This window comes from Streptomyces amritsarensis (genome assembly GCF_001953875.1).
Taxonomy (GTDB): Bacteria; Actinomycetota; Actinomycetes; order Streptomycetales; family Streptomycetaceae; genus Streptomyces; species Streptomyces amritsarensis.
Genome location: NZ_MQUR01000016.1, coordinates 1 through 97,480, shown reverse-complemented (window position 1 = coordinate 97,480; position 97,480 = coordinate 1). Strand labels below are relative to the sequence as shown.

The window sequence follows — 97,480 nt, the reverse complement described above, 5'->3', positions numbered from 1 at the left end:
GGGCCGCGTCCGGGGGGTCTACCTGCGGGTGTCGACCACCGCGAGGAGCTTGCCGCTGGTCGGGCTGCGGTCCAGCGACGCGCCGTCGACGGCCTCGACGACCAGGTCCAGCAGCCGCTCCGCGACCGCCGACCGCAGCTCCGGGTAGCCCGCCAGGAAGACCTCCCGCAGCCGCTCCGGATCCGTGGCCCCGGTGCGTTCCACCCGTACGGTCAGCCGCTCGCGGGCGTCCGTGGCATCGAGCCGGACCTGCAGTTCGCCGTGGTGGCCGCCGTTTTCCCCGGCCAGGTCGAGGAAACGGCGGTGGCCCAGGAAGTACGTCGCCACCCGCATCACATCGCCCGTGCGGCCCCGCAGTTCGAAGCGGGGAGCGTGCCGCCCGCACGGACAGCGGCCCGGGACCTCCCGCCCGAGGTCGCCGATCACGTACCGGCCCAGGTGCTGGCCGCGCCGGGCATGCGTGGTGAAGACCAGCCGGCCCGTCTCCCCGGGCGCCACCGGCCGGTCCTCGGCCAGGTCCAGGATCTCCATGGTGTGCAGGTCGGCGTGCAGGTGGTGGACGCCGCCGGTGCTCTCGGTGCACTGGTAGCCCAGCGGGCCGAGGTCGGTGCTGCCGTAGGTGATCGAGCGGATCACCTCGATGCCGAAGGTGTCCCGGAGGGTGCGTTGCTGCTCCGCGGTGAAGTGCTCGCCGCCGTAGAAGACCTTGCGCAGACCGCCGTACGCGCGCAGCGCGTCCGCCTCCGCGTGCAGCAGCTGCCACAGGTAGGAGGGCATCCCGAACAGCGTGTCCGCCCCGTGGTCGATGAGCGCCTGCGCCGTCGCCCGGTGGTCGGGCCCCGCCGACAGGGGCAGCTGCACCCCGCCGAGCCGTTCCAGCACGGAGAAGAAGCTGATGAAGCTGCCGTACATGGCGCCGCAGTAGAAGAGGTTGGCGGTGCGGTCCCCGACCGGGTCGTAGCCGGCCGCGAGCAGGCCGCGGGCCGCCGCGTGCATCTGGGTGTCGTAGTCGTCGTAGCTGAAGACGGACAGCGCGGGCGCCCCGGTGCTGCCGCCGCTGCGGAAATACAGCTCCGCGTCGGCGCGCGCCAGCCGCCGGGCCGGCTCCTGCACGTCCTCCTTGCCCAGCAACGGGCCCCCGGGCGGCGGCAGGACGACGGGCCGGGCCAGGTCGTCCAGGCAGGCGGTGGTGGCGAACAGCGAAGGGTCGGCCTGGACCGCGACGCGGCGGCTGTAGCGCTGGAGGGCGTACACACCGTCGTGCGGCTCGCCCGCGTAGCTTTCCAGCATGGCGCCGACCGGCGTCACACGGGTGGCGCCCGCGGCCAGGGCGGTGCGGGACAGCTCGGCGATGTCGGTCGGGCTGCCCGCGATGCCCGCCGTCTGCAGGTAGCGGCGCATCGGGCGCAACGTGGCGATCATCCGCTTCCGCGGCAGCGGCTTGACCCAGACGCTCCGGTGCAGCGGCGAAGCGGTCAGCGGGGAACGGGTGTCGGCCATGACCCGCCACGAGCCGTCCGGCGCGGCGAACACCCGGGTCAGGCCGAGGTGTTCCTCCAGCCGGGCCACCAGCTCCGTCGTGGTCAGCTCGGCCGCCTCCGCCGGGTCCGGCTCGGCCGCCGACGCGGCACCCACCGCCGGCGGCCGGGCCCCCAGCACGGCCGCGAACCGCTCGGCGAAGGCGAACACCTCGCCCTCGTCCTCGGTGTCGAGGTAGACCACCTGGGGGCTGGAGCAGGCCTGCTGCTCGTGCAGGCACACGTCGTCCGCGAGGGCGCCGAGCACCACCGCGTCCGACCAGGCGTCAGCCGTCAGGTAGGCGAAGGAGATCCGGTGCCCCCACTCGACCAGCCTGCAGCCGGCCGGCACGTGGGCCGCCACACCCTCCACCGCACCCTCCCCGCCCCACACGGCCACGGCGTCCGCGGGCGCGCACATCAGGCGCAGCCACTCCTGCCGGGACGACGGGAAGCGCAGCACGACGATCCGCGCCGCCAGCGCGCCACTGGGGTCCAGTGCCGCCAGCTCGGCCATCAGGTGCTGTGTCAGCAGGGTGTCGGCGCTGCTCGTCTTGAGGATGTTGACATTGCCGGCGAGCAGGCCCTCGACGATGCTCAGCGGTGCCACGGTGGCCGCGTTGCCCGGGGCGATGTGGGCGACCAGGCCGACGGGCGCCCACGCCTCGTAGACCGTCTCCCGCGGATCGGCCCGGTTCAGCCGGCCCGGAGCCGTGCCGCCCAGTTCCCGGCGCAGCTTGCGGGTCAGCTCGCGCCGGCCGAGGAGGGTGCCGAGCTCGGCCAGGACCGCCGGGTCCTCGCCCTCCGGCAGGTGCGCGGCGAGTCGGCCGTGCACGGGATGGTCCGCGTCGCACAGCGCGGTGGAGAGGGCGTCGCAGGCGGCCAGGACCGTCTCGGTCTCCAGTTCCGCCGCCAGCGCGGCCTCGACGGCGGCCGGCAGCTCGGCGAGGCGGCGCCCCGCCTCCTCGTCACCGACGAAGGAGCCCTGCCAGTAGTGGTGGTGCACGCTCATGGTCACGCCATTCCCTTCATCAGTTCCGCCGCGGCCACGGCGCAGCTCCGGTTGCGGCTCACCCCGGCACGGCCGTGCACGGTGAACCACGGGGTTTCCAGCTCGCACCCGCAGGCCTCGCCCGGCTGCAGGGAGGCGAGGTCGCCCATGACCACGCTCTGCGCCGGCACCGAGGTGATGTACGGCGACACCAGGTGCAGGTAGCCCCGCTCCCCGTACGGCAGGGGCTCCAGGTCCCGGGTGGAGCGGATCGTCACCCGGGACCAGACGGGGGCGTGCAGCCGGTGGTGGTCGCACTCGACGTACGGGATGCAGTGCTCCACCGAGCCGAAGGTGTCCCTGATCCGCTCACCCGGGATGCCGAGCTGCTCGGTGACGCGCGCGTACAGCTCCTCCTTCTCGATGCGCCGGTCGGCGTGGCCCTTCCAGCCGCCGCCGAGGACGACGAGCGAGCCCTCGGGCAGCCGCAGGGGCGCCAGCCCCATGGCCCGCATCCGCTCCAGGGTGAAGAAGAGGAAGGCGGGGAAGCCGAGGATGCGGACCGGGGCGTCCTCCCTCTCGAAGCGGCGCAGCGCGGCGATGCAGCCGAAGGGGTCGAACTCGTGGTCGCCGCCGGTGTGGCGCAGCGCGTACTCGACGCTGCGCGCCGGAGCGAAGTCGCACAGGTAGTTGTCGGTGAAGGCGGTGCCCAGGTTCAGCGACGGCGCCGGCTCGTAGCTGTACAGGAGGTAGTTGACCTCCTGGTCCGGGGTGATCCAGCCGTTGCGTTCGAAGATCCGGGCGACCATGCGCTGCGCGGAGCGGATGGTCCAGTGGTCGAAGAACATCTGCGACTTCTGGCCGGTGGTGCCGGAGGACGTCAGGTGCAGCTCGACGTCCTCGCGGGGGATGGAGAGGACCTCGTGGCGCTTGAAGAAGTTCGCGTGGACGAGCGGCGTACGGTACGGCTCCGCCGGGGGAGTGGCCTCGTACAGGGAGCGGAAGAACGGGGAGCGTTCGGTGTGCCAGGCGTTGGTCTCCGCCATGGCCGCGGCGAACAGCGCGTCCACCGCGGGCCCGTGGGCGTAGGGGTCGGTCAGGTCGCACAGCTGTTGCACGTGCGGCAGGAGGGCCGGGTCGGGTACGGCGACCGGCGCGAGATGGGGGTTCATGCGGTTCACGGGGCAACCTCGGATGGTGTGGGCAGGTGCGCCGACGCCCAGGCCGACGCGTAGCAGTCCAGGTAGGGCTGGAGGGGCGGTTCGACGGCGACGCCGCGGAAGTCGATCCGCTCGCCGGAGCGGGACAGGACGGCGTAGTCGTGGAAGCCGTCGCCGTCCGCGCGCATCGCCGGGTAGAGGGCTCCGGCGACGAACCCCTGGGCCAGGAACGCGGAGAGGGCCTCCCGGTGGGCGAGCGGCACCAGCGCCTCCACGTAGCCGGCGCCGGCGCGGGCCAGGGCCCGGGTGACGGGTTCGAGGTGGGCGGCGGCGGCCGCCGGGTCGGGGTGGGCGGTCAGCAGGGAGCAGTACCCGCCGGCGCGGTTGAGGTAGGCGTACACCTCGAACCGGCCGTCTTCGGGCGTGAGCAGCACGTTGGGGGTGTGCAGCGGATAGAACCAGCCCTCCGCGCCCGGGAACCGCTCGCGGAAGCGGCGGCGTACGAACGCCGGTGCCTCGATCAGCTCCAGCGGTTCGACGGCCCCTCCCGGCGGCGCGGGCGCCGTCAGCGGGTCGGCCGCGGCGCGCACCTGCGGGTAGTCGATGCCGAGGGCCTGCCCGGCCGTGCGCAGCAACGGCATGAGCACGGCGGGCACTTCGGTGACGGGCACCCGGCGTTCGAGCACACCGGGGGAATGACGCGCGTAGAGCGCGAGGCTCTCACGGCTGCGGAGGTCCACCGCGTTGGGGAGGATGCCCAGCGGGCGGAAGCCGCTGCGGGCGACGACCCGCTGCGGACCGGAGCCGACGGTGCGTACGGTCGCGTACACCGAGTCCAGCCGGCCCGTGTCCAGCATCTCCGAGCAGAGCGCCCCGGTCAGGGTGGCCGCCAGACCGGCCGAGCGGTGCTCGGGGTGCACGGCGATGCCCTCCAGCCGGGCGATGCGGCTGCCGGCCTCGCCGTGGATGGCGGCGGACGCGGTCAGGGCACCGGTGGCGGTACAGCGGGCGACGAGCCACAGCGAGTGCGGGTCCGCCATGAGCCGGGCCATCTCGGCAGGGTCGGTGCCGAGCGCCACGGGGTAGTGCGGGCCGTAGACGGCGTAGTACAGCTGGCGCAGTTCGGCGATGTCCGCGGCGGTGGCCGGGGTGATGACGGCGTTCACCGGGCGCCTCCGACGGCTTCCGCCTCCACCGGGGTCTCCGGCGCGGGCGCACCGGACCCCAGCAGGGCCAGCGCGCACGCGGCGGGCAGCAGCCCGACACCCTGCACCAGGCACAGCGTCCGCGGGGAGAACAGGTCGCCCGCGGAGCCGAACACCAGGGACGCCACCGGCAGGGAGGCGCCCAGGACGGCCTGCATCACGGCGAAGAACCCGGGCTTGTCGGCGGTGGGCACCAGCCGCTGGAAGAGGGCCACGAAGCGGACGCTGACCGCCCCCGCGCACCAGCCGGCCACGGCCAGGCAGCCCGCGATGACGAGGCGGTGCGCGAACAGCCCGGGCAGCGCCAGGGCGAGGGCCATCAGGCCCAGGCACCAGGCGCCGGCGACGGTGGGCCGCCCGGGCACCCGGGTACCCGTGAAGGCCCCCACGAGGGCGCCCGCGCCGAGCGAGGCCTCCAGCAGGGCGACCGTGCCGCCACCGCCGTGCAGGACCGAACGGGTGTAGAGGGGGATGACGACGAACACGGCGGCGGTGAAGAGGTTCGCCGCGGTGAAGCAGACCAGGATCCGCCGGACATAGGGCAGTTCGCCGAGGATACGGCGCAGCGGGCGCCGGGACTCCTGCTCCGGCGACTCCGCGGACGCCGCCGCGTCGCGGAAACGGGCGCCCGCGACGAGGAGGGCGGCGCCGGCGTAGGCGGCCGCGCAGCCCGCGGCCAGTCCGGCCACGCCGGCCGCGTCGACCGCCAGGGCCCCGAGCAGCGCCCCTGCGAGACCCGCGAGGGACTGGGTGGACAGCTCGAAGCCGGTCGCCGTCTCGATGTCGGCGTCGTCGACGAGTTCGGGCACCGAGGTGGTCAGGCAGGGGTCGAAGAACGCCTGGCAGGTGGCCAGGACGAGAGCGGCGGCGTACACCCCGGCCAGCGGCGGTCCGCCGCCCTGTGCCCACACCGCGAGCCCGCCCGCGACGGCCGCGGCCAGGCCGGCGGCGGTCCGCAGCACCGAACGGTGGGCGAAGCCGGCCACCGTCCGGGCCACCACCGGAGCCAGCACCACGGCGGGCAGCGTGCACAGGGCCATGAACAGCCCGGAGGCCAGACCGCGGGCGCTCTGCACGGCGTAGGCGACGATCCACCAGGACACGCCGACCTGGAACATGCGCACGGCGGCCTGGGTGAGGACCTGGCCCAGCCACACGGCGGCGAAGGCGCGGTTGCGCAGGATCAGCGGGGTACGCCGGCCGGGGGGAGCGGCGGGCGTGCAGGGGGCGGCGGTCATGCCGTCGGCCTCTCGTCGAGGACCCGGACGAGCTTGCCCGAGCGGGGGTTGACGGCGAGGTCGCGGTGACGCACCCACTCCACGGACAGCGGGTGCACGAACCCGGCGCGCACGCTGTCGGGATACAGCGGCCGTACGGTCTCCAGCTCCGCGACGACGGCCCGCGCGAGGGTCTCGCGGCGGTCGGTGTCCCGTTCACCGCCGGGGGCGGTCGCCAGCCGCAGGACGAGCCCGTCGCGGCCCTCCCAGCGGCGGACGACGAGCTGCATGCCGACGACCTGCCCGGCGCTGTCCGCCGCTGCCACGGCGTCCTGGGCGTCCTGGGTGTAGAGGGACACGGGCCCGACGCGTACGCCCTCCTCGGCACGGCCGAGGATCCGGAAGTGCCCGGGCCCGGTGCCGGTCCATTCGGCCCGGTCGCCGGCGGGGTAGCGGATGATCGGCATCAGGCGGCGGAACAGGCTCGTGACGACGACCCGGCCGGGCCGGCCCGGCTCGGTGACGGGCTCGTCCGTGGAGTCGTCGAGGATCTCCACGACGGAGTACGGGGTGAAGGCCCGGTGCACCCGCGCGTCGGGGCCGGGCACGGGGCGGCCGAGCAGGCCGGCGTCGACGCTGGCGTAGCCGACGGAGCGGGCCTCGGCGCGGGGGAACGCCGCGGCCAGCAGCCGCCGCTGGTCGTCGAAGAGCGCCTCGCCGCCGAAGAGGAGCAGCTCGACGGAGTCGAGCCGGACGCCGGAGGCGACGACCTGTTCGGCGAGCCGGCACAGCGTGGTGGGCGTGCCGGCGAGTACCTGCGCGGCGAGATCGCGCAGCGTGGGGATCGTCGACTCCAGCGGGGCGCCGCCGCCGATGGGCAGGCGGACGTTGTCCACGGGCGCGTGGGAGAGCGAGTCGAGGACGAACAGGAAGCTGGCGTACAGCTCACCGGCGTAGAAGAGGTCGGCGACACGGTGTCCCGGGCGCAGTCCCGTGTCCACGAGGCCCTGCCCGAAGGCGGTGACGAAGGTACGCCACTCGTCCCGGGTGTAGACGGAGAACTTGGGGGATCCGGTCGTGCCGCCGGTCTTGTAGACGGTGGCCTCGCTGAGCGGGCCGGTCAGTACGCGGCTGTCGTGCAGGGTGTTCGCCGCCCAGAACGCCTCCTGGTCGACCACCGGAAGGTCGGTGAGGCGGTCGGCGTGAGGTGGCAGGGATCCGTAGAGGTCCCGGTAGAAGGGCGAGTTGTGACGGGCGAAACGTATGAGGTCCGAGAGTTGCTGGGCGGACATGGGCCTTTGCCTAGGTGACGGAAGTGGGACGGGAGCCACGGCGGGGCACGGCGAGAGCGTGAACTCGCCTGCCGCATCTACCGGTACGAACGGGGGACCCCCCGGCGCCCCCGCCTCCTCGACGCACGCCGAAAGCTGACGTGCAGTCATGATGATGAAACATCAGTGCGCAAGTCACCAAATTGACCGAAGATTCCAGGCCATTGCGGCAAGATTCAACAATTCTTGTGGCATTGGCCGGCCCGAGTGTGCGGGCGGCGGTGCCGGTGCCGGTGTCCGTGGAGGTGCTTGGGGGCGGTCGGCGGCGTCGGGCACGGAGGTGAGCGGCGTCGCCGCGCGGCCCGGGGCCCGGTCGGGGGCAGCGTCGCGGCGGCGAACGGTGCCGAGGCCCACATGCGCCGACCGCGGCGGCGGGGTCCGGCGACCGGGGTGGGGTCGACTCTGCTTTCGACAACATGTTGTCTGTCATCATGATGTCATGAATGAGATCGATGCGATCAGCCATCTGCAGGCCGCTCTGGAGCGCGGTGCTGCCGTTCGGCCCGTCGTCGGCGGCTTTCCCCACCTGGCCGAGAGTCTGCGCCAGGCCGGCGTGAGCCACTGCCGCATGGCCGTCCCCTCCAACGCCTTCCTCTACCTGACCGAGCACGGCCACGTCGTCGTCCAGGGCGAGCCGCTCGTCACCGGCTTCGCCGCCGCGCCGCCCTTCGACCGGGCCGGCCTGATCGCGGCGCTGCGCGCCGACCAGGCCGGGGAGACGGCCTTCCCCGAGTTCGTCCGGGGCTGCTGGGACGCGGGCGTCGTCTGGTACGACGTCGACACCGCCGCACGCACCTGCACCTACTACGGCGCGGGCGGCCAGTCGTACACCGAGGACTATCCGCCCGTCGCCCTTCCCTGAGCGGCCGCAGGGCGGCGCCGCGGACCACCGGCCCCGCCCCCAAGCGCCACCGGTCCCAGCCCCAAGCGGTCGCTGACCAGCGGTCGGGGAGCATCGGTCGCGGACCGACGGTCCCGGACCCCAGTGGCCGCGGACCCCACCGGTCCCGGAGCAGCGGTCCCAGCCCCAAGCGGTCGCGGACCCCACCGGTCCCGGAGCAGCGGTCCCAGCCCCAAGCGGTCCCGGACCCAAGCGGTCGGGGGACGCGAGGCTCAGGGCACGTGGGAAGAGGTGCGGCGCATCCCGGACTGTCGCCGCCGCACGCGGCCGCGCCCGTGGCAGACTCGGTCCCCTCCGGCCCGGCCGCCGCCGCGCAGCGGGTCGGCCGTGCCACCCCCGATGAGCAGCCCCACAGCCCACGGTTCAGCCGCGCCCGCCTCCGGCCGCGCGCGATCCCGGCCCCGTCCCGCGGGAGGCCCCGTGCTCCGCCGCCTCGCCCACCGCCACCGCCACCGCCACGCGAGGACCGCCGCCCTCGCCCTGGCCGGCCTGGTCCTCCTCCTCGCGGCGGGCACCACCGGCGCTGCGGCTCCCGCCGCCCGGCACGCAGGGGCGGCACCCCGCCCGGTGGCCGCGACCACCGCCGTGCCCGGCGCACCCGGCAGCGCCACCCCGCTCTCCGGCTACGCCGTCCAGTCCACCGCGAAGGTCCCCGACACGGCCGAGGCCGTGTCCAGCCCCGGATATCCGGCCACCGGCTGGTATCCCGCAGGCCCCCGTTCCACCGTGCTCGCCGCGCTGCTGGCGGCCGGCGTGTATCCGGACCCCTTCCACTCCACGCAGCAGCAACTGATCCCCGCCGCGGACTTCACCGTTCCCTGGTGGTACCGGTCCGACTTCACCGTCGCCGACACGACGGCCCGTACCCATCTCGACTTCAGCGGCGTGATCTCCGCAGCCGACGTCTTCGTCAACGGCCGCCGCATCGCCGCCGCGAGCACCGTCGCCGGCGCGTACACCCGCCACGAGTTCGACATCACGGCCCTCGTCAGGCCCGGCACCAATACGGTCGCCTTCCGCATCCAGCCCAACAATCCGCGCAAGCACCTGACGATGGGCTGGCTCGACTGGCTGCAGCCGCCACCGGACGAGAACATGGGCATCGTCCGCGACGTCACCGTCCGCCGCGCCGGCCCCGTCGCCCTGCGCGACGCGCACGTCGTGACCGCACTGGCCATGCCCTCCATGGCCACGGCCGACCTGACCGTCAAGGCCCGCGTGCGCAACGACTCCGACACCACCGTCACCACGACCCTGTCCGGCACCGCGGCCGGCGCAGCCGTCGCCACCAGCGTCACACTCGGCCCCCACGAGACCAGGGCCGTCATTCTCACCCCCGCCGAACACCCGGCGCTGCGCCTGCAAGCGCCCCGCGTATGGTGGCCGGCCCACATGGGCGAGCAGCCGATGTACGACCTCGACCTCACCGCCACCGTGAACGGCATCCCCTCCGACACCGCCCACCAGGCCTTCGCCGTCCGCGACGTACGGGCACCCCTGAACGCGGACGGCGCCCGCCAGTACGAGGTCAACGGCCGCCCCCTCCTCCTCAAGGGCGGCGGCTGGTCCCCCGACGCGTTCCTGCGCTGGGACCCCACCTATGCCGAGGACCGCCTCACGTACGCGCTCGACCTGGGCCTGAACACCCTCCGCCTGGAAGGCCACATCGAGCCCGACGAGTTCTTCGACCTCGCCGACCGGCACGGGATCCTCACCCTCCCCGGATGGGAGTGCTGTACCAAATGGGAGGGCGAGGTCAACCGCAACGAGGCCGGGGAACGGTGGACCGCCGCCGACCACTCCGTCGCCAAGGCCTCGATGGCCGCCGAAGCCGCCCGTCTGCGCCACCACCCCAGCGTGATCTCCTTCCTGATCGGCAGCGACGCCGCCCCGAACGAGCAGATCGAGCGCGGCTACCTCGACGCGCTGAAGGCCGCCGACTGGACCGCCCCCGTGATCCCCGCGGCCGCCGACACCGCGTCCCCGATCACCGGCCGCTCCGGCATGAAGATGACCGGACCGTACGACTGGGTCCCGCCGGGCTACTGGTACGACAAGCGCGAGGGCGGAGCGAGCGGCTTCAACTCCGAGACCAGCGCCGGCCCGGACATCCCCACCCTCGACACCCTGCGCCGCATGATGACCCCGGCCGAACTCGAAACCCTGTGGAAGGAGCCGGCCGCCCGCCAGTACCACCGCTCCCCGTCCGCCACCTTCGACACACTGGAGCTCTACAACGCCGCGCTCACCGCCCGCTACGGCCCCCCGGCGAGCCTGGAGGACTACGTGCGCAAGGCGCAGCTCGCCCAGTACGAGAACGTCCGCGCCCAGTTCGAGGCGTACTCCCGCAACGCCAAGGACCCCGAGGATCCGTCGACCGGCGTCGTCTACTGGATGTTCAACAGCGGCTGGACCTCCCTCCACTGGCAGCTCGTGGACCGCTACCTCGACCAGGGCGGTGCCTACTTCGGCGCGAAGAAGGCCAACGAGCCCCTGCACGTCCAGTACGGGTACGACGACCACGCGGTCGCCGTCGTCAACAACCGGACCGCACCCGCCTCCGGGCTCACGGCCCGGGTGACGCTCTTCGCCCCCGACGGAACGCAGAAGTACGACCGCTCGGTGACCGGCCTGAGCGTCGCCGGCGGCGGCGCGAGCAGCACCGCGCTGACGCTCCCCGAGTCGGTGCCCGGCCTGCCCACCACCTACCTGGCCCGGCTCCTCCTCACCGACGCAGCCGGCCGGGAGGTCAGCCGCAACGTCTACTGGCTGTCCACCGAGGCCGACGTCCTCGACTACGAGCGCAGCGACTGGTACTACACACCCACCACCTCCTACGCCGATCTCCGCGGGCTGAGCTCCATGGCGCGGACGGCGGTCGCCGTCACGGCCACGACGACGGCAGACCCCTCGGGCACCTCCACGACCACCGTGACCCTGCGCCACACCGGCCCCGGCGGCACCCCGGCGCTGCTCACCGACGTCCATCTGGTGGGGTCGCAGGGAGTACCGGTGCTGCCCGTGCGGTGGACCGACAACCAGGTCAGCCTCTGGCCGGGGGAGTCGGTCACGCTGACGGCGCAGTACCGGACCGCGGACCTGCGCGGCGCCGCGCCGCGGCTGCGGATCTCCGGCTGGAACACGCCGACGGCCACCGTCCCGGCGGCCTGACGGCGGTCACCCCACCAGCGCGGCGGCCTCCTGCCGGGCTTGCCGCAGCCAGGCCTGGCGCGCCGCGTCGGTGGAGTCGGTGACGGTACGAAAGACGGTCCGCCGCACGTCGGCGACCCCCACGTACGGCAGGACGCACGCCGCCCAGACCTTCTGGAGGGGGTCGCCGAACTCGCTCTCCTCACGCTCGCCCGGGGTGTCGGACGTGTTCAGCACGAGGGCCCGGCCCGCGTTGAGGAGCCCCGCGGGCTCCCCGTCGGCGGTTCCCAGCTTGTAGGCCACGCCGGGGACGAGGACGCGCTGCACCCACCCCGTCAGGACGGCCGGCGGCATGCCCCACCAGTTCGGGTGGACGAACACCAGGGCATCGAGCGCGGACACCTCCCGCCGGTGCAGGGCCACGTGCGGATCGTCCGCGTCGGGGGCCGAGGAGACGGTCCCCGTCTCCTCGGCGGACGCCACCGGCGGAAAACCCTCGGCGCACAGGTCGTGCGCGACCACCCGGCACCCCCGCTCCCGCAGCTCGTCCACGACGGCGTCGAACACCGCGTGGTTGAAACTGCCCGGCCGCGGATGAGCGAGGTACACCCCGACACGCATGGTCCGTTCCTCCCTGTCGACTTCAGCCGTCGGCCATTGTCCACGACCGGCGGCGTGGCGCGCCGTCAGCCGGCGGGCGGGGTCCAGTCGGCGGGCAGGCCGGACTGGCTGAGCACGGCGGCCAGGCTGTAGTGGTCCTTGTCGGAGGTGATCCGGCAGTGGTTCCTGTCGAGGTCGAGGACGGTGGTCATCGGCACGGCGAACGGCTGCGGAGCGCCCTTGAGATGACCGGAGTAGACGGCCCGGACGGTGACGCGGTCCCCGTCGACGCGGGTGGTGCGGACGGTGACGCGGACGTTGTCGATGAGGGAGTCGGCGCGGGCCTTCCACCCGGAGATCTCCTTGCGGCCGCGGAAGGTGACGGCCACCGCCTCGTCGGTGTAGGTGCCGTCGGCGGTGAACAGGGCGCCGAGGGCCCGGGGATCGCTGCCGTTCCAGGCGCCGGCCCAGGCCGTGACGATCCTCGGCGTACGGCGGTCGGCCTCCTGGGCGCCATGGCCGGCAGGGGTGGCGTGGGCGGTCGAGGCGGTGCCGCAGAGGGCGGCAGCAGCGGCGGCGGCCAGCACGGTGACGGTACGCAGCGGGCGGGACGTCATCAGGGGACTCCTTCGTCAATGGTGTGCGTCAAGGGTGTGCGTCGGATGCGGGCGCCGGTCGAGCGCGGTGGCGCTGCCTCACCCGTCACACACCGTCGCGTCGAACGCTGTCCACTCTCCAGCCCCCGCGGCGCCGACGACTGCCCACCCCTGTCCACAGGTGTCCACGCCGCACCCGGTTCGCCCGACCACCGGCCGCTGCCGTCGTGCTGGGAGGACGTGACCACCTCCTCGTTTGGACGCTCGCGTATGGAGGTGAGCGTTTCGGCTATGTCGCGTCTCGTTCCGCTCGACTTGACTGAGGTCATGACGAAGACGACGAAGAACGACACGCAGACCACCGACCAGGCCCTCACCCTCGTCATCGGAGGGAACGGCAAGACCGGCCGCAAGGTCGCGCAGAAGCTCACGGCGCAGGGCCGGCCCGTCAGGGTCGGTTCCCGCAGCGGGCAGCCGGCCTTCGACTGGAACGAGCCCGGCACCTGGCTCCCGGCACTGGAGGGCGTCGACCGGGTGTACGTGACCTACTACCCCGACCTCGCCTTCCCGGGCGCCGTCGAGCAGGTGGGGGCCTTTGCCGAGGTGGCGGTCGCCGCGGGGGCGCGCCGTCTCGTGCTGCTGTCCGGACGGGGCGAAGAGGCCGCGCGGCTCAGCGAGGAGAAGGTGAAGGCCTCCGGGGCCGACTGGACGGTCGTACGGGCGAGTTGGTTCAACCAGAACTTCGACGAGAGCTTTTTCCTGGAGCCGGTGCTGGCCGGCGTGATCGCCCTGCCCACCGCGGACGGGGTCGAGGCGTTCGTCGACACCGGGGACATCGCCGACGTGGTGGTGGCCGCGCTGACCGACGACCGGCACATCGGCCGCACCTACGAGCTGTCGGGGCCGCGGCTGATGAGCTTCGCGGACGTCGCCGCCGAGCTGTCGAAGGTCACCGGCCGTGAGATCGCCTACGTGCCGGTCTCGGACGAGGCCTACCGGGCGGAGCTGCGGGAGCACGGCCTCCCGGAGGACTTCGCCGAGTTGTTCACGCTGATCCTGGACGGGCGCAACGCGCACCTGGTCCACGGGGTCGAAGAGGTCCTGGGCCGGGCGCCCCGGGACTTCGCGGACTTCGCCCGCGAGGCGGCGGCCACCGGTGTGTGGGACGTACCGGCCAACTGACCGGCCCGACCCCGACCGCCCCTCACACCGGGCCGGCACCGGCCCGGGAGCGGGGGAGTGGAGAAGATGGACGCATGGACATGTTGACCGGTCTGCTCGCAGGCCCCCAGGCCCGGGGGGCCTTCCTCCTCAAGTCCGTCCTGAACCCGCCGTGGGCGATGCGGATCGAGGACCGCGCTCCCCTGTCGGTGGCGACGATGGTGCGCGGCTCCGCATGGATGCTGCCCGACGGGGGCGAGCCGGTGCTGATCGCACCGGGTGACGTGGCGGTGGTGCGCGGGCCGGATCCGTACACGGTGGCCGACGCCCCCGACACCCCGGTGACGGTGACCGTGGGGCCGGATCAGCGATGCAGCACTCCGGAGGGCGAGGACGTCACGGAGTCCATGGCACTGGGCGTGCGGACGTGGGGAGCGGCCCACCAGCACGCGGGGTCGGCCGTGATGCTCAGCGGCACCTATCAGGCGCCGAGCGAGATCGGCCGCCGCCTGCTGGGGGCCCTGCCGACGATCCTGGTCAGACCGGCGAGAGCGGCGGACGCGACCCTGATCGACCTGCTCGCCTCCGAGATCTCGAGCGAGGAGCCGGGCCAGGAGGTCGTGCTGGACCGGCTGTTGGACCTGCTGCTGATCGGGGTTCTGCGGGCGTGGCCGTCGGCGGCGGATTCCGGCGCGCCCGCGTGGCTGCGCGCCCAGAGCGACCCGGTCGTCGGCCCGGCGCTGCGGCTGCTGCACGAGAGCCCGGCCCACGGGTGGACCGTGGAGGAGCTGGCCGTGCGGGTCGGGGTGTCACGGGCGTCGTTGGCACGCCGGTTCAGGGAGGTGGTGGGGGAGCCGCCGGTCGGATATCTGACGGGCTGGCGGCTCGCGTTGGCGGCGGACATGCTGCGGGAGCCGGATGCCACGGTCGAAAGGGTGGCCCGCCGAGTCGGATACGGCAGCGCGTTCGCCCTCTCCGCGGCATTCAAACGGGTCCGGGGGATGAGCCCGCAGACATACCGCACGGGTACGGCCGGGCCCGGCGCCGGGCCCGACGCCGGGCTGGTGCCCGGCCCCGGGGGCACGGTGGTACTCAGCCCGCCGCAGGCGCGGCCGTCGGGGCGAGGGTGAGCGCACCGACGCGTTCCTCACCGATGAGTTCGCCGGTGGGGGCGAATCCGAGGCCGAGGTAGAAGGGTTCGGGGCTGCCGGAGCCGACGTGCCAGCTGACGTGGGCCGTCCGGTGGACGCCGCGCCGGCGGATCTCCTGGAGGACGGCGTGAACGGCGAACCGGCCATAGCCCTGGCCCTGGCGGCCGGCGTCGATGTTCAGGCGCCAGATGCCGCTGCGCCGGTCGGCCGGATCGCCCGCCGGGTCCCAGACGATGTCGTGGAAGGCCATCACGAAGCCGACGACGTCGCCGCCGTCGACGACGGCACGCGGCCAGGCGCTGGCAGGGTGGATGTACGCCTCGGCGAGGGACTTGACCACGGGGGATACCAGGTGCGCCTGGTCGGGGCGTACTTGTACGGCGCACACCGCGTCGAAGTTGTCGGCGGTGACGGGTTCCAGTCGCAGGGTCCGCTGCGGCGGGACGATCATGGCGGGCATGACCTCACCCTAACGCCGGCGCCGTCTCCCCCGTCCGGGGGAGACGGCCCCCCTCCATGGGGGAGGCCGCGGACCTGGACGAGCTGAGACCTTGAAGGCAGCGGGCGAGTATCGGACTCCCCACTTCCCATGGAGGTCTGACCATGCGTGAGTTCCCCACCACCGTCGTACTCGGCACCGCCCTCGCGGCCTCCGGAAGCGCCGCAGCGGCACCCCGGCCGGGACCTGTTCCGCGGTCTGTTCCGGGACCGACCGAATGCCTCGCCTTGCATAGCCGGACCCTGGTCGACGCGCACGGTCCGGGCCCCCACCCCGGCGAGCGGTTCACCGCCCGGGTCGACCAGGGGCCCTGCCGGCCGGCACCCCGAGGCGGGGCCCGCCTTCGACCCGGCCGACGCGCACGGCGAGCGGAGGGTCGGCCGGGCCGGCGCCGACCTGCTGGACCCGGACGAACCCGCCCGGGCCGCACGATGCTCTCCGGTACCGGCCGGCTCTGGCTCACAGGGTGCCGGGCCGTCGGCAACCACAGACGTCCCCGCCCCCTGCGATCGCTGCTCCCGCCGCTGTCAAGCCACGAACTCCCGAGACATGACCTGCGGCCCTCCGGTGATGTCTGGTGGAAGCCAGAGCTGCCGCACAGCGACCCGGGAGAGGTGAGTGGCGATGACTCCTCAGGACGAGCGGTGTGCGTCGACCCTGCGGGCGGTCAGGCGCTGGGTGGCCGCCGACCGGATTCCGGTGGAATCCGACGGCCTCGCCCTCGCCCGGTCCGTCAACGACCACGTGCGGCGCACGGGAAAGCACTTCCTGCCGCAGCGCATGCTGCTCCGCCTGAGCGAAATCCGCCGCAGGGATGCCGCAGACCTCCCTTTTCTCCACGCCTTTCTCGACTGCCTGCTCGACAAGCACGAAGGACGTTTTTGGAATCGCACCTATCTTTCACTTCCGATCCTGGAGCTCCTCCTGGACGAACGCAATTCCGGGGTGAGCGCGGACCGGATGTCCACCCTGCTCATGGCCGATGTCGTCCGTTTCGAGGCGGGGGCGGCGGGCGGTTCGCGGGAGGGGCCCGGCCGGGGCCGGCCGGACGCGGAGACGGTGAGCACCCGGCTGCGGCACGCTCTGCGGTTCGTCGCCCGGGGTGTCGGCGGATCGGCGGCCGAAGACCTGCCGTCACGCCTGGACGACACCTCCGGGGCGCGCATCGAGGAACTCGCCGGCCACCTGCCCCGGCCGCCGGCGACGGACGCCTGGGCGTGGTTCGACGTGACCGTCCAGCCGGTGTACGTACTGCACGACGAATACTTCTTCATCCGCATTCTCCAGGCCCATGAAATGCTTTTCACTGCGATGGCCGGCCATGTGAGATCGGCCGTTGCGGCATTGCGGGAAGGGAATCCGGAGAAAGGTGCCGAGCGAATAGACGACGCGGTCGCGATGTTCGAACGGGCCGCCGGGTTGTTCCGTACGGTCGCCACGATGCGCGCGGAACACTTCTCCGCTTTCCGCCACTACACCCAGGGTGCCAGTGCCATCCAGTCCGAACAGTACAAACGCTTCGAGAGCCTCTGCGGTGTGCCGCGCACCCCGCGTCTGCACTCGACCGCCTTCACGAGCGTCCCCGCCGTACGGGCCGAGGCACAGGACCCCGGCCACGACACCGTCGCCCGCGCCTACCTCGACCTCCGCCGCGAACGCGGCCCCGGCGGGGCGGCGTGGGGCCGCCTCGACGCCGCCCTCGGCCGGCTGGAGAGCCGGCACCAGCGGTGGAAGTCGGCCCATCGAGGCCTCGCCGCGCGCATGCTGGGCGACGCCCACGGATCGGGCTACACCGACGGCGTGCCCTACCTGACCGGGGCCCTGGACAACCGGCTCTTCTGGCAACTGCCCCTGCCCCGCTGAGCGGCGCGGGCTCCTCCAGGAACGCGGGGGCTGTCGAGGACGCGCTCGTGCACGCCTTCGGGCCCTTCTCCCTCGCCGGCAGCTCAGCCTGTACCGCGACCGGGCCGGTGCGGGCCGGGTGACGTCGGCGGGGCGTCGGACGTTGGTAGGGTCATGGAGGACGTACTGGACCTGCTCGACGCACTGCTCGACGGTGTCACGGAGCCCAGGCTGAAACTGATCGGCGCGGACGAGGCGAGGGCGCTGATCGTGCTGCTCGGCCTGCTTGAGGACGAGGGGCAGCCCGAGGAGGTCCGCCGAGCCGCCGGTGACATGCGATGCCGGATCAGCAGCCGTCTGGCCTGAGGCCACCGGCGTGTCTGCGGTGTTCCGGTCCGGCGGGGCGAGACGGGCGAGAGCGCGAGGGCCCACCGCGGGCACGCCCGGTCGCGTCGCCAGGCTTTTGGGCTCGAGGGTGGCGGCAGCGGCCGGGGCCTTCCTCGGGGAGGGGCCGCCCGAGATGCGGCTGCGGTTGGAGACGGAGTCCGGGGTTCAGGAGGTGACCGTGTACGCAGCGGCGGCCGGCGGATACGAAGCCCAGGAGGCCGCACTCTCCAGGGAACTGCTCGCCCGCTTCGTCGCCGGGACCGCAGACCCGCGCTCCCCCGCGGCGTGGGGCCGCGAGCACGCCTCGGAGGGCACACCCGAGCCCGCCGTCCGGGAAGCCCTGCTGAAGGCGTGGGCCCGGGAGCGGACCTGACCACCTCCCCGGTCGCGCCCCGGCCGGCACCGCAGCAACGGCACGGGCACTGGCCGTACCGGCACCCGTACAATGACAACAAGTTCCCGAACTGTCATCGCATTGTCGATCACTGGAGGGGTGTCCGGAGGGGTGTGACGTGTCGGAAGAGCTGGCGCTGCTGGTGGCGGACGTGTTCGAGGCCGCCGGACTGCTCCGCAGGATGGGGGAGGGCGTCGCAGCCGCCGAGGGGCAGACCCAGGCACGCTGGCAACTGCTCAGCGTGGTCTGCGAGGAGCCGCTGACCGTCGCACGGGCCGCCCGCCGCCTCGGAATCGCCCGCCAGGGAGTACAGCGGGTCGCCAACGACCTCGTCCGCGAAAACCTCGCCGGCTTCCATCCGAACCCGGACCACCGCGGATCACCGCTGCTGGCCCTCACCCCGCTCGGGCACGCCACACTGGCGCGGATCACCAGCCGCGCGAGCGCGATCCACCAGGTACTGACCGCCGACATCGACACGGCCGACATCGCCGCCGCGCGCAGCCTCCTGCACCGCCTGATCGACGAGGTGCACCGCTACGAGGAACAGGCCGCGGCCGACTGAGGCCTGCGGAAGCGGGCGGCGGGCGTGCCGACACGCCCGGGCCGGACAGACGTCGTTGCGCTCGGATGCCCGCCGTGACTGACTTGATCGACACACCGGACCACGACGGGGAGGCGAGCGCCATGGGTCTGAAGAAGGCGGTCTACGAGCAGGAGCTGCTGAGGCTGCAGACGGAACTGGCCAAGCTCCAGGAATGGGTGCGCACGCAGGGCGCCCGACTCGTCGTCATCTTCGAGGGACGCGACGCGGCGGGCAAAGGAGGAACGATCAAACGGGTCGCCGAGCACCTCAATCCGCGCGTGGCCCGCATCGCGGCCCTCCCGAAGCCGACGGAGCGCGAACGCGGCCAGTGGTACTTCCAGCGCTATGTGGAGCACCTGCCGGCCGCCGGCGAGATCGTGCTCTTCGACCGCAGCTGGTACAACCGCGCCGGCGTGGAGCACGTGATGGGCTTCTGCACCCCCGCGGAGCACCAGCGCTTCCTGCGCCAGTGCCCGGCCTTCGAGCGCATGCTGGTGGAGGACGGGATCCTGCTGCGCAAGTACTGGTTCTCCGTCAGCGACGCCGTCCAGGAGGAACGCTTCCGCCGCCGCACGCAGGACCCACTGCGGCGCTGGAAGCTCTCCCCGATGGACCTGGAGTCCCTCACCCGCTGGGAGGCGTACTCCCGGGCCAAGGACGAGATGCTCGTCCACACGGACACGGAGGACTGCCCCTGGTACGTGGTCGAGAGCGACGACAAGCGCAGGGCGAGACTCAACATGATCGCCCACCTGCTGTCCACGGTCCCGTACGAGGACGTGGCCCTGCCGTCGCTCGTCCTCCCGCCGCGGCCCCGTTCGACCGGCTACGTGCGCCCGCCCAAGGATCTCCAGAAGGCGGTCCCCGACCATGCGGCCACCCTCGCCGGCTAGCCGGCGACCGTACCGGGTTCCGGCGGGCTCCCGTTGCGCGGCGCCGCGCACGCACTGGTGGAGGGCCGCCACGTGCCGGCGGCTGGCCGGTCCCGCCCGCCCCCGAGCGTGGGGGACGCCCCGAGCGGAGTGCGACCGCGTCAGGGCGTCACCCGCCTCCGTGACGTCCTCGATCCGCCGGCGCCGCCCCAGGCGGATGTCCTCTTGCCGTCTGAAACCGTGCCTTGACGCGGGGGCGGTGGGGCGACAGCCTTGCCCGCAGTTACCGGTAGGTAGGGGCGAAGGGGCGGCCATGGACAGGGACGACGCGGAGCTGATGTTCCAGGGAGTCGAGCGGCAGGCCGAGCTGGTGCGCACCGGCAAGGTGACCTCCCGGGCCCTCGTCGAGGCCGCGCTGCGCCGGATCGAACGGCTCGACCCCGCCCTCGGAGCCTTCCGCGTCGTCCTCGCCGAGCAGGCACGCGCCGAGGCCGACGCCCGGGACGCGGACGCGGAGCCGGCGCGGGGCCCGCTCCACGGCGTGCCCGTAGCCGTCAAGGACGAGTTCGACGTCGCCGGGCAGGTCACCACCTTCGGCGGCGCCGCCAACCGCACCCCCGCCGCCGCCGATTCGGAGGCCGTGCGCCGCCTGCGTGCCGCCGGAGCCGTCGTCATCGGCAAGACGACGATGCCCGAGTTCGGCCAGTGGCCCTTCACCGAGTCCGACACCCACGGCACCGCCCACAACCCCTGGGACACCACCCGCACCCCCGGCGGCTCCAGCGGCGGCAGCGCCGCGGCCGTCGCGGCCGGACTCGTCGGGGCGGCGCTCGGCGGCGACGGCGGCGGATCCATCCGCATTCCGGCCGCCTGCTGCGGTCTGTTCGGCCTCAAACCGCAGCGCGGCCGGGTCTCCACCGCCCCCAACGCCCACCTCTGGTACGCCCTCGGCACCGTGGGACCGCTGACCCGCACCGTCCGTGACACCGCCCTCCTCTACGACGTCCTCGCCGGCACCACGCCCGCCGACCGCTGGAGCGCCCGCCCCGCCGCCACCGGCTGGCTCCGGGCCCTGGAGACCCCGCCCGGCCGACTGCGCATCGGCTACTGCGCCAAGTCCGCCGTACCCGGGGTGCGCCCGCATCCCGAGCACGTCGGAGCCCTGCTGGAGACCGTACGGGCGCTGCGGGAACTGGGCCACGACGTACGGGAGGTCAACCCCCGCTATCCGGACGCGACGGTCCCGTTCGCGGCGCAGTTCTGCGGTGGGGTGCGCGCGGAGGCTGCCGCCGTCGAACGTCCGGACCTGTTGGAGCCGCGCACCCGGAGCACCCTCGCGCTCGCCCGCCTGGTCCCCGAATCCGCCGTGGAACGCGGGATCCGGGCGGGAGAGCGGCTGGCGGAGCGCGCCGACCGGATGTTCACCTCGATGGACCTGCTGCTGACCCCGGTCGTCGCCGCCCGGCCGCGCCCGGTGGGCGCGCTGGACGGCGCGGGGCTGCTGACCGCGCTGGCGCGGTCACGCCCGATGGTCGCCTACACCGCGCTGTGGAACGTCACCGGACACCCGGCGGCCTCCGTACCCGCGGGCCTGGGCACGGACGGCCTGCCGCTCGCCGTGCAACTGGTGGGCCGCCGGGACGACGAGGTGTCCGTACTGCGGGTGGCGGCGCAGCTCGAGGAGGCCCGACCGTGGGCGGGGCGCCGCCCGCCGTCGGCAGCCTCCTGACGGCCGTGCGCGGGCGGGGCCGTGGACACGCGGACGCCTCCGCACGGGTACGGATACCCGTGCGGAGGCCTGCGTACGAAAGCTCCTCCGGCCGGCGCTATTTCACCGAGCCGGCCATCACGCCCTGGACGAAGTGCCGCTGGAAGGCGAAGAAGACGACCAGCGGGACCACCAGCGACAGGAACGCCCCCGGCGCGAGGACGCCGATGTTGCTGCCGAACTGCCGCATCTGGGACTGCAGCGCGACCGTGAGCGGCTGCGACCCGGTGTCCGCGAAGAGCAGGGCCACGAGCATGTCGTTCCAGACCCAGAGGAACTGGAAGATGGCCAGGCTCGCGATGGCCGGGCGGCCGAGCGGCAGCACGAGCCGGGAGAAGATCCGCCACTCGCTGCCGCCGTCCATCCGGGCGGCCTCCAGCATCTCGCGCGGGATCTCGGCGAAGTAGTTGCGCAGGAGGAAGATCGCGAACGGCAGTCCGTAGGCGACGTGGAAGAGGACGACGCCCGCGATCGTCCCGAACAGGCCCACCGCGCCGAAGAGTTTCGCCACCGGCAGCAGCCCGATCTGCACCGGGACCACGAGAAGTCCGACGACCACGAGGAAGACGCCGTCCCGGCCGGGGAATTCCAGCCAGGCGAAGGCGTATCCGGCGAGTGCCGCGATGCCGACGACCAGGACGGTGGTCGGCACGGAGATCAGGACGGTGTTCCAGAACGCCGCCCCGATGCCGGAATCGGCCAGCAGGGCCGTGTAGTTGTCCAGGGACAGCTGCGAGGGGTCGGCGAGCGCGGTCCACCAGCCGTCCGTGGCGCTGTCCTGTTCGGAGCGCAGCGAGGACAGGAGCAGGCCTGCCAGCGGTGTGATCCAGACGAGGGCGACCAGGATCAGGACGCCCTGGACGGCGGAGCTGCCCAGGAGGCGTGAGATCCGGTTTCCCCGGCGCCGTCCGGGCGCGGACGTGGGCGCGGAGGGCGATACGGACGGGGACGGGGGTGTCGGCGGGCCGCCGGGCCGGACCGCCGGCGTCCGCCGGGACGGGCCGTGCCGTTCGACGGTGCTGTGGCCGCTCATGCTCCACTCCTTCGGAAGCGCCGGACGTTGAAGATCATCGCCGGGACGACGAGCAGCAGGAGCACCATGCTGAGCGCGCTGCCGAGGCCCTGGTCGTTGCCGCCGCCGAAGGAGACCATCCACATCCGGGTGGCCAGGACGTTCGCCTCTTCCTGGACCGGTCCGGGCGCGATGATCCACACGAGGTCGAAGACCTTCATCACGTTGATCACGAGGGTCACGAAGACCACGGTGAGCACCGGCGCGAGCAGCGGCACGGTGATCTTGCGGAAGATCTGGCCCTCGGTGGCGCCGTCCATACGGGCCGCCTCCAGCGCGTCGCGCGGGATGGCGGCGAGGCCGGCGCCGATCAGGACCATCGAGAAGCCGGTCCAGACCCACAGGTAGGCGCCGATGATGGCGGGCGTCACCAGCGCCGGACCGAGCCAGTGCACGCCCTGGTAGGGGGCTTCGAAGTTGGCCGCGGGCAGGCGGACGGTGTAGTCGCCGTCGGCCAGCCCGGCGAACCGGAAGGAGCCGTCCGCGGCCGTGGTCGCGGTCGCGGCCACCCCGCCGTCCCGTACGGCCTCGACCGTCATGCCGGGCAGGCCCTTCTCGCCCGGGTCGACCGTGCCGGGCGTACCCGCCCCGCCGGGGGCGAAGTCGAGGTAGACGACGCCCCCGATCGCGTCCGCGCCGGGCGCGGCGCCCGCCGGGGCGGCAGGATCGGCCGCGGCCTTCGCGCCGGCCGGCATCGCTTCGGGAGCGACCCCGATGAATCCGAGGCCGATCGAGCTCCCGGGCCGTACGGTCGCCGCGGTGCTGTACGGTCCGCCCGCCCCGCCCGTCAGGCCGTGGCCCTCCCGGGCCCGGGCCGTGGGGTAGGCGGCGGCGTCGTCGAAGCCGTCGTGGACGGCGACGGCGGCGGCGTTGAGCACGCCCCGGTCCGGGTCCTGTTCGTAGGCGAGCCGGAAGATGATGCCCGCCGCGAGGAACGACACGGCCATCGGCAGGAAGAGCACCAGCTTGAACGCGGTCGCCCAGCGCACCTTCTCGGTGAGCACGGCGAGCATCAGCCCGAGTCCGGTGAGCAGGGTGGGGGCGACGACGACCCAGACGGCGCTGTTGCGGATCGCCTTGAGGGTGGCCGGGTCCTGCACGATCGCCGCGTAGTTGGCGGCTCCGACGAACCGGTCGCCGTCGGCGTCGAAGAGGCTGCGGCCGAAGGAGAAGAGGACGGGATAGACCACCAGCGCGCCCAGCAGCAGCAGGGCCGGCAGGACGAAGACCACCGCGAGGCGGCGCTTCCTGCGCTGGGCCCGGCGCCGCCCGTCGACCGCGGGGCGGCCGGTCGAGGGGCGGCCGGTGGCGGGGCGGTCGGTCATGGTGTCAGCCATGGCGGTGGCCTCAGTTCCCGTAGGCCTTGGCGGCCTCGGCCTCGAGCTTCGCGGCGGTGCCCTGCGGGTCGGAGGGGTCGCGCAGGAAGTCCTGGAGGAGCTTCCACTCGCCCGCGCCCTTCGTGCCGCCGAACGCGGCCGGGGCCTGGTCCGACATGTCGAAGCGGATCGAGTTGCCCGCCGCGATGAGCGAGTTGGCGGTGCTGCGCGTGGTGTCGTCGCTGTACTTGGCGAAGTCGACCTCGTTGTTCGGGGACAGGAAGCCGCCCGAGCCGGCCCAGACCTCGGCGGCTTCGGCACTTGCCAGGAACTCGACCAGCTTCATGCCGGCCTGGCCGTTCTTGCCGTCCTTCAGGACGACCGCCGCGTCACCGCCGCTGACGACCGGAGCCCGGCCGCCGTCGACCGAGGGGAACGGGAAGAACTTGGCGTCCTGCCCGAGCTTCTTGCCGAACTGCCCCTTGGCGACACCGCCGACGAAGTCGCCCTCGTAGACCATGCCCGCCTTGGGCTCCGGGCCGAAGACCTGCGCGACCGAGGTGGGGAAGTCGGTGCCCAGTGCCGCCTGGGCGCCGCCGGCGACGAGCTGCTTGTCCTTGAACAGCTCCCCGAGGGTGGTCAGGGCACGCACGACGCTCTCGTCGGTCCACTTCAGCTTGTGCTGGGCGAGCTGGTCGTACTTCTCCGGTCCGGCCTGGGAGAGGTAGATGTTCTCGAACCAGTCGGTGAGGGTCCAGCCGTCCTCGCCGGCTATGGCGAAGGCCGGGCGGCCGGAGTCCGCGAGGGTGCGGCCGGTCTTCAGCATGTCGCTGTAGCTCTTGGGCTCGGCGACGCCGGCCTGGGCGAAGGCCTCGGGTGCGTACCAGACCGTCGACTTGTGGGCGGCCTTGAAGTAGAGCCCGTAGTAGGTGCCGTCGACCGTGCCGTAGTTCTTCCACACGGGCGCGAGGGTGGACCCGGCGGTCTGGGCCGTCTGCTCGGACAGCGGCCGGAGCCAGCCCTCCTTCGCGAACTGCTGGAGCACGCCCACCTGCGGGACCATGACCACGTCGGGCGCGTTGCCGCCTTCGATCTTGCTTCCGACGAAGGTGGAGACGTTGTCCCCGGAGGGCACGAAGACAGTCTTGGCGCCGGTCTTCTGGGTGAAGGCGTCGAGGACCTTCTTGAAGCTCTCCTGTTCGGCGCCGGTCCAGACGCCCGCCACGGTGACGGTCTGGCCGCTGAGCCCGCCACCGCTCGCGGGTCCGGTGGCGCCGCCACAGGCGGTGGCGCCGAGGGCGAGGGCGAGGGCCGCGGTGGTGGTGGCGGCGCTGCGTCGGGTCGTCTTGCCGGGTCGTCGCATGACGGGTCCTTTCGGGGAGGTCCTGGGTGGGGAGGAGCTGCTCGGGGTCTGCGGGGTGAGAGGGCGGAGGGGTGGTCGCCGCCGGGTGCGGCTGAGGTGGCCAGGGCTGCGGGGGTTACGCCGGCCGGCGGGCTACGGCTGCGGGGCCGCCGGGCCGGGGGCCGGGAGTTCGCCCGCCCACCAGGCCGCGGTCGCGGCGGGGAGCACCCCGTCGGGACAGGGCCCGCTGGCGAGCAGCGGCGTACCGGCGACCGGTGCGGGCACCGGCTCCGTGCCGAAGTTGACGGCGCAGACCAGGCCCTCGCCGCGGGCGATGGCCAGTACCTGCGCGGGCGCGTCCAGCCAGCGCAGGGGGCCCTCGCCGAGCTGCGGCAGGGTGCGGCGCAGCTGGAGGCCGTCGCGGTAGAGGTGCCAGAAGGAGCGGGTGTCGGCCAGGGCGCGGTCGGTGGCGTGCTCGGCGAACCACTCGGGCTGCGGGAGCCACGGCTTGACGCCGGCGGTCTCCTGGCTGAAGCCGAAGGGGGAGGCGTGCCCGGACCAGGGCAGGGGCACGCGGCAGCCGTCCCGTACGTGCTTGCGGCTGCCGGTACGGCGGAAGATCGGGTCGGTGAGGACCTCGTCGGGCAGGTCGAGGACCTCGGGCAGGCCGAGCTCCTCGCCCTGGTACACGTAGGCGGCGCCGGGCAGGGCGAGCATGAGCAGGGCGGCGGCGCGGGCGCGGGCCGCTCCCAGTCCGCTGCCCTCGACGCCGGGCTCGCCCGCGTAGCGGGTGACCGTGCGGACCTGGTCGTGGTTGTTGAGGACCCAGGTCACGGTGGAGCCGGTACCGGCGATGTCGCGTATCGCCTCGGTGATCGTCGCGCGGAAGGCGCCGGCGTCCCAGGGGGCGCTGAGCAGGTCGAAGAAGAACGCCTGGTGCAGTTCGTCGGGGCGGACGTACTCGGCGTGCTCGCGCGCGGTGGGTACGGACACCTCGCCGACCAGCAGCCGCTCGTGACCGTCCCGGGCGGTGTACTCCTCGCAGACCGAGCGCCAGCGGCGCCACACGCCGTGCACCTCGGGCTGGTTCCAGGCCAGCTGGTTGACGGCGTCGCGGGCCCGCTCGTCCGCTCCGGGGTCGTCCGAGTCGGGCAGCTCGGGGTGCTTGAAGAGGCCGGCGGCGACGTCGATGCGGAACCCGTCGACGCCCCGGTCCAGCCAGAAGCGCAGCACGCGCTCGAAGTCGTCGCCCACGACCGGGTCGCGCCAGTTCAGGTCCGGCTGCTCGGGCGTGAACAGGTGCAGGTACCACTCCCCGGGAGTGCCGTCGGCCGCCGTGGTCCGGCTCCAGGCCGGGCCGCCGAACATGGCGCGCCAGTTGTTGGGCGGCTCCTCGCCCTCCGGGCCGCGCCCCGGAGCGAAGTGGAAGCGGGAGCGGGCCGCGCTGCCCGGCGCCGCGGCGAGCGCTTCGCGGAACCACGGGTGCTCGCTGGAGCAGTGGTTGGGGACGATGTCGAGCAGCAGCCTGAGGCCGAGCCGGTGGGCGTCGGCCACCAGCCGGTCGAACTCGGCGAGGTCGCCGTAGACCGGGTCGACACCGCAGTAGTCGGCCACGTCGTAGCCGTGGTCGTGCTGCGGCGACGGGTAGAAGGGGCTGAGCCAGATGCCGTCGACACCGAGCTTCCTGAGGTAGGGGAGCCCGGCGCGTACGCCGGCGAGGTCGCCCACGCCGTCCCCGGTGCTGTCGAGGAAGCTGCGGACGTAGACCTGGTAGATCACCGCGTCGCGCCACCAGGGGGCGGAAGGGGCGGCGCTGCGGGAGGGGTGACCGGTACCGGCCGGAAGGGTGCTGAGCATCTCGCGTCGACCTGTCTCTGAATGCGAGAGCGCCCTGGATCAGGTGCGCTGTTATGCATGCATGTTAAGTAGCGGCGACCGGAAGGTGTCAACGATGTGTCCAGAAACAGGCGAAAGCTGGGGTGGTTTGTCCGCCAATGACCGGGTGCGCGAAAGAGGGCTTCTACTTAACATGTAAGTAGGAGCCCTCGGGGAGGTGCAGAAGTGCGAGGTGGAGAAGTGCGATCAGCCCGTACGGGAAATGGTCCCGAGCTCGCGCGTCAGCCGCGCCACCGCCTCCTCGGGCGTCTGGCGCAACGCCATCACGTCCTGGCCCACGGCCTGGACGGCGAGGCTCACCTGGTCGTAGCGCGGGCTCTTGGGGCGCGGCACCGCCGACAGCACGCTCTCGCGCAGGGTCGGCAGGTACGGATACGCACGCACCAGCTCGGGATCCTCGTACAGTGCGGCGCGCACCGGTGGCAGCGAGCCCTCGGTGAGGACCCGCCGCTGCACCCGTTCACTGGTGAGGTAGGAGATCAGGTCGGCCGCCGAAGCGGGATGCCGCGCATGGCGGCTGACGGCGAGGTTGGATCCGCCCAGCACACTGGTGCCGGGCCCGTCGGCGCCCGGCAGCGGTACGGCACCGAACCGGCCCGCGACCTTCGACCCCGCCGCGCTCGCGTCCGCGTACACGTAGGGCCAGTTCCGCAGGAACAGCAGTCGGCCGTCCTGGAACGCCTTGCGGGACTCCTCCTCCTTGTAGCCGAGGGCCTCGCGGGAGATCCAGCCCTCCCGCACCCCGTCCGCGAGGAACCGCAGCCCGGCCCGCGCGCCGTCGGAGTCCACGGTGACGCGGGCGCCGTCGTCGCGCAGGATCGAACCGCCCGCCGAGTGCACGGCCTCGGTGACGTTGACGGTGAGCCCCTCGTACGGGAGGAACTGCCCGGCGTAGCCGTCCAGCCCGTGCCGCGGGGCGACCGTACGCGCCTGACGGGCCAGTTCGGACCAGGTCCGCGGCGGCTGCTCGCCCGCCAGGTCCAGGACGTCCTTGCGGTAGTACAGCAGGCCGGCGTTCGTGACGTACGGGACCGCGTACAGCCGTCCTTCGAAGGTCGCCGTGTCCACGACCGGCCGCAGGAAGGCGTCCAGCGGGAACCGGCGCCGGTCGAGTGGCGCGATCCATCCGGCGGCCGCGAACTCGGACGTCCAGGCGACGTCGATGTTCAGCACGTCGAACCGGTCGCGGCCCGATCTCAGTTCGCTGATCATCTGGGCCCGGGTCTCGTCGGCCGAGTCGGGCAGCTCGACGAGCGTCACCCGCTCGTCGGGACGGCTCGCGTTCCAGTCGTCGAGGAGCGGACCGAGGTAGTCGGTCAGATCACCCGCCGTCACGAGGGTCAGGGGGCCGCGGGCGTCGGAGGCCGCGGCGCCCGCGTCGGGACGCACGCCGAGACCGGCATACCCCGCCAGCACGACCGCCACCACCAGGAGAGCTCTACCCGCGGCACGCATCCACCGCATAGATTCCTCCCAGAAACACGATCCGGCTGCACTGCCGACCATCGTGGCCTATATATACCCGTTAGGCATGAGCGATACTAGACGTCCAGGCAGACGGGGCGGACGTCGGCGACATCCGGCCGGACGCCAGTGAACGGTTGACTACGGAGGGGAAGGAGGGGGGGCGAGTGCGGCTGGCGCTCCTTGCGCTCCTCACCCGTAGCCCTGCGCACGGTTACGAGCTCAAGCAGGACCTTGAGAAGCTCCTGGGCGCCGCGTACCCTCAGCCGAACGTCGGCCAGATCTACGTCACCCTCGGCCGGCTCGAGAAGAGCGGCCTGATCGAGGGCGAGGACGTCGAACAGTCGGGCCGCCCCAACAAACGCACATACAAACTGACGGACGCCGGGCGCGAAGCCGTCACGGCGTGGTTCGAGGAAACAGCCGAGGAACCCCGGGTACGGGACGAGTTCTTCATGAAACTGGCGCTCGCACCGCAGTCGGGTCTGGCCGACCCGATCGCCCTGATCAACAAACAGCGGCGCCAGTACCTCAACACCATGCGGGACCTGTCGAAGCTGGCCGCTGCCGAAGACCGCGACAACAAGATCTCCCAACTGCTGATCGAGGGCGCCATGCTGCACCTGCAGGCCGACCTCGACTGGCTGGAACGCTGTCAGGAGGAGCTGGAATGAGCGCCGACGCCACCGCCGCTCCAGCCGTGCCACCCGCCGCCCGCCCCGCCGTGCCCATCGTCCGCGCCGAGGGACTGACCAAGACGCACCACGGCGAAGGCGCGCCGGTGCCCGCCGTCCGGGGCGTGGACCTGTCCGTCCAGCCCGGCGAGTTCGTCGCCGTCACCGGACCGTCCGGAGCCGGCAAGTCCACGCTGCTGCACCTGATCGGCGGCCTCCAGCGGCCCGACGGCGGCAAGCTGTGGCTCGACGGGGAACGGGTCGACGCGTACCGCGAGGCCCGCTGGGCCGTGCTGCGGCGCCGCAGCATCGGCGTCGTCTTCCAGTTCTTCAACCTCGTCTCCAACCTCACCGTCGCCGACAACGTCGAACTGCCCGCCCTCCTCGCCGGCGTCTCCCCGAAGGCGGCCCGCGACTCCCGCGCCGAACTGCTCGCCGAACTCGGACTCGAAGGGCGCGAGCGGTCCATGCCCGGCGAGCTGTCCGGCGGCGAACAGCAGCGGGTCGCGCTCGCCCGCGCCCTGGTCAACCACCCGCGGCTGCTGCTCGCCGACGAACCCGCCGGCAGCCTCGACAGCAAGGGCACCCGCGAGGTGCTGCGGCTGCTCACCCGGTTCCACCAGCGCGGCCAGACGATCATGATGGTCACGCACGACGCCCGGATGGCCAGCGCCGCCGACCGCGTCATCAGCTTCTTCGACGGTCGAATAGCCGACGATGCACAGCTCGGCGGCGGGCCTCCCGGCCCGGCCGGCGGCGTCCGCGGCGTACTCGAACTGAAGGAGTGACCGTGCGGGCCACCCTGCGCTGGGCGCAGGCCGACTTCCGCGCACACCGCGGCGAAGCCCTCTTCGTGGTCCTGGCCAGCGCCGGGGTCATCGCCTCGCTCCTGCTGGCCGGCGCGCTGTTCGGCTACGCCGCGAACCCCTGGCAGCGGGTCTTCAACCAGTCCCACGGCGCCCACATCTGGCTGCACACCCGCGCCGGTGCGGACACGGACGCCCTGTCCCGGGTGGAGGGGGTCGCGGCGCTGTCGGGGCCCCACCGCACGGCGGCGACCACGGTCGAGTCCCGCGGCGCCCGCGCCGGCGTGACGCTCCGCGCGGCGTCGGTGGAGCCACCGCAGACCGGACGGCCGCTCGTCGGCGCGGGCACCTGGCTCGAGGCGCCGGACGAAGACCCCGCCGGCGGCGCAGGTACGGGCGCAGGCTCGGGCTCGGGTGAGGGTGCCGGCTCCGTCGTGCTGGAGACCTCGGTCGCCCGGGCCCTCTGGGCGGAGCCCGGCGACACCGTACGCGTGACCGGCCCGGACGGCGCCCCGCACCTGCTGCGGGTGAGCGGGACCGCCGACGTCGCCGAACCCCGCTACCAGCCCGGCGGCGCCGCGGGCATCGGCTGGGTGCTCCCCGCCACGCTCGAGGAGATCGCCCGGGGGGACACCGGGCAGAGCGTCGGGCTGCGCCTGGAGGACCCGGACGACACGGACTTCATCGTCCAGCGCGCCGTCACCGTGCTGGGCGCCGACCGGGTGGCCGAGGTCACCAAGTGGCAGCAGGCCCGCGCCGACGCGGGCGGCGACGACCGCCTCCTGGGCGCGATGTTCGCCGTCTTCGGACTCGGCGCCCTCCTCGCGGCCGCGCTGGCCGCGTCCGGGGCGATCGGCGCCCGTGTCCGCGGGCAGCTCCGCGACATCGCCGTCCTCAAGGCCATCGGCTTCACCCCGGGCCAGGTCGCCCGCGGCTTCCTCGTGCAGCACCTGGCCTTCGCGCTCCTCGGCGTGGCCCTCGGCACCACGGCGATCGCCCTGCTCGGCGCCCGGATACCCGGCCGGGTCGGGGAGGCGGCCGCCGTGTGGCAGGACCTGCCCGGCCACACCGCCCTGATGATCGGCATCCCCGCCGGCGCGGTACTGCTGATCGCTGCCTCCACCGGCCTCTCCGCCTGGCGGGCCGGACGGGTGCCCCCGGTGCCGGTGGCCCGGGCCGCGCTGCCGTCCGCCGCGCCGATGACCGCGCTCGGGAAGCGGGCGCTCGGCATGCGGGTACCGCCCGCCCTCGTCCTGGGATGGCGCGCGGCGTTCCCCCGGCGCGGCCGGACCCTGGTACCGGTGGCCCGGCTCGCGCTGCCCCTGGTGCTCATCACGGTCGCCCTCGTCGCCTGGTCGACCCTGGACCAGTTCCGCAGCCGCCCCGCGCAGATGGGCCTGGCCGCGGCACTGACCGTACGGGCCGAGCAGCCCGCCGGGCTGTCGGACACGGAGCTGGAGAGGACCCTCGGGGCCGTCCCGGACATCGAGGCCGTCCATCCGGGCGCGGAGATGGCGGCGCTCGTCCCCGGCCAGACCGGCACCATCACCCTGCGCGGCCTCGGCACGGCCCGGCAGCCCTATCCCTCCGCGGTGGTGGAGGGGCGCGCGATCGCCGGACCCGACGAGGCGGTCGCCGGCCAGGGGCTGCTGGACCTCCTCGGCGTACGGGTCGGCGACTGGGTACGGATGACGGTCGGCGGACGGCCGCAGATCCTCCACCTCGTCGGCCGGACCATCGAGCCCGAATCCGGCGGCCGGGTGATCACCACGACCGTCGACGCCCTGCGTGAGCGCGACCCGCAGCTGCGTCCCGCCTACCACGCCCTGGAACTGCGCGACGGGGCCGACCCCCGGGCCGTGAGCGGCGCACTCGCCACGGCCGCCGGCGGCACCCTCGAGATCCGCGAGACACCCAACCCGGCCGACCGGCTGGAACCGGCGCGCGGGGTGATCGGCGCGCTGATCGCCGTACTGGCCCTCATCGGACTGATCGAACTGCTGACCCTGATCGGCACGGGCGTACGCGACCGGGGGCGCGACCTGCTCGCACTGAAGGCGATCGGGCTCACGCCCCGGCAGATCGGCGCGATGATCGTGACGGCCGCCGGCCTGACGGCGCTCGTGGCCGCACTGGCGGGCACGGCCCTGGGCGTCCTGGCCGGCACCTGGCTGGTGGACACCCAGGGCGCATCAAGTGGCATCGGCGCCGGGATCGCCCAACTGCCGCCGATCCCGGTGCTGTTGACGGTGACAGCCGCGGCGGTGCTGGGCGCGGTGGCGGCGGCGGCACTACCGGCGACCCGGACGGCCCGGCGCCGCCTGGCGGATTCGCTCAGCGAAACCCTCTGACCCGGCGCGCGCCCTACAGCCGTCCTCCGGCCGTCCACAGGCGTGACATCGCATCGGCCAGGGCGGGGTACCGGGCGGCCTCGCAGAGCATTTCCGACAGCACGAGCATTCCGTAAGCGGTGCTGCGCGGATCGTCGTTGCGGTGCAGCCGGATGACGGCGAGGCTCAAGTACCGCCGCCCCAGCATGATCCCGGCGCGCCGGACGGCGGCGGCCGCCTCGAGGTCGGAGCGGTTCCCGCTGAACGGCAGGGTTTCCGTCCGGTCGATGCCCTGCGGTGCCACCGCGTCCCGCACGCGGTGCAAGGACGCCTGCGGAGGGGTTCGGCCGTTCTCGACGAGGCTGCGGAAACCCGCGATACGCAGGCTCGTGTTGCGCGGCCGCAGCTCGATGAACAGCTCGATGAACAGACCCCGGAGCGTGATGTGGAGGGGGAGATGGGGCATCTCCCCTTCCTTGCGCCCGGCTCCGCCGAAGAATCCCTGCGCGTCTTCCGCCTTCGCGCGGATGGTGGACGTCAGGGACCGGTATTCGTGGGCCGAGGCCTGCGCCGGGGAGAACAGGATGGGCATCAGCATGGCCGGCCTGCCAGGGGAGAGGTCCGGGACCCGGACTTGTCGCAAGTGGTCCGACCGCAATCGCTTGGGCTGGACTCACGCATACGCTCACCACCTTCGCCATCATTCCGACCACTGACGGGCTCCTTACCCTCATCGGGGGTCGGATTCGGTCCGATGCGATCCTTTGTAGTCCGCCGGGTAGAGGCCGTGAGAATTGTTGGCTTCCAGTGCTAAGAAATTATGAATGCCGGTGACAGGCCTTGTTCGCGATGCGCCATCCGTCGTCGACGAGGACCAGTAGGCCCCCGGCCGGCCGGTCGGCGGATGTCCGGGCTCGGCAGCAAGGCGGCCGCGGGACCCGCCGTGATCACTGCCGCTGCCTGAGCGGCCGACCGGCACACGTGAGCGGGAGGCCCCGCGACGCGGGGCCTCCCGTGTTCGCCGCGGCTCGGTTCAGCGCGCCAGGGTGTAGGCGGCCGGCTCGGACTTGTAGGGCGCGAAGCCGGCGTTCTCCTTGCAGCCGAGCTGCTCCCACGTCTTCTCGTTGGTGACGGGGTCGGTGCCGGTCAGCCGGTACTTGCACGCCCCCTTGATGAAGTTGCCGTCGACGCCGCCGGGGAAGTCGATCTCCTTGTTCCACAGGTACGGCGACTGGTAGTTGTTCACCCGCGCCGTCGCGTTCACGTCGATGCCGCCGGGCGCGTAGATCTCGTACACCCAGCCGGTCTGCTCCGCGCCGTACGTGGCGAACCTCTTCGCCACCGATACGTCGCAGCTGGTGCTGAGGTGGGCACTGAGCTGGCCCCCTCCCTTGACGATGTACTCCGCCAACGGGGTGAGCTGGTCGCCGCGAGGGGTGAAGCCGGTCCGGAAGATCTCCTCGACGGTCTCCCGGGTGTCGCCGCGCCACAGCGTGTTGACGTCATTGCGCCACTGCCAGCGCTCGCTGGACGCCTGGGCCGCGACCGAGCGGGCGATCTGCGGAATCGTGGTGGTGCGCCACCAGTCGATGGCGCGGTATTCGACGACCGGTCCACAGGGGGCGGTGGTCTCGTCCTCCGCCGCGGGCGCGGCTGCGGCGGACGGCGTGACGGCGGCGGAGAGCAGGAACGAGGCGGCGAGGACTCGGAGAGCGACCTTCAGCATGACATGACGACCCATCAGTCAAACGGTGGGGTAAACGACATCCCCTGTATATAGAGAGGGCGCGGACGGCCGGGCACGGGCGGGCGGATGATCCACTCGCATGGGTGGATCAGTCATATCGGGCGGCCGCCCACGCCACGAGCAGGCCGGACGTGCCGTTCGCGGGCCGGTCCACTCTCTCGGCCGACACCGACGTGGGGCGCGGGCCCGAAGCCGGGTAGGCGCCATCCATGAACACGAGAACCCTCGACCCCGCGAAGGTCGCCCCCGCCCTGAACGCCGCTTCCGGATGGTGGCTGACCACCTTGGGCCGTATCGAAAGGACCACAGCGGCCGACCCGGCGATCCGCGTCCTGCAACGGGGGATCCGCTCGCTGCCGCTGGGCGGCGTGAGGGACCTGCTGAAGGGCAGGCCGCTGGGCCATCCCCTCCACCCCGTCCTCGTCCAGGTGCCCATCGGATGCTGGCTCTCCGCCGCCGTACTGGACGCCGTACCGGGCGAGCGCCGTGCGGCCACGACCCTGACGGCGGTCGGCCTCCTGGGTGTGGCCCCCGCCGCGATCGCCGGCTGGGCGGACTGGGCCGATCAGCCGCCCGAGCAGGCCCGGGTCGGCCTCGCCCACGCCGCCTCCAACGCGGCCGCCGTCAGCTGCTACGCCGTCTCCCTGGCGGCACGCCTGGGCGGACGCCCGGTGAAGGGCAGGATGTGGGCATGGGCCGGGCTGGCGGCGGTGGCCGTCACCGGGGCCCTGGGCGGCCACATCGCCTACCGGCAGGACACCGACTAGCCTGGTCCGTCCCTTCCGGACCTTGCCGGCCGGCCCGCGTCGTCCCCCCGGACGGAGTCCGGGGGGACGAGCTGTGGGCGCGGGCCCGGCCGGATCCGGAAGGGGCGGTCCGGAGGCCGCTCAGCGGCCCCAGCGCAGGGCCGGCGTCTGTACCGGCGCGTCCCACAGCCGCAGGAGTTCCTCGTCGGCCCGGCACAGGGTCACCGAACACCCCGCCATGTCCAGCGAGGTGACGTAGTTCCCGACGAGGGTCCGCACCACCGGTACGCCACGGTCCGCGAGCACCCGCGCCACCTCGGCGTGGAAGCCGTACAGCTCCAGCAGCGGCGTCGCGCCCATCCCGTTCACCAGGGCCAGGACCGGACCGTCCGCGGGGCCCACGCCGGCCAGGTCGTCCAGTACGGCGCCGACGGCGAACTCCGCGATCTCGCGGGCGGACATCATCGGGCGCCGCTCGCGGCCGGGCTCGCCGTGGATGCCGATGCCGAGTTCGAGTTCGCCGTCCGGCAGGTCGAAGGTGGGGCTGCCCTTGGCGGGTGTGGTGCAGGCGCTCAGGGCCACGCCGAAGCTGCGGGAGGCCGCGTTGACCTGCCGGGCCACCGCCGCGACCTGGTCCAGCGGGGCGCCCTCCTCGGCGGCGGCCCCGGCGATCTTCTCGACGAAGAGGGTGGCTCCGGTGCCGCGCCGGCCGGCCGTGTAGAGGCTGTCGGTGACGGCCACGTCGTCGTCGACGAGCACGCGCTCGACCCGGATGCCGTCCTCCTCGGCGAGTTCGGCGGCCATGTCGAAGTTCAGTACGTCGCCGGTGTAGTTCTTGACGATGAACAGCACCCCCCGGCCGGAGTCCACGGCCTTGGCAGCCCGCACGACCTGGTCGGGCACGGGGGAGGTGAACACCTCGCCAGGACAGGCGGCGGACAGCATTCCGGGGCCTACGAAGCCGGCGTGCAGGGGCTCGTGACCGGACCCGCCGCCGGACACCAGGCCGACCCGCCCGCCCTCGCGCGCACCCTTGCGCACCACGACCCGGGCCTGCGGATCCACGTCAAGGTCCGGGTGGGCGGCGGCCAGGCCGCGCAGGGCGTCGGCGACCACGGTCTGGGGGCTGTTGATCAGCATTCTCACGCGTATCTCCCGGTGGGGTTGACAGGTGGCTCTCTGCGCAGACTCTCCGCGCGGCGTTCTTGCGGGTCGCAAGAGACCGGTTCGGCTGTCGGTCCCGGCGGCCCCGTCTCCTCCATGCGACCTCCGGCACCACCTGCCGGAGGCGATGACGACTCGTCAGCCGACGGGCGCCGCATGCGTGCCGCGCACTCCGACGTTAGGGGAGTGCGCCCCGCGGATGCAGGCAGACGAGCGTCCGGGCGTGGCAGTCGGGTCTTCGATGCCTGTGGTGCCCACCCGGCGGCGGACCGGACAGCGCGCTGCCGGGAGCCGGGGAAGCCCGGAAGGCTGGCGCCGGCGTGAGTGCTCGGCGGCGCCGCGCCTGGCCGCGGCGCGGCGTGCGGCCAGGCGCGGCCCAGGTGTGCGAGTGTCCGCACGCCCCGGCCGGTGCGGGGACGGCGGTGTCAGCCTCCTGCCGCCCCGCCGCGCACGGCGGTGACCAGCCAGGAACTGCTGCGCAGCCATACCCCGCCGTCCGCCTCGTGGCGCCGCAGGGCGGCCGTCAGCGCCTGACGCGCCGCGTCCTGCTCGGGCGCGGTCACCTGGTCGAGCAGGTGCCGGCCGGGGCCGGAGTCCAGCAGGAACGCCGCGGCGTCCGCAGCGTCGGCGCCCCACTTGCCCACCGCCTCGACCCGCTGCACCTCCACCCCGCTGAACCCGCCCGCGGTGACCAGTGCGCGGATGCGGCCGGGATCGGTGAGCGAGAACATGCCCGGACCGCCGGCCTTCCCGAAGCCGCCGAGCGGCAGGACGTCCCCCAGCGAGGCCAGCGCGGCGAGCCACTCGTTGGCCTCGGCCTCGGCCGCGCAGATGAAGGCCAGCCGGCCGCCGGGGCGCAGCGCGCGGTGGAGGTTGGCGAACGCGGAGACCGGGTCGGTGAAGAAGGTCATGCCGTACCGGCTGATGACCGCATCGAATGCCTCGGCGTCCAGGGGGTGGACCTGGGCGTCGCCCTGCACGAAGGCCACGTTCTCGACCCCTTCGCGTACGGCGCTCTCCCGGGCCCTGGCCAGCATCGGCCCCGACAGGTCCAGGCCGAGTGCCCGGCCGCGTGCGGCGCGCCGGGCCGCGAGGCGGGTGGTGCGGCCGGCTCCGCAGCCGACGTCCAGGACGGTGTCGCGGTCGAGGACGGCCGCGGCGTCCAGCAGGGGCTGGTTGAAGCCGTCGTTGACGGCGTCCCAGCGCTCCTGGCTGCGGGCCCACTGCGCGCCCTCGTATCCGTTCCACGCCTCGGCCTGCGCGGTGTTGGCGAAGTGCCCCATGGGTGAACTCCCTCCCGCCGGGGCGCGGAGAGGGCCCCGGCCCTAGAATGGGCAAGTGCCCAAACAGTATGGGCGAACGCCCATACTTGCAATCGGCCGAAGGGAAGGAACTGTCGTGTCACCTCGTGGAGTGGCGATTCCGGATTTGCGCGAGCGGTTGTTCGCGGCCGCGGAACGGGTGGTGGCCCGCGACGGCGCCGCGGCCCTGACCAGCCGGGCGGTCACCGCGGAGGCGGACTGCGCGAAGGGCGTCCTGCACGCGCACTTCGCCGGCCTGGACGAGTTCGTCGCCGAACTGGTCCTCGACCGCTTCGCGCGCAGCGCCCGCCAGGCCGAGGGCCTGCAGGCCGAAGTGGGGCAGGGCACGGTCGCGGAGAACCTCCAGGAGGTCGTCCTGGCCCTGTTGGACTCGCTGCCGCCTGCGGTGGTGGGCCTGGCGATGACCCGCCCCGCGGCCGCGTCGCACACCCGCGAGGGCTTCCGGTCCGGCGCGCCGGCCTTCGACGCGATCCAGCACGCCGTCACCGCCTACCTCCAGGCGGAACAGCGCGCCGGCCGGATCCCCGCGGGCAGCGATGCCGAAGCCATCGCGCTCGCGCTCGTCGGCACGACCCACCATCTGCTGATGACCCGCAGCCCCGGGCAGACCGCCGACGCCGAGGAGACGACGCGGCGGCTGCTGGTCGTCCTCCTCGGCGGCTGAGCCCGCCACCGGCGTGCGGTTGCGGCCGGAGCCGGCGTCGGTGCCGCACCAGTGGCCCCTGCCGGGTCCACTCCGGCAGAGGCGCGGCGGTGCGGGCTGCGGGTCAGTGTCCGGTGTTCGCGTGGCCCGGCCGGTGGACCGTCGTCCAGGTGCGGCCGCCGTCCGTGGACTCGTGAACGGCATCGGCGCTGTCGGCGGCCAGCAGGCGGTCGGGCCCGACCGCGGTCAGTACGGCCCCCTGGGCGCCGCCGGGAAGCCGCCCCTGTTCGCTCCAGGAGTTCCCGTCGCCACCGGCGAGGACCCTGCCGTCCACCGCCAGGGCGAACAGCCTGCCGGGAGCCGGCTGCTCCACGGCGGCCACGGCCGGCGCGCCGGGAACCGGCCGGAACGTGGCACCGCCGTCGGTGCTGTGCAGCAGCCCGCCGGACCCGGCCGCCCACACCTCATGCGGCGTCCCCGCGTGGGCGGCGAGGTCACCGGCCCGGATCTTCGCGCGCCGCTCCCAGGTGGCGCCGCCGTCCGTGCTGGCCCAGACCTTGGAGGTCTGGCTGTCGAGGCCGTAGAGGAGCGGGCCGGCCTGCTGGAGCGAGTGGAAGTCGGCTTCGCCCGCGGCCGAGACGGTGGACCAGGTGCCCCCGGCGTCGGTGCTGCGGATCAGGCCCAGGTGGGGGGAGGTCGCGGCGGGGTCGTCGGGGGAGGGATGGCCGCTGGCGAGGAAGGTACGCGGGCCGGTGACGGTGAAGCCCATCGTGTCCTGGCGGCGGTCGGCGATCCGGACGGCGCCGGCCGGGGTGAGGCGGAAGACGCCGAGGTGCCCGGCTGCGTAGAGCGTGCCGTCGGCCGGGTCGACACCGAGACCGTGCAGGTGCCCGGTTCCCGGGTCGGCGTCGCTGCCGGAGCCGGCCTTGCCGGGTGCGGGGCGGGTGTCGGCGGTCGAGCAGGCGGTCAGCAGCAGGCCGGCGGCCGCGGCGGCTGCCGTGAACGCGACGGTGCGCGAATGGAGGGTCATGGGTGGGTCCAGAACGCTTGAAGGGGAGGAAGGGGCCGTCCGACCCGGGGGCGGGCGGCCGTCGCGGCCGTCCGCCCCCGGGTACCGCTGATGCGGCTCAGCTCTGTCCGAGGAGGGCCTTCATCCGGGCGATCTCCGCGCTCTGGGAGGTGATGATCTGTCCTGCCATGTCCTCGGCGCCCTGGTGCGTGCCGTCGGCCTGCTCGGTTTTGGCCATGGTCACGGCGCCTTCGTGGTGCTTGACCATCATGGTCAGGAAGGCCGTGTCGAAGGCCTTGCCCGAGGCCGAGTGGAGCTGCTTCATCTCCTCGGCCGTCATCATCCCGGACATGTCGTGGCCCTCGTGGCCCGCGGGGCCGGAGCCCCCGGCCGGGACCTGCTCGCCCCAGGCGGTCAGCCAGCCGGAGAGGGTCTTGATCTCCGGGTCCTGGGCCTTCTTGATCTCCTCGGCCAGCTTCTTCACCTCGGCCGATTCTGCGCGCGTCGCGGCGAGGTCGGCCATGTCGACGGCCTGGCGGTGGTGGGGGATCATCCCCTGTGCGAACGCGACGTCGGCGCCGTTGTGGTCGCCCTGCTGCGCGGGCGCCGACGCGGACGGGGAGGCGGCGTCGAGCCCGTTGTGGGCTGCGCCGCCGCGGTCGTCGCCGTCGGCGCCGCAGGCGGCGAGGACGACAGCGGCGCTGGCGGCCGCGGCCACGGCGGTGGCGCGGCGGATCAGGGAACGCGTGGTGATCATGTGGAACTCCTGCGGGAGGGCACGCGGGCGTCTCGCGGGCGTGCGGGGAGGACGGGCCGGAGGCTCGCCGGCCGCTCGGGGCCGGGCGGCCGGGGCGGCCCTATATGCGCAGGAGTTGCAGCTCGCTCAGTGACGGCGGTGCCCGCCCGCAGGCGGCGGCGCCGGGAACGACCCCGTGTGCCGGGACCGCCTCGGCTTCGGTGCTGCCGGGCAGGACCGCGGGCGCCGACAGCACCGGCGCGCCGGCTGTGCCCGTTGCGGCACAGGTCCCGTCGGCGTGCTCGGCGTGCCCGCCGCCTTCGCCGCCGGCCGGATCACCGGCGTGGACGCATCCGTCCGGGCATGCGGCATCGGAGGCCGCCGACCGTTCGGCGTGCCTCGTGGTCGCCGCGTGGTGGGAAGCGGTCGCCGCGTGCGCGGCGGCCGGCAGGGGGGCGGGCCCCAGACCGTGCATGGCCACCAGCCCCGCCAGTACGGCCAGGACGAGGAGCACGCGGGAGCGCAGCCCCAAGGGCTGCACCGCGCGCACGACCTGACCGTTCATGCCCGCATCGTAAGCGGCCCACTCCGCGGGTGGCGAGGCGAGGGTCGCAGCGGACCAGCTCGCACCGTGATACCCGCGGGGGTGTTCCGGGTGCCCGGGCGGGGCCGCCTGTCGTGCAGAGCGCCGCCGGGCACCGCCGGCTGGACGCCGCCGTATCCGTCGGGGCCCGTTCCGGTTTTCCGGGTTGGCGCGCCGCCGCGCACAGCGATCCGAAAACCCCCCTTGCAGATACCCCCAGGGGGTATACAGTGATGGAGTGGGCCCGCGGGGGCGGGATCGCACTGACGGTATGGGAGATGACGGTCATGGATCACGGCGCACACCACACGACCACCGCACACGACCACGACGCGCACCAGGCGCACGCGGGTCACGCAGGGCACGCGGGTCACGAGGGTCACGCAGGGCACCGGACGGGCGGCGTGACCTGGGGGGCCGCGGCGAAGGCGACGCTGCACTGCCTGACCGGGTGCGCCATCGGCGAGATCCTCGGCATGGTCATCGGCACCGCCCTGATGTGGGGCAACGTCCAGACGATGATCCTCGCGATCACGCTCGCGTTCGTCTTCGGCTACTCCTTCACCCTGTTCGCGGTCCGCAGGGCCGGCCTCGACTGGAAGAGCGCGATCAAGGTCGCCCTGGCCGCCGACACCGTCTCGATCGCCGTCATGGAGCTCGTCGACAACAGCATCATCGCCCTCACCCCCGGCGCCATGGACGCCCACCTCTCGGACGGACTGTTCTGGGGAGCGCTGCTCGGCGGCTTCGCCGTCGCATTCCTCGTCACGACGCCGGTGAACAAGTGGATGATCGGCCGCGGCAAGGGCCACGCCGTCGTCCACGCCTACCACTGACCTGGCAGGCCGGCAGTCCGCACCGCCCCTTGCGTCCGGCCGTGGCGCAAGGGGCGGGGCGCGGCCCCGGGATGTCGTCGCCAGGGCTGCGTCAGCTGTCGGCGGTGGCGAAGAGGGGTGCCTCCTCGGGGCTCATGTCCAGACGCAGCCGTTTGTACCGCACCGGGTGGCGGTGGACGCCGCCGCGGTCGACGGCGGTGTCGGCGCTGATCTCGGCGACGAGGTCGGGGTGGACCAGCGTCACGTCGAGCGTCGCGCGGCTGCCCCACGCCGAGGCGAAACGCATCCCCGTCCAGGGGTGTGTCCGGTCCGCGGGGGTGAGGTTCTCCGCGACCAGGCGGGCGGCTTCGGGGCGCAGCGGGGCGGTGCGGCCGGTGGGAAGGAGGGTGCCGTGGGGGTCGCGGCGGCCCAGCAGGAGGAGCTGGGGTCGGACCAGGGTGCCGGTGATCGCGCCGATGATCGCTTCGGTGGTGTCCCGGCGGCGGAGTTTGTACCAGCCCCTGTGCCCGGGGAGGTACGGCTGGTTCATGGGTTTGACCACGAGGCCTTCGATGCCGGGGATCTGCGCCCGGGATTCCAGCCACTGCTCGGCCTTGAGGAGGTCCGTGGTCATGGGGACCAACGTCCAGGGAGCGGACAGCCGAAGGGTCGTGAAAAGGGCTTCCAGCCGAAGGCGGCGCTGCCGGTAGGGGTGCTGCAGCAGTTCGATGTCGTCCTGCTGCAGGATGTCGAAGGCGACGAAGTAGGCGGGCAGGGCCGCGGCGAGGCGGCGCGCGGCGGGGCCGCGGGCGGCGGTTCGGCGCTGGAGGCCCTCGAAGGACAGCCGGCCCGCGGCCGCGTCCCACGTGAGGAGTTCACCGTCGAGGACCAGGCCGTCCGGCAGCTGTTCGGCGGCGGAGACGAGGTCGGGGAACCGGTTCTGGACCCGGCGTCCGCGCCGGGTCTGCAGCACGAGGTCCTCTCCCGTCGCGGTGCGGGTGAAGAGCAGCGCACGGTAGCCGTCGAATTTCTGCTCGAAGGCCAGCTCGCCCAGCACCCCGGGTCCGGGTACCGCCTCCACGGCCTGGGCGAGCATCGGCTCCACCGGCGCCCGCAGGGTCATCCCGGGACCTGCCCTTCGCGTTCATGCCGAGGACAGGGCCTCGACCAGGTCGTCGCGGGTCATGTGGGAGCGGCCCGAGACGTTGGCGGCGGCGGCCTTCTTGTAGAGGTCCGCCTTCGACAGGCTGCCGAGGTCCTCCTTCGGCTTCGCCCGGACCCGCTTCTTCGCCGGAGCCTTCTTCGCGGCGGCCTTGCCGGAGGCGGTGGCCTTGCCGCCGTCGCCCTTCGGGCTGCGGGCGCGCTCCACGCTGGCGCGCAGGGCCTCCATGAGGTCGACGGCGCCGGTGGGCTCGGCGGCCGGCTCGGCCTTCTCGACCGTCTCGCCCGCCTTCTTGGCCTCGATGAGGGCGGCGACCTTCTCCTGGAAGGTGTCATGGAACTGCTCGGGGTCCCACTTCATGGCCAGGGCCTCGATGAGCTGCTCGGCCATCCGCACCTCCTTGGCGGTGCCCCGGGCCTTTCCCGGCAGGCCGTCGATCTGGTCCTCGGGGTTTCGGATCTCGTCGGCCCAGTGGAGGGTGTGCAACGTCAGCAGGCCGTCCTCGGCCTTCACCGCGACCAGGTACTCGTGCTGGCGCATCACGAACGTCGCGATGCCCGCCTTGCCGGTCCGGCTGAGGGCCTGCTCCAAGAGGCTGTAGACCTTTTCGTACTCCTTGCCGCGCGGGCCGAGGTAGTAGGTCTTGTCGAAGAAGATCGGCTCTACCTCGTCCAGGTCGACGAAACCGGCCATCTCCAGCGTCTGCGAGCGGCCCGGGGCGATCTCGTCGAGTTCCTTCGGCTCCACCAGGACGTATTCGCCTCCCGCGTCGTAGCCCTTGACGATGTCGGAGAGCCCGACCTCCTCACCGGTGCGCTCGTTCACCCTCCGGTTGCGGATCCGGTCGGAGGTCCCGCGCTGTAGCTGGTGGAAGCGGATTGTGTGGCTGTCGGTGGCCGTGTAGAGGCCCACCGGCAGGCTGACCAGCCCGAACGACAGGTTCCCGGCCCATACAGGACGAGCCACGCCGCCCACCTCCTTGCAGTCGGCCCCTCCCTTCCAGTCGACTGCTTCTACCCTCCGTTTCCCGCTGTAGTCGGTCCGGGCGCGACTACGGCGCCCGTTGTGGCCGGGCCCCGCCGTCGCCGCGTGCCACACGGGTGTGAGGCGGCCCGGCTCGGGCAGACGACCTGATCCGAGACGGACGCAGGTGGCCCGCCGCAGCCCTTCGGGTCCCCGCGCAGGCCGGTCCGCCGCCGGCGGGAGGGCGATGCGCATGGCTTCCCACGACCGACACCGCAACTACCCGAGCGGGCGCGCCGCCGATCGGCAGGCGCGCGCGGCCGCCGTGCGTTGGCGGCACGACGGCAGTGAACCCCGATGGGCCCGCAGCGATCTGAGGCTCCGCCACCTGCTCTCCCTGCTCTTCGCGCCGATCTTCGCGCTGGGCGGCGTCCTGCTGCTGCTCCTCGGAGCCGAAGCGGCCGCCACGGCCGGCCCGCCGCCGACCCTCTACACGGCCCTCGCCGTCTGCTGCTTCCTCCTGGCCCTCGTGGCACTGGTGGACCTGTACGTCATCAGGCGCAGGAGGCGCGAACAACAACGCTGGTACCGCTCCTCCTCCTGACGGGGGGCTGGTTGCGGGCAGCGGGATCAGGTGTCCGTGATGGAGAGCAGGACTTCGGCCGCCCTCGCCGCCCCGGTCGACGAGTCGAGGGCCCGGCCGCGCGGAGGGCGGCCGTCGCCGGGCGCCCGCGTGGAGCCACGCGCCACCGTCGAGGGCCGACGCCTCGTCGAGGACGGCCGGCCGCTGCTCCGGCTGGGCCACCGGTCGCGCACCACGGCCGACCCGGCGGCGCGCGGCCGCGCACTCCGCGACGGCGTTCTGGCCGCCGCGGGTGACGAACGACCGCGGCTCGCCGGGTGTCGGCCGTCACCGAGCCGCGTCGGCGTCAGGAGGACATGGCCTCCAGAAGGTCGCCGACCTGCGGGTTGGGGAGGGCGCGGGCCACGTCCGCCTGGGCCACGATCCCGATCAGGGTGTGACCGTCGATGACCGGCAGCCGGCGTACCTTGTGCTCGGTCATGGTGCGCAGGATCTCCTCCGCCTCGTCGTCGGCTCCGATGGTGACGGCTTCCCCTTGCGCCAAGTCGCCGGCGCTGGTCCGGGCCGGGTCCTTTCCCGCGCCGAGTACCTTCACCACGATGTCGCGGTCGGTCAGCATGCCCTTCAGCTTGTTGTCGTCCCCGCAGATGGGGAGTGCGCCGACTCCGTGGGCGGCCATCTTCTTGGCTGCCTCCAGCATGTTCTCCTGCGCGTCGACGCAGGTGGCGTCCGGAGTCATGATCTCGCGTGCGGTGGTCATGGTGCTTCCTCTCGCTTGCCCGTTCTCGCTTGTCTCGCACGGCGCCTGCCCGGGCCGTCCCCGTTTACGCCCGCAGGCCCGGCCTTGCGCGGGGCTGCCCCAGGGGTGCGCGCGTTGCGGACCCGACTCGTGTGGCCGGGGCCCGGATGACCCAGACTGGAAGAGACCGGGCGGAGAACGAAGACGAGAGGCGGCGGCTCCCATGCCCCCCACGGCGCTCATCGTGATCGACATGCTCAACACCTACGAGCACAAGGACGCCGAAACCCTCGTCACATCCGTCCGTGGGGTGCTCCCCGGCATCACGACCTTGCTGGAGCACGCCCGCGCCAGCGATTCGCCCGTCGTCTACGTGAACGACAACTTCGGACAATGGCGCTCCCACCACGGCGAAATCGTCGACGCGGCCCTCGCCGGCCGCCACAGGAGCCTCGTGGAGCCGATCGCCCCCGACAAGAACTCGCTCTTCGTGGTCAAGGCGCGGCACTCGATCTTCTTCGAAACCCCGCTGGCCTACCTGCTGGGCCAGCTCGAGGCGGAGCGCCTGGTCCTGTGCGGCCAGGTGACCGAGCAGTGCGTGCTGTACTCGGCGCTGGACGCGCACATCCGGCACTTCGACGTCGTCGTGCCGCAGGACGCCGTGGCCCACATCGACGGCGATCTGGCCGAGGCGGCCCTTCGGATGATGAGCCGCAACATGTCCGCCGACGTCTGCCTGGTCGAAGACGTCGCATTCGACGGCTGACCGGCCGGCGACGATCACGGGGCGCCGTGACATGAGTGGCGCCGTCTTGGACAGCCGCAGGGCATGAAGCACACGGCGAAGACATATCGAGGCGGCGAGCCCGAGCGGGCCGACGAGAGCCGACAGGCCGTTCCGGCCGCCGCCGGCCCTGACGAGAAGGTCGAGGAGCGGCAGCCGGACCGGTTGTCCGCTCTGCCCCGCCAGTCCTGGAAGGAGGTGGTGCGCGGCACCCTGAGGGAGTTCAAGGACGACGAGCTGGCCGACCGTGCGGCGGCGCTGACCTACTACGGTGTGCTGGCGCTCTTCCCCGCCCTGCTGGTGCTGGTCTCCATGCTGGGCATCGCGGGTGACGCGACGACGCAGCGGGTGCTGGACAACCTGCGCACTCTCGCACCGGGCTCGGCACGCGAGGTGATCACCAGCGCGGTGCAGCAGTTGCAGGGCAATGCGGGTGTCGGCTCCCTCGTGGCGATCGTGGGGCTGGTCGTCGCGGTGTGGTCGGCCTCCGGCTACATCGCCGCGTTCATCCGTACCTCGAACGCCGTCTACGACATACCCGAAGGCCGCCCCGTCTGGAAGGTGCTCCCGCTGCGCCTGGCGCTCACCGTCACGTTGATGGTCCTCGCCTGCGCCAGCGCCCTCATCGTCGTCTTCACCGGCGGCCTGGCCCGGCGCGCCGGCGCGGCCCTGGGCGTGGGCGACAGCGCCCTGACGGTGTGGTCCATCGCGAAGTGGCCGGTCCTCGTCCTCCTCGTCACGGTCATGATCGCGCTGCTGTACTGGGCGGCGCCGAACGCCAAGGGCCGTGGAATGAGGTGGGTGACGCCCGGCAGCTTCCTGGCCCTGCTGATCTGGATGATCGCCTCGGCCGGTTTCGCGTTCTACGTCGCGAACTTCGGCTCCTACAACAAGACGTACGGCACACTCGCCGGGGTGATCGTCTTCCTGGTCTGGCTGTGGATCACCAACCTCGCGATCCTCCTGGGCCTGGAGTTCGACGCCGAACTGGGTCGCCGACGGGCGATCGCCGGAGGGCTGCCCGAGGACCAGGAACCCTACGTCCGGCCCCGGGACACCCGGGCGTGGGACGACGCCGACCGGCGCCGCATGGAGCGATGAGCCGTATGGACCGACACCGGGGGAGACCACAGCGGGCCACGGGCCTGCGCCGACAGGACGGCCGACTCACCCGCCGGGCCGCGACAGCCGGTATCGCGGACGTGCCGCCGGCGGAACCGGTGTCCGACGTGGCCGCGCCCGTCCGGCCTCCGGCCGGGGCCGCATGCGCCAGTCTGGCCTCTCGGCTCGCCGCCGATCGGGTCCGCTGTGCGGCGCACCACCCGCACGACCCCTGCGACGTCGTCGCGGGCGCCGTCGCCGGCCCGGCCTGCCCCGCCCCGGTACACCGGACGCCCGTCGCGGCGGTACGGCGGCCGGTGTCCCTCCGCCCCACCGACCTGTTGCGCCGGACGCGGCCGCGCCGACGATGAACGCCGAACGCTCCGCCGCGCAGGCCGGCCGGGTGCCCGGCCGTGAGGCGGTGGCGGACCTGGCGCAGTGGGTGGGCATCGCGTCCGTCTCCTGCGATCCGGACCGCGCCGACGACGTGCGCAGGTCCGCCCGGTGGCTGGCGGACGCGTTTCGCCGCGCAGGGATCTCCCGGGCCGAGATCTGGGAGACGGAAGGCCTCCCGGCCGTCTACGGCTGCCGGCCGGCAGCCGATCCGGACGCGCCGGTCCTGCTCGTCTACAGCCACCACGACGTGCACGCCGCCGACCCCTCCGCATGGCGGGTCACCCCGCCCTTCTCACCTCTGCGGCACGGGGGCCGCCTGTACGGGCGGGGCGCCTCCGACGCCAAGGGGCAGGTCATGTGCCACCTGTGGGCCCTGAGCGAGCACCTCGCCGTACGCTGCGCCCCCGCACCGGCCGTCACCGTGAAGTACCTGGTCGAGGGGGAGGAGGAGATCGGCTCGGTGCACTTGGCCGAGCTGCTGTCGCAGCACGCCGAGGAGTTGGGCGCCGATGTGGTCATGGTCTCCGATTCCATGCTCTGGTCCCTGGACGAGCCGACGGTCTGCGGCGTGGTCCGGGGCTCCGTCACGGCGTCCCTCACCGTCCGCGGCGCCCGGCGCGACATCCACAGCGGGGCCGTGTCCGGCGCCGCCTCCAATGCCGCCTTCGAGCTGTGCAGGATCCTTGACCTGCTGACCGACGCGCAGGGCCGGGTCACCCTGCCGGCGTTCTACGACGCGGTGGCCGAGCCGGCCCCGTCCCTGCGCACGGCCCTGCACACGCTGCCGTTCGACCTGTCGGCGTGGCGGGCCGAGACCGGTACCTTCGCCGCCCCCGGCGAAGCGGGTTTCTCGGTGCCGGAGCGCCTGTGGACCCGTCCCTCGGTCGAGATCGCCCGCCTCACGGCCGGCCGTACGGGCGCTCCGGCGCTCGGGCTCATCCCGGCGGAGGCGAGCGCGGACCTGCTCTTCCGGCTCGTGCCCGACCAGCAGGCCGACCGGGTCGCCGACCAGCTCCGCACCTGGCTGGCGGAACACCGCCGACCGGGCTACAGCTACGACCTGGACGTCTCCCCGACCATCTCGGACCCCTATCGGACGCCGCCGGAGCATCCCGCCCTCGCCGCCCTGCACCGGGCCGTCGCTCACGCCCACGGCGCTCCGGCCCGGCCCATCGGCAACGGCGGGGCGGCCCCCGCCGCGCAGCTCGCCCGGGCCTGCGCCGCGCCCGTGCTCTTCTTCGGAACGGGCTTGCCGGGGGACCGCTGGCACGGCCCCGACGAGCGGGTGGAGCTCCGTGCGCTCAGCCTCGGAACCCAGGTGCTGGCCCGGTTCCTGGACGAACTGCCCCGGTCCGCCGGCGCTTGACGGCGCCGCACCGCGTCCGCACGCGTACGGCCTCAGCCCTCGACGCCGGTCGAGGTGTGGGCGGCGCCGACCGGCTTGGACTCCGGTGAGCCGCGCTGGCGCAGGTACACGGAGAGGATGACCATGGCCGCCACGGCCAGGAGCTCCGACTGCCAGTTCTGCAGGGTCCTGTTCCAGAAGTCGGGCGAGGCCAGGTAGCCGCCCCATCCGACGGGGTCCTGGAGCTGCCGCAGTTGCTGTTCGTCGTAGGCGGCCATACCCGTGATCGACTGCGCGGTCCAGGACAGGACGAACAGACCGCCCATCACCAGCCCCAGGGAACGTGCGTACACGCCCTGGCGCCAGTCCTTGGTGCCGGCCCAGCGCGGCGAGTCCGGCGTGGCGTGGTCGCCCATGCGCTGCTCGCGGTCGGACTCCGTACCGACCTTGTGGAGTTCCTTGGATTCGGGTGACCCGCGTTGGACGAGCCAGACGGTCCCGAAGATGTAGAGGGAGAACTGCAGGAACTCCGACTGCCAGTTCTCGGTGACGTCCACGGCGAAGTCCGACGACGTCACGTACTGGCCCAGAGAGAGCTGCTGGAGGCCATCGACGGTGAGCTGCTCGTTGAACTCGGCGTGTCCGGCCACTGCCTGGCCGACCAGGACGATGAGGAACGCGATGCCGAAGGCCAGCGTGAGGCTGTTGTCCCTCCAGAAGCTCCCCTGCCGCGGCCCGCTCCGTTCCTGTCGGTTCATCGGTGCATCGCCCCGATCGCGATGAAGTAGCCGAGCCCGCCCAGGATCACGATCAGGCAGGCGGCGAACAGGCCCCGCATCTCAGCCGCCCTTCAACGAACACCGGTAGGGCTGGTCGCCCTGCGGGGTGCAGCCGGCCGCGACCACCCGCCATCCGCCCGTGAACTGCGACAGGAACAGCGCGTCCCGCTCGGCGTGGACCAGGGCCATCCGCCCGTAGACCTCCGTCGTCCCGACCGCCGCGGACACCGGCAGCTCCTGACGCTCCAACGCCTGCGCGCACCTCTGCTGCTCGTCGTGCTCCAACTGGGTACGGGTCTGCGGGGCCAGCAGCTCGCACGCCGCAGCGAACTCGCGCAGGGCCAGGGCCCGCTCGAAGACGCGCGCCGCATCGCGTGCGCCGTCCACCCGCACCGCCGACGCCCCGCACCCCGTGAGGAGCGCCACGGCCACCACGGTCGGCACGCCGGCACCGATCACCATCCGAGCGGCCCGGAGAGCACCGGATCGGGGCCCGATGCCCCGCGACGCCACCGACCGGCGGCGCCCGGGAGGGCCCGTCCTGTGCTCGTCGCGCAGCGGCACGATCGCATCCATGTACGTCCTCCGGGCCCGGTGGGTGCCTGCCGCCGGGTCGGGGTGCGGCCGGCCTGCGGCCCATACTTGCCGGGCCGCGCCGTGGCGCGGGGGTACAGGGCCGTGGCCCCGGCCGATGCCACCCGAGTGGCCGGGCCCACGATCACGGCGGGTTCGAAGCAACCGTCACCTTCACCCGGGGAACCGGCCTGTGGAGCGCAGCTGCCAGCGGCGCTCGGCGTAGGCCAGGTCGTCCCGCCACAGCCGGGCCGCAGCAGTGCGCATCATCGGACGGAGGACCGGCGCGGCCCAGCGGGCGAACGCGAATCCCTGCCGGTCGGAAGCGGCCACCACGGCCTCGGTCACCGCCGTGCGCGGACGACCTCGCTCGTCCGGGCCGAGGGGGGTCGCGTGTGTTTCCACCACCGAGCCCACGCCTTCCCCCTCGGTGATGCGCATGACGACGGTACGCGGTTCAGGAGCGGTGAAGACCGCCCGCACCGGCACGACCAGTCGCCCGGCGACTTTGAAGGAGACGTCGACGGTGAAGCGGTCCTCGGTGTCGTGTCCGCCGGGCCGGCCGACGACCGTGAGATCGACGAAGGAGTACGGGTGGAACCAGGCCCCGTGCCATGGATCCAGGCGGTTGGCGACGACGTCCTCGGGTTCGCACAGCCCGGTGCCCTCGTACACCGCGGTCACCCCGCGCGTGAGAGCCGGCCGGGCCGGCACGACGGGGGCGGCCAAGGGCTCCTCCCCTCCTGCCTCGTCGAGCCGCACCCACAGCAGGATGCCGTCGTCGAAGGCCGGCAACGGCTCCCAGCCCGCGAACGACGAGCCGTCGAGGGCGAGCCCGTGCCAATGGCACACCAAAGTCCCGCACCGGACCGGGCTGTCCGCGAGGGGCGCCCCGAGGTGCGGGCACACACCGGGCCCCGCGTGGAGGCGGCCCTGTGCGCCGCGCCAGAGCACGACCTCGTGGCCGGCGACGGTGCGGGCCACGGGACGGTCCCCGCCCAGCGCGGAGGACACCCCCACGACGTACCAGTTCCCCGACGGCCGGTCCTGCGCCCGCTTCAGCGCTTCGGCGATCAGACCGGGCCGGGCGTCGCGCCAGGTCGGCTGCTGCCGTTCCCACGACACGGGCCGGCGGCGCAGGGAAAGGGGCAGACGGCCACGGCGTGCCGACCGTTCGGGGTTCACACGACCTCCTCGGGGACCGGCCGGGCCGGGCCGGCGGGCGGCGACGGCGGCGACGGGGGCGACGGCGGTGACGGGGTGGGTACGGGGCGGCGCCGACGGTGGCGCACCCTGATCGCCGCCACCCGCACCAGGGCCCCCGCCGCCACCGAGGCACGTCTGCGGCGCGACACCACCGCGCGCCGGTGCAACACGGCATGGCCGTCGCGCGCAACGGCGTCCAGGATGCCCCCGTACAGGACGTATGCGGTGCGGATGCAGGGCCGCGACACCGGATCGAGCATGGCGAGACCGGGCCGGGCCTGACGGTAGACGCCACGGGTGAGCGCCTCGAACTCCCGCAGGGCGGCCAGCACGCGCTGGTCCTGGCGGCCCGTCCTGCGGCACCAGTACAGCAGGTCCCGCTCGACGCCGTACCCGGCCAGCAGGTCCTCCGGCAGATATACCCGGCCGCGGTCGAGGTCTTCGCCGACGTCCCGCAGGAAGTTGGTGAGCTGGAAGGCCACTCCGAGGGCTGCCGCGTGCGGTTCGGCCTCCTCCCGCGGCACCACGGTGCCCAGCACCGGCAGCATCTGCAGGCCGATCACGGCCGCCGAGCCGTGCATGTAGCGGCGCAGGTCGGCATAGGTGGGGTAGGCCGTCACGACCAGGTCCGACCGCATGGCAGCCATGAAGTCCTGGAAGTGGCGGTGATCGATGGCATAGCGGCGCGCGGTGTCGGCCAAGGCCGCCACCACCGGCTCGCCGCCATCCCCTCGGCGCAACCCCTCGTCGAGCCGCCGCTCCAGCGCCGCCAGCCGTGCACCGCGCAGACCGTCGCCGGCGCCGGGAGCGGTGGAGTCGACGATGTCGTCGGCCCACCTCGCGAAGCCGTACAGGGCGTGCACGGCGGGCCTGCGTTCCACGGGCAGCAGCCGGGTGGCCAGGAAGTACGTCTTCCCGTGCGCCGCGTTCAGTGCGCGGCAGCGGCGGTACGCCGCCCGCAGTACCGGGTCGGTGATCCCCGCCGCGTCGAGCTCGCGCCGCGTCATCGGGCCGCCCTCGCGGAGCGTGCGGAGGCCCGCCGGGTGCCGCCCGTGATCCGGGCCGCCGCCAGTTTCCCCGACACCAAGGCGGTGGGCACGCCCACGCCGGGGGTGGTGCCGCAGCCGGCCAGGACGGCGTTCGCCGTGCCGCGCACCAGGTTGCGCGGCCGGAACGGCCCGGTCTGCAGGAAGGTGTGGGCGGCCGAGAAGGGGGTGCCCGCCGCGTGCCCCTGGGCGGCCCAGTCGGCCGGGGTGACGAGGCATTCGTCCTCGATGGCGTCCTCGATGCCGTCGAGGCCGCGCCGTGCCAGCTCGCGCAGCAGCTCGTCCCGGTAGCGGGAGCCGAGCTCGCCCCAGGCACTCCCGGCGGGGCCGATCTCGGTGTTCGGGCAGGGGGCGAGGATGTAGTGCAGATGCCGTCCGGGCGGGGCGAGAGAGGGGTCGGTGGCCGTCGGCCGGGTGATGAGGAGGGACGGATCGCTCATCAGCTCCCCCCGCCGGGTGAGTTCGTCGAACGTGTCCCGCCAGGCGCCACCGAACGAGATCGTGTGGTGGGCCAGTTGCGGCCACGTGCGGTCCGTGCCCGCGTGCAGCACGACGGCGGAGGGGGAGTGCCGCAGCCTCACCGGCCTGCGCGGCCGGCGGCCGAGGAGCCGGTAGGCGACGGGCAGGTCCGGTGTGAGGACCACCGCGTCGCAGGGGATGCGGTCCTGCGCGGTGAGGACGGCCGTGATCCGCCCGCCGGAGCGTTCCAGTCCGGTCACCGGCTCACCGAACCGCAGCGCGGCGCCCGCGTCGGCCGCGGCGTCCGCCATGGCCCGGGGCAGGGCGTGCATGCCGCCGCGCGGGAAGTACACGCCGGCCACCGTGTCCATGTAGGCGATGACGGCGTAGGCGGCGAGGGCTCGGGCCGGCGGCACGCCCGCGTACAGGGCCTGGAAGGAGAAGACCCGCTGGAGCCGCTCGTCCTTCAGAAAACCGGCGATGCGCCGGTCCAGCCGCCCGAAACCGCCGAGCGCCGCCAGCCGGGCGAGGTCACCGGTCAGCAGGTCCAGCGGCGAGTCGAAGTTCGCGTCGATGAAGCGGCGCATCTGCACCCGGTAGAGCTGCTCCAGCCATGCGCGCAGCCGCCGGTAGCCGGCCGCCTCACCGGCTCCGGCGAACCGCTCGACCGCGGCGGCCATCGCCTCGCCTTCGGTGTGCACGTCCAAAGTGCTGCCGTCCGCGAACGACGCCCGGTAGGCCGGGTGCAGCGGGATCAGCTCCACCCGCCGTTCCAGGCCGTCGCCGACCGCCGCGAAGGCCTCGTCGGCCAGGTCGGGCATGGTCAGCACGGTCGGGCCGGTGTCGATCCGGTAGCCGCCCCGCAGCAGGCGACCCGCCCGCCCGCCGGGCAGCGCGTCCCGTTCGACGACGGTGACCCGGCGCCCCGCGCCCAGCAGGTGCAGCGCGGCCGACAGGCCGGCCAGGCCCGCCCCCACGATCACCACATGGTCCGTGCGGCCGCTGACGGTACGGGTCATCGCCCGCCCTCCGGTGCGTCGCAGGCCGGGGCGGCGGACGCGGAACGCGCGCGGCCGGGCGGGTCGTCCACGGCGCGCGAAGCGGCCTGCGCGGTCAGCAGCCTGCGCAGTCGGGCCGCGGCCTCCGCGTCGAGGAGGGCGCCGTCGAAGTGACGCATCCCCTGCGCCGACAGACGCTCGATCTTCGCCTCGACCGCCGCTCGGGCACCCGTGCGAACCAGCACCTCCCGCACCTCGTCGAGACCGTCGCGCGAAAGGTCCGCGTTCCCCAGGGCCCCTTCCAGCACCTCCCTTGCCGGCCGGTCGGCCGCGGCCTCGGCGCGCGCGACCGCCAGCGCGGCCAGATACGTCGGCTTGCCTTCGCGGATGTCGCCTCCGCAGCTCTTGCCGGTGTGCCGCGGGTCGCCGAAGACGTCCTCGAGGTCGTCACGCAACTGGAAGGCCATGCCCACGCAGCGCCCGGCCGAGCACAGCGCCCGCATGGTCCGGCCGTCGGCGCCGGCCACCGCCGCCCCCAGCGCCAGGGGCCGCTCGACGGAGTACAGGGCGCTCTTGAGGTGGGCGGCGCGCAGCGCCTGCGCCGGGGAGCGCGACCCGGTCAGCTGGCCCCGCAGGTCGAGGAACTGACCTGCCACCATCTCGGTACGCATGTCGCTCCACACCTCGCGCACGGCGGTCGCCGTCCACGGGTCGAGCGCGGTGTCCGCCACGATGTCGTCCGCCCACACGAGGGCCAGGTCACCGGCCAGGACCGCGACCGCCTCGCCGAAACGGGCGGCGCGGGCCGGCGGAGCGGCACCGCTGCAGCTGTCCCGGACGTCGGCGTGGAGCGCCGGACGGCCGCGCCGAAGAGCCGATCCGTCCATCACGTCGTCGTGGACCAGGGCACAGGTCTGCAGCAGTTCGAGCGCCGCGCCGATGCGCAGGGCGGCCGCGGTCGTCGGCTCGTCACCCCCGCCGCAGGCGCGCATCGACCACCAGACGAACTGCGAGCGGGTGCGTTTGCCGCCCTCCCGGGTGAAGCGCGCGACGCGCTCGGCCAGTTCCCCGGCGAACTCGGCGTCCAGCACACCGGCCCGGGTGAGCCGGTCGGCGAGTACCCGCTCCAGCGCGTCCCCGATCGCGGACGGCACGTCCGCATCCACGGCCGCGGGGTCCACCACCCACGCGGCACCGTACCGGGTGTGGTCGGCTCCGGCGACCGCCCGACCGGCCTGGCGGCGCCCCGGAGCGGACCCCGAGAAGGCCACCAGGCGGGGGACGGGCGGCGGTGCGCCCGCGGGCTGGTCCTTGGCCTGGGTGCGGCGCATCCCGGTTCCTCTCGTCGTGGTCGTGGACCGTCGTGGTCTTCGACCGTCGTGGTGTCGACCGTCGTGGTGTCGACCGTCGTGGTGTCGATCGCTCGGCGCGTGTGTCTTCCGTCCCTTCCCGTGATACGGATGCGGTTCGGAGCGGATACCCGAACGCGCGGTAATGCCATCGTGCGGACGCACCTGACCAGGTGACCGCCGCACGAGAGCGCATCCGATTCCACTCCGCGGAGGGAAACCCGCGTGAACGCCGACCCGGAGATGGAGGCAACAGCCGTGCTGAAGGCGGACGTGGCGGTCATCGGGGCGGGCGCCGCCGGCCTGTCCCTGGCCCACCGGCTGAACGGACCCGGCGGCCCGGCCCCGTCCGTCATCCTCGTCGACGCCCCGCCCGGTCCGCTGCGCCCCGCCCCGCGCACCTGGTGCTTCTGGGAGTCCGGCCGCGGCCGCTTCGACGCCGCGGTGCGTTCGCAATGGCGACACCTGCGGGTACGGCCACCCGCCGGCGCCGCCATCGAGGGCGACATCACCCCGCTGCGGTACAAGATGATCCGCTCCGACGACTTCGAGGCACTGGTCGCGCACGACCTCGCCCACAGCCCCAACGTCCGGCGCCTGGAGGCGACCGTCGACACCGTGGAGGAGGCCCCGTCCGGCCCCCGGGTGTCGATGACCCGGCCCGACGGCACAAGCGATGTCCTCGAGGCCCGCTGGGTGTTCGACTCACGTCCGCTGGGAAGCCTCCCGGCCGCCCGCACCACCGTGCTGCAGCACTTCCACGGCTGGTTCGTCCGGACCGCCCGCCCCGTCTTCGACCGCGGGACCGCCGAACTGATGGACTTCCGGACACCACAGCCCGCCCACGGGCTCTCCTTCGGCTACGTCCTGCCCACCGGCCCGCGCGAAGCGCTCGTCGAGTACACCGAGTTCTCCCCGCACGTCCTGACGGAAACCGGCTACGAGGCCGCGCTGCGGCACTACGCCGCAGACGTCCTGGCCCTCGGCGACCTGGAGGTCCTCGCCACCGAGACCGGCCTGATCCCCATGACGGACGCCCCCCTGCCGCAACGCGTCGGCGCGTCGGTGTTCCGGATCGGCGCGGCCGGCGGCGCGACCCGCCCGTCCACCGGGTACACCTTCGCCGGACTCCAGCGCCAGACCCGGGCGGTCGCCACCGCACTGCGTCAGGGCCGCGACCCGGTGCCCCCGGCCGCCCATTCCGTCCGCTCCCGCACCATGGACGCGGTCTTGCTGCGGGCCCTGGACAGCGGCCGGGTCGACGGACCGGCCCTGTTCTGCCGCCTCTTCACCCGCGTCCCAGCGGCCCGGCTCCTGCGCTTCCTCGACGGCCGTACGAACCTGATCGAGGACCTGGCCGTCGGCAGACACGCCCCGGTCGGCCCCATGCTGCGCACCGCCGTCGAGCTGCCCCGCCTGCCGCGCCGCCCCTTCCCGTGACCCTCGACGCCGCCCTTGCCGTGCCCCCGCGACCGCGTCACCACCAGCCCCTGGAGACCGTATGACCCTGCTGCGCGACGAGGACCTCGCCGCCGCCTTCGACCACGCCTCCCGCACCTACGACGCCCTCGTCGCCGCGAACCCCGGCTACCACGCGCACCTGCGGCGCTCGGTCCGCCGCCTCGGCCTGCCCGCACCGGGGGAGGGGCTGCGGGTCCTGGACCTCGGCTGCGGCACCGGGGCCTCGACGGCCGCGATCCGTTCAGTCCTTCCCGCCGCGGACATCACCGCCGTCGACGCGTCCGCCGGCATGCTCGCGAAAGCCGCCGCCAAGCCGTGGGCGGACGGCGTGCGCTTCGTCCACGCACCGGCCGAGCACCTGACGACGGCCGCGGGCGTGCACGGACCGTTCGACGCGGTGTTCGCCGCCTACCTCTTCCGCAACCTCACCGATCCCGACGCCGTCCTCAGCACCGTCCGCAGCACCCTGCGACCGGGCGGGCGGCTCGCCGTACACGAGTACAGCCTCAGCGGCCGACGCACCGACCGTGCCGTGTGGACCCTGGTGTGCCGCGGCATCGTCCAGCCCGCCGCCACCCTGCTGGGTGACGGACCCCTCTACCGCCATCTGTGGCGCAGCGTCGTCCACTTCGACCCGGCCGACCGGTTCGCCGCCCGCCTCCACGAAGCCGGCTTCGCCAAGGTCCGCGCCCTGCCTCTGCCGGGCTGGCAGACCGGCATCACCCACACCTTCGTCGCCGTACGCCCGGAGGACCCCCGATGACCGCCCCGGCGCCGACGACCGCCCCCGCCCACCGGCCCGCTGCCGCACGCCGCGGCAGGGACCGACGAGCACGCGTCCTGCCCGCCCGCCCAGGAGCCCGCCACGCGGCGGGCCGCCACACGGCAGCCGTCATCGGCGGCGGGATCGCCGGCCTCGCCGCCGCGACCGCGCTGGCCGAACGGGGCGTACAGGTGACGCTGTACGAGCGCGAGCCCTACCTCGGCGGCCGCGCGGGCGGCTGGCCGACCCGCTTGCGCGACGGCAGCACCGTGACGATGAGCCGCGGCTTCCACGCCTTCTTCCGGCAGTACTACAACCTGCGCGGCCTGCTCCGCCGAACCGACCCCGCACTGGCCGCCCTCACCGGACTCCCCGACTACCCGCTGCTGCACGCGGACGGCCTCCGCGACAGCTTCCGGCACGTGCCGCGGACCCCGCCGTGGAGCGCACTGGGCTTCGTCGCCCTCAGCCCCACCTTCCGCCTGCGGGACCTGCGCGCCATGAAACCGGCCCCGGCCCTGCCGCTGCTCGACATCCGCGTGCCGGATGTGTACCACCGGCTCGACGACACCAGTGCCTACGACTTCCTCGAGGCCATCGGCTTCCCGGCGCAGGCGCGGCACCTGGCCTTCGAAGTCTTCTCCCGGAGCTTCTTCGCCGACCCGCGGCAGCTGTCGGCAGCCGAGATGGCCCTCATGTTCCACATCTACTTCCTGGGCTCCGCCGAAGGCCTGCTGTTCGACGTGCCCCGCTCGCCCTACCCGGCGGCGCTGTGGCAGCCCCTGGCCTCCTACCTCGACCGGCACCGCGCCGAGGTACGCACCGCCAGCACCGTCGAACACGTCGAACCCACCCCTGCCGGCCTGTTCGAGGTGACCGGGGACGGCACAACGCGCCGGTACGACGCCGTGGTCCTCGCCCTGGACGCCGCGGGCCTGCGGTCCCTGGTGGCCCGCTCCGACCGGCTGGGCGACCGGACCTGGCGGGAGCGCGTGGCGCACCTGCGCTCGGCCCCGCCCTTCCTCGTCACCCGGCTCTGGCTCGACCGATCCGTCGACCCCGACCGTCCCGGATTCCTGGGCACCAGCGGATTCGGCGGCCTCGACAACATCAGCGTCCTGAACCGCTGGGAGGACGAGGCGGCCCGCTGGGCGGCACGCACGGGCGGATCCGTCGTGGAACTCCACGCCTACGCCGCCGATGCGCGCGTCCCGCGGACCGTCCAGGAGCAGCAGCTCATCCAGCAGCTCCACCGCGTGTATCCGGAAACCCGCGAGGCCGAGGTCGTCGACGTCCGGCACGAATGGCGGGAGGACTGCCCGCTCTTCCCCGTCGGCGGCTACGCCGACCGACCCACCGTCCGCACCCCCGACCCCGGGCTGGTCGTCGCCGGCGACGTCGTGCGTACGGACCTTCCGGTCGCGCTGATGGAACGGGCGGCCACGACCGGCTTCCAAGCCGCGAATGCGCTGCTCGAACGCTGGGGCCTCCACGGGCAGACCCTGTGGACGGTGCCGGACCGCGGTCGCGTCCCCGTGCTGCGGAAGGCGGCCGCCTGGGCGGGACACCGAGCCACGTGATGCTCCGGGCACGGCCACCCGCCGCCGACCGGCGCCCGGGCCGCGGCCCGCTCCGCTCCATACAGCAATCCGCTCCGAGCAGCGGTCTTCCGATCCGCCCTTTAGCCGAAGTTGCGCAACAGGCCCTGCCCTGGGAGCGGCCGCACTATCGTCCACATCTCCTGTGTGCCGCCGCTGCCGACCGCCACTTCGGAGACTGACTGTTCATGCGCCTCGGATCGCCTCACGCGAGGACCCCACTGACGGCCCTGGCGCTGGTCGCCGCCCTGCTCGCCATGGTCCTCGGCGGGGCGGCCCCGGCCTTCGCACACGCCGCCCTCAAGGGCTCCGATCCTGCGGAGGGCAGCATCCTCGGCACGGCCCCCCAGCAGGTCACCCTCACTTTCACGGAGTCGGTGGGCTTCTCCGAGGACTCGCTGCGAGTGCTGTCCCCGCAGAACGAGCGGGTCAACCCGCGCCCGGCCCAGCACGTGGACGGCAAGGACAACACCGCACGGGTGGAGCTGTCGGACGAGCTCGCGCAGGGCACCTACACGGTGGCCTGGCGCGTCGTCTCCGCCGACGGCCACCCGATCTCGGGCGCGTTCATCTTCTCCATCGGCAAACCCTCCGGCACCGCCGCCGTGGTGGCGACGGGCTCGATCGAGGACACCGCCGCCGGCCGCCTGTACGGCATCCTCCGCCACGTCGCCTACAGCGGACTGGCCCTGCTGGTCGGGGCTGTCGCCTTCGTCCTGGTGTGCTGGCCCACCGCACGCGCGGTCCGCCCGGTACGCCGAGTGCTGGCAGTCGGCTGGGTGGCCCTGGTGGCGTCCACCGCGGCCCTCCTGCTGCTCCGCGGCCCGTACGAGACGGCCGGAGCGCTGACATCGGCCTTCGACCCGTCCCAGCTGGGTCGAACCGTCACCGGCAGGCCCGGGATCGCACTGCTCGTACGGCTCGTGCTGCTCGCGGGCGCCGCGGTGCTGCTGAGGCGTGCGGCCTCACGGCTGGACCGGCAGCACGACGGAACGACGCCGGCCGACCTCGGTACCGGTGTCCGTGTCGTCGGAGCGGGACTCGCCCTGGCCATGGCGTCGACCTGGGCCGCCGCGGAGCATGCCTCCGCGGGCATCCAGGTGCCGCTGGCGATCCCCGTGGCCGTGCTGCACCTGCTGGCGATGGGAGTCTGGCTGGGCGGCCTCATCACGCTGGTGACCGTCCTGCGGCGGCGAGACCCCGGCGGCCCGGACGTCCCCGCGTCCGCGGTCGGGCGGTTCTCCACCCTGGCCTTCGGCGCTGTCGCGGTTCTGGTCGCCACGGGGATGTACCAGTCCTGGCGTCAGGTCGGCTCCTGGGAGGCCCTTTCCACCACGTCGTACGGCAGGATCCTCGCCGTGAAGCTCGCGGCGGTCGTGGTGGTGCTGGGGGTGGCGTTCGTCTCCCGCCGTTGGGCGGCCCGCCTCGATCACGAGGTGCCGTCGGCCGCCATGGAGGGGCAGGCGGTGCCCGAGCCCGAGCGGGTGAGGATCGTGGAGACGGTCGGCGCTCCGACGCCGCCCTCACCGGTACCCGCCGCCGACGGTACGCCGCCGCACGAACCGGCCGCGGGGGAGCCGGGGGACGACGGGGACGGCACCGGGCCGTCCGCCCCGGCGAGCGGCGCGCACCGCCGCAGGCTGCGGCGTACCGTGGCCGTCGAAGCCGCACTCGGTGTCGTGGTCCTGGCGATCACGACCCTGCTCACCGGGACCCAGCCCAGCCGCGCCGCCGACACGGCGGCGACGGCCACCGCCGCGGAGCCGCAGACGAAGGTGGTCACGGTCCCGTTCGACATGGGGACGGCCAACCAGAAGGGCACCGTCCAGATCACGCTGGAGCCGGGACGCGTGGGACAGAACACGGTCGAAGCCGTCGTGTACACCGCGGACGGCGGCTTCGCCACCGTCCCCGAACTCCGCCTGACCCTGACCCAGAACGACCTCGGGATCGGTCCGCTGGACGGCGGACTCAAGAACCAGAAGGGGTACTGGGCCGCCTACGACCTGCAACTGCCCACGCCCGGCGCCTGGACGCTGAACATCACCGTGCGCACCACCGACATCGACCAGGTCACCGTGCGTGAGACCGTCCGCATCACGTAGACCCCGCCGCGCCGCACATGCCGTACGACGGACGGCGGACGGCGGACGGCCCTGGGCCTTTGTGTCAGACCCGGCCACGGCTGCGCCGCACCCACCCGAAGGTGCCGGCGGCGGCGAGCAGGAGCACAGCCGCGACCACACCGGCGGTGGCACCGGTACCGCTGCCGGCTTCCTCCGCACCCGCCGCCTGCGCGCTCGCGGACGCGGCGGGAGGCGGCGGGGCCGCTGACTGCCCGGGAGACGGGACGCCGCTCGCAGTCGCAGTCCCAGTCGCGGGCGCGTGGACAGTCGGGGACGGCGACGGGCTCGGGGCGATGAGTTCGGCTCCGGGGGCCGCGGCCCTCAACTCCAGGACGGGGGCGGGGTTGTCGACCTTCTCGCCGTCGGTGGGCACCTCGATCCAGCGGGAGATCTTGCCGTCGCTGTACGTCTCCAGCGTTTTGAACACCAGGGACCTCTCGTCGGGCAGTTGGCGCACGGTGATGCTGTACTCGGCATCGGTGCCGGTGGCCAGGGCCGGGCCACCGATGGTGTAACCCTCGGGGGTGGCCGTCAGCTTCCACTCCTCGGGCGCGTCCTTGAGCGTCACCGCGTCCGGGGCGATGCCTTTCGGGAGCACGACGCGCAACTCTGCGATGCCCGCGGTGTCCGACTCCGCCTCGGAGGTGAAGGACAGCGTGACGTTCTCGGCGAGCGCCCGCGGGTCGGAGGCGGTGACCCCGGCGTGCGCAGCGGCCGGCCCGGCGGCCACGCCCACGACCACCAGTGCGCATACGGCGGTGAAGGCCGGCCTGGAGAGCTCGGGCCGGGGGTGCGACCTGTTCATCGGGACTCCTTGGAAGGAACGAAGCACCCGCGCAGCCGGGCCTGGGGGAGCCGGTTCGCCCGGGGGCCGGTCCCGGTCATCATCCCTCGCAAGTCGGTTCGGTCGGACCCCAACTGTCAATTGCCGAGCACTTTTCCAGCTCCCGCGTGCGTGTTCCGGTTCGCGGACCGGGCGTCGAGGACCGGGGTCAGGGAGCGGGCGGGCGGACGGTGGGGACGGGGAGGGCCGCGATGACGGTCTTTCCCCTGCGGTGGGACCGGACGAACGTGCCGGGCGCGAGAGTCTTCACCACCCGCCATCCGAAGCCGCCGGGCGTGTGCGGGGAGGCCGGCCGAAGGTGAGGCAGGAGCGCCGAGCCGTCCGACACCTCGACGACGACCTGGTCGGGCCGGACGGTCACCCGGAAGTCCGTGACCCCTCCCGCGTGCCGCACGGCGTTGGAGACGAGCTCGCTCACCACCGTCAGGACGTCGGCGACCAGCGGCGCGGGCGCGTCCTGCTCGGCCAGGATCCGGCGGGCGCTCTCCCTCGCCTGCGCACAGCTCATCCCGGTCGGCGCATTCGGCTTGCCGATGTGGGGCCTCATACCTCTCGGCTGCCCCAGGCGAAGCAAGAGATTCCGCCCCCGCTCCACCCAGCGGTTCATCCTGCCTGTTCGGTGCTGTCGCGGACGTCGAACAGGGGCAGCGCGCCGGTCATCTCCATCATTCTGCTCAGCTGTTTGGGAAGCGGGCCCCGCAGGGCGAGGGGGCGGGTGTTGCGCAGCCGGATCAGGGCATTGAGGAAGCTGGAGTCGCCGAAGGCCACCTGCCGCACGTCGACGACCAGGAGGCCGGCCGGTACCGGTCTGACGTCGCAGGCCTCCACCAGCAGCCCCGTGGTGTCCAGGTCGAACTCGCCGGAACAGACGACCACCCGCACACCGTCGGCCTCGGCCCTGACCGTCACCTGGGGCGTCTGCACACTGCCTCCTGGAACCCGAGAGGATCTGACCGGACTGACCGTACGAGGCGCAGCGCGTCCGCCGAAAGCCACGAAACGAAGATCACGTGTTCGCAAACGGACCTTGGACCCACGAGCCCGGGCCCGCCGGGCGCGATCCTTCCGCGCGAACGCTCACACGCGCGCGGAGCCGGCCCGGAGGGTGAACAGGTGGCGGGTGCCGGTGAGGTCCAGCAGGCGCAGGGCCTGATCGGGCAGCCCGCCCAGTTCCAGGGATCCGCCGGTGAGGCTGACGCGGTGGCGGAGGGTGAGCAGGGTGTTGAGGCCGCAGGAGTCGATGAAGGTCACGCCCGACAGGTCCAGGATCAGGCGCTGGTGCAGGTCGAGGAGGTCGAAGGCTTCTGTGAGGTGCGGCGCGGTGTCCATGTCGAGTTCACCGCCGACGGTCAGGACCGTCCTGCCGGGGCTCACGGCAACGCCGAGATCCAAGGGGGGGTACATGCGTGAACGCCCCGTTTCGATCGGAGCCCATTACGGTCGGCTCCCCGGATTCGGGGCGGAGAAGGCCGTCAAGCGCGCGGCATACGGGCCGCGCACAGCCGAGCGAGACCACCCGTACCTTCTGGACGGCCACTTGCCGGTGACCATCAGGCAGCGCGGGGTCTCCCACCAGACCAGGCTGGGTACCTTCGAGGGTGCCACGTCTGCGCCGGAAGGGCCAGAGGGGCCCGCGGGCACGGGTGCGGGGCGGAGCCGGTGCCGAGGCAGCCCGACCCCGGGGCGGCGGCTCCCGGCGGCGGCCTGCGGGGGTGGGCGTCGTTCCCCGAGCCGCCGGGGGCGATCGGGGCACAGGCGCCCGGCCGGGGGAGACGAGGCCGGTCCAACTGCCCGGCCATCCGCCTCGACAGGCTCGTCCGCGCAGCGAAGCGTCAGTCGATCACGCCGAGAGCCGTGTCGGGGCGGCAGTGGGTGCAGGCCATGACGCCTTCGGACAGCGCCCGGCGGGCCTCCTCGGCGCTCAGCGGTCGCCAGCGCCTGCCGCGGTCCCAGCAGTCGCCGGCGTGGACGCTGACCGGCGGACGCCCGTCCCCGATGCCCTGCTCGATCACCCACGCCGGCGCGTCCGGACGGGGGCGGCTTCGTGCGGCCGCGGCCGCGGCTGCCGTCGCCTCCGCGGCGGCCAGCGCGCGCTCGGCCCGGCCCAGCTCGTGGCGCAGGTACGTCACGATCGTCCCCAGGCGCAGCAGATCAGGCGGAAACTCGGACATGTGTTCTATTCTATGCCCGGCGGCCAGACACCTTCGGGCCACTGCGGGTGCGCCTCTCCGGCACAGGCCTCGCGGCGCGCCATGTACGCCCGCCCACGCGGGCGGAGTCCTCCGGACCGCCCCGGCCTGCCCGGTGGGCCCGCCCCCTGTCCGGCATGAACCGCCGGCGCGGGGGAAGACGCCCCGGACACGCGCGACGTGTGCGAGGAAGCCCGGCGCAGAGCCGGCCGACGAATCCCAGAGGTGGACGATGGCCTCGAAACGAGCGGGCCGAAGCCCGACCGACACCTCTGTCGACGAGGCGGACCGGGCGAAGTCTCCGTGGATCGACTTCCGGAAGGTGATCGACGAGATGTTCGGTCTCCTGGAGGGGGTGCGCCCGGCAGGCGGGGCCTCGGGGCCGGGCGCGGCGTCCCGGCGTGCACCCGCCGACGGTGGCGGTGCGCGGTGAAGGCGCGGCCGCGGCGGCGATGAGCGCCGCGCCCGCTTCCTTCGGGCAAGCGCCCGCTTGCGAGACGCCAGGCCGGGCAGACGCCCGACATGTCGACCGCCCGTTCGGACCGGCTCGCAGGGTCAGGCCGAACCGGCACAGGAGTGCAGAAGCATGGTGTACGCGACCTGGTCCGCCGAGAGCAGCGGGGTTGCCCGGGCGTCCCGAGGCGTCGAGGCGGGCGGAGGTGCCTCATGTGCGGTCTGAGCGGAGAGGTGCGGTTCGACGGGAGGCGCCCCGACCTCGCCGCCGTCGAACGCATGACCGATGTGATGGAGCCTCGGGGACCCGACGGCAGAGGGATCTGGTCCCAGGCGGCCGTCGCCCTGGGCCACCGGCGCCTGCAGATCATCGACCTGTCGGAGCGGGGCGCACAGCCCATGGTCGACGCTCAGCTGGGCCTCACGGTGGTCTTCAACGGCTGCATCTACAACCACCGCGAACTGCGCGCGCGACTCGAGAAGCACGGCTACCGCTTCTTCTCGGACTCCGACACCGAGGTCGTCGTGAAGGCCTACGCGGAGTGGGGCCGTGACTGCGTCGAATTCTTCGTCGGCATGTTCGCCTTCGCCGTCGCCGAGCACCACACGGGCCGTGTCGTCCTGGGCCGTGACCGGCTGGGCATCAAGCCGCTGTACGTCACCGAGGACTGCGACCGTCTGCGCTTCGCCTCCTCCCTGCCCGCCCTGCTGGCGGGGGGCGCAGTCGACACCTCCATCGACCCGGTGGCCCTCCACCAGTACCTGAGCTGGCACGGCACGGTGGTCGCGCCCCGCACGGTACTGGCCGGCGTACGCAAGGTGCCGCCGGCCACCGTGCGGGTCGTCGAGCCCGACGGCACCAGCCGCGACCACTGCTACTGGCAGCCCTCGTACACCCGGCACAGCGAGCTCGGCGACGACCCGGTGGCCTGGCGGGAGGCGGTGCAGGCCGCGCTGCGGACCGCGGTGAGGCGGCGTACGGTCGCGGACGTCCCCGTGGGTGTCCTCCTGTCCGGAGGTCTGGACTCCAGCCTGATCGTGGCGATGCTCGCCGAGGACGGACACGACGACGTCCCGACGTTCGCGATGGGCTTCGAGGAGGAGAACGGTGAGGACGGCGACGAATTCCGCTACTCGGACCTGGTCGCCCGTCGCTACGCCACCGACCACCACCAGTTCCTGATCCCCTCCGACCGGCTACCCACCGCCCTGGAGGCAGCGATCGGAGCCATGAGCGAGCCCATGGTCAGCCACGACGCCGTGGCCTTCCACATGCTGGCCGAACAGGTCTCCAAGGAGCTGAAGGTCGTCCTGTGCGGGCAGGGCGCGGACGAGGTGTTCGCCGGCTACCACTGGTACCCGCAGATCGCCTCCGCCCCCCGCACGGGCGCGGCCGACGCCTACGGCCGCGTCTACTTCGACCGCACGCACACCGACCTGACGGCCATGGTCCACCCGGACCTCGCCGCCCCCCACGACGCCTCCACGGACTTCGTCCGCACCCATATGGCCGCCCCCGGGGCGGCCACCGCCCTCGACGCCGCCCTGCGGATGGACGTGCATGCCCTCATGCCCGACGACCCGGTCAAGCGGGTCGACAACATGACGATGGCCTGGGGACTGGAGGCCCGGGTGCCGTTCCTCGACCAGGACCTCGTCGAGCTGGCAGCGGCCTGTCCGCCGCGGCTGAAGCTGGCGCAGGGCGGCAAGGCCGTGCTCAAGGACGTCGGACGCACGGTGCTGCCCCGGGAGGTCGTCGACCGGCCGAAGGGCTACTTCCCCGTCCCGGCGGTGCGGCACATGGCCCAGCCCGTCCTGGCCCGCGTACGGGAGGCACTCAAGGCCCCGGAAGCACGCCGGCGCGGCATCTTCGACGAACGCCTCGTGGACGAACTGCTCGCGGCGCCCAACCGGCACCGTGCCCGGCGCGGGGCGAACACCCTGTGGCAGGTGGCGACGCTGGAGATCTGGCTCCAGGCGCACGACATCCGTTGAGCGGTACCACCGGGTGGTGGGAACACCCGGGAAGCGGAAGCCTGGGAGAGGTGGCCATGCCCCTGGAGCAGACGCAGCCGGTGACACACGCACTCGGTACGGCAGGCCCGGCGGCCCCGCCGTCGCCGGCGCCCGTACCGGTGCCGCTGCCCGACCATCTCAGCGCCGACCCGCCGACCCTGCTCACCGCCCACGGATGCTGGTACCCGTCGGCCGACCCCACCGGGGAACACGTCGCCTTCATCTGCGACCGCGCCGGAGTCCCCCAGCTGTGGAGCGGACCGGCCAGGAGGCCCGAGGCCCACATCCTCGACGGGGACCCCGACCCGGTGACCGAGGTGTCCTGGTCCCCCGACGGACGCTGGATCGCCTACACGTCCGCTCCGGGCGGCGGCGAGCACACCCGCGTCCTGGTCGTACGCCCGGACGGCACCGGACGGCAGGTCCTCGCGGGCGCCGAGCCCGGGAGCTCCGCCCACCTCGGATGCTGGACCCGGGACGGCGCCGCCCTCGCCGTCACGGTCGCCCAGCCCTCCCTGTCGGGCGCGGAACACGCCGGGGCGGGCCACCTCGCCCCGGACGCCGACGACGCCCCTTCGACGGCCGCGAGGACCCCCGGCACGGCCTGGTCCGAACGCGGCGGCCCCGCGACGCTGCTCGGACCGCCGTACGTACGGGCGGCGGCCCGCCCGCTGCCTGATCCCGGCCGGGTCCGAGGCGGCGGGCTGGCCGCCTACCTGGTCGACCCGGACGGAGCCCACGCGCCCGTGCTGCTGTACGGCGAGGAGGGCGCGGCCTCCCTCCGGGTCTGCGACACGAGCGCGGACGGCCGCCTGGCACTCCTGCGACGCGGCCCGCGCGGCAGGCGCGAGGCCCTCGTGCTCGACACGGCCTCCGGCCGCACCGCCTTCTCCCTGCACGTCGCCGACGGGGACCCCTGGATCGGACGGTTCTCCGCGGACGCCCGCACCCTGTGGCTGCGCAGCGACACCGAACGCGAGTTCGCCGCCCTCCTCCGGGTGCGACTGGACGGGGACGGCCGCGGCCGGGACGTGTCCGTGGCGGTCGAACGCGACACCTCCCCCCTCGACCTGCTGAACCTCCCCGACCACGGCCGGTGGGCCGTCCTCGCATGGAACGTGCACGGCGCGACCGAGCTGGAGAGCGTGCGGCTTCCCCCCACCGACCCGGACGCGGACGCCGGACCTGTGGACCTGGGGCCGGTGCACCGGGCGGTCCTGCCCCACGAGGTCGTGACCCGCGTCGCACCGCTGGAACGCGGCGGCCTGTTCGCCGCCCTGGCGGGCTCGCGGCGCAGGCCCGGCATCTGGGAACTCGACCAGGGCCTGCTACCCGCACGCGCGGGCTGGTCGGCGCGTGACGAGGACGCGGTCCCGCCCGGGCGGCCACCGGTACGCCCCGTCCCCCTGCGCTGCCGCGCACGGGACGGACTGGAGCTGGGAGGCTGGTACTACCGGGCGCCCGACCGGGACCCGGGCCGCCCCGGCCCGTGCGTCATCCACCTCCACGGCGGGCCGGAGGAACAGGAACGGCCGGTGTTCAGCCCGCTCTACCACGAGCTGCTCGGCAGGGGGCTGGACGTGTTCGCCCCCGACGTCCGCGGCTCCTCCGGTTGGGGACGCTCCTTCGTCGACGCCGACCTCGGCGCCGGCCGGTTCGCGGCCATCGACGACGTCGCCGACTGCGCCGCACACGTCGTCTCGCTCGGCTACGCCGACCCCGTGCGGCTGGGCGTGATGGGCCGCTCGTACGGCGGCTACCTCACCATGGCCTCCCTCGTGTGGCATCCCGACCTCTTCCGCGCCGGAGTCGCCGTCTGCGGCATGTCGGACTTCGCCACGTTCTTCGCCGGGACGGAACCCTGGATCGCGCAGTCCGCCACCGCCAAGTACGGCCACCCCGAACACGACCGGGAACTGCTGCGCGCCCTGTCCCCGATGAGCCGCATCGACCAACTGCGCACTCCGGTCCTGGCCGTGCACGGCGAGCACGACACCAACGTGCCGCCGACGGAGTCGGAGCAGTTCATCCGCGCGGCACGCGGCCGCGGGGTGCCGGCGCGCCAGCTGACGCTGCGCGACGAGGGACACGAGTTCCTGCGGGCGGACAACAGGAAGCTCTACCGGCGAGCCGCGGCGGACTGGCTGGAGCGCTACCTCGTCCCCCACCCGGCCCCCTGACCGGCCGCCCCGGCCACGCTCACATGCGGCGTCAGGGTCCGGCGGCGGGGAAGGGCGGTGACGGCGGCGACCGCGCACCGCCGGGTGCTGCTGCGCCCAGGAGTGCCGGCGGCGGCTCCGGGTAGGCGCCCGCGTAGGCCACCAGGCATGAAGGACCACCCGGAAGAGCAGGTGAACGATCATGAGTGGGAAGTCGCACAAGGGCACGTCGCAGCACAAGGCGAGCCGGCACGGGGGAGCGGAGCACGGCTGGTCCCCGGACATCGACGAGGAGCGGCAGCAGGACAACCCCAGCGCCCACCGGTCCTTCCACCCCGACCGGTACGCCCCTGCCCCGGGTGCGGGCAGGACCGTGTCGAAGGAGGAGTCCGGCAACCCCCACGGCAGGCCCACCGAGAGCAGCAGCCGCGGCGGGGAGGAAGTGGCCCGCAAGGGCGAGGACGGGATGCGTGACAAGGGGCCGAGAGGCAAGTCCCAGCGCCCCAGTGGCAGCAAGGACGCCTCCGCCTTCACCGGCGTCCGCCCTGAGGACCACCGGACCGAAGGGCCCGCCGGCAGGTGAAGGCGCTCCGGCACGGTCCTCCCATATTTGTTGCCGTTCGGGGTAGGCGCGCGGCGTGAGTGATCCGAAATCGCCGCGGCAGGAAGCCGCAGACCTGCTCTCCGGCCTGAGTGTGGACGCCCGCCGACCGGAGCAGCCGGTCCTGCTGGACGCCTCGGGTGCGCCGATCCGCACGTGGCGGGAGAACTACCCGTACACCAGGAAGATCGGGCGCCGGGAGTACGAGCGGACGAAACGGGTCCTGCAGATCGAGCTGCTCAAGCTGCAGCGCTGGGTCCACGACACGGGTGCGCGCCTGGTGGTGGTCTGCGAGGGCCGGGACGCCGCGGGCAAAGGCGGCACGATCCAGCGGTTCACGGAGCGGCTCAATCCCCGCGGGGCGCGGATCGTGGCCCTCGACAGGCCGACCGAGCGGGAGGCGGGGCAGTGGTACTTCCAGCGGTACGTCCCGCACCTGCCGGCAGCCGGTGAGATCGTCTTCTTCGACCGGTCCTGGTACAACCGGGCCGGCGTGGAGAAGGTCATGGGATTCTGCACGCCGGAGCAGAGCGAGCAGTTCCTGGGGCAGTGCCCCGCCTTCGAGGCCATGCTGGTGGAGGACGGGATCCTGCTGGTGAAGTTCTGGTTCTCGGTCTCCCGTGCCGAACAGCGCACCCGCTTCGCGATCCGCCAGGTCGATCCGGTGCGCCAGTGGAAGCTCTCGCCCACCGACCTGGCCTCCCTGGACCTGTGGGATGCCTACACGACGGCGAAGGTCGAGATGTTCCGGGCGACCGACACCGCTCGCGCACCGTGGACGGTGGTCAAGACCAACGACAAGCGCCGCGGCCGGCTGGAGGCCATGCGGAGCCTGCTGTGGCGCATCGACTACGACCGCAAGGACGAGACGGCGGTCGGCCGGCCCGACACCCTCATCGTCGGCGCCGCCGACACCCTCCTCGAAGCAGGTGAGGAGCCGACCGACCTCTCGCCCACGCCTCTGGCCGGGCCGCCCCTCGGCCCCGGCCTGCACCCCGGCGCATAACGGCACCGGACAGCCCTTAGGCTCCCGGTTTCGGGGTAGGCGCCGGGGGAGGGGCCTGGACGACCCCGTGTGGCGTACAGCCTGCGGAGTGCGTCCGGGCGCCGTGGAACACGACAGTCGGCCCCGGTCGGCCGGGACCGCCCGAGCACCTGGTCAGGCCCATGGACATGACAGCCCCGCCGGTTGACGTCGGCGCCACCGCCAAGACTCTCGCCTCTCCCGTCGCCTCGCACAACGAATGGGATCCGCTGGAGGAGATCATCGTCGGCACGCTGGACGGGGCGACGATTCCCTCCAGCCACCCGGTCGTGGCCTGCAACATCCCACCGTGGGCGGCCCGCCTGCAGGGGCTCGCGGCGGGAGCGCGGTTCCCCCGGGCGTTGATCGGACCCGCGCAGGAGGAGTTGGACGGATTCGTCGCCCTGCTGGAGTCGCTCGGGGTGACGGTCCGGCGTCCGGAGGCGGTGGTCCACCGCAAGCGGTTCGCCACCCCCGACTGGTCCTCCCGGGGCTTCTGCAGCAGCTGCCCCCGCGACAGCCTCCTGGTGATCGGCGACGAGATCATCGAAACCCCCATGGCCTGGCCCTGCCGGTACTTCGAGACACATTCGTACCGGTCCGTCCTCAAGGACTACTTCCGCCGCGGCGCGCGCTGGACGGCTGCGCCCCGACCGCAACTCACCGACGAGCTCTTCGACCCCGAGTACCGGATCCCCGAGCCGGGAGAGCCCATGCGGTACATCCTCACGGAGTTCGAGCCCGTCTTCGACGCCGCCGACTTCGTCCGGGCGGGCCGCGACCTGTTCGTGCTCCGCAGCAACGTGACCAACGCCCTGGGCATCGAGTGGCTGCGCCGCCATCTGGGGCCCGACTACCGCATCCACGAGGTCCGCAGCCGCTGCCGCACGCCGATGCACATCGACACCACGCTCCTGCCGCTCGCCCCCGGCAAGGTGCTCGTCAGCCCGGAGTACGTGGATGTGGACCACCTGCCCGAGGCGCTCCGCTCCTGGGACGTGCTCACCGCCCCCGAGCCCGACCCCATCAAGGGGCCGCTGCTCAGTGTCACCTCGATGTGCGGGAAGTGGCTGAGCATGAACGTGCTCGCGATCGGCGAGGGCAGGGTGATCGCCGACCGGCACCACACCGGCATGCTCCGGGCGCTCGAACGCTGGGGCTTCGAGCCGGTCCCGTGCGACCTGCTGCACTACGCCCCCTTCGGCGGCTCCTTCCACTGCGCGACCCTCGACATCCGGCGGCGCGGCACCTTGGAGTCCTACTGCGACTAGGCATCGTTTCCGGGCCCCCGGGCGTCCCCACGGGGACGTATGGCACGGCGGGGCCCGGGAAGGTGCTAGACATACCTCCCGCAACCGGACATGGAGGACATCCGTGGTGGCACGTGCACGCGCTCCCCAGCACCCGCAGCAGGCCGGTCCGCGGGCCGGCGAGGGCCCCGTCCGCTCGCGCGTCGCGCTCCGCGTCAACGGCCGGACGTACGCCCTCGACCTGGACAACCGGGTCACCCTCCTCGACGCCCTGCGCGAGCTGCTGGACCTGACCGGGTCCAAGAAGGGCTGCGACCACGGGCAGTGCGGGGCCTGCACCGTCCTCGTCGACGGCCGCCGCGCCAACAGCTGCCTGCTGCTGGCCGTGACCCTGGACGCATCCGAGATCACCACCGTCGAGGGACTCGCCGCCTCCGACGGCGCACTCTCCCCGCTCCAGGAGGCCTTCCTCGAATACGACGCATTCCAGTGCGGCTACTGCACCCCCGGCCAACTGTGCTCGGCCGTCGGCATGCTGCGCGAAGCCGCCGCCGGACACCCCTCCTGTGTGACCGACGCCGCCACCGCGGCCGACACCGCCCACCCGGCCGCCTTGACCCCCGAGGAAATCGCGGAACGGCTCAGCGGCAACCTCTGCCGCTGCGGCGCCTACAACGCGATCACCCGAGCCGTGGCGGCCTGCGCCGCAACGGAAGCCCCCGACCAGGCCCCGCGCCGCCCCCGGACGTGATCCCGTGGAACCCTTCGCCTACGTACGGGCCACCAGCATCCAGGAAGCGACCGAGGCCTACGCGAGCCACCCCGGCGCCCGCTACATCGGCGGCGGCACCAACCTGGTCGACCTCATGAAACACGGCGTGGAGACCCCCGCCACCCTCATCGACCTCACCCGGCTGCCCCTCCACGACTTCCAGGAGCTGCCCACCGGAGGGCTCCGGGTCGGAGCCTGCGTGTCCAACACCGATCTGGCCGTGCACCCGCTGGTGAGGACCCGCTACCCCGTCCTGTCCCAGGCCCTCCTCGCCGGCGCGTCCGGACAGCTGCGCAACGTCGCCACCGTCGGCGGGAACCTGCTCCAGCGCACCCGGTGCCCGTACTTCCAGGACGTGTCCAAGCCCTGCAACAAGCGGCAGCCCGGCGCCGGCTGCGCGGCCCGCGACGGACTGCACCGCGACCACGCCGTCCTCGGCCACTCCGCTCACTGCATCGCCACCCACCCCTCGGACATGGCGGTCGCACTCGCCGCCCTGGACGCCGAGATCGAGCTCCACGACGGCGAGCACGGCACCCGCCGGGTGGCGGCGGCCGACTTCCACCGCCTTCCCGGCGACCACCCCGACCAGGACACCGTGATCCGGCCGGGCGAGATCGTCACCGCCGTGCTCCTGCCACCGCTCGCCCCCGGAGCCGTCTCCCTCTACCGCAAGGCCCGCGACCGTGCCTCCTACGCCTTCGCCCTCGCGTCGGTGGCCGCCGTGCTCCGACTCGACGACCGCCGCGTACGCCACGTCGCCCTCGCCTTCGGCGGCCTCGCCCACCGGCCCTGGCGTGCCGCCACCGCCGAAGAGCACCTCACCGGCGCCGTACCCACCGACGACGCGGTGGGGGAGGCCGTCGACGCCGAACTGGCCGCGGCCCGGCCCCTGCGGGACAACGCCTTCAAGGTCGACCTCGCCCGCAACCTCGCCCGCGACGTCCTCGCGACGCTGGCCCGCTCCGCCCCCGGCGGCGCCGCTCCCACCGGCCGGCGGCCGTGACCGCCCCCGAACCGAAAGGGGATCCCGCGATGCCCACCCCGCCCGACGGCCCCTCAGCCCTCGGCAGCCCGGCCCGGCGCAGCGAGGGACACGCGAAGGTCACCGGAGCCGCCCGCTACGCAGCTGAGCACACACCGCCCGACTGCGCCTACGCATGGCCCGTTCCCGCCACGATCGTCCGCGGCCGTGTCACCTCCGTCGACATCGCCGCCGCCACCGCCGCACCCGGTGTGATCGGCGTGCTGACCCCGTACGACGCGCCCCGCCTGGGGACGGCCGACGACCCCACCCTGCACCTCCTCCAGGACCTGAGCGTGCCCCACCGCGGCTGGTACGTGGCCCTGGCCGTCGCCGACACCCCGGAAGGCGCGCGGGCCGCCGCGGCCCGCGTACGCGTCACCTACGAGACGGACCCCCACGACGTCACCCTCAGCGCCGACCACCCAGGCGTCTACACCCCCGCAGAGGCCAACGGCGGCCACCCCGCGCACCGCCGGCAGGGCGACCCGGACGCGGCGTTCGCCGCCGCCCCCGTGCGGATCGACCGCGCCTACGCGGTGCCGCCCCTGCACAACCACCCCATGGAACCGCACTCCGCCACCGCCGCCTGGGACGCGGAACGCCACCACCTCACGGTGCACGACTCCAGCCAGGGAGCGGGAGCCGTCCGTGCCGCGCTGGCCGCACTGCTCAATCTGGCGGAGGAGGACATCACCGTCGTCTCCGAGCACGTGGGCGGCGGATTCGGCTCCAAGGGGACGCCGCGCCCCCACGTGGTCCTGGCGGCGATGGCCTCACGCCACTACGGCAGGCCCGTCAAACTGGCCCTCCCGCGCGCCCACCTGCCCGCCACCGTCGGACACCGCGCGCCCACCCTGCACCGCATCCGGCTCGGCGCCCGGACCGACGGCACCCTGACCTCCCTGACCCACGAGGTCACCACCCACACCTCGCGCGTCCGCGAGTTCGTCGAACAGGCGGCGGTGCCGGCCCGGATCATGTACGCCGTGCCCGACATGCGCACCACCCACCGGGTCGTCGCACTCGACGTACCCACCCCGTCCTGGATGCGCGCCCCCGGCGAGGCGCCGGGCATGTACGCCCTGGAATCGGCGATGGACGAACTCGCCGACGCCCTCGGCGTCGACCCCATCGAGCTGCGCATCCGCAACGAACCCCGTACCGAGCCGGACAGCGGCCACCCCTTCAGCAGCCGCCACCTCGTCGAATGCCTGCGCGAGGGCGCCGAGCGCTTCGGCTGGGCCCGCTGCCGGGAGCCCCGCCGAGATGGCCCGTACCTCATCGGCAGCGGAGTGGCCGCCGCGACCTACCCCGTCCTCGTCATGCCCTCCACCGCCCGCGCGCACGCCCGCTCCGACGGCCGCTACCTCGTCGAGGTCAACGCCACCGACATCGGGACGGGCGCCCGTACCGTCCTGGCGCAGGTGGCTGCGGACGCCCTACGGGTCCCGCTCGACCGCGTAACCGTCGCCATCGGCCACACCGGCCTGCCCGCGGCCCCCCTCGCCGGCGGCTCCTCGGGCACCGCCTCCTGGGGATGGGCCGTCCACGACGCGTGCACGGCCCTCACCGCACGCCTGGAGCGCCACCACGGGGCGCTGCCGCCCGGCGGACTGACCGCGTCCGCGGACACCACACAGTCCGCCAAGCAGAAGTCCCCCTACTCCCGGCACGCGTTCGGTGCGCACTTCGCCGAGGTGCGCGTCGACACGATCACGGGGGAGGTCCGCGTGCGGCGCATGCTGGGCGTCTTCGCGGCCGGACGCATCCTCAACCCGCTCACCGCCCGGTCGCAGTTCACCGGCGGCATGGTCATGGGAATCGGCATGGCGCTCACCGAACACAGCACGATGGACCCGCAGTTCGGCGACTTCACCGAGAGCGACCTCGCCGCCTACCACGTACCGGCCCACGCCGACGTACCCGCGATCGAGGCACACTGGATCGACGAACACGACAAGCACCTCAACCCCATGGGCAGCAAGGGGATCGGCGAGATCGGCATCGTCGGAACGGCGGCCGCCGTCGCCAACGCGTTCCACCACGCCACGGGTTGCCGACTGCGTGAACTCCCCCTGACACCGGACCGCGTACTGGCCGCACTCGGCAGCGCCGGCCCCTGAGCCGCCGCGCCCGATCGCGCCGGTCCGGCTTCCGTCGGAGCGTTCCTCACCCGGCCAGGGCGACCAGCCTCCGGTACGCCAACTGGTCGGCGCGCCGGGCGGTGAGGTGGACGCGGACATCGGGGAGGTGCTCCTTCAAGGCCGTGAAGCCGGCCGTGTACGACTGCTCCTGCGCACCGGCTGCCGACGGCATCCAGAGGATCAGGAGCCAGGTGTGCCTGCGGGTGCCCTCCGGGCTGGCGAACGCCAGCTCGTGCACGACCAGGCGCGCCTCATCCGCCGGCAGGGCCTGCACCAGTTCCTCATGGGTCAGGTTGCCCTCGGCCTCCGGTACCAGGACTGCCGGCGCGTCCGCGTAGCGCAGGGTCACCGTGTTGATCTCTCGCCGCTCCCTGAGGTGCCGCAGCGCGGCGAGCAGGCCTTCCGACAGGCGTACGGGGCTTCTCACAGGTCTCACCTCGGTGCTGGGCACGGGTTCTGCTCGGCATCTGTCCGGCAGGAGCCCCGACAAACCGAACACGGAGCGGTCCCCGGCGCATCGCCCCGGGAGGAACTCTCCCGGGACCGGGTGCATGGGTGCTGTGTGAGTGGACAGGCGCCGCACAGGGGTGGACGCGCACATGACCGAGGAGGCGTGATGAGAGCCGTGACCTGGCAGGGCCGCCGCAAGATCGAGGTGGCGAATGTTCCGGATCCGCAGATCGTCGATCCCACGGACGCCGTGATCGAAGTGACGACGACGGGCCTGTGCGGATCGGACCTGCACCTGTACGAGGTGCTCGGGCCGTTCCTGGACGCCGGCGACATCCTGGGGCACGAGCCGATGGGCGTCGTGGCCGAGGTCGGGCCCGAGGTCCGCGAGCTGAAGGTCGGCGACCGGGTCGTCATACCGTTCAACGTGTCCTGCGGCACCTGCTTCATGTGCGAGCGCGGCCTGCACTCGCAGTGCGAGACCACCCAGGTCCACGAGCACGGCAGCGGCGCGAGCCTCTTCGGCTACACCAAGCTCTACGGACAGGTCCCCGGCGGACAGGCCGAGTACCTGCGCGTCCCCTTCGCCGACACCCTCCCGATCCGTGTCCCCGAGGGGCCGCCGGACGAGCGGTTCGTGTACCTGTCGGACGTCCTGCCCACCGCCTGGCAGGCCGTCGCCTACGCCGACATCCCCTCCGGTGGCAGCGTGGCGGTCCTGGGACTCGGACCCATCGGCGACATGTGCACCCGTATCGCCGCCCACCGCGGGGCCGGCAAGGTGATCGGCATCGACCTGGTGCCCGAACGGCTCGCCCGCGCCGCCGGACACGGCGTCCAGGTCTACGACCTCTCCCAGTACGGGGATCAGCTCGTCGACGCGGTCCGCAGCGCGACCGGCGGCCGCGGCCCGGACGCCGTGATCGACGCCGTCGGCATGGAGGCCCACGGCAGCCTCGGCGTCAAGGCCGCGCAGACCGCGACCGGCCTGCTCCCGGACGCTCTGGCCGCCGCACTGATGAAGAAGGCGGGCGTCGACCGCCTGGGCGCCCTGAGGACGGCCATCGAGCTCGTGCGCCGCGGCGGCACCATCTCCCTTTCCGGCGTCTACGGCGGAGCCGCCGACCCGCTCCCGCTGCTCACGATGTTCGACAAGCAGATCCAACTGCGCATGGGACAGGCCAACGTCCACCGCTGGGTCGACGACCTGCTGCCCCTGCTGACCGACGGGGACCCCCTCGGCGTCGAAGGCTTCGCCACCCACCACCTGCCCCTGGACGATGCCCCGCAGGCGTACGCGGACTTCCAGGCCAAGCGGGACAACATGGTGAAGGTCCTCTTCCACCCCTGACGCTCCGGGCGGCCGGAGCCCGTCAGACGCGCTGGGCGCGGTGGAGCACGCCGGCCAACCCCTGGGAGCGCAACGCCGCCCGGGCGGCGTTGGCTCCCGGCGCGCCGTGGACTCCGCCACCGGGATGGGCGGCCGCGGAAGCCAGGTAGAGCCGCCTGACGGGCGTCTCGGGCCGACCGGTCCCGGGAGTGGGGCGGAAGACCGTCTGCTGGTGCAGGGCAGTGGTGCCGTTGTTGATGGCACCGTTGCGGAGGTTCTCGTCCATCGCCTGGAGGGTGGTGGGGGCGAGGATCCGGCGGGCCGCGATCAGCCCGCGGAAGCCCGGTGCGAAGCGTTCCACCTGCGCTTCGACGCGGTCGGCCATGGCCTGCTGTTCGCGGCGGTCCCAGCGGCCGGTGATGCGGTCGGGGCCGGCGTCGCAGGCGATGTCCTGAGGGAGGTGGGTGTACGCCCACGCCGACTCCGTACCGGCCGGCGAGCGGCTGGGATCCGCGGTGGTCATCTGGCCGAAGAGGACGAACGGCTCGTCGGGGACCTGCCCCGCGGCGATCTGGGCGGCGAAGCGGGTGAGGCCGTCGACGCCGCGGGCCAGGTGGACGGTGCCCGCCCCCGCCGCCCCCGGCGAAGTCCACGGCACCCGTCCCGTCAGGGCCCAATCGACCTTGAAGGTCGCGAAATCCCACTGGAAGCGCCCCAGGTCCCGCACCAGACGGGAGGGGAGGTGCTCCTCGCCGACCAGATCCCGGTAGAGGGCCAGCGCCGAGGTGTCGGCCAGCACGGCCCGGCGTGCGTCGACGCTCTCCCCGTCCGCCGTCATGACCCCGGTCGCGGTGCCTGCGCGCAGGACCACGGAGGTGACGCGTTTCCCGCAGCGCAGGACGCCGCCGCGGCGGCGCAGCCGGCTCACGAGCGCCGCGGTGAGGGCGTCGGCCCCGCCGAGGGGGACCGGGAAGCCGTGGCTCTGTCCGAGCATCGACATCAGCCAGCCGAATCCTCCGCTGCCCGCCGCCTCGGGAGCCAGGTCCGCGTGCAGGGCGTTGCCGGCGAGCAGGAGCCGACCGGCCTCCCCGGCGAACTCCTCCTCGCCGAGACGGCGTACCGGCAGAGCGAGCTTCCGGGCCAGCCGCAGCCCCCCGCAGGCCCGCAGCTTCGCGGCCAGCCGGAGACCCGACCGGACGGGAGGGAAGGGTGTGAACAGGGCCCCGACGAGGTCCGGCCCGACCCTGCTCCACGTCCGGTACATGTCCAGCCAGGCGTCGGCGTCCGCGGCGTCGAAGTCGGCCAGCCCGGTGCAGGTGTCCTCCACCCGCCGTTCCAGCACCGCGCACCGCCCGTCGGGCAGGGGATGGGCCAGGACTGCGGGGGCGTGGCTCCAGCGCAGGCCCTCGGCGGCGAGGTCCAGGCGGGCGAGGACCGGGGAGGCCGCGGCGAGCGGGTAGAAGGCGCTGAAGAGGTCGGACACGTAGTCCGGGTGCACCCCGCGATCGCTTCGCACGGCCCCGCCGGGCGCCTCCTGCGCTTCCAGGACCTGCACGCTCCACCCCGCGTCGACCAGCAGGTTCGCGGCCACCAGCCCATTGGGGCCGGCGCCGATCACCACCGCGTCAGGCACGGTGGACCTCGTCGGGCTGCTCCTCCACGAGGTGGAGGGCCGCTTCGCTCGGGCCCGGCCGGCCGGTGCGGCGCAGCCTGGATCCCGGAGCGGGCCGTATGTCGTCGAGCGGCGTGGACTGCGAGGAGCCCACCACCCACTCCCCGTACAGGGCCGGATCGGCGAGTACGGCCCACACGGCGGCGGGCGGACGGCGGACCAGCCGGTGACGGACTGCCACGGTTCCTCCTTCTCCGAGGTGCCGCACCGTCGCGGAAATGCCACGGTCGTGCTGCGCCTACCCGGAAAACCGCACGGTGCACATCGAACGGCCCAGGCTTCGGCGCTGGGCGGCAGGTGCCGCGTCACAGGCCGGTCCGCAGGGGCATGCTGGAGAGAACAGAGCATCGAGCCGACGGCGGTGGCGCAGGTGAGGACACGGACGCACAGCCGGCCCCTGGCGGGCCGTACCGTGGTGGTGACGGGGGCGGCGCGCGGATTGGGAGCGGCTCTGGCACGGGCGTTCGACGACCGGGGCGCACGGCTCGCCCTGCTGGGCCTGGAAGGCGACCGCCTCCGGGACGTGGCGCGCTCCCTGCACCACGAGTCGGCCTGCTGGGAGGTCGACGTGACCGACGACGCGGCGCTGGCCGACACGGCCCGGGACGTCCGCACCCGTCTCGGACCCGCGTCCGTCGTGGTGGGCAACGCCGGCGTCGCCGAGGGCGGCCCGTTCGCCGACTCCGATCCCCGGGTCTGGCGCCGCGTCATCGAGGTCAACCTGATCGGCAGCGCGGCGACGGCGCGCTCCTTCCTGCCCGACCTCCTCGACACCCGGGGCTACTATCTCCAGGTCGCCTCCCTGGCGGCCATGGGAACCTCCCCCCTCATGAGCGCGTACTGCGCCTCGAAAGCCGGGGTCGAGTCGTTCGCCCACGCCCTGCGCGCGGAGCTGGCCCACCGCGGCGTCACGGTCGCCATCGCCTACATCAACTGGACCGACACCGACATGATCCGGGACGGGGACCGCCACGCGGTCCTGCGCGAACTGCGCGCCCACATGCCACCCCCGGCACGCAGCGTGTACCCGGCGCCCCGGGTCGCGGACAGGCTGGCAGCCGCCGCCGAGCGACGCTCGACCGCCGTCTACGTACCGGCCTGGCTGCGTGCGGTGCAACCGGTACGGGCCCTGCTTCCGGCCGTCGTCACCCACATTGCCCGCACCGAGCTGCCCCGGCTGGAACGCGCCCAGCGCTTCGAGCCGACGGGTCTGCTGGGCGCCGGCGGCCGCGCCGCCGAACCGCGCGGGTAGAGGGGCGCGCGTACGGCCGCCGCCTACACCCCGCAACCGGTCAGCAGGCGCCCGAGCGGCCAGGTCGTGATCAGCCGGTCCGCTCCGATGCCGATACGGGCCGCGCGCGCGTAGCCCGTGCTCTGCCAGTGCAGCTGTTCCGGGGCGTGGGCGTCGGTGTCCACGGCGAAGCGGCAGCCCGCGGCGGCGGCCAGCACGAGCAGGTCGTCCGGCGGGTCGCGCCGCTCGGGCCGGCAGTTGATCTCCACGGCGGTACCGGCCTGCGCGCACGCGGCGAACACGGCCTCGGCGTCGAAGCGGGACTGCGGGCGGCCCCGGCCGGTGATGATCCGTCCCGTGCAGTGGCCGAGGACGTCGACGTGCGGGTTGCGGACCGCCGTCAGCATGCGGGCGGTCATGGGTTCGGGTTCCGAGCGGAGCTTGGAGTGCACCGACGCCACGACGATGTCGAGCCGGCCGAGCAGGTCTTCGTCCTGGTCGAGTGAGCCGTCCTCGAGGATGTCGCACTCGATGCCGGTCAGCAGCCGGAAGCCTGGCCCGCCTTGTGAGTTCACCCTCGCCACGGCTTCCAGTTGGGCTTCGAGCCGTTCGGCGCTCAGTCCGTGGGCGATCGTCAGCCGCGGCGAGTGATCGGTCAGCACGGCCCATCGGTGACCCAGGGCCCGGGCCGCGCCCGCCATGTCCTCGAGCGGGCTGCCGCCGTCCGACCAGTCGGAGTGCAGGTGGCAGTCCCCGGTGCTCGCGGCAGCGAGGTCCCAGCCCGCGCCGGCGTCCGGTCCGGCCTCGGCCTGCAGTCGCGCAAGGTAGCCCGGTACCCCGCCCGTCGACGCCTGCGCGATCACTTCGGCGGTGACCGGGCCCACCCCGCGCAGTCGCCCGGCCTGCGAGGCGTCCACCGGGCCCGGTGGCAGGTCGCGGACGGCATCGGCCGCCGTGTGGAAGGCCCGCACCCGGTACGGCGACGCCCCGCGCCATTCGAGGAGGAAGGCGATCCGGCGGAGCGCTTCGTCCGGGTTCACGGCAAGGGCGTTCCACCGGTGGCGTTGACGATCTCACCGGTGATGTAGGAGGCCCGGTCGGAGGCGAGGAAGACGTACGCGGGTGCCATCTCCGCGGGCTGGGCAGGCCGGCCCAGGGGCGACTGCTCGCCGAACTTCGTCGGGTCGGGCATCGTCGCCGGGATCAGCGGTGTCCACACCGGTCCCGGCGCCACGGCGTTGGCGCGGATCCCGCGCTCGGCGAGCATCTGGGCGAGGCTGTGGGTGAAGGAGACGATCGCGGACTTGGTCATGGCGTAGTCGAGGAGGTGCGGGCTGGGCTGGTAGCCCTGCACGGAGGCGGTGTTGATCACCGAGGCGCCGGGCGGCATGTGGGCCAGAGCGGCCTTGGTCAGCCAGAACATCCCGTACAGATTGGTCTTCATCACCCGGTCGAACTGCTCGGTGGTGATCGCCTCGATCCCGTCCGGCTGGGCCATCTGGTAGGCGGCGTTGTTGACGAGCAGGTCGATGCCTCCCAGCTCGCCGACCGCCTTGTCGACCAGGGCGGTGCACTCGTCCTCGTGGCGGATGTCGCAGACGACGGCCACCGCCGTACGGCCGGCCTGGCGGATGAGGCGGGCGGTCTCCTCGGCCTCGTCGGCTTCCTCGGGCAGATGGGTGAAGACGACGTCGGCGCCCTCCCGTGCGAAGGCCAGGCAGACGGCCCGGCCGATTCCGGAGTCGCCTCCGGTGACCAGGGCCCTGCGGCCGTGCAGCAGGCCGTGGCCCTGATAGGTGGCCTCGCCGTGGTCGGGGCGGGGATCCATCGCCTCGGTCGATCCGGGGTGGTCCTGATCCTGTTCGGGGAACGGCGGACGGGGCTGGAGCCCCACCGGATCGGTGAGGTGGGCCTGCTCGTGCGAGGGCATCGCGGTCTCCTTCCGGCACGGCCAGAGGCGGGTGTCAGGTAGAGGGCGGGTACGTCGCCGCCTTGAGGCGGCGGGCGAGGTGGGCGGTGTTCGCGGCGAGTGCGGCGGTCGTTGCGGCCGTCTTCTCCGGGGTCTTCCCGAGGTCCTGGTAGTCGGTGCCCTGCATGGCCTCGCCGACCCAGTAGGTGACCGCGTTCGGCGCGAGGGAGAACCCGACGTCGTTCAGGCCCTGGAAGAGTTCGGCGCTGACGTGGTGTGCGCCGTCCTCGTTGCCGACCACGCACACCGCGGCGGCCTTGCCGTAGGTGAGCATGCGGCCCTCGTCGTCGCTCTCGCCGAGTTCGGCGTCGAGGCGCTCCAGGACGCGCTGGGCGATGCTGGAGGGGTGGCCGAGCCAGATCGGCGTGGACACGACCAGGATGTCGCAGGCCAGGATCGTGTCCCGGATCTCCGGCCAGGCGTCGCCGCCGCCCATGTCGACCTCGACGCCCGGTTTGACGTCGTGGTCGGCGACCCGGATCACCTTGCCGGTGACGCCGTGGTCTGCCAGCGCGGCCATGGCCTGCTCGGCCAGCAGCTGCGAGCTGGACGGTTTCGGCGACGGGGAGAGCGTGCAGACCAGCGCGACAGCGCGCAGCGGCGTGGTGTTGGTGGTGGTGTCCATGTGATCCGGCTACCCCGATGGCCATGCCGTATCCCCGCTCCGAGCCGGGGGCGGTGTCCCCTCGCGGAGGACGGGTAGGTTCGGGGCAACCAGCCTGGTCTGGTGGGAGACCCCGCGCCACCGGTGGCCACGGAGAGTGGCCGGTGGACGGTGCGGGTGGTCTCGCTCGGCTTTGCGCGGCGCCCACCGCCGCGCACTTGACGGCCTCCGCCCGCGTTCCTGGGGAGCCGACCGTGATGGGCTCCGAACCCGAACGGCGGAGAGACGATGGACCCCACCCTCGGCGTCGACGTAGCCGTGCACCCCGGCCATACCGTCGTGCGCGTGGCAGGCGAACTCGACACGGACACCTGCCCCCGGCTCGCCGAAGTCACCGACGCCCTCACCCTCCACGGCCGGCTCCTCATCCTGGACCTGTCGGGAGTCGCCTTCATGGATTCCAGCGCCCTGCACGCCCTGCGCAACCGCACGCGTGCCGAGCACGCGGTCCTGGAGCTGCGCGACGTCCCCGGGCAGGGAATGCGCCTGCTGGGCCTCGCCGGTGCCCGCGGTCTCTTCGCCGTCCGTCCCGCCGCCTGACGGCCGGTACGGGCCCCCTTCGTGTGCCGGTGCTTCACGGCGGCAGGGAAAGGGTGGCCCACACCGTCTTGCCGCGGCCGTGGGGCCGCGTACCCCAGTGCTGGGCGAGGCGGTCGACGAGGAAGATGCCGTGGCCGCCGACGGATTCGGGCCGGTGTGCGCGCAGCCGCGGGGGGTCGGGGCTGGGATCGGTGACGGTGATCTGGAGCAGGCCGTCGTGGTGGGTCAGGGTCAGGCGGCGGATCCCGCCGGCGTGCTTGGCGGCGTTGGAGAGCAGCTCGGCCGCGATCAGGAGCGCGTCCTGGCCCCGGTCGAGCAGGCCCCAGTCGGTGAGTGCCTGGCGTACCCAGGTGATGCCCCTGCTGCACGCCTCCAGCTCCGCGGTCTCGCCGAGAGGGAGTTCGCGGTGGTGGGCTGCGCAGGGCAGGGGAGCCATGGCCGGTCCCGACGGCTGGAGTCGTATGGTGCTGTGCACCTGCCCGTCCTCACCCCGGGTACTCCGGCGCCGCCCGCCCGGATCACTTCCCGAGTCGGGCGGTGGCTTGCGCGACGGTGGAGCTGACGGTGAACGCCTCGGCCGCGCCGGTGACTTCGAGGACGCGGCGGACCGCGGCACTGGGCGAGACGAGGACCAGCGGCACTTCGCGGGCGCGAGCGGTGTCCCGCAGGGCCAGCAGCAGATTGAGGCCGTCGGCGGTGAACAGCTCCACCGCGTCCAGATCGACCGCGAGCAGCTCGGGACCCTGCTCCAGGGCCTCGCTCAGGGCCCGCTCGCCGATGGCCTTCGTGCCGGTGTGCAGGTCACCGGACAGGACGCACACCAGGGCGTCACCGACGCGCACGGTGTCGGTCTTCAGCCCCGGGGCGGGCATCGGAAGATCCGCTGGGGTGGTGCTCATGGCCGCCTCCTCACCCCGCCCCTCCCACCGTGGAGTGACTGGAGTGCCGTTCTGCGCCGGCCGTCCTGGGGTGCTTCCACCGTACGCCCCCGGCCCCGAGGGCGCCGCCACGCCGAACACGCGCCCCGCCGACTTCCGCGGGACACAAGGCCGTACACCCGCAGGACATAAGTGGGACGCCAAGGGTGAGAAGCACGGTGTGAGAATGCGTGGTGCCGTCGTCGTGGTGACCGGAGCCTCGAGCGGAGTGGGCCGGGCCACCGCCCTGCAGTGCGCGGGGCGCGGGGCCCGCGTCGTACTGGCCGCGCGCGATGCCGCAGCCTTGGCAGCGGTGGGGCGCGAGTGCCGGCGCCGGGGCGGCGAGGGCCATGTCGTACCCACCGATGTGGCGGACGAGCGGCAGGTCCGGGACCTGGCCGCTGCCGCCGTGGCGAGGTTCGGCCGCATCGATGTCTGGGTCAATGCCGCGGGGATGGGGATCCCCGTGCGAGTCGACCGGGCGCCCGCCCGGGACCTGCGGCGGCTCCTCGGGATCAACGTTCTCGGTGCCGTGCACGGGGCTCGCGCCGCGGTGCCGATCATGCGACGACAGGGCGGCGGGGTGGTCATCGACATCGCTTCCCTGGCAGGCACGGTGGTCGATGAGCTCAACGTGGGCGGTTATGCCATGTCCACGGCAGCGCTGGTCACCTTCGACGACGTGCTCCGCCAGGAGCTCGCGACCGCGGGCGAGTACCGCATCGCGATCTGCACCATCCTGCCCGGCGACCCGCACGTGCCGTTCCCCCCTCACGCCGACAGCGGCTCAGGCCGGGCTCCGCGGTCGAAGACGCCCGCCGGCTCGTGCGAACGCGTCGCCCGAGCCGTGGTCCGGACGGCCGGCAGGCCGCGCAGCCGGGTGCTCGTCGCACCGTACGCGGGGCCGTTCGACGCTGCGTACACCCTGGCGCCCGCCCTCCTGCGCCGGGCCGCCGCCTGGCGTACCGACCGGACGTACCCGGGCGCGAGCGGCCCTCTGCGGACCGTCGGCCGTCGAGCCGGCAGGGCCGCCGCGATGCTCGTCGTGCGGGCGGCCGTCCGCCACCGTGCGAGGTCCCGCCGCTGAACAGGCGCGCCGTGTTCGGGCGGTCGCCGTCGTCGTGCTACTCCACCACCAGGACCGGTCGTCCCGGCTCCGCGCCGTCCGGGGCGGGCACGACCGTGTGCGACGGGCTGCCGGCCGCCTCCTCCCAGACGCGGACGTACGTGGCCTTCGCGGCCCAGTCACCCAGGTCCGCGGTGTCGGCGCCGTAGGTCTGCCAGGTCCTGCCCCGTTGATCGTCGGGGAGCGTCCACGTAGCCGGCCTGTGGTTCCACACGGTCACGTTGACGCCCCGGCGAAGCTCCTGCCTGAAGGGGCTGTCGGGGTCGGCGGGCACGAAGGGGGCCCTCAGCGAGCCCAGCCGCCGCAGGCCCAGCCACGCCAGCGCATACGCCCGGAGCTCCCCGCCCGCGTGCCCGCCGTCGGGCAGCACCGTCACCGTGGTCCCGCCGAAGTCCGGGGCGTCGCACAGTGTCGCCGCGAGCGTCGTGCCGGGGTCGTCCGCCATGACACCACCTCCACCTCCGCGGAAGGCGAGCAGCCGGAAAGCATGCGCGATATCGGGCCCTTACCCGGGCGTGATTCTCCCATGTCACGTCCGGCGGCTGGTTAGGAATTCAACGTGAGGGAAGACGGGTGGCACAGGATTCATGTGAGAAGAGGAGTGTCATGGGCATCATCAGCTGGATCGTGCTGGGACTGCTCGCCGGGATCATCGCGAAGTTCCTGATGCCGGGCAAGGACCCTGGCGGCTGCATCGTCACGCCGCTGATCGGCATCGCCGGTGGTCTGCTGGGCGGATGGCTGGGGAAAGTCATCTTCGGTGTGGAATCCATCGACGGATTCTTCGAGATCTCCACCTGGATAGCCGCCATTGTCGGTTCCCTCATCCTCCTCGGCCTCTACCGCCTCGTGGTCCGCGCCAAGGATTGATCCTCGGGGCGGGAAACCGCCGAGGAACGGGCGAGGCGCCCTAATCGCGGGGTGGAAGCAGGGGGCCGAGGGGACCGAGGTCGAGATTGAGGTCCTCCAGGCGGTAGCCGTGTTCGGCGCAGAGATCGGAAAGGCTGTCGTGGAGGGCGAGCAAGGTCGCTCCGAGCTCCTCTTCCTGCTCGTCCGTGAGGTCGCCGGCGTCCACGCGGCGCAGCGCCTGTCTTTCGATGAGTTGGCGCAGGAGTTCCACGAGCGTGAGCACGAGTTTGAGGAGGTCCTCCCCGACGGTGTCGCGGTCGGCGCGGATACGGTGCGCGGCGCCGGCGGCCTGTTCCCGGTGCGTCGGGGGCGGCCGTACGAGCCGGAAGGCGCGCGCCATCGACTCGCCGACCTCGTCCAGGCTTCCCGGGCCGGGGTCGCGCGGTGGACGGCGGGGGCCTTCACCGGTCATGTCCGGCCCCGTCCTGCGCCGTGCCGGAGGCCGTCTCGGACCTGACGGACACGATGAGGGCCCGCAGCGATATGCGGACCAGGTCGATGTCCGCTATGGACAGGACGATGTCGCCGGCGATGACCACTCCGCCGCTGAGCAACCGGTCCAGCAGATCCACCAGGGCGACCTGGCGGCCCGGGAGCGGCTCGTCGTAGTCCGTGAGGCTCACGGCGCACGCTCGCCCTCGGTCGGTGCCGAGGACTCGGCCGGCGGCATCGCAAAGGAATACGGGGCCCACGGGCCGGTGATCTCGATGCGGATCTCGGGGAAGTCGCCGGCGGCCTGTGCGACGGCGGCGCGGAAATCGCGGGCCTCCTCGTCGGGCACCAGGTAGGCGTCGTTGAGGACGTTCTCCTGCGGGCCGGTCAAGGCGCCGCTCTGCGGGGCATGGCGTACGCGCCCGACCGCATAGCGTGCTGCGATCGCATCGAGGGTGGCCGCGGCGCGCTGAGCCTGCTCGTAGGTCCTCTCCCGGGCGCGGTGCTGGACTCTGCGGCGCTGCAGGTACGCCTTGCCGGGCGAGGCGGTCGGAGCCGCCGGGTCCGCTTCGGCCGCGGGCGCCCCGGCGGGGGGCTCCGCCGGGGCGGGCGGGGGGAGGTAGATCTTGACGCCGTATTCGGTGTGGGCGTCGACCGCGGCCATACGGCGGGCGAAGGTGCTGCGCTGCTCGCCGAGGGCCTGCCGGGCACGGTCGTCGTCCTGGTAGACGGTGGCCATCCGCAGGGGCAGGACCGTTTGTTCGGCGGCCACGGCCTGTACGACTTCGTGGTGGGCGCGGGCGACGCTCTCGAGCCACTCCAGGTCTTCGAAGTGGGCTCTGAGGGCGGACTCGTTGAACGCTTCATGGGGTACGTGGCTGGTGACGAAGGCCAGCGGTGCGGGGCTGCTGTCGGAGGCCTCGGTGAGGAGCGTCACGGGGGCGCGGTCGATGCCGCGCAGGCCGGCGAGGAGTACCGCGAGGCGGTCGGTCCGCCGGGCGACGGCGTAGACGTAGGTGAGGGGTTCGCGGCCGGTGCTCACTGCGGACGCTCCCGAGCCGTCGTGCCGGACGAGTCGCGGCGTTCCGCGGTGCGTTCAGCAGGCTCCTGCTCGTCCGCCCGGTCCCGGCGCAGAGCCTCCAGCTCGGCGCGCAGGCGGCGGTTCTCCTGCTCCAGCGGGCTGCCGGTGTGGCGGGACGACAGGGAGGGGTCGTGCTCCCACCAGTCGATCCCCATTTCCTTGGCCTTGTCCACGGACGCGATGAGGATCCGGAGTTTGATGGTCAACAGCTCGATGTCGAGCAGGTTGATGCGGATGTCACCGGCTATGACGATGCCCTTGTCCAAGACCCTTTCGAGGATGTCCGCGAGGCTCGACGACGAACTGCTCCCGTACGGCATCGGGGCGCGGGACGGGAAGGCTCCGAACCGGTCGGGAAGGGGTTCAGTCACGATGGCGGCCTCGTTTCGGCGGTCATGTCATGCCGCGCCGGAATGCTTCGATCTCGGACAACCGGTCGAGCAATGCGTCCTCCCGGAGGTCGAACTCCTCCTGGTCGATCTCGCCTCTGACCAGAGCCTGCTCCAGGTCGCCGAGTTCTCGCCAGATCGGGGCGGGGTCGTAGTACTCCTCCTCGGCCTGTTCGACGACTCGCTGGGCGACCCAGGTGACCGCTCGGACCGGCGCGGCGGGAAGCGTCAGCAGATAGGTCAGCAGTCCCATGGCGTCCTCCCCTCGGGAGTGTGGTCGGACGATCCCTACACGAAGCTGTACGGAGGCAGGGGGCCGGCCAGGCGGAGGGCGACGCCGCCGCCGATCTCGCGGACCAGGTTCGCCTGCGCCGTCAGCAGGTCCTCCTTCTGCTCCTGCGGCACGAGGAGCGAGAGGTTGAGGAAGTCGCTTCCCGTGGGCGGGTGGACGACGTGCTCGCGGGCGAAGGGCAGCAGCGCCTGCACGAGGCCGGCGGCGAGGGACTCCTGCCGAGCCTCCACCTCGCGCGCGACCAGTTCACCCAGGGCGAGCGGCAGCTGGGGGTCCGGGTCCCCCGCACGGATCCGCTCGTTGAGCTCCCTGGCCTCGGGCGAGTCCTCAAGGATCTGTCGGAGCAGCGGCTCCTCGTCCTCCTGGGCGACCCGCAGGTGGTACTCGGCGCAGCCGTCCAGCCGCTCCAGCGCGGCGAGATAGCCGTCGGCGTTCGTGTCCAGGACCTCCCGGACAGCGTCGTCGTCAGAAGCGATGTAGCCGAACTGCAGGGGCAGAACGGGCCCGTCCGCCATCAGGCGTTCCTGGACCTCCTGGTGCACGAGGAGGTCTCGGCGCTTGGGCCGGATCTCCTCCGAGATGTCGCTGACGACTGCACTGAGGGGCCCGGCGGTGACCGACCGCAAGGGTGCCGGTCGGGCACCCACCCCCTTCAGGCCGTCGAGGCGCCGGGGATGCCCCTCGGTGGCAATCGAGTACACGTAAAGTGCCATCGTTCACTCCTTCTCCCGGCGTACCGGGCGCCGGGCAGGGCGCCGCCGCCTGGGAGCCTCCTCTTCCTCCACCTCCTCCGGCTCCTCTTCACGGGGCTTCTTTCCCGTCAAGGAGTCCGTAACCGCTTCGACGGCCCCGCTCAATGCGCCCTTGGACTTGCCCCGGGCACCGCCTTCCACCATCTTCCCTACGACATCGGGCAGCTGAGCAGGCGCATTGCGGCCGGCTTCCAGGTCGAGCCGGTTGCAGGCCTCGGCGAAGCGGAGGTACGTGTCGACACTCGCCACCACGATGCGTGCATCGATCTTGATGAGCTCGATGCCGACGACGGAGATGCGGACGAATACGTCGATGACCAGACCGCGGTCGAGGATGAGCTCCAGGACGTCGTAGAGACTGCTCGTGTTGCCGCCGCCTCCTCGGGCGATGGCGCTGCCGCCTTGCGGCACCATGGTCATGGCGCCTCCTTCCATCGGCGGCCTGTTCTCAGGTCGGCCGGTCGATCATTCCTCGGGTGTAGCGGCGGGTGCGTTCGTAGGAGATCAGCTCGCCGTCCTCGTCCAGCACCACCTTGTAGCTGGCCATGACGCTCGTGGTGTCCGGGATGCGCTCCAGCTCCACGACCTCCACCTGCGCCACCCAGCCGTCCTGGCTCGGCTTCAGCGAGGAGACCGAGTCGGGCGGGCGGCCGAGAAGCTGAGCCAGCTGCTCGGCCGCCGACCGCATCGCCGACGCGGCGCTGCGCACGCCCGCACGCGGTCCGGAGCCGGCTCGTCGAGCGGGCTGCCGGCGCTCTTCGTCCTCGCCGTCGCCGGTGCGCGGAGCGCGCCGCCGCGGGTGTGCGGGTTCTGCCGCGGTCATATACCACTCCTGTGGAGACGTCCGCCTTCTAGACAAGAATGTCACTAAATCTGCGCATAAGTCCGAGATCGGGGGCAGGAGCTTTTCAGGACCGCCCCGTGAGGAACTGATGCGGCGGCCGGCACAGCAGGACGTCCCGACGCATCGGCGTCGACGTGAACGACAGGCCCGCGACCCCCCGGCCAAAAGGGGATGATCATGCAAGACACCACCAAGATCGCGCTCGCAGCCGCGCTGGCTGGGGGCTACGTACTCGGCCGAGCGAAGAAGGGTCGCATGGCCTTTGCCGTGGCGACCTACCTTGCCGGCCGTCGATTCGGTCTCGAACCGGACCAGCTCCTGAGACAAGGCCTCGCCAAGGTCAAGGAGATGCCGCAGTTCGCCGACCTCAGCGACCAACTGCGAGGCGAGGCCTTGGACGCCGGCCGTCAGGCGCTGAGTGCCGCGGCCAACCGACAGCTCGCCAGCCTCGCCGACTCCCTGCACGAGCGCACGCTCGAACTGACGCGGAGCGGCCGTCGCGACGAGGACTACGAAGACGAAGAACCCTACGAGGACGAGGCGGAGTACGAGGAAGAGGACGAGGACGAGGACGAGGAGGACGAGGACTACCCCGAACCCGAGGAAGAGGAGGAAGAGGAGCCGGAGGAAGAAGAGGAGGGGGAGCCGGAGGACGAAGAAGAGGAAGGGGAGGAGGAAGGCGCAGAGGAAGACCAGGAGGAAGAGGAGAAGCCCGCACGCCGCCGGCCGGCCCGTCGTCGCGCCGCCCCGAGCGCCGCCGCACGCTCTCGTAGCACCGAGGAGCGGCCGACCCCCGGCAAGAAGACCGCGGCTCCCAGAAAATCCGCTCCTGCCAAGAAGGCCGCGCCCGCCAAGAAGGCGACCGCGAAGAAGGCGGCGGCGAAGAAGACAGCGGCGAAGAAGCCGGCGAGTGGAAGGTCCGCCGCAAAGGCGGCCCCGCCCAAGAAGTCCGCTTCCAAGACCGCCTCCTCCAGGCCCGCCGCGAAGAAGACCGGCACGGCGGCTCCGGGTAAGCGGACAGCAGGCCAGAGCGCGCCGCGCAAGACGGCCGCCAAGAAGGCCTCGAGCCGCAGCCCGGCACGCAAGACGGCCGCCAAGAAGACGGCGTCCCGCAAGCAGTCCGCGCGGAGGTAGGCCATGGCAACCTCAGACCGCGCCCGTGCCAGTGAATCCCCCACGGGACTGGACCAACTGCTCAACGAGGTGTCCCACTACCTCAGCGCCCAGGCCGAACAACTGGCCGAGAAGGCGACCGACAAGCTCGGCGACATCACCGACCAGCTCTACGACGTGGCCGACGGCGGTGGCAAGCTCTCGGACGTCGGCGGCATCGGCGCACGGCTTCTCCAGGGCGACTCGCCGCTGAAAGCCATCGCCGGCCAGACGCTGGGGAACCTGAAGGACAAGGTGTCCGACACCGCATCCCAGGTCTTCGGGAAGGGCCGGGGCCGCAAGGGAGGCGGCGGCAGCGTCGTCAACATCGTCGAGGCGATGGACATAGGCCTGCCCCTGCGGACGACGTACGACCACTGGACGCAGTACGAGAACTTCAGCAGCTTCACCAAGGGCGTCCGCGACGTCTCCCGCAACGACGAGACCACCAGCGACTGGAAGGTCAAGGTCGGCCCGTCGACCCGCGGTTGGAAGGCGACAGTCCAGGAGCAGGTCCCCGACGACCGCATCGTATGGAGCTCGGAAGGGGCCAAGGGCACCACCCGCGGCTGTGTCAGCTTCCACGAACTCGCTCCGTCCTTGACCCGCATCGTCATCGTCGTCGAATACCACCCTGCGGGCCTCTTCGAGAAGACGGGCAACCTCTGGCGGGCACAGGGCCGCCGCCTGCGCCTGGACCTCAAGCACTTCCTGCGCTACGCCACCTTGAACACGGAAGAACCAGAGGGCTGGCGCGGCGAGATCCGGGACGGCGAGGTCGTCCGCACCCACGAAGAAGCACTCGAGGCAGAAGAGGAAGAGCAAGGCGCCGAGCAGGGGGACGACGAGGAGCGCTACGAGGACGAGTACGGCGAAGACGAATACGGCGAAGACGAAGAGCCGGACGCGTACGAGGAAGACTCCGGCTATGCCGACGAACCCGAGGAGGAGGCGGAGGAGGAACAGGCCGACGCATACGAGGACGGGGGCGAGGACGAGGGCGAGGACGCATACGAGGACGGGGGCGACGACGAGGACGCATACGAGGACGAGGACGAGGACGAGGACGAGGAAGAGGCCTCCCGCCCCCGGCGTCGACGCGTCCGCCAGGCAGCCTGAGCCGGCAGCAGGCAAGGAGGCTTCGTGATGTCCACCGTGAGCCGGCGCCTGCGGCGCTTCAGACGCAGAAGGCGCAGACGCCGGTTCCTTGCCCGCTGGACGCCTCGGTCCGTCCTGCGGCGGATGGTCGTGCGCATGGGCGTGTGGGGGGCGCGCCTGACGTTCTGGGGCATGCGGCTGGCGGTACGACGTCTGGTGCGCGCGGTGTTCTGATGCGCTGCGACCGTGCGCAGCAGGCGGCCGGCCGAGCCCGAGTCGGCCCGGTGGAAACCACCGGTCCACTCCCGGGGCGTCGGTCGGTCGACGTACGGGGCAGGTGGCTCATGGCTCAACTCAAGGAACGGTCACCGGAAGGTGTCCTTGCCCTTTTCCTTCAGTCGCCGCGCCTGTCCTCGGGATTCCAGAGCCGCGCCTTTGGCGGCGAGGGTTTCCTTGCCGAGGGCATGGGCCGTCTTCCTGACCACCTTTCCGGCAGCTCGCTCCATCTCGGCTTTCGCCTTCTCCTTCATGCTCATCGTGCCGCTCCTTCCGAGGAGCGCCGGCAGGACGCACGTCCTGCCGGCACTCCCGCACGCCACGGCATCCGATACCCGCAAAGGGTCAGTGCTTCAACGTGTCCTTCGCCTTCTGCGCGGTCTGCTTCGCGTCGCCCGCGATCTGCTCGCGCCGGCCCTTCATCTGCAGGGTCTCGTTGCCGACGGCCTTTCCCGTGGTCTCCTTGACCTTTCCCTTGGTCGTCTTGGCCGCGTGCTTCATCTTCTTGCCTGCGCCCATGCCTCTCACCTCCACCGTCACTTGGCATCGGGCTCTTACCCGCAATTACGGCAAAAACGCCCGGGTCGGACTGCCATATGGTTCACGCGGCGCCGGATCGCAACAGCTCCAGGACCGCGCGCTCGACGCGGCCGTGCGTGGCCGGGTGGCCGAAGGTGCCGTCCTCGCCGAGCCTGCCCAGCGCGGCGGCGATGGTCTCGCCCTCTTCGTAGAGTTCGATGACGCGAGGGTGGATGTAGGACGCCCTGCACACGGCAGGTGTGTTCCCCAGGTAGTCGCTGACCTCGCGTACCGCGCGGGCCACGACCCTCCCGCGGCGGGCCCGGGGCGCGTCGGCGGTGCTCTCGGAGACGGCCAGGGCGACCGCGGCCAGGACCGTGGCGTACCAGGTCCGGAAGTCCTTCCCCGTCACGTCCTGCCCCGACCGGTCCTGGAGGTAGGCGTTGAGGTCATCGGCGTGGAGTTCGTGCCACGCGCCGTGTCCCCAGTAGGCGAACAGCCTCGGCCCGTCGTCCTTGCGCCGCAGCAGCGCCCGGACCACGGCGTGCGCCTGCTCGTCCACGAAGGCCCGTGAGACCTCCTTGCCCGACTTGGCGGGGAAGTGGAGGCGTATCTCGCCGTTGCGGCAGGTGGCGTGCTCCCGCAACAGCGTCGTGAGCCCGAAGCTCCCGTTGTCGCGGGCGTAGCTGTCGCCGCCGATGCGGAGGAAGCCCAGGTCGAGGAGACGGGCCAGGCAGGCGAGCACGCGGACGCGGGTCAGGCCGCGCCCGTCCAGGTCCCGCGCGACGTGCCTTCGCAGGCGGGGGAGTGACCGGGCCACGCGCTGCACGTGCTCGTGCTTGGCTGCGTCCTGCCGGTCGCGGAAGTGCGGATGGTAGAGGTACTGGCGCCGCCCGGCCGCGTCCGTCCCCACCGCCTGGATGTGTCCGTTCGGCCAGGGGCAGACCCAGACGTCCTGCCAGGCTGGAGGGATCACCAGCGCGCGTACCCGTTCGCGGTCCGCGCCGGACAGGGCGACACCGTCCGCGCCCACGTAGCGGAACCCGCGGCCGTGTCGCACGCGGCGCCACCCCGGCGCCCGGGGATCACTGGTCCGAAGCCGCACGTGTACGTCAGCCCTCCTCGGGGTGCGCCTGGGTGCGCAGGGTCCATGCCTGGCCCGCGCAGTCGTAGGGCAGCGGAGGGAACCGGTGCCCGCGGACATCGGTGCTCTTGCTCCACAGGTGCTCCTTGCCGCAATCGCAGGCGTAGATGCCGCTTTCTTCGACGATTTCTCCTGGTTTCCACTGCTCTGTCTGCTTCATGTGTGGCACCTACCCCTGTCCATGCCGAGACACTCCGGCTGCGCCCTCCGGGGCCGGGCCGGACAGCCGCGACACCGGCGTGACGCGGGCGGCGCCGGTCTTGAACAGCGGCTGCCTGGAAGCCGGATCCCAGGCGGTGGGCGTGAGTTCGTCGGCGGCTCGGTGGTGGCCCTCCCCGGCCGGGGCGTCCCCGTAGCCGTAGCGGAACGGCAGGAAGACCACGCCCTCCCGGATACCTGTGACACGGACCCGTGCCCGGACGGAGCCACGCCGGGTGGACACCTCGGCGAGGCCGCCCCCGCCGAGGCCGGCCGCCGCCGCGTCCGCCTCCGACATCTCGAAGTTCTGCGCGGTGTTCTGCCGGCGGCAGAACACCGGCCGGACCGGGCTCGATGATCACTACAGTCCAGCTCATGACGACGATCACGACGCGCACGGTCGAGTATCCGGCGGACGGTTTGACGATGGCCGGGCACCTCGCTCTCCCGGCCGGTGTCGACCGCCGGCCCGCGGTGCTGCTCGGACCGGAAGGCATGGGGCTCAGCGATGTCGAGCGCCGTCGGGCCGACGCCCTCGCCGAGCTGGGATACATAGCGCTGGCCTTCGACCTTCACGGCGGGCGCTATTTGGGCGACCCCGAGGAGATGCTGGCCCGTTGCATACCGCTGCTCGCTGATCCCGACCGGATGCGGGGCATCGGCCATGCTGCGCTCGACGTGCTGCGCACCGAACCTCGGACCGACCCCGACCGGATCGCCGCCGTCGGCTACGGCACCGGGGGCGCCGTCGGGCTGGAACTCGGGCGCGGCGGTGTCAACCTGCGCGCGATCGGGACGGTCAACGCGACTACCACGGGCCGGCCGGGCGAGGCGGCGCGCATTCGCTGCCCGGTGTGGGCCGGGGTCGGGTCGGAAGACCCGATCATGCCGCCCGCGCGATGGGAAGCGTTCACCGCCGAGATGCAGGCCGCGGGCGTCGACTGGCGCCTCACGGTCTACGGCGGCGCCTTGCACGCCTTCCACCACCCGCCGGTCGACCACCCCACGGTCCCCGGCGTCGGCCACCACCCACAGCACGCACAGCGAGCCTGGCGTGACGTCGTGGACCTGCTCGCGGAGTGCCTGCCTGTGACGGAGGCTCTGGGCACATGACGCAGGCAGACTGCCTGGCGCCAGGCCTGGTCCGCGTCGGGCACTGACAGTTCCCTCCGCTCATGTCCCCAGGGCAGGCGGCTGGGTTCCCACCCGTCAGCCACCCTCGGCTCGTGGGTCGCTGTTTCCCGCAGATGCTCCCCGTCTCCCGGCGATCGCCTGGAGACGGGGGTTCCATCGAGCGCGCGCGCCTGGACCGGGATGAGTTCAGCGTGGCGAGGCGGATGTCGATGGAGGACTCGACGCCCTCAGGGAAGGTGATGCCGAGGGTGAACGCCGGAATGGTGGTGTCGGCGTGGGCGAAGGAGCAACCACTGCCTTGTCGGCTCGTTGGCCAGGTGAAGATCACTTTTCTGTGGGGAGTTTTGAATGCGATCTCGAGCTATCGCCAGTGCAGTGCTGCTGGCAGGTGGTCTGATGAGCCTCGGCATGGGTTCTGCTCACGCCGCGTCCGGGGGCGATGGCTCGTCCGGCGATGCCCCCCTCAGCACCACCTACACGCCCATCGCCGCGCCACACGGTGCCGCGCAGTGGGGCAACACCTCTGCGAGTCAGGTCTCCAGCGGCTCCGCCGATACGTGGGACAGCGAGGTCCACAGCGGCACGGCGAGCAACTTCGGCCAGGGGATCACGACCTCCGACGCTGTCGGAACCAACTACGCCAATCAGGCATCTGCCTCCAGCACGTTGGGCGGCTCGCAGGACCTGTACAGCTCTGTGGTGAGCACCCCTCCGCACGACTCCTAAGACGTCATCTCATTTGGTGGGTCTGTGCGACGATTCGTCGGCCAGTGGGAAGTCATGAGCGGGGGCCAAGGTCGATGGAATACGTCAATCTCGATGCGCAGGTCGGCGACCTGTCAGAGGTCTTGGACCCGGCTCGCTACCTGAGCCACCTCTCCTCGATCTCCGATGACCTGCCGCCAGGCGCCCGAGCCTTCGCCACGGACACGGACCACTACGACTTCCGCAGCAGGCGATGTGTGAAGGACCTGACGCTCCGGGCCGTCCGGGGCGCTGGCGGTGAGGAGATGGAGGTCGAGTTCCAGCACAACTGCTGGAAGCACGACCAAGACCTGCTGATCCGCTACGTAGGGGTGTCCAGCTTCATCCTCGATCCCGCCGATGGGGACCGAGGAACGGACCTGAGGACTGTGATTCTCGACGAGATCCTGCCACACAGGGACGGCTGCAGCCACGAGATCGCCTGCTGGGACGGCACCCTCACCCTTGTCTGCCGTGACCTCCAGGCGACCTGGATCGAGACCACCTGCTCCAGCAAGTCGTAGGCGCGACAGATCGTGGGGATTGTCGAGCGACTGGTGCCGGATGAGTTGTGGGAGTTGTTGCAGAGAGTGGTGCCGGAGGCGCCGTCGCGGCCTCAGGGCGGCGGTCGGCGCCGGCATGGCGACCGGGAGGTGCTGGCGGCGATTGTGTTCGTGGCCACGTCGGGCTGCACGTGGCAGCAACTGCCGACAGCGTCTTTCGGGCTGTCAGGGGCAACGGCCCATCGGCGGTTCAGCGAGTGGTCGAAGGCGCGGGTGTGGGCCAAGATCCACCGTGTGGTGCTCGACGAGCTCGGTGCCCGCGGCGAGGTGGACTGGTCGCGCTGTGTGATCGACTCGGTGAACATGCGGGCCCTGAAAAGGGGGCCTGACAGGTCCGAATCCTGTGGACCGGGGCAACTACGGATCGAAGATCCACTTGATCACCGAGAAGACCGGGCTGCCCATTTCCGTCGGAATCTCGGGCGCGAACCTGCACGACAACCAGGCCCTGATCCCCATGATCCAGGGCATTCCACCCATTCGCTCCCGCCGTGGACGCAGGCGGCGCAAGCCGGGCAAGCTCCACGCGGACAAGGGGTACGACTACCCCCACATGCGGCGATGGTTACGCGGACGCGGCATCACCCATGGCATCGCCCGCAAGGGCATCGAGTCCTCACAGCGGTTGCGCCGGCACCGCTGGACCATCGAGCGAACCATGTCCTGGCTCGCTGGCTACCGTCGCCTCCATCGGCGCTACGAACGCAAAGCCGACCACTTCCTCGCCTTCACCAGTATCGCCTGCACCCTCATCTGCTACCGCAGGCTCACCAAATGAGATGACGTCTAAGACCCTTCCTCATCTGCACTCCACGACCGTGGGAGGGAGCGACAACAGCTTCTCGAACTCCGCCACCAGGGGCTCGAACGTCGTTGGCGGGTTCGACACCCAGGGCGTGACCGGAAGCAGTTACAGCTACCGCGGCCAGGGCGGCTGAGTCGGTCGTCCCCTCTCAACCGCACGGAGAGGAGGGGCCGACATGTCGGGTGCGCCGCCCGTCACCCCTCGTCTTCGTCGTCCTCGACCGCTTCCGGGCCCGGGTCCCGCAACGGACGCAGGCCCTGGCCGGGGCCGCTGGCGGTGATGTTGAACAGGTAGCGGCCCAGGGAGTTGATGTGCCGGTCCTTGAGCGGGGAGATGCGGGGGGGGG

At 72.8% G+C, this 97,480-nt stretch carries 101 protein-coding genes; 45 read left to right on the top strand and 56 right to left on the bottom strand.

Annotation, left to right across the window (positions count from 1 at the left end; all coding sequences use genetic code 11):
- Window positions 1-18 precede the first annotated feature (18 nt).
- Genes AVW11_RS10240 through AVW11_RS10220 form a run of 5 tightly spaced genes read right to left on the bottom strand, consistent with a single transcriptional unit; the run spans window position 19 to window position 7,382 of the window.
- Window positions 19-2,529, bottom strand: coding sequence for an acyl-CoA reductase (locus AVW11_RS10240; RefSeq protein WP_076043813.1), 2,511 nt, complete (start codon window positions 2,527-2,529; stop codon window positions 19-21).
- 2 nt (window positions 2,530-2,531) lie between these two features.
- Window positions 2,532-3,680 (bottom strand): LuxE/PaaK family acyltransferase, encoded by a 1,149-nt coding sequence (locus AVW11_RS10235; protein ID WP_076043825.1) that lies wholly within the window; start codon window positions 3,678-3,680, stop codon window positions 2,532-2,534.
- A gap of 5 nt (window positions 3,681-3,685) precedes the next feature.
- A complete protein-coding gene (locus AVW11_RS10230; RefSeq protein WP_076043812.1) occupies window positions 3,686-4,834 on the bottom strand; it encodes a GNAT family N-acetyltransferase in 1,149 nt (382 codons plus the stop codon).
- Window positions 4,831-6,111, bottom strand: a complete 1,281-nt coding sequence (locus tag AVW11_RS10225; RefSeq protein ID WP_076043811.1) for an MFS transporter — start codon at window positions 6,109-6,111, stop codon at window positions 4,831-4,833. The genes AVW11_RS10230 and AVW11_RS10225 overlap by 4 nt, the downstream gene beginning before the upstream one ends.
- Window positions 6,108-7,382 carry a phenylacetate--CoA ligase family protein gene (locus AVW11_RS10220; protein WP_076043810.1) on the bottom strand — a complete coding sequence of 425 codons (1,275 nt, stop codon included), beginning with the start codon at window positions 7,380-7,382 and terminating at the stop codon, window positions 6,108-6,110. Before AVW11_RS10220 ends, AVW11_RS10225 begins: the two co-directional genes overlap by 4 nt.
- A gap of 478 nt (window positions 7,383-7,860) precedes the next feature.
- On the opposite strand from AVW11_RS10220, the gene AVW11_RS10215 reads away from it, so the two are divergent.
- Window positions 7,861-8,283, top strand: coding sequence for a DUF1398 family protein (locus tag AVW11_RS10215; RefSeq protein WP_060178675.1), 423 nt, complete (start codon window positions 7,861-7,863; stop codon window positions 8,281-8,283).
- A 459-nt stretch (window positions 8,284-8,742) separates the two neighbouring features.
- Entirely contained in the window at window positions 8,743-11,493 is a 2,751-nt protein-coding gene (locus AVW11_RS10210) for a glycoside hydrolase family 2 protein (RefSeq protein ID WP_076043809.1), read from the top strand.
- Between the two features lie 6 nt (window positions 11,494-11,499).
- Here the strand turns inward: AVW11_RS10210 and AVW11_RS10205 are convergent, their stop codons facing one another.
- Both AVW11_RS10205 and AVW11_RS10200 read right to left on the bottom strand, forming a co-directional pair.
- Window positions 11,500-12,093: an NAD(P)H-dependent oxidoreductase gene (locus tag AVW11_RS10205; RefSeq protein WP_060178677.1), complete on the bottom strand. Its 594-nt coding sequence runs from the start codon at window positions 12,091-12,093 to the stop codon at window positions 11,500-11,502.
- Between the two features lie 65 nt (window positions 12,094-12,158).
- Entirely contained in the window at window positions 12,159-12,689 is a 531-nt protein-coding gene (locus AVW11_RS10200) for a nuclear transport factor 2 family protein (protein ID WP_076043808.1), read from the bottom strand.
- Window positions 12,690-12,995: 306 nt separating this feature from the next.
- On the opposite strand from AVW11_RS10200, the gene AVW11_RS10195 reads away from it, so the two are divergent.
- Window positions 12,996-13,850: an NmrA family NAD(P)-binding protein gene (locus tag AVW11_RS10195; RefSeq protein WP_076043807.1), complete on the top strand. Its 855-nt coding sequence runs from the start codon at window positions 12,996-12,998 to the stop codon at window positions 13,848-13,850.
- Between the two features lie 74 nt (window positions 13,851-13,924).
- A complete protein-coding gene (locus tag AVW11_RS10190) occupies window positions 13,925-14,959 on the top strand; it encodes an AraC family transcriptional regulator (RefSeq protein WP_030844766.1) in 1,035 nt (344 codons plus the stop codon).
- Here the strand turns inward: AVW11_RS10190 and AVW11_RS10185 are convergent.
- Entirely contained in the window at window positions 14,922-15,440 is a 519-nt protein-coding gene (locus AVW11_RS10185; RefSeq protein WP_225884520.1) for a GNAT family N-acetyltransferase, read from the bottom strand. The two genes, AVW11_RS10190 and AVW11_RS10185, sit on opposite strands and share 38 nt — an antisense overlap.
- Window positions 15,441-16,103: 663 nt before the next feature.
- Here AVW11_RS10185 and AVW11_RS10180 point away from each other — a divergent pair.
- The 6 genes from AVW11_RS10180 to AVW11_RS10155 all read left to right on the top strand — a co-directional run bounded on the left by AVW11_RS10180 (window position 16,104) and on the right by AVW11_RS10155 (window position 21,289).
- Entirely contained in the window at window positions 16,104-17,342 is a 1,239-nt protein-coding gene (locus tag AVW11_RS10180) for a tryptophan 2,3-dioxygenase family protein (protein ID WP_076043806.1), read from the top strand.
- Between the two features lie 153 nt (window positions 17,343-17,495).
- Window positions 17,496-17,687: a hypothetical protein gene (locus AVW11_RS10175; protein WP_076043805.1), complete on the top strand. Its 192-nt coding sequence runs from the start codon at window positions 17,496-17,498 to the stop codon at window positions 17,685-17,687.
- Between the two features lie 193 nt (window positions 17,688-17,880).
- Window positions 17,881-18,081, top strand: coding sequence for a hypothetical protein (locus AVW11_RS10170; RefSeq protein ID WP_143568828.1), 201 nt, complete (start codon window positions 17,881-17,883; stop codon window positions 18,079-18,081).
- Between the two features lie 139 nt (window positions 18,082-18,220).
- On the top strand, window positions 18,221-18,667 hold the full coding sequence (locus AVW11_RS10165; protein ID WP_060178684.1) for a MarR family winged helix-turn-helix transcriptional regulator: 447 nt from the start codon (window positions 18,221-18,223) through the stop codon (window positions 18,665-18,667).
- A gap of 122 nt (window positions 18,668-18,789) precedes the next feature.
- Entirely contained in the window at window positions 18,790-19,581 is a 792-nt protein-coding gene (ppk2, locus tag AVW11_RS10160) for a polyphosphate kinase 2 (protein ID WP_030844777.1), read from the top strand.
- Between the two features lie 292 nt (window positions 19,582-19,873).
- Window positions 19,874-21,289 (top strand): amidase, encoded by a 1,416-nt coding sequence (locus tag AVW11_RS10155; protein ID WP_076043803.1) that lies wholly within the window; start codon window positions 19,874-19,876, stop codon window positions 21,287-21,289.
- A 97-nt stretch (window positions 21,290-21,386) separates the two neighbouring features.
- On the opposite strand, the gene AVW11_RS10150 is transcribed toward AVW11_RS10155, so the two are convergent.
- The 5 genes from AVW11_RS10150 to AVW11_RS10130 all read right to left on the bottom strand — a co-directional run bounded on the left by AVW11_RS10150 (window position 21,387) and on the right by AVW11_RS10130 (window position 28,418).
- The gene (locus tag AVW11_RS10150; RefSeq protein WP_079250577.1) at window positions 21,387-22,361 is read right to left on the bottom strand and encodes a carbohydrate ABC transporter permease; all 975 of its coding nucleotides are present in this window, start codon (window positions 22,359-22,361) and stop codon (window positions 21,387-21,389) included.
- On the bottom strand, window positions 22,358-23,725 hold the full coding sequence (locus tag AVW11_RS10145) for an ABC transporter permease (protein ID WP_076043823.1): 1,368 nt from the start codon (window positions 23,723-23,725) through the stop codon (window positions 22,358-22,360). The genes AVW11_RS10150 and AVW11_RS10145 overlap by 4 nt, the downstream gene beginning before the upstream one ends.
- A 22-nt stretch (window positions 23,726-23,747) precedes the next feature.
- Window positions 23,748-25,079, bottom strand: coding sequence for an ABC transporter substrate-binding protein (locus AVW11_RS10140; protein ID WP_030844786.1), 1,332 nt, complete (start codon window positions 25,077-25,079; stop codon window positions 23,748-23,750).
- Window positions 25,080-25,211: 132 nt separating this feature from the next.
- Complete coding sequence (locus AVW11_RS10135) at window positions 25,212-26,915, bottom strand: glycoside hydrolase family 13 protein (protein WP_079070615.1); 1,704 nt, start codon at window positions 26,913-26,915, stop codon at window positions 25,212-25,214.
- 225 nt (window positions 26,916-27,140) lie between these two features.
- Window positions 27,141-28,418: an ABC transporter substrate-binding protein gene (locus AVW11_RS10130; RefSeq protein WP_076043802.1), complete on the bottom strand. Its 1,278-nt coding sequence runs from the start codon at window positions 28,416-28,418 to the stop codon at window positions 27,141-27,143.
- Window positions 28,419-28,585: 167 nt separating this feature from the next.
- On the opposite strand from AVW11_RS10130, the gene AVW11_RS10125 reads away from it, so the two are divergent.
- Genes AVW11_RS10125 through AVW11_RS10115 form a run of 3 tightly spaced genes read left to right on the top strand, consistent with a single transcriptional unit; the run spans window position 28,586 to window position 32,249 of the window.
- Window positions 28,586-29,092 carry a PadR family transcriptional regulator gene (locus tag AVW11_RS10125; protein ID WP_030844793.1) on the top strand — a complete coding sequence of 169 codons (507 nt, stop codon included), beginning with the start codon at window positions 28,586-28,588 and terminating at the stop codon, window positions 29,090-29,092.
- Window positions 29,089-29,880, top strand: a complete 792-nt coding sequence (locus AVW11_RS10120; RefSeq protein WP_051699954.1) for an ABC transporter ATP-binding protein — start codon at window positions 29,089-29,091, stop codon at window positions 29,878-29,880. Before AVW11_RS10125 ends, AVW11_RS10120 begins: the two co-directional genes overlap by 4 nt.
- Window positions 29,881-29,882: 2 nt before the next feature.
- Entirely contained in the window at window positions 29,883-32,249 is a 2,367-nt protein-coding gene (locus AVW11_RS10115) for an ABC transporter permease (RefSeq protein WP_076043801.1), read from the top strand.
- Window positions 32,250-32,262: 13 nt separating this feature from the next.
- Here the strand turns inward: AVW11_RS10115 and AVW11_RS10110 are convergent, their stop codons facing one another.
- Complete coding sequence (locus AVW11_RS10110) at window positions 32,263-32,826, bottom strand: ribosome-inactivating family protein (RefSeq protein ID WP_030844801.1); 564 nt, start codon at window positions 32,824-32,826, stop codon at window positions 32,263-32,265.
- A gap of 435 nt (window positions 32,827-33,261) precedes the next feature.
- Entirely contained in the window at window positions 33,262-33,969 is a 708-nt protein-coding gene (locus AVW11_RS10105; RefSeq protein WP_037833077.1) for a scabin-related ADP-ribosyltransferase, read from the bottom strand.
- Window positions 33,970-34,184: 215 nt separating this feature from the next.
- Here AVW11_RS10105 and AVW11_RS10100 point away from each other — a divergent pair, with 215 nt between their 5' ends.
- A complete protein-coding gene (locus AVW11_RS10100) occupies window positions 34,185-34,742 on the top strand; it encodes a DUF2231 domain-containing protein (RefSeq protein WP_051699956.1) in 558 nt (185 codons plus the stop codon).
- Between the two features lie 120 nt (window positions 34,743-34,862).
- Here AVW11_RS10100 and dhaK read toward each other — a convergent pair whose 3' ends face one another.
- Window positions 34,863-35,867, bottom strand: a complete 1,005-nt coding sequence (gene dhaK, locus AVW11_RS10095) for a dihydroxyacetone kinase subunit DhaK (RefSeq protein ID WP_076043800.1) — start codon at window positions 35,865-35,867, stop codon at window positions 34,863-34,865.
- A 443-nt stretch (window positions 35,868-36,310) separates the two neighbouring features.
- A complete protein-coding gene (locus AVW11_RS10090) occupies window positions 36,311-37,168 on the bottom strand; it encodes a class I SAM-dependent methyltransferase (protein WP_076043799.1) in 858 nt (285 codons plus the stop codon).
- A gap of 115 nt (window positions 37,169-37,283) precedes the next feature.
- Between AVW11_RS10090 and AVW11_RS10085 the strand changes: the two genes are divergently transcribed.
- Entirely contained in the window at window positions 37,284-37,871 is a 588-nt protein-coding gene (locus AVW11_RS10085; protein WP_076043798.1) for a TetR family transcriptional regulator, read from the top strand.
- A gap of 103 nt (window positions 37,872-37,974) precedes the next feature.
- Here the strand turns inward: AVW11_RS10085 and AVW11_RS10080 are convergent, their stop codons facing one another.
- The 3 genes from AVW11_RS10080 to AVW11_RS10070 all read right to left on the bottom strand — a co-directional run bounded on the left by AVW11_RS10080 (window position 37,975) and on the right by AVW11_RS10070 (window position 40,160).
- A complete protein-coding gene (locus AVW11_RS10080) occupies window positions 37,975-38,880 on the bottom strand; it encodes a F510_1955 family glycosylhydrolase (protein WP_076043797.1) in 906 nt (301 codons plus the stop codon).
- A gap of 97 nt (window positions 38,881-38,977) precedes the next feature.
- The gene (locus tag AVW11_RS10075) at window positions 38,978-39,616 is read right to left on the bottom strand and encodes a DUF305 domain-containing protein (protein WP_076043796.1); all 639 of its coding nucleotides are present in this window, start codon (window positions 39,614-39,616) and stop codon (window positions 38,978-38,980) included.
- A 100-nt stretch (window positions 39,617-39,716) separates the two neighbouring features.
- Entirely contained in the window at window positions 39,717-40,160 is a 444-nt protein-coding gene (locus tag AVW11_RS10070) for a DUF6153 family protein (protein ID WP_076043795.1), read from the bottom strand.
- 305 nt (window positions 40,161-40,465) lie between these two features.
- Here AVW11_RS10070 and AVW11_RS10065 point away from each other — a divergent pair, with 305 nt between their 5' ends.
- Window positions 40,466-41,014: a DUF4396 domain-containing protein gene (locus AVW11_RS10065; protein ID WP_107423257.1), complete on the top strand. Its 549-nt coding sequence runs from the start codon at window positions 40,466-40,468 to the stop codon at window positions 41,012-41,014.
- A gap of 91 nt (window positions 41,015-41,105) precedes the next feature.
- Here AVW11_RS10065 and AVW11_RS10060 read toward each other — a convergent pair whose 3' ends face one another.
- Both AVW11_RS10060 and ku read right to left on the bottom strand, forming a co-directional pair.
- Complete coding sequence (locus tag AVW11_RS10060) at window positions 41,106-42,116, bottom strand: ATP-dependent DNA ligase (RefSeq protein ID WP_076043794.1); 1,011 nt, start codon at window positions 42,114-42,116, stop codon at window positions 41,106-41,108.
- Between the two features lie 21 nt (window positions 42,117-42,137).
- Window positions 42,138-43,121: a non-homologous end joining protein Ku gene (gene ku / locus AVW11_RS10055; RefSeq protein WP_076043793.1), complete on the bottom strand. Its 984-nt coding sequence runs from the start codon at window positions 43,119-43,121 to the stop codon at window positions 42,138-42,140.
- A 250-nt stretch (window positions 43,122-43,371) separates the two neighbouring features.
- Here ku and AVW11_RS10050 point away from each other — a divergent pair, with 250 nt between their 5' ends.
- Entirely contained in the window at window positions 43,372-43,722 is a 351-nt protein-coding gene (locus AVW11_RS10050) for a DUF6343 family protein (RefSeq protein WP_143568827.1), read from the top strand.
- Window positions 43,723-44,047: 325 nt separating this feature from the next.
- Here AVW11_RS10050 and AVW11_RS10045 read toward each other — a convergent pair whose 3' ends face one another.
- Window positions 44,048-44,461 carry a CBS domain-containing protein gene (locus tag AVW11_RS10045; protein WP_030844830.1) on the bottom strand — a complete coding sequence of 138 codons (414 nt, stop codon included), beginning with the start codon at window positions 44,459-44,461 and terminating at the stop codon, window positions 44,048-44,050.
- Window positions 44,462-44,663: 202 nt separating this feature from the next.
- Between AVW11_RS10045 and AVW11_RS10040 the strand changes: the two genes are divergently transcribed.
- From AVW11_RS10040 to AVW11_RS10030, 3 genes are all read left to right on the top strand, one after another.
- Complete coding sequence (locus AVW11_RS10040) at window positions 44,664-45,206, top strand: cysteine hydrolase family protein (protein WP_076043792.1); 543 nt, start codon at window positions 44,664-44,666, stop codon at window positions 45,204-45,206.
- Between the two features lie 63 nt (window positions 45,207-45,269).
- Window positions 45,270-46,325: a YihY/virulence factor BrkB family protein gene (locus AVW11_RS10035; protein WP_030844834.1), complete on the top strand. Its 1,056-nt coding sequence runs from the start codon at window positions 45,270-45,272 to the stop codon at window positions 46,323-46,325.
- Window positions 46,326-46,692: 367 nt separating this feature from the next.
- Window positions 46,693-48,087: a M20/M25/M40 family metallo-hydrolase gene (locus tag AVW11_RS10030; protein WP_076043791.1), complete on the top strand. Its 1,395-nt coding sequence runs from the start codon at window positions 46,693-46,695 to the stop codon at window positions 48,085-48,087.
- 32 nt (window positions 48,088-48,119) lie between these two features.
- On the opposite strand, the gene AVW11_RS10025 is transcribed toward AVW11_RS10030, so the two are convergent.
- From AVW11_RS10025 to AVW11_RS10000, 6 genes are all read right to left on the bottom strand, one after another.
- A complete protein-coding gene (locus AVW11_RS10025; RefSeq protein ID WP_060178700.1) occupies window positions 48,120-48,824 on the bottom strand; it encodes a DUF6766 family protein in 705 nt (234 codons plus the stop codon).
- A gap of 81 nt (window positions 48,825-48,905) precedes the next feature.
- The gene (locus tag AVW11_RS10020; RefSeq protein ID WP_076043820.1) at window positions 48,906-49,307 is read right to left on the bottom strand and encodes a hypothetical protein; all 402 of its coding nucleotides are present in this window, start codon (window positions 49,305-49,307) and stop codon (window positions 48,906-48,908) included.
- Between the two features lie 285 nt (window positions 49,308-49,592).
- Window positions 49,593-50,603, bottom strand: coding sequence for a DUF5914 domain-containing protein (locus tag AVW11_RS10015; RefSeq protein ID WP_076043790.1), 1,011 nt, complete (start codon window positions 50,601-50,603; stop codon window positions 49,593-49,595).
- Window positions 50,600-51,631, bottom strand: coding sequence for a phytoene/squalene synthase family protein (locus AVW11_RS10010; protein WP_076043789.1), 1,032 nt, complete (start codon window positions 51,629-51,631; stop codon window positions 50,600-50,602). Before AVW11_RS10010 ends, AVW11_RS10015 begins: the two co-directional genes overlap by 4 nt.
- A complete protein-coding gene (gene crtI, locus AVW11_RS10005) occupies window positions 51,628-53,148 on the bottom strand; it encodes a phytoene desaturase family protein (RefSeq protein WP_076043788.1) in 1,521 nt (506 codons plus the stop codon). Before crtI ends, AVW11_RS10010 begins: the two co-directional genes overlap by 4 nt.
- Complete coding sequence (locus AVW11_RS10000; protein ID WP_079070618.1) at window positions 53,145-54,458, bottom strand: polyprenyl synthetase family protein; 1,314 nt, start codon at window positions 54,456-54,458, stop codon at window positions 53,145-53,147. The genes crtI and AVW11_RS10000 overlap by 4 nt, the downstream gene beginning before the upstream one ends.
- Before the next feature lie 276 nt (window positions 54,459-54,734).
- On the opposite strand from AVW11_RS10000, the gene AVW11_RS09995 reads away from it, so the two are divergent.
- The 4 genes from AVW11_RS09995 to AVW11_RS09980 all read left to right on the top strand — a co-directional run bounded on the left by AVW11_RS09995 (window position 54,735) and on the right by AVW11_RS09980 (window position 60,403).
- Window positions 54,735-55,916, top strand: a complete 1,182-nt coding sequence (locus AVW11_RS09995) for a lycopene cyclase family protein (RefSeq protein ID WP_076043819.1) — start codon at window positions 54,735-54,737, stop codon at window positions 55,914-55,916.
- Window positions 55,917-55,977: 61 nt separating this feature from the next.
- A complete protein-coding gene (locus AVW11_RS09990; RefSeq protein ID WP_076043787.1) occupies window positions 55,978-56,700 on the top strand; it encodes a class I SAM-dependent methyltransferase in 723 nt (240 codons plus the stop codon).
- Window positions 56,697-58,280 (top strand): FAD-dependent oxidoreductase, encoded by a 1,584-nt coding sequence (locus tag AVW11_RS09985; RefSeq protein ID WP_079250572.1) that lies wholly within the window; start codon window positions 56,697-56,699, stop codon window positions 58,278-58,280. Before AVW11_RS09990 ends, AVW11_RS09985 begins: the two co-directional genes overlap by 4 nt.
- 206 nt (window positions 58,281-58,486) lie before the next feature.
- Entirely contained in the window at window positions 58,487-60,403 is a 1,917-nt protein-coding gene (locus tag AVW11_RS09980) for a copper resistance CopC/CopD family protein (protein ID WP_076043786.1), read from the top strand.
- 64 nt (window positions 60,404-60,467) lie between these two features.
- Here the strand turns inward: AVW11_RS09980 and AVW11_RS09975 are convergent, their stop codons facing one another.
- From AVW11_RS09975 to AVW11_RS09955, 5 genes are all read right to left on the bottom strand, one after another.
- Complete coding sequence (locus AVW11_RS09975; protein WP_076043785.1) at window positions 60,468-61,229, bottom strand: DUF1775 domain-containing protein; 762 nt, start codon at window positions 61,227-61,229, stop codon at window positions 60,468-60,470.
- A 187-nt stretch (window positions 61,230-61,416) separates the two neighbouring features.
- On the bottom strand, window positions 61,417-61,776 hold the full coding sequence (locus AVW11_RS09970) for an ATP-binding protein (protein ID WP_158076124.1): 360 nt from the start codon (window positions 61,774-61,776) through the stop codon (window positions 61,417-61,419).
- 95 nt (window positions 61,777-61,871) lie between these two features.
- Window positions 61,872-62,192 (bottom strand): STAS domain-containing protein, encoded by a 321-nt coding sequence (locus tag AVW11_RS09965; protein ID WP_060178708.1) that lies wholly within the window; start codon window positions 62,190-62,192, stop codon window positions 61,872-61,874.
- A 153-nt stretch (window positions 62,193-62,345) separates the two neighbouring features.
- Complete coding sequence (locus AVW11_RS09960; protein ID WP_234362258.1) at window positions 62,346-62,642, bottom strand: STAS domain-containing protein; 297 nt, start codon at window positions 62,640-62,642, stop codon at window positions 62,346-62,348.
- A gap of 458 nt (window positions 62,643-63,100) precedes the next feature.
- Window positions 63,101-63,439 (bottom strand): DUF6233 domain-containing protein, encoded by a 339-nt coding sequence (locus AVW11_RS09955; protein WP_076043783.1) that lies wholly within the window; start codon window positions 63,437-63,439, stop codon window positions 63,101-63,103.
- Between the two features lie 684 nt (window positions 63,440-64,123).
- Between AVW11_RS09955 and AVW11_RS09945 the strand changes: the two genes are divergently transcribed.
- The 8 genes from AVW11_RS09945 (at window position 64,124) to AVW11_RS09910 (ending at window position 74,882) form a co-directional block, all read left to right on the top strand.
- Complete coding sequence (locus AVW11_RS09945) at window positions 64,124-65,905, top strand: N-acetylglutaminylglutamine amidotransferase (RefSeq protein WP_076043781.1); 1,782 nt, start codon at window positions 64,124-64,126, stop codon at window positions 65,903-65,905.
- 56 nt (window positions 65,906-65,961) lie between these two features.
- A complete protein-coding gene (locus AVW11_RS09940) occupies window positions 65,962-68,106 on the top strand; it encodes a prolyl oligopeptidase family serine peptidase (protein ID WP_076043817.1) in 2,145 nt (714 codons plus the stop codon).
- Window positions 68,107-68,287: 181 nt separating this feature from the next.
- A complete protein-coding gene (locus tag AVW11_RS09935) occupies window positions 68,288-68,668 on the top strand; it encodes a hypothetical protein (protein WP_060178712.1) in 381 nt (126 codons plus the stop codon).
- A gap of 55 nt (window positions 68,669-68,723) precedes the next feature.
- Window positions 68,724-69,692: a polyphosphate kinase 2 gene (gene ppk2 / locus AVW11_RS09930; protein ID WP_060178713.1), complete on the top strand. Its 969-nt coding sequence runs from the start codon at window positions 68,724-68,726 to the stop codon at window positions 69,690-69,692.
- A 161-nt stretch (window positions 69,693-69,853) separates the two neighbouring features.
- A complete protein-coding gene (locus AVW11_RS09925) occupies window positions 69,854-70,981 on the top strand; it encodes an amidinotransferase (protein ID WP_076043780.1) in 1,128 nt (375 codons plus the stop codon).
- A gap of 103 nt (window positions 70,982-71,084) precedes the next feature.
- Entirely contained in the window at window positions 71,085-71,711 is a 627-nt protein-coding gene (locus AVW11_RS09920; protein WP_225884518.1) for a 2Fe-2S iron-sulfur cluster-binding protein, read from the top strand.
- 4 nt (window positions 71,712-71,715) lie between these two features.
- Entirely contained in the window at window positions 71,716-72,738 is a 1,023-nt protein-coding gene (locus AVW11_RS09915; protein ID WP_076043779.1) for an FAD binding domain-containing protein, read from the top strand.
- Between the two features lie 29 nt (window positions 72,739-72,767).
- A complete protein-coding gene (locus tag AVW11_RS09910) occupies window positions 72,768-74,882 on the top strand; it encodes a xanthine dehydrogenase family protein molybdopterin-binding subunit (RefSeq protein ID WP_076043778.1) in 2,115 nt (704 codons plus the stop codon).
- A gap of 46 nt (window positions 74,883-74,928) precedes the next feature.
- Here the strand turns inward: AVW11_RS09910 and AVW11_RS09905 are convergent, their stop codons facing one another.
- A complete protein-coding gene (locus AVW11_RS09905; protein WP_030844891.1) occupies window positions 74,929-75,330 on the bottom strand; it encodes a cofilin family protein in 402 nt (133 codons plus the stop codon).
- Window positions 75,331-75,519: 189 nt separating this feature from the next.
- On the opposite strand from AVW11_RS09905, the gene AVW11_RS09900 reads away from it, so the two are divergent.
- Window positions 75,520-76,704, top strand: coding sequence for a zinc-dependent alcohol dehydrogenase (locus AVW11_RS09900; RefSeq protein WP_076043777.1), 1,185 nt, complete (start codon window positions 75,520-75,522; stop codon window positions 76,702-76,704).
- Between the two features lie 22 nt (window positions 76,705-76,726).
- Here AVW11_RS09900 and AVW11_RS09895 read toward each other — a convergent pair whose 3' ends face one another.
- On the bottom strand, window positions 76,727-78,316 hold the full coding sequence (locus AVW11_RS09895) for a phytoene desaturase family protein (protein ID WP_076043776.1): 1,590 nt from the start codon (window positions 78,314-78,316) through the stop codon (window positions 76,727-76,729).
- Complete coding sequence (locus AVW11_RS39085) at window positions 78,309-78,536, bottom strand: SRPBCC family protein (RefSeq protein ID WP_060178718.1); 228 nt, start codon at window positions 78,534-78,536, stop codon at window positions 78,309-78,311. The genes AVW11_RS09895 and AVW11_RS39085 overlap by 8 nt, the downstream gene beginning before the upstream one ends.
- A 189-nt stretch (window positions 78,537-78,725) precedes the next feature.
- On the opposite strand from AVW11_RS39085, the gene AVW11_RS09885 reads away from it, so the two are divergent.
- Window positions 78,726-79,607 carry an SDR family oxidoreductase gene (locus tag AVW11_RS09885; RefSeq protein ID WP_030844897.1) on the top strand — a complete coding sequence of 294 codons (882 nt, stop codon included), beginning with the start codon at window positions 78,726-78,728 and terminating at the stop codon, window positions 79,605-79,607.
- Window positions 79,608-79,630: 23 nt separating this feature from the next.
- On the opposite strand, the gene AVW11_RS09880 is transcribed toward AVW11_RS09885, so the two are convergent.
- Genes AVW11_RS09880 through AVW11_RS09870 form a run of 3 tightly spaced genes read right to left on the bottom strand, consistent with a single transcriptional unit; the run spans window position 79,631 to window position 82,180 of the window.
- On the bottom strand, window positions 79,631-80,626 hold the full coding sequence (locus tag AVW11_RS09880) for a PHP domain-containing protein (RefSeq protein WP_076043775.1): 996 nt from the start codon (window positions 80,624-80,626) through the stop codon (window positions 79,631-79,633).
- On the bottom strand, window positions 80,623-81,516 hold the full coding sequence (locus tag AVW11_RS09875; protein ID WP_076043774.1) for an SDR family oxidoreductase: 894 nt from the start codon (window positions 81,514-81,516) through the stop codon (window positions 80,623-80,625). The genes AVW11_RS09880 and AVW11_RS09875 overlap by 4 nt, the downstream gene beginning before the upstream one ends.
- 34 nt (window positions 81,517-81,550) lie before the next feature.
- Window positions 81,551-82,180 (bottom strand): flavodoxin family protein, encoded by a 630-nt coding sequence (locus AVW11_RS09870; RefSeq protein WP_060178721.1) that lies wholly within the window; start codon window positions 82,178-82,180, stop codon window positions 81,551-81,553.
- 267 nt (window positions 82,181-82,447) lie between these two features.
- Between AVW11_RS09870 and AVW11_RS09865 the strand changes: the two genes are divergently transcribed.
- Entirely contained in the window at window positions 82,448-82,759 is a 312-nt protein-coding gene (locus AVW11_RS09865) for an STAS domain-containing protein (RefSeq protein ID WP_076043773.1), read from the top strand.
- A gap of 34 nt (window positions 82,760-82,793) precedes the next feature.
- Here the strand turns inward: AVW11_RS09865 and AVW11_RS09860 are convergent, their stop codons facing one another.
- A complete protein-coding gene (locus AVW11_RS09860) occupies window positions 82,794-83,234 on the bottom strand; it encodes an ATP-binding protein (protein WP_143568826.1) in 441 nt (146 codons plus the stop codon).
- 43 nt (window positions 83,235-83,277) lie between these two features.
- Window positions 83,278-83,658, bottom strand: coding sequence for an STAS domain-containing protein (locus tag AVW11_RS09855; protein ID WP_078093336.1), 381 nt, complete (start codon window positions 83,656-83,658; stop codon window positions 83,278-83,280).
- Window positions 83,659-83,863: 205 nt separating this feature from the next.
- Between AVW11_RS09855 and AVW11_RS09850 the strand changes: the two genes are divergently transcribed.
- Window positions 83,864-84,763 carry an SDR family NAD(P)-dependent oxidoreductase gene (locus tag AVW11_RS09850; protein WP_206281893.1) on the top strand — a complete coding sequence of 300 codons (900 nt, stop codon included), beginning with the start codon at window positions 83,864-83,866 and terminating at the stop codon, window positions 84,761-84,763.
- Between the two features lie 37 nt (window positions 84,764-84,800).
- On the opposite strand, the gene AVW11_RS09845 is transcribed toward AVW11_RS09850, so the two are convergent.
- Window positions 84,801-85,247, bottom strand: a complete 447-nt coding sequence (locus tag AVW11_RS09845) for a hypothetical protein (RefSeq protein WP_030844910.1) — start codon at window positions 85,245-85,247, stop codon at window positions 84,801-84,803.
- 161 nt (window positions 85,248-85,408) lie between these two features.
- On the opposite strand from AVW11_RS09845, the gene AVW11_RS09840 reads away from it, so the two are divergent.
- Window positions 85,409-85,672 (top strand): GlsB/YeaQ/YmgE family stress response membrane protein, encoded by a 264-nt coding sequence (locus AVW11_RS09840; protein WP_030844912.1) that lies wholly within the window; start codon window positions 85,409-85,411, stop codon window positions 85,670-85,672.
- Window positions 85,673-85,712: 40 nt separating this feature from the next.
- On the opposite strand, the gene AVW11_RS09835 is transcribed toward AVW11_RS09840, so the two are convergent.
- From AVW11_RS09835 to AVW11_RS09800, 8 genes are read right to left on the bottom strand one after another with little or no spacing between them, the layout of a single operon-like run.
- Window positions 85,713-86,123 (bottom strand): gas vesicle protein K, encoded by a 411-nt coding sequence (locus AVW11_RS09835; RefSeq protein ID WP_076043770.1) that lies wholly within the window; start codon window positions 86,121-86,123, stop codon window positions 85,713-85,715.
- Entirely contained in the window at window positions 86,113-86,334 is a 222-nt protein-coding gene (locus AVW11_RS09830) for a gas vesicle protein (RefSeq protein ID WP_076043769.1), read from the bottom strand. Before AVW11_RS09830 ends, AVW11_RS09835 begins: the two co-directional genes overlap by 11 nt.
- Window positions 86,331-87,185 (bottom strand): GvpL/GvpF family gas vesicle protein, encoded by an 855-nt coding sequence (locus tag AVW11_RS09825; protein WP_076043768.1) that lies wholly within the window; start codon window positions 87,183-87,185, stop codon window positions 86,331-86,333. Before AVW11_RS09825 ends, AVW11_RS09830 begins: the two co-directional genes overlap by 4 nt.
- Complete coding sequence (locus AVW11_RS09820) at window positions 87,182-87,595, bottom strand: gas vesicle protein (RefSeq protein ID WP_030844921.1); 414 nt, start codon at window positions 87,593-87,595, stop codon at window positions 87,182-87,184. Before AVW11_RS09820 ends, AVW11_RS09825 begins: the two co-directional genes overlap by 4 nt.
- 22 nt (window positions 87,596-87,617) lie before the next feature.
- Window positions 87,618-87,866: a gas vesicle protein GvpG gene (locus AVW11_RS09815; RefSeq protein ID WP_030844924.1), complete on the bottom strand. Its 249-nt coding sequence runs from the start codon at window positions 87,864-87,866 to the stop codon at window positions 87,618-87,620.
- A 35-nt stretch (window positions 87,867-87,901) separates the two neighbouring features.
- Entirely contained in the window at window positions 87,902-88,618 is a 717-nt protein-coding gene (locus tag AVW11_RS09810; protein WP_076043767.1) for a GvpL/GvpF family gas vesicle protein, read from the bottom strand.
- 3 nt (window positions 88,619-88,621) lie between these two features.
- A complete protein-coding gene (locus tag AVW11_RS09805; protein WP_030844929.1) occupies window positions 88,622-89,077 on the bottom strand; it encodes a gas vesicle structural protein GvpA in 456 nt (151 codons plus the stop codon).
- 28 nt (window positions 89,078-89,105) lie between these two features.
- Window positions 89,106-89,480 (bottom strand): gas vesicle protein GvpO, encoded by a 375-nt coding sequence (locus AVW11_RS09800; protein ID WP_030844932.1) that lies wholly within the window; start codon window positions 89,478-89,480, stop codon window positions 89,106-89,108.
- A gap of 198 nt (window positions 89,481-89,678) precedes the next feature.
- Between AVW11_RS09800 and AVW11_RS37100 the strand changes: the two genes are divergently transcribed.
- The 3 genes from AVW11_RS37100 to AVW11_RS09785 are packed head-to-tail and all read left to right on the top strand — an operon-like array spanning window position 89,679 to window position 91,985.
- Complete coding sequence (locus AVW11_RS37100; RefSeq protein ID WP_076043815.1) at window positions 89,679-90,635, top strand: histone protein; 957 nt, start codon at window positions 89,679-89,681, stop codon at window positions 90,633-90,635.
- A gap of 3 nt (window positions 90,636-90,638) precedes the next feature.
- Window positions 90,639-91,772 (top strand): SRPBCC family protein, encoded by a 1,134-nt coding sequence (locus AVW11_RS09790; RefSeq protein ID WP_060178728.1) that lies wholly within the window; start codon window positions 90,639-90,641, stop codon window positions 91,770-91,772.
- Between the two features lie 27 nt (window positions 91,773-91,799).
- Window positions 91,800-91,985 carry a hypothetical protein gene (locus AVW11_RS09785; RefSeq protein WP_030844940.1) on the top strand — a complete coding sequence of 62 codons (186 nt, stop codon included), beginning with the start codon at window positions 91,800-91,802 and terminating at the stop codon, window positions 91,983-91,985.
- 131 nt (window positions 91,986-92,116) lie between these two features.
- Here the strand turns inward: AVW11_RS09785 and AVW11_RS37675 are convergent, their stop codons facing one another.
- The 5 genes from AVW11_RS37675 to AVW11_RS09765 all read right to left on the bottom strand — a co-directional run bounded on the left by AVW11_RS37675 (window position 92,117) and on the right by AVW11_RS09765 (window position 94,225).
- On the bottom strand, window positions 92,117-92,287 hold the full coding sequence (locus AVW11_RS37675) for a hypothetical protein (protein ID WP_167389219.1): 171 nt from the start codon (window positions 92,285-92,287) through the stop codon (window positions 92,117-92,119).
- Window positions 92,288-92,372: 85 nt separating this feature from the next.
- Window positions 92,373-92,546: a CsbD family protein gene (locus AVW11_RS09780; protein ID WP_030844942.1), complete on the bottom strand. Its 174-nt coding sequence runs from the start codon at window positions 92,544-92,546 to the stop codon at window positions 92,373-92,375.
- A gap of 82 nt (window positions 92,547-92,628) precedes the next feature.
- On the bottom strand, window positions 92,629-93,651 hold the full coding sequence (locus tag AVW11_RS09775) for a DNA topoisomerase IB (protein WP_076043766.1): 1,023 nt from the start codon (window positions 93,649-93,651) through the stop codon (window positions 92,629-92,631).
- Between the two features lie 7 nt (window positions 93,652-93,658).
- The gene (locus tag AVW11_RS09770; protein ID WP_030844945.1) at window positions 93,659-93,850 is read right to left on the bottom strand and encodes a hypothetical protein; all 192 of its coding nucleotides are present in this window, start codon (window positions 93,848-93,850) and stop codon (window positions 93,659-93,661) included.
- Between the two features lie 9 nt (window positions 93,851-93,859).
- Window positions 93,860-94,225 carry a molybdopterin dinucleotide binding domain-containing protein gene (locus tag AVW11_RS09765; RefSeq protein WP_076043765.1) on the bottom strand — a complete coding sequence of 122 codons (366 nt, stop codon included), beginning with the start codon at window positions 94,223-94,225 and terminating at the stop codon, window positions 93,860-93,862.
- A 38-nt stretch (window positions 94,226-94,263) separates the two neighbouring features.
- On the opposite strand from AVW11_RS09765, the gene AVW11_RS09760 reads away from it, so the two are divergent.
- The 5 genes from AVW11_RS09760 (at window position 94,264) to AVW11_RS37355 (ending at window position 97,267) form a co-directional block, all read left to right on the top strand.
- Entirely contained in the window at window positions 94,264-95,001 is a 738-nt protein-coding gene (locus AVW11_RS09760) for a dienelactone hydrolase family protein (RefSeq protein WP_076043814.1), read from the top strand.
- Window positions 95,002-95,418: 417 nt separating this feature from the next.
- Entirely contained in the window at window positions 95,419-95,748 is a 330-nt protein-coding gene (locus AVW11_RS09755) for a hypothetical protein (protein ID WP_076043764.1), read from the top strand.
- 74 nt (window positions 95,749-95,822) lie between these two features.
- A complete protein-coding gene (locus AVW11_RS09750; RefSeq protein ID WP_076043763.1) occupies window positions 95,823-96,290 on the top strand; it encodes a hypothetical protein in 468 nt (155 codons plus the stop codon).
- A 9-nt stretch (window positions 96,291-96,299) separates the two neighbouring features.
- Window positions 96,300-97,107, top strand: a protein-coding gene (locus AVW11_RS35725; protein ID WP_167389220.1) for an IS5 family transposase whose coding sequence is annotated in 2 segments (ribosomal slippage) — window positions 96,300-96,649 and window positions 96,648-97,107 — 810 coding nt in all. Because the reading frame shifts where the segments join, the coding sequence is not laid out codon by codon here.
- 1 nt (window position 97,108) lies between these two features.
- Window positions 97,109-97,267 (top strand): hypothetical protein, encoded by a 159-nt coding sequence (locus AVW11_RS37355; RefSeq protein WP_158076123.1) that lies wholly within the window; start codon window positions 97,109-97,111, stop codon window positions 97,265-97,267.
- Window positions 97,268-97,480: the final 213 nt, after the last annotated feature.

What these genes read in the sequence shown, in the direction of transcription:
- AVW11_RS10035 (WP_030844834.1), top strand. Translation starts at nt 45,270, where the DNA reads ATGAAGCACACGGCGAAGACATATCGAGGCGGCGAGCCCGAGCGGGCC.
- AVW11_RS10175 (WP_076043805.1), top strand. Translation starts at nt 17,496, where the DNA reads ATGGAGGACGTACTGGACCTGCTCGACGCACTGCTCGACGGTGTCACG.
- AVW11_RS09940 (WP_076043817.1), top strand. Translation starts at nt 65,962, where the DNA reads ATGCCCCTGGAGCAGACGCAGCCGGTGACACACGCACTCGGTACGGCA.
- AVW11_RS10070 (WP_076043795.1), bottom strand. Translation starts at nt 40,160, where the DNA reads ATGAACGGTCAGGTCGTGCGCGCGGTGCAGCCCTTGGGGCTGCGCTCC.
- AVW11_RS09780 (WP_030844942.1), bottom strand. Translation starts at nt 92,546, where the DNA reads ATGGGCGCAGGCAAGAAGATGAAGCACGCGGCCAAGACGACCAAGGGA.
- AVW11_RS09975 (WP_076043785.1), bottom strand. Translation starts at nt 61,229, where the DNA reads ATGAACAGGTCGCACCCCCGGCCCGAGCTCTCCAGGCCGGCCTTCACC.
- AVW11_RS10010 (WP_076043789.1), bottom strand. Translation starts at nt 51,631, where the DNA reads ATGACGCGGCGCGAGCTCGACGCGGCGGGGATCACCGACCCGGTACTG.
- AVW11_RS10120 (WP_051699954.1), top strand. Translation starts at nt 29,089, where the DNA reads ATGAGCGCCGACGCCACCGCCGCTCCAGCCGTGCCACCCGCCGCCCGC.
- AVW11_RS10020 (WP_076043820.1), bottom strand. Translation starts at nt 49,307, where the DNA reads ATGGTGATCGGTGCCGGCGTGCCGACCGTGGTGGCCGTGGCGCTCCTC.
- AVW11_RS09840 (WP_030844912.1), top strand. Translation starts at nt 85,409, where the DNA reads ATGGGCATCATCAGCTGGATCGTGCTGGGACTGCTCGCCGGGATCATC.
- AVW11_RS09875 (WP_076043774.1), bottom strand. Translation starts at nt 81,516, where the DNA reads ATGCCCTCGCACGAGCAGGCCCACCTCACCGATCCGGTGGGGCTCCAG.
- AVW11_RS10040 (WP_076043792.1), top strand. Translation starts at nt 44,664, where the DNA reads ATGCCCCCCACGGCGCTCATCGTGATCGACATGCTCAACACCTACGAG.
- AVW11_RS10045 (WP_030844830.1), bottom strand. Translation starts at nt 44,461, where the DNA reads ATGACCACCGCACGCGAGATCATGACTCCGGACGCCACCTGCGTCGAC.
- AVW11_RS10195 (WP_076043807.1), top strand. Translation starts at nt 12,996, where the DNA reads ATGACGAAGACGACGAAGAACGACACGCAGACCACCGACCAGGCCCTC.
- AVW11_RS09865 (WP_076043773.1), top strand. Translation starts at nt 82,448, where the DNA reads ATGGACCCCACCCTCGGCGTCGACGTAGCCGTGCACCCCGGCCATACC.
- AVW11_RS10200 (WP_076043808.1), bottom strand. Translation starts at nt 12,689, where the DNA reads ATGACGTCCCGCCCGCTGCGTACCGTCACCGTGCTGGCCGCCGCCGCT.
- AVW11_RS09790 (WP_060178728.1), top strand. Translation starts at nt 90,639, where the DNA reads ATGGCAACCTCAGACCGCGCCCGTGCCAGTGAATCCCCCACGGGACTG.
- AVW11_RS09900 (WP_076043777.1), top strand. Translation starts at nt 75,520, where the DNA reads ATGAGAGCCGTGACCTGGCAGGGCCGCCGCAAGATCGAGGTGGCGAAT.
- AVW11_RS10000 (WP_079070618.1), bottom strand. Translation starts at nt 54,458, where the DNA reads ATGCGCCGCACCCAGGCCAAGGACCAGCCCGCGGGCGCACCGCCGCCC.
- crtI (WP_076043788.1), bottom strand. Translation starts at nt 53,148, where the DNA reads ATGACCCGTACCGTCAGCGGCCGCACGGACCATGTGGTGATCGTGGGG.
- AVW11_RS10110 (WP_030844801.1), bottom strand. Translation starts at nt 32,826, where the DNA reads ATGCTGATGCCCATCCTGTTCTCCCCGGCGCAGGCCTCGGCCCACGAA.
- AVW11_RS10100 (WP_051699956.1), top strand. Translation starts at nt 34,185, where the DNA reads ATGAACACGAGAACCCTCGACCCCGCGAAGGTCGCCCCCGCCCTGAAC.
- AVW11_RS09845 (WP_030844910.1), bottom strand. Translation starts at nt 85,247, where the DNA reads ATGGCGGACGACCCCGGCACGACGCTCGCGGCGACACTGTGCGACGCC.
- AVW11_RS09910 (WP_076043778.1), top strand. Translation starts at nt 72,768, where the DNA reads ATGCCCACCCCGCCCGACGGCCCCTCAGCCCTCGGCAGCCCGGCCCGG.
- AVW11_RS09805 (WP_030844929.1), bottom strand. Translation starts at nt 89,077, where the DNA reads ATGACCATGGTGCCGCAAGGCGGCAGCGCCATCGCCCGAGGAGGCGGC.
- AVW11_RS10065 (WP_107423257.1), top strand. Translation starts at nt 40,466, where the DNA reads ATGGATCACGGCGCACACCACACGACCACCGCACACGACCACGACGCG.
- AVW11_RS10205 (WP_060178677.1), bottom strand. Translation starts at nt 12,093, where the DNA reads ATGCGTGTCGGGGTGTACCTCGCTCATCCGCGGCCGGGCAGTTTCAAC.
- AVW11_RS09945 (WP_076043781.1), top strand. Translation starts at nt 64,124, where the DNA reads ATGTGCGGTCTGAGCGGAGAGGTGCGGTTCGACGGGAGGCGCCCCGAC.
- AVW11_RS10030 (WP_076043791.1), top strand. Translation starts at nt 46,693, where the DNA reads ATGAACGCCGAACGCTCCGCCGCGCAGGCCGGCCGGGTGCCCGGCCGT.
- AVW11_RS10180 (WP_076043806.1), top strand. Translation starts at nt 16,104, where the DNA reads ATGACTCCTCAGGACGAGCGGTGTGCGTCGACCCTGCGGGCGGTCAGG.
- AVW11_RS10190 (WP_030844766.1), top strand. Translation starts at nt 13,925, where the DNA reads ATGGACATGTTGACCGGTCTGCTCGCAGGCCCCCAGGCCCGGGGGGCC.
- AVW11_RS10050 (WP_143568827.1), top strand. Translation starts at nt 43,372, where the DNA reads ATGGCTTCCCACGACCGACACCGCAACTACCCGAGCGGGCGCGCCGCC.
- AVW11_RS09955 (WP_076043783.1), bottom strand. Translation starts at nt 63,439, where the DNA reads ATGTCCGAGTTTCCGCCTGATCTGCTGCGCCTGGGGACGATCGTGACG.
- AVW11_RS10140 (WP_030844786.1), bottom strand. Translation starts at nt 25,079, where the DNA reads ATGCGACGACCCGGCAAGACGACCCGACGCAGCGCCGCCACCACCACC.
- AVW11_RS09770 (WP_030844945.1), bottom strand. Translation starts at nt 93,850, where the DNA reads ATGAAGCAGACAGAGCAGTGGAAACCAGGAGAAATCGTCGAAGAAAGC.
- AVW11_RS09810 (WP_076043767.1), bottom strand. Translation starts at nt 88,618, where the DNA reads ATGGCACTTTACGTGTACTCGATTGCCACCGAGGGGCATCCCCGGCGC.
- AVW11_RS10225 (WP_076043811.1), bottom strand. Translation starts at nt 6,111, where the DNA reads ATGACCGCCGCCCCCTGCACGCCCGCCGCTCCCCCCGGCCGGCGTACC.
- AVW11_RS09785 (WP_030844940.1), top strand. Translation starts at nt 91,800, where the DNA reads ATGTCCACCGTGAGCCGGCGCCTGCGGCGCTTCAGACGCAGAAGGCGC.
- AVW11_RS09935 (WP_060178712.1), top strand. Translation starts at nt 68,288, where the DNA reads ATGAGTGGGAAGTCGCACAAGGGCACGTCGCAGCACAAGGCGAGCCGG.
- AVW11_RS10240 (WP_076043813.1), bottom strand. Translation starts at nt 2,529, where the DNA reads ATGAGCGTGCACCACCACTACTGGCAGGGCTCCTTCGTCGGTGACGAG.
- AVW11_RS37355 (WP_158076123.1), top strand. Translation starts at nt 97,109, where the DNA reads ATGACGTCTAAGACCCTTCCTCATCTGCACTCCACGACCGTGGGAGGG.
- AVW11_RS37100 (WP_076043815.1), top strand. Translation starts at nt 89,679, where the DNA reads ATGCAAGACACCACCAAGATCGCGCTCGCAGCCGCGCTGGCTGGGGGC.
- AVW11_RS10220 (WP_076043810.1), bottom strand. Translation starts at nt 7,382, where the DNA reads ATGTCCGCCCAGCAACTCTCGGACCTCATACGTTTCGCCCGTCACAAC.
- AVW11_RS10150 (WP_079250577.1), bottom strand. Translation starts at nt 22,361, where the DNA reads ATGAGCGGCCACAGCACCGTCGAACGGCACGGCCCGTCCCGGCGGACG.
- AVW11_RS37675 (WP_167389219.1), bottom strand. Translation starts at nt 92,287, where the DNA reads ATGAGCATGAAGGAGAAGGCGAAAGCCGAGATGGAGCGAGCTGCCGGA.
- AVW11_RS10025 (WP_060178700.1), bottom strand. Translation starts at nt 48,824, where the DNA reads ATGAACCGACAGGAACGGAGCGGGCCGCGGCAGGGGAGCTTCTGGAGG.
- AVW11_RS09855 (WP_078093336.1), bottom strand. Translation starts at nt 83,658, where the DNA reads ATGAGCACCACCCCAGCGGATCTTCCGATGCCCGCCCCGGGGCTGAAG.
- AVW11_RS10235 (WP_076043825.1), bottom strand. Translation starts at nt 3,680, where the DNA reads ATGAACCCCCATCTCGCGCCGGTCGCCGTACCCGACCCGGCCCTCCTG.
- AVW11_RS09755 (WP_076043764.1), top strand. Translation starts at nt 95,419, where the DNA reads ATGAGCCTCGGCATGGGTTCTGCTCACGCCGCGTCCGGGGGCGATGGC.
- AVW11_RS09925 (WP_076043780.1), top strand. Translation starts at nt 69,854, where the DNA reads ATGGACATGACAGCCCCGCCGGTTGACGTCGGCGCCACCGCCAAGACT.
- AVW11_RS09815 (WP_030844924.1), bottom strand. Translation starts at nt 87,866, where the DNA reads ATGGGACTGCTGACCTATCTGCTGACGCTTCCCGCCGCGCCGGTCCGA.
- AVW11_RS09850 (WP_206281893.1), top strand. Translation starts at nt 83,864, where the DNA reads ATGCGTGGTGCCGTCGTCGTGGTGACCGGAGCCTCGAGCGGAGTGGGC.
- AVW11_RS10215 (WP_060178675.1), top strand. Translation starts at nt 7,861, where the DNA reads ATGAATGAGATCGATGCGATCAGCCATCTGCAGGCCGCTCTGGAGCGC.
- AVW11_RS09760 (WP_076043814.1), top strand. Translation starts at nt 94,264, where the DNA reads ATGACGACGATCACGACGCGCACGGTCGAGTATCCGGCGGACGGTTTG.
- AVW11_RS09835 (WP_076043770.1), bottom strand. Translation starts at nt 86,123, where the DNA reads ATGACCGGTGAAGGCCCCCGCCGTCCACCGCGCGACCCCGGCCCGGGA.
- AVW11_RS10090 (WP_076043799.1), bottom strand. Translation starts at nt 37,168, where the DNA reads ATGGGGCACTTCGCCAACACCGCGCAGGCCGAGGCGTGGAACGGATAC.
- AVW11_RS10185 (WP_225884520.1), bottom strand. Translation starts at nt 15,440, where the DNA reads ATGCCCGCCATGATCGTCCCGCCGCAGCGGACCCTGCGACTGGAACCC.
- AVW11_RS10080 (WP_076043797.1), bottom strand. Translation starts at nt 38,880, where the DNA reads ATGACCCTCCATTCGCGCACCGTCGCGTTCACGGCAGCCGCCGCGGCC.
- AVW11_RS09980 (WP_076043786.1), top strand. Translation starts at nt 58,487, where the DNA reads ATGCGCCTCGGATCGCCTCACGCGAGGACCCCACTGACGGCCCTGGCG.
- AVW11_RS10075 (WP_076043796.1), bottom strand. Translation starts at nt 39,616, where the DNA reads ATGATCACCACGCGTTCCCTGATCCGCCGCGCCACCGCCGTGGCCGCG.
- AVW11_RS09870 (WP_060178721.1), bottom strand. Translation starts at nt 82,180, where the DNA reads ATGGACACCACCACCAACACCACGCCGCTGCGCGCTGTCGCGCTGGTC.
- AVW11_RS10105 (WP_037833077.1), bottom strand. Translation starts at nt 33,969, where the DNA reads ATGGGTCGTCATGTCATGCTGAAGGTCGCTCTCCGAGTCCTCGCCGCC.
- AVW11_RS09990 (WP_076043787.1), top strand. Translation starts at nt 55,978, where the DNA reads ATGACCCTGCTGCGCGACGAGGACCTCGCCGCCGCCTTCGACCACGCC.
- AVW11_RS09750 (WP_076043763.1), top strand. Translation starts at nt 95,823, where the DNA reads ATGGAATACGTCAATCTCGATGCGCAGGTCGGCGACCTGTCAGAGGTC.
- AVW11_RS10145 (WP_076043823.1), bottom strand. Translation starts at nt 23,725, where the DNA reads ATGACCGACCGCCCCGCCACCGGCCGCCCCTCGACCGGCCGCCCCGCG.
- AVW11_RS10130 (WP_076043802.1), bottom strand. Translation starts at nt 28,418, where the DNA reads ATGCGGTGGATGCGTGCCGCGGGTAGAGCTCTCCTGGTGGTGGCGGTC.
- AVW11_RS10155 (WP_076043803.1), top strand. Translation starts at nt 19,874, where the DNA reads ATGGACAGGGACGACGCGGAGCTGATGTTCCAGGGAGTCGAGCGGCAG.
- AVW11_RS10060 (WP_076043794.1), bottom strand. Translation starts at nt 42,116, where the DNA reads ATGACCCTGCGGGCGCCGGTGGAGCCGATGCTCGCCCAGGCCGTGGAG.
- ppk2 (WP_030844777.1), top strand. Translation starts at nt 18,790, where the DNA reads ATGGGTCTGAAGAAGGCGGTCTACGAGCAGGAGCTGCTGAGGCTGCAG.
- AVW11_RS10135 (WP_079070615.1), bottom strand. Translation starts at nt 26,915, where the DNA reads ATGCTCAGCACCCTTCCGGCCGGTACCGGTCACCCCTCCCGCAGCGCC.
- AVW11_RS09800 (WP_030844932.1), bottom strand. Translation starts at nt 89,480, where the DNA reads ATGACCGCGGCAGAACCCGCACACCCGCGGCGGCGCGCTCCGCGCACC.
- AVW11_RS09970 (WP_158076124.1), bottom strand. Translation starts at nt 61,776, where the DNA reads ATGAGCTGTGCGCAGGCGAGGGAGAGCGCCCGCCGGATCCTGGCCGAG.
- AVW11_RS09985 (WP_079250572.1), top strand. Translation starts at nt 56,697, where the DNA reads ATGACCGCCCCGGCGCCGACGACCGCCCCCGCCCACCGGCCCGCTGCC.